Genomic DNA, 110,472 nt, shown 5'->3' on the forward strand with positions numbered 1-110,472 from the left:
TCCTCCTCCCTGGCGTCGCCGCATCCTCCGCTTTTCCTTCCCGCCCCGCTTCGCTAGACGGTCCCGGACCAATGACGCGCGCCCTGCGGCGCGCCAGCGACGGGACGACAGACATGGCCATGGACAAGACCTTCGACGCGGCCGAGGCCGAGGCACGGCTCTACGACGCATGGGACAAGGCGGGCAGCTTTGCCGCCGGCGCGAACGCGCAGCCGGGAGCCGAGACCTTCTCAATCATGATCCCGCCGCCGAACGTGACGGGCTCGCTGCATATGGGTCACGCGTTCAACAACACGCTGCAGGACATTCTCGTGCGCTGGCACCGGATGCAGGGGCACGACACCCTCTGGCAGCCGGGTCAGGACCATGCCGGCATCGCCACGCAGATGGTCGTCGAGCGCAAGCTCGCGCAGGAGGGTAACCAGGGCCGCCGCGAGATGGGCCGCGAGGCGTTCCTCGAAAAGGTCTGGGACTGGAAGCAGGAATCCGGCGGAACGATCATCAATCAGCTGAAACGGCTCGGCGCCTCGTGCGACTGGTCGCGCAACGCCTTCACCATGTCCGGCGCCCCGCAGGCGCCCGAGGGCGAGGACGGCAACTTCCACGACGCGGTGATCCGTGTCTTTGTCGATCTCTACGACAAGGGATACATCTACCGCGGCAAGCGACTGGTGAACTGGGACCCTCATTTCGAGACGGCGATCTCGGATCTGGAGGTCGAGAACGTCGAGACGCCCGGTCACATGTGGCACTTCAAATACCCGCTCGCGGGCGGTGCGACATACACCTATGTCGAAAAGGACGAGGACGGAAACGTGCTCTTCGAGGAGGAGCGCGACTACATCTCGATCGCGACAACCCGGCCCGAGACGATGCTGGGCGACGGCGCGGTGGCGGTGCATCCCTCGGACGAGCGCTACGCACCCATCGTCGGCCAGCTCTGCGAGATCCCGGTCGGGCCGAAGGAGCATCGCCGGCTCATCCCGATCATCACTGACGAATACCCCGACCCCGATTTCGGCTCCGGCGCGGTGAAGATCACCGGCGCGCACGATTTCAACGACTATGCGGTCGCCAAGCGCGGCGACATTCCCTGCTACCGCCTGATGGATACGGCGGCGCGGATGCGGGACGACGGCGCCTCCTATGCCGAGGCCGCGGAGACCGCGATGGCCGTCGCGAAGGGTGAGCGCACCCTGACCGAGGCCGAAGCCGACGCAGTCAATCTCGTGCCCGACGATCTGCGCGGCCTCGACCGGTTCGAGGCGCGCAAAGCGGTTGTCGAGCAGATCACCGGTGAAGGCCTCGCCGTCATGGTTCCGCCAACCGACCCGCGGCTCGGCACCAAGCCCCCCGCCGCGCCCGAGGAAGGCGGCGAGCCGCGCGACGAACAACTCGTGCCGCTCGTCGAGACCAAGCCGATCATGCAGCCCTTCGGCGACCGCTCCAAGGTGGTGATCGAGCCGATGCTGACCGACCAGTGGTTCGTGGACACCACCCAGATCGTCGGCCCGGCACTCGACGCGGTGCGCGACGGTACCGTCGAGATCCTGCCAGAGCGCGACAAGAAGGTGTATTTCCACTGGCTCGAGAACATCGAGCCCTGGTGCATCTCGCGCCAGCTCTGGTGGGGCCACCAGATCCCGGTCTGGTACGCGCCGAACCCCGCGGGCGGCAGCGAGTGGCATCACGTCTGCGCCGCGTCCGAAGCAGAAGCCCTTAAGAAGCTGCGCGCCATGTGGGGCGACGATGCCGAGTTCCGCGTGACTGCCGACGAGACCGAGGCGCTGGAGCTGTTCCGAGCCTACCTAGACAACTGGACTGACGAGGGCGCCATACGGCAGGCGCAGGGCGTCAAGGCGATCCCGGTCTTCCGCGATCCCGACGTACTCGACACGTGGTTCTCGTCGGGACTCTGGCCGATCGGCACGCTCGGCTGGCCCGAGGAGACCGACGCGCTGAAGCGCTACTTCCCGACCTCCGTGCTGATCACCGGCTTCGACATCATCTTCTTCTGGGTCGCCCGGATGATGATGATGCAATACGCCGTGGTCGGCGAGCGGCCCTTCGACACGGTCTACGTCCATGCCCTCGTTCGCGACGAGAAGGGCAAGAAGATGTCGAAGTCGCTCGGCAACGTGCTCGACCCGCTGGATCTGATCGACGAATACGGCGCGGATGCGGTGCGTTTCACCCTTGCCGCGATGGCGGCGATGGGGCGCGACCTCAAGCTCTCCAAGGACCGCATTGCGGGCTATCGGAACTTCGGCACCAAGCTCTGGAACGCCTGCCGCTTCGCCGAGATGAACGGCGTCTTCGAGGGCCACCAGGGCCCGAGCGAAGCGCCGAAGGCGACTGCGACGGCGAATGCCTGGATCATCGGAGAGACGGCGCGCGTGCGCGAAGAGGTGGATGCCGCCATCGGCGCCTTCCGCTTCAACGACGCGGCCAACACGCTCTACGCCTTCGTCTGGGGGATCGTCTGCGACTGGTATGTCGAATTCTCGAAACCGCTGCTGGCAGGCGACCATGAAGCGGTCGTGGCCGAGACCAAGGCGACCACCGCTTGGGTGCTCGACCGGTGCCTGCTGATGCTGCACCCGTTCATGCCCTTCATCACCGAGGAGCTCTGGGGCACGCTCGGAAGCCGCGACAAGATGCTGGTTCATGGCGACTGGCCGCAGGAGAGCGCGGCCGATCTCGTCGACGCGGATGCGCAGCGCGAGATGACCTGGGTCATCGCGCTGATCGAAGGCGTGCGCTCGGCCCGGGCGCAGATGCGTGTGCCGGCCTCCCTGAAGGTGAAGCTGCTGGTCTCCGGGCTCGACGAGAACGGTCGCCGGGCCTGGCAGGCGAACGAGGCCCTCATCACGCGCCTCGCGCGGATCGATACGCTCGAAGAGACCGACGGCTTCCCCAAGGGAACGGTCACGATCCCGGTGGGCGCGGCGACCTTCGGGATGCCTCTCGACGGCGTCGTCGATGTCGCGGCCGAGATGGGACGTCTCGAGAAGCAGCTCGCCAAGCTTCAGAAGGAGATCGGTGGCCTCGACAAGCGCCTGTCAAACCCGAAATTCGTCGACAGCGCGCCCGAAGACGTGATCGAGGAGACCCGGGGCAACCTCTCCGCCCGGCGCGAGGAGGAGCATACGCTGGAGACGGCGCTCGCCCGACTGCGTGAGATCGGATGAGACCAATTCCTGCAATCCCGACCTCCGGCCTGGATTGTCAGCCAAATAGGACACAGTCGAATGTCACGGCTTTAATACCTCGGGCAGGCAATATACGTTCGGCTTCGTTGACAGCCACGAGATCAGGTTTGCTGGACACGTTCACTCACTCCGGGCCGGGTACCGCGACGGTACCGGGCCCGAACGCACTCGGACCGGAGGGCGCGCGATCTTTGCGCGCCAGTCTTCGGTGCGCCACGTCTGACGCGCATTTGGCGACCGAAGAAGCCTTTTCGGGCGTTCTGGAGGATCCTGCACGGCACTTGCAGTGGTTTCTTGCCGCTCAACTCATCGCCTGCCGGGCGATGGACGCGGCCAGAGCCGGTGATCCGACCCCGGAAGAGGGCGAGGCGCTGGCCGAGATGATCGCAGCGCTGGACGCCGATTGCAGATCACGCGGGCAAGCCCCTCTGCCCGATCTGCCGGCCTCTCGCCCGCTCGACACTCTTGCAGTGGGATATCTCACCCTTGGCTCACGGGCCGGCACGACCCTTCTCGCGCGCAGAGCGACCGAGGCGGGCTGTCCGTTGCCCCGGGCCTTCGAACTTCCCCCGGCCGGACGGGCTTGGCGCGACTTCCGCGCCCGGCTTGACCGGGTGGACCCGACTTCTCACCGGGCGCAGCGCATCGTGCAGGATGCGCGCGCCGGTTTCGACCTTCACCGGGCGGCGGCGGCGCTCGCGTGGACAATGACGAGAGACGACGCACATGACGACTTCCTCCGCCAATCCGAAGGATAATCACCTCGTCACCGAGGTCGATCTCGAGAATTGCGCCCGCGAGCCCATTCATCTTCTGGGCCGCGTCCAGAGCTATGGCGCTCTGGTCGCGGTGTCCTTTGACTGGATGGTGCAGCACGCCTCAGGCAATCTTGCCGAGGTGCTCGGACTGGAGGAGGCGCGCGACCCGCTCGGCCGTCCGCTCACCGACATCCTTCCGGGCGACGCGATCCGGCACGTTCGGCACAGGTTGCGCACTCTGGAGACCGGAGTTCGCTCGACGCGCATCTTCGGCTTTGCTCTGGGTGAGCGGAGCTTCGATCTGTCCGTGCATCAGAGCGGCCGTCACCTGATCCTCGAATTCGAGCCGCAGCAGGGCGGCAGCGATCGGGACGCGCTCGCCGAGACCTACCCGCTGCTGCAGAAGGTTCGGGACGCGGGCGATCTCGCAAGCGTCGCGCACGAGGGTGCCCGGGCGGTCCAGGCCCTTTCGGGCTTCGACTCCGTGATGGTCTACCAGTTCCAGCCCGACCAGTCTGGCAAGGTCATCGCGGAATCCAAGATCGGGGCGGCCGCGAGCTACAACGGACTGCGCTTTCCGGCGTCTGACATCCCCGCCCAGGCGCGCGCACTCTACAAGCGAAACCTCCTGCGCCTGATCGCGGATGTCGACGATCCGGGCGTCGAGATCGTGCCGCAGCGCTCGCCCGAAGGCGAGCCTCTCGATCTCTCGCTCGCGGTCACGCGGGCCGTGTCGCCGATCCATATCGAATATCTCAAGAACATGGGCGTCGAAGCCTCGATGTCGGTGTCGATCGTCAAGGATGGCGAGCTCTGGGGGCTTTTCGCCTGCCACCACCGCTCCCCCCGCTACGTGCCTTTCGAAAAGCGCACCGCCATCGAGCTTTTCGCGCATCTCTTCAGCTACGAGCTGACCCGCCTGCAGGAGACCACGCGCACGGCAACCGAGTCGCGCATCCGCGACATGCAGGCGCGGCTGATGCGCAAGCTGGCCGACGGCAGCGATCTGCCTTCGAGCCTTCTGTCGGTCTCCGAGACGCTGAACCAGACCATCCCGCATGACGGGCTCGTCCTGGTGTCGAACGGCGAGGTCACCCGCACCGGCGCGGCACCGTCCGACGCGGAGCTGAAATCCCTGACCCGGTTCCTCAACACGGCGGCATCTTCCACCGTCTATGCGACCGACAATCTCTCGCAGGAGCACGCACCTGCCGAGGATTACGCCGGACGGTGTGCCGGGATTCTCGCGATTCCGATTTCGCGCACGCCCCGGGACTACCTGCTGCTGTGCCGCCGGGAAGAGGCGCGCACCGTCGAATGGGCGGGCGCACCCCAGAAATCCGTGAGCCAGGGCCCACACGGGCCGCGGCTCAATCCACGTAAGAGTTTCGAGGCCTGGCAGGAGATCGTGCGCGGGCAGTCCGCGCCCTGGATCGAGGAGGAACTCCGTGCGGGCGAGCTTCTGCGCGCGCTGCTGCTCGAGGTGTTTCTCCGCATCGCCGATGACACCGCGACCGAGCGCAAGCGGGCGCACGACCGGCAGGAACTGCTCATCGCCGAGCTCAACCACCGGGTCCGCAACATCCTCAACCTGATGCGCGGGCTGATCTCTCAGTCGCGGCGGGAGGACACGACGCTCGACCGCTTCGCGGGCAGTCTCGACGGCCGGATCCAGGCACTGGCCCGTGCCCATGACCAGCTCACGCGCAAGAACTGGTCGCCGACATCCCTCACCGATCTCGTGAAGCTCGAGATCAGCGCCTATGCCGAAGAGGTCTCGCGTGTCACGATCACCGGCGAGGACGTGCTTCTCGCTCCCGAAGCCTACAGCGCCATGGCGCTGGTGCTGCATGAAATGGTCACCAATTCGGTGAAGTACGGCGCGCTCAGCGACCGCAACGGGCGGGTCGCCATAGACCTCGCGCGCGACGACGCCGGAGGGATCGATATCCACTGGCGCGAAACCGGGGGGCCGGTTGTCCGCCCGCCGGAACGAAGAGGCTTCGGAAGCGCGATCATCGACCGCTCGATCCCGTTCGAGCTGAACGGCGAAGCCGAAATCGACTACAGGATGACCGGCGTAACCGCGAGGTTCCGCCTGCCCCCGCGCTATCTCTCGGAACCCGAGAACGTCGTCCGGCTGCAGCGGGTCGACAAGAGCACGCCGGAATCCAAACCGCAGCTCTCCGGTCCGGCGCTCGTCGTCGAGGACGCAATGATCATCGCGATGGACGCCGCCGACATCCTCCGCGACTTCGGCGCAAGCGACGTTCGCATTGCCGGCAACGTCAGGGACGGCCTGCGCGAGGTCGAACGCGAGCGTTACGAGGTGGCGATCCTCGACGTGAACCTCGGCGGAGAGCAATCGGTGGCGGTGGCCGAAGCGCTGGCCAAGGCGGGCGTGCCTCTCCTGCTCGCCACCGGGTACGGCGAACAGGATGACCTGCGGGCGATCTATCCGCCCTGTCGGATCGTCCAGAAACCGTTCTCGAACGACACGATCGGAGCCGCCCTCGTCGAGCTCGGGTTCTTCGGCTGACCAGGTCCTGCGGGTGGCAATGGCCTGCCCGTCGGCTATCCTGAGGGTCGAGGGTCCGGATGCGGCCCCAGCACTTGCGGCATAGGCAGGAGAGATCATGGCTGACGTCGAGAATTGGAGCCCCGAGCGGGTCAAAGCCGCTCTGGATGCAGGCGAGATCGTCCTCATCGACGTGCGCACGCCGCCCGAATACATGATGGAGCACATCCACGGCGCGCTCCTCATGCCGATGGCCTTCTTTCGCCCCGACGCCCTGCCGGCACAGGATACCAAGCGCATCGTGCTGCATTGCGGATCGGGACTGCGGTCGGGCAAGGTCGCCGAGATGGCGAGTGCAGCCGGTATCTCGCCTCTCGCGCATCTCGAGGGTGGCTTTGGTGCCTGGAAGCAGGCAGGCCTTCCCTATACCGGCATTGACATGGCGAGCGGCGCTCCGAAGGCCATGAACGCGGGCTGACGGGCGCTCACTCCTCCTGGATGCTCTCAATAAACGCGGCAAGATCGGCGATCGAACGGCTTGTCACAATGGGCTGGCCGCTGTCGGCCTTGGTGATCGCAACCTCCAGATCGAAGAGCGGCCCGAAGACCGGCATGATGACGCCGTGCCCCTCGACACGTGCACGCCCATCGATCTGCCGCATGACCTCGACCTGGGGAAATTCTCCACCGTTGCGTGCGGCGAGCTGTGTCAGATCCGCTGGCTGGACTGACAGAAGATCGGCGAAATCGCCGTCTCCGCGCCCCGCCGCGCCGTGGCAGCTTTGGCAGAAGACCGAATACACATCTTCTCCGGCTTCCGGCGAGCCTGGATCCGTGACCTCCTGAGCCAGGGCGGACGTGCCTGCAAAGGCAAGGGCGAGGCAGAGCGAGCGCATCGGTGACGATCCTCGAGAGATGGGCTGGTGAAGATCAGCCACGGCGGGGTGATGGCAGTGACAGGACGATCAGTCGGGATCTGGGGCGGTGCTGCGCGAGATAGGCGGCGCGGGCCTGATGCAGTACCTCGATCGCGCGGGTACGCGCCTCCCATGCGTGCCGAACGCGGGAATTGGACTGGCCGAGCTGCCACGCGATGCGCCGCTCGGCATCCGGCACGAGCCGCTTCGCCTCGGTGATGGTCAGCTGCCAGGTCCGGTCCGCCTCGAGCCAGGCGCGATAGGTTCGGAGGTAGAAACGTCGCGCGGTATGGGACATTCGCCGGGCCTCCCTAGTGATCCGTGACCAGCATCGGAGGTCTCGAGGCGCGGATCCTTGATCGGGGTCAATATCCGAGCAGATTATCCGCGCAGCCGTGCCCAGCCACAAAAAAACGCGCCGGGAGATCTCCCGGCGCGCCTCGACATTTCAGAAGATTACTCCTGCCAGGACTGCACGAGCTCGTCGTAGGAGACGGTCTGCGGCTCTTCGTCCTCGTTTTCGATCGCGGGCTTCGGTGCACCCGGCTGGTCGAGCCAGTACTGCGGGTCCTGCTCCTCGTTCAGGACCGGGCCGAGATCGCCCTGCACGCCGGCACGCTCGAGACGCGACATCACGTCCTCCATGTCCTCGCAGAGCTGGTCGAGCGCGGCTTTGGTGTCCTTGGCGCCCGACATGGCGTCACCGATGTTCTGCCACCAGAGCTGCGCGAGCTTGGGGTAGTCCGGCACGTTGGTACCCGTGGGCGACCATTGCGTGCGGGCCGGCGAGCGGTAGAACTCGACAAGGCCACCGAGGCGCGGTGCGCGTTCGGTGAAATGGTCGGAGTTGATGGTGCTGTCGCGGATGAAGGTGAGACCCACGTCGGCCTTCTTCACGTCCACGGTCTTGGAGGTGACGAACTGCGCATAGAGCCAGGCGGCCTTGGCGCGGTCGGTCGGCGTCGAGTCGAGGATCGTCCAGCTTCCCACGTCCTGGTAGCCGACCTTCATGCCCTCTTCCCAGTAGACGCCGTGCGGGCTCGGAGCAAGACGCCACTTGGGCGTGCCGTCCTCGTTCATCACCTCGGGGCTGTCGACGAGCGGCGCCACGAATGTGGTGTACATGAACATCTGCTGGGCGATGTTGCCCTGCCCCGGAACCGGACCGGCCTCGGAGAAGGTCATGCCCATCGCGGACGGCGGCGAGTAGTTCTGGAGCCACTGGATCGCCTTGTCGACCGCGTAGACGGCCGCGGGAGAGTTGGTCGCGCCGCCCCGATCGACGCAGGCGCCGACGGGCTGCGAGTTCTCGTTGACCCGGATGCCCCACTCGTCGACCGGCAGACCGTTCGGCTCGCCCTTGTCGCCCATGCCGGCCATCGACATCCACGCGTCGGTGTAGCGCCAGCCGAGGCTCGGGTCCTTCTTGCCGTAATCCATGTTGCCGTAGATCTCCTGATCCACGCCCATGTGGCTCAGGTCGCGGCCGGTGAAGAACTCGGCGATGTCCTCGTAGGCCGACCAGTTGACCGGAACGCCCAGCTCGTAGCCGTACTCGTTCTGGAAGTCGGTGCGGTTCTTTTCGTCGTTGAACCAGTCGTAGCGGAACCAGTAGAGGTTCGCGAATTGCTGGTCGGGCAGCTGGTAGAGGTTGCCGTCCGGCCCGGTGGTGAACTGGGTGCCGATGAAGTCGTCGAGGTCGAGCGTCGGCGACGTCACGTCCGCGCCCTCGCCTTCCATCCACTCGGTCAGGTTGCGGGCCTGGCCGTAGCGCCAGTGGGTGCCGATCAGGTCGCTGTCGTTGACGTAGGCGTCATAGACGTTGTTGCCCGACTGCATCTGCACCTGGAGCCGCTCGACCACGTCACCCTCGCCGATGAGGTCGTGGTTCACGGTGATCCCGGTGATCGCCGTGAAGGCCGGTGCGAGCACCTGACTTTCGTATTCGTGCGTGGTGATCGTCTCGGAGACGACGTTGATCTCCATCCCCTGCATCGGCTCGGCAGCGTCGATGAACCACTGCATCTCGGCTTCCTGCTCCTCGCGGGTGAGCGTGGAGACATCGCCGATCTCTTCGTCGAGGAAGCTTCGCGCCGCCTCCATGTCCGCGAAGGCTGGCCCGCCGACCAGCCCCAGCGCCACCGCCATCGCGGTGGTCGATTTCAACGTCAGGTTCATGAGGTTCCTCCCTTGATCGAACCGTTGATGATGCGCGTCACACGAAGCGGAAGACCGCCGCCGCGTAGACGAGACATGCGAGAAGCGCGTAGGGCTGAGGAGCGACCTCGAAGCCGAGCCACGCGAGATTGAGAAACGCCGAGCCGAGCAGCGTGATGAAGAGCCTGTCGCCGCGCGTCGTCTCGATCCCGAGCACCCCGCGCCGCGGGGTCTCGGGGAACTTCACCGCAAGCACGGTGAAGACGATCAGCAGGCTCGCGATGACCGCGAAGAAGGCCGCGGTGGGCCAGGTCCATGCCATCCATGCCATCAGTCATCCTCCCTGATCGTGACGGGGCCAATTCGGTTACTTGCAGGCGCCGTGTAATCCATCAGGGAATCATCTCGCACCAGCCGGTATGGAACCAGCCGGTTTGGTTCAGACGCTGCCCGTCCTTGTTGATGCTCTCGGCGTAACACCAGTCGCCCTGGCACTTGCGCGTGTCGATCGGCATCGAGTCACCGTTGCGGACGCGGAGGATCTCGCGATGCTGCGAGCCCGGACCGGCGCGGACGGACAGGAAACCGTCCCCGTTCGGATCGAGATGCCGCATGATGCACGCGGCCTCCCAGGGCTCCGCAGCCTGCGCCTGGGCCGCATCGGCTCCGAGCGTGGCGAGCCCAAGCGCTGCGATACCTGCGAGCGTGACAGATGTGTTCGGCATCAAACCCTCCCGAGGGCAAAGCCCTTCGCGATGTAGTTGCGGACGAAGTAGATCACGAGCGCGCCCGGAATGATCGTCAGCACCCCGGCGGCGGCGAGGACGCCCCAGTCGATGCCCGCCGCGCCGACCGTGCGGGTCATGGTGGCGGCGATGGGCTTTGCGTCGACCGATGTGAGCGTGCGCGAGAGCAGCAGCTCGACCCAGGAGAACATGAAGCAGAAGAAGGCGGCGACCCCGATGCCGCTCGCGATCAGCGGCATGAAGATCTTCACGAAGAACCGCCCGAAGGAATAGCCGTCGATATAGGCGGTCTCGTCGATCTCCTTCGGCACGCCGCGCATGAAGCCCTCGAGGATCCAGACCGCCAGCGGCACGTTGAAGAGGCAATGCGCCAACGCCACAGCGATATGCGTGTCGAAGAGCCCGACCGACGAGTAGAGCTGGAAGAACGGCAGGGCGAAGACCGCCGGAGGCGCCATCCGGTTCGTCAGAAGCCAGAAGAACAGGTGCTTGTCCCCGACGAAGCTGTAGCGCGAGAACGCGTAGGCCGCCGGCAGGGCCACGGCGAGAGAAATCACCGTGTTCATCAGCACGTAGATGAGCGAATTGACGTAGCCCATGTACCACGAGGCGTCGGTCAGGATCGTCACGTAGTTCTCGAAGGTCAGGTTCCGCGGCCAGAGCGAGAAGGTGCCAAGGATCTCGGTGTTGGTCTTGAGGCTCATGTTGATGAGCCAGTAGATCGGCAGCATCAGGAAGAGCAGATAGAGGCCCATGACGATGGCCGACCCGTTCGGGCGGAAGCGGCGCGCAGTGGTGGCGCGGTTGCGCGCCGCGCTGACGTCTCCGGGGATCGACGCGGCGCCGGGGGCTGCGGTCGTGTCGGCCATCACCGGCCCTCCCTTTTGTCGAGGTTGACCATCACGGTGTAAAAGACCCAGGAGACCGCGAGGATCACGAGGAAGTACATCAGCGAGAACGCTGCCGCGGGCCCGAGGTCGAACTGCCCCAGCGCCATCTTCACGAGGTCGATGGAGAGGAACGTGGTGGCGTTGCCCGGACCGCCGCCGGTCACGACGAACGGCTCGGTGTAGATCATGAAGCTGTCCATGAAGCGCAGGAGAATCGCGATCATCAGGACGCCCATCATCTTCGGAAGCTCGATGTGGCGGAAGACGGCCCAGCGCGACGCCTGGTCGATCTTGGCGGCCTGGTAATAGGCGTCCGGTATCGACTGGAGCCCGGCATAGGCGAGAAGCGCGACGAGCGACGTCCAGTGCCAGACATCCATCACGATGACCGTGGTCCAGGCGGCGAAGAAGCCCTGAGTGTAGTTGTAATCGATGCCGATGGCGTCGAGCGTGTGGCCCAGCAGCCCGATATCGACCCGCCCGAATATCTGCCAGATCGTGCCCACGACGTTCCACGGGATCAGCAGCGGCAGCGACATCAGGACGAGGCAGAACGACGCCCAGAAGCCCTTCTTGGGCATGTTGAGCGCGACGAAGACGCCGAGAGGCACCTCGATGGCAAGGATGATCGACGAGAACACGACCTGCCGGCCAAGCGCGTTCCACATCCTCTCGGAGGCGAGCATGTCCTCGAACCAGCGGATACCGTTCCAGAAGAAGACGTTGTTCCCAAAGGTATCCTGCACCGAGTAGTTCACCACCGTCATCAGCGGGATCACCGCCGAGAACGCGACGAGCACCAGCACGGGCAGGACCAGGAACCAGGCCTTCTGATTGACCGTCTTGTTCATGCCGCGTCCCTCCGCCCGGACGGAGCGACCCGCCAGTCATTCTCGTAAACGTTGATACCGGCAGGATCGAAGGTGATGCGGTCCGCTCCGGCAGGTACCGCGGCCCCCTCGTTCAGGAGCGCGTTGAACTCTCCGCCTGCCGCCTCCAGCCGTACGATCTTGTGCCGCCCCACGTCCTCGATCCGGTGGATGGAGGCCGGAATACCCTCGCCGCCGGCATGGAGCCTGACGAATTCGGGGCGTACGCCGATCTGGACGCGACCCCTTCCGGTGGTGTGATGCGCGGGCAGCGCGATCGCCGCCTCCCCGATCCGCGCTTGCATGCCGTCGACCTTTGCGTCGAAGACGTTCATGCCGGGAGAGCCGATGAAGTAGCCGACAAAGGTGTGCGCCGGCCGCTCGAATAGCTCCTGCGGCGTGCCGATCTGCACCACGCGCCCGTCATACATCACCACGACCTTGTCGGCGAAGGTCAGCGCCTCGGTCTGGTCGTGGGTCACGTAGATCATCGTATGGCCGAAATCCTGATGGAGCTTCTTCAGTTGGGTCCGAAGCTCCCACTTCATGTGCGGGTCGATCACGGTCAGCGGCTCGTCGAAGAGGAGCGCGTTGACGTCCTCGCGGACCATGCCGCGCCCGAGGCTGATCTTCTGCTTGGCGTCCGCGGTCAGCCCTCGCGCCTTACGATCGAGCTCGGCCTCCATGCCGATCATCGCGCCGACCTTCTGGACGAGGCGCGCGATCTCCTCGGTCGGCATGCGGCGATTGCGCAGCGGAAAGGCGAGGTTCTGGCGCACGGTCATCGTGTCGTAGACCACCGGAAACTGGAACACCTGCCCGATATTGCGCTCGGCGGTGGCCTGGTCGGTCACGTCCTTCCCGTCGAAAAGCACCCGGCCGTGCGAGGGACGCAGGAGGCCCGAAATGATGTTAAGCAGCGTGGACTTGCCGCAGCCCGAGGATCCCAAAAGCGCGTAGGCCTCCCCGTCCTGCCAATCGTGGTTCAACTCCTTCAGCGCGAAGTCGTCCTCGGTCTGAGGGTTCGGCAGGTAGGAATGCGCAAGGTTGTCGAGCGTGATCTTGGCCATGTCAGGCAGCCTCCGCATAGGGCGCAGCCTGGGCCAGCGCGCCACTCTCGTCGAAGAGATAGACGTGGGACGGATCGAGATGCACCGTCAGCACCTCCCCGGCCTTCAGATCGCGGATGCCGTGGATCAGACCGACCCACCTCTCGCCGTGGTGGTCGAGATGGATGAAAGTTTCGGAGCCGGTGATCTCGGTCACGCTCAGGGTGGCCTTGAAGGTCATGCCCGTCCCGTACGGCGCTTCGAGAGCGAGATGATTGGGCCGGAATCCGGCCGTGTAGACCCCGTCCGGAACGCCTCCGGCGATGGTCGCGGCGGGTACGGACTGACCGTCGGGGAAAGAGAAGCTGTCGCCCCGTTTCTCGACGCGCAGGAAGTTCATCGGCGGGTCCGAGAAGACGCGCGCCGTCGTGACGTCGGAGGGCTTGCGGTAGACAATCGGCGTCGGGCCGAACTGAGTCACCCGTCCCTCCCAGAGGGTCGCGCAGCGTCCGCCAAGCAGCAGCGCCTCCTCCGGCTCGGTCGTGGCGTAGACGAAGATCGAGCCCGATTCCTCGAAGATGCGCGGGATCTCGGCCCGCAGCTCCTCGCGGAGCTTGTAGTCGAGGTTCGCGAGGGGCTCGTCGAGCAGCACGAGGCCCGCGTTCTTCACCAGAGCCCGCGCGAGCGCGCAACGCTGCTGCTGGCCGCCGGACAATTCCAAAGGCTTGCGGTCCAGCATCGGCGTGAGCTGCATCAGAGCCGCCGCCTCCCGCACCTTGGCGTCGATCTCGTCGCGCTTGAGCCCAAGGAGGCGCATGGGAGAGGCGATGTTCTCGTAGACGGTCATCGACGGGTAGTTGATGAACTGCTGGTAGACCATGGCGACCTTGCGGTCCTGGACCCGCATCCCGGTCACGTCCTGACCCTGCCAGAGAATGCGGCCCGTGGCGGGCTGGTCGAGGCCCGCCATGAGGCGCATGAGCGACGTCTTTCCCGACAATGTGGGCCCCAGCAGGACGTTCATCGTGCCGGGCTCCAGCACCATGTCCGTCGGATGGATATGCGTGTCGCTTCCGACGACCTTCGAGACGTTCTCGAGCGTCAGCGTCATGTTGTCCTCCCCTTGGGCACGGCTACTGGGCCGCGACCCGCAGCGCGTTTGTGCGCGCCGTCATGTATTCGTCGAGCGCCGCGATCGCGGCCGCATCAAGCCTCAATCCGATCTTTGTCCGGCGCCAGACCACATCCTCCGCCCGACGGGCCCATTCGCGGTCCATCAGCCAGATCACCTCCGACTCGGTTAGCGTAGCACCGAAGTCCCGCCCGAGGGCAGACCCGTCCTGCGCCCCGGACATGATGTCCCAGGCCTCGGTCCCGTAGGCGCGGACGAGACGCCCCGCCCATGCCTTTGTCAGGAACGGATGGTCCGCGCGGAGCCTCTCGATCAGGGTCTCGACCCCGTCCACCGGGAAATCGCCACCCGGAAGCGGGACACCCGCAGTCCATGCGCCCGGCAGACCCGGGAAATGCGCGCCGATCCTGGCCAATGCGCTCTCGGCGAGCCGGCGGTAGGTCGTGATCTTCCCGCCGAAGACATGCAGCACCGGCGCGCCGCCGGCCTCGTCCACCTTCAGCGTGTAGTCCCGCGTCGCGGCCGTCGCCGAGGATGCGCCGTCGTCGTAGAGCGGGCGCACGCCCGAATAGGTCCAGACCACATCCTCGGGACCGATCGGGTCCTTCAGGTACGCATTGACGAAGGAGATCATGTAGTCGCGCTCGGCATCGGTGCAGACGGGACGGCTGTCCGCCTCGTGGTGTTCCTGATCGGTCGTACCGATGAGCGTGAAATCCCGCTCATAGGGGATGGCGAACATGATCCGTCCGTCCGTGCCCTGAAAGAAGTAGCACTTGTCGTGGTCGAAGAGCCGCCGCGTCACGATGTGGCTGCCCCGGACGAGCCGAACACCCTCGCGGCTGTTCGACCGGATCGTGCCTCGGATGACGTCGCCCACCCAGGGGCCCGCGGCATTCACCAGCATGCGCGCGTGTATCTCCTGACGTCCGCTATCTCCGTCGAGCGTGACGCGCCAGAGATCGCCGTCGCGCTCGGCCGACAGCACGCGGGTACGGGTCATGATCCGGGCACCTTTCGCCTCGGCATCGCGGGCGTTCAGGACGACGAGCCGGGAATCCTCCACCCAACAGTCGGAATACTCGAAGGCGGTCTCGAAGCGGGTGTCGAGTGGAGCACCCTCGGGAGAGTGGCGCAGATCGAGCGTCGCCGTCGGCGGCAGGATCTTCCGCCCGCCAAGATGGTCGTACATGAAAAGGCCCGTCCGGATCAGCCAGCGCGGCCGCCGCCCCTTCATCCAGGGCATCACGGCCGACAGTAGCTTTGAGACCGGAGTCGCGCCCTCGAACCGCATGTCGCGATGTATCGGCAGGACGAAACGGAGCGGCCAAGAGATGTGCGGCATCGCCCGCAGGAGCGTTTCGCGCTCTTCGAGCGCCTCCCGCACCAGCCGGACCTCGAAATATTCGAGATACCGCAGGCCGCCGTGAAAGAGCTTTGTCGAAGCCGAGGAGGTCGCCGAGGCGAGATCGTTCATCTCGGCAAGTGCGACCGACAGACCGCGCCCTGCAGCGTCGCGGGCGATGCCGCATCCGTTGATGCCGCCCCCGATCACGAACAGGTCGAATGTGTCGTCGCTCCCCACGGACATCGAGCCTCCCAACTCGTGACGTCGCCAGCCATAGTGTTAGCGACGCAGGCCGCGCTTGGGAAGCGTTTACTTTCGTTTTTCTTCGCTTTTCTCGATCGCTGCACATTCTCTTTTCATAACATGTTGACCTCGAATGTATTTTCCCTCTTCGGTTGAGTGAACTCAGGCCCGCACCTGAGGCATTGACAAAAACGAACATAATGGAACACTGGCGCGAAAAGGAACGCGCGTTGTCTCAATCCATCCGCTATCCCGAGATCCTCGAGATCGCCCGGCGCGAGGGAAAGGTGACTGTCGAAGGGCTGGCGGAGCACTTCGGGGTGACCCTGCAGACGATCCGCCGCGATCTGAGCGATCTCGCCGATGCGGGGCGGCTGGAGCGCGTACATGGCGGTGCAGTCCTGCCCTCCGGCACGACCAACATCGGCTACGAGGACCGCCGGGGTCTCAACGCGGATGGCAAGGCGGCCATGGCGAGCGCCTGCGCCGCCGAGATCCCCCACGATTGTTCGGTGTTCCTCAACATCGGGACGAGCACGGAGGCGGTTGCGGATCGCCTTCTCGCGCACCGGAACATCCTTGCGGTCACCAACAACCTGAACGTCGCCGCGACGCTCGCGCGCAATCCCGATTGCGAGGTCGTCGTGACCGCGGGCGCCCTGCGCCGGTCGGATGGCGGCCTCACCGGCGACCTGACCGAACGGACCATAAGGCAGTTCAAGTTCGACATCGCGGTTATCGGCTGTTCGGCGATCGACGAGGAGGGCGACATCCTCGACTTCGACATGCAGGAGGTCGGCGTGACCCGCACGATCATCGAACAGTCGCGGAAGGTCTTCCTCGTCGCCGACCACACCAAATTCCGCCGCAAGGCGCCGGTCCGGGTGGCGGCGCTCTCCGAGCTCGCTGCGCTTTTCACAGACGCCCCGCCGCCCAGGGCGATCGTGACCCGCTGCAGGGAGCTCGGTGTCCGGCTCGACGTCGCCAAGGGGTAGGCCTGCCCCCCTGCCCTCATCCCGGAGTGATCACCTCGGCTTCGGTCACGATGAGGTCAAGTGGCTCGTCGGTCGCGTCGGTCGGAAGCGCATCGTCTTCCTGCGCGGCAAAGGCGAAACCGATTGCAAGCGTCGCGCGCCGGGCCCGGAGTCGCGCAAGTGTCCGGTCGTAGAAGCCGCCGCCATAACCAAGCCGGGCGCCGCTGCGGCTGAAGGCGACGAGGGGAACGATCAGGATCTCGGGCTCGATCAGCTCGATCTCGGCAGGGATCGAGGCGCCGAACGGCCCATCGACCATCTCCGTCCCGGGCACCCATCGCGCGAAATCGAGAGGCTCGCCACGCGCACGGATGACCGGGACCGCAACGGGTCCGTACGCGCTCGCCTCCTCCATCGCCGGGAGCGGATCGATCTCGGTACGGATCGGCATGTACCCCGACAGCGGAACGCCGCGATGCCCCGCGAGCACCTCGGAAAGCTTGCCCGCGGCGCCGGGTGCCTGCGCCTCATAGGCGGCGCGGCGGCGGGCGAAGGCGGTGCGGCGCGCGGCGGCCTTTGCGTCGCCCGTCACAGCAGCACGATCACGGCAAGGCCGAGGAAGGCGAAGAACCCGACCACGTCGGTCACGGTCGTCACGAAGGCGCCCGAGGCGAGCGCCGGATCGACGCCGATCTTCTCGAGCACGATCGGAATGCCGATGCCCGCCAGACCCGCGACGACGAGGTTGATGACCATGGCTGCCGCGATCACCAGACCAAGCTCGGGAGAGCCGAACCAGACGAGCCCGACGATGCCCATGATCACCGCGAAGGCCGCGCCGTTGACGAGCCCGACCGTAATCTCGCGCCGGATGACCCGCACCGCGTTCGATCCGGTGAGGTCGCGTGTCGCAAGGGCCCGGACCGCAACGGTCAGCGCCTGCGTTCCGGCATTGCCGCCCATCGAGGCAACGATCGGCATGAGGACCGCCAGCGCCGTGACCTGCGCGATGGCGCTTTCGAACTGGGCGATGACGAGCGAGGCAAGCACGGCGGTGACGAGATTCACCGCAAGCCACGGGAAGCGCTGTTTCGTCGTCTCGAAGACGGTGTCCGAGAGCGAGCTCTCCTCGCCCACGCCGGCGAGGCGCAGGATGTCCTCCTCGTTCTCCTCGTCGAGGGCCGCCATGGCATCGTCGATGGTGATGACGCCGACGAGCCGGTCGGTCTCGTCCACGACGGGCGCCGAGATCAGGTGATACTGGTTGAAGGCGTAGGCCACGTCACCTTGGTAGCGGGTTACCGGGATGACGTGGAAGCTCTCGTCGGTGATCGACTTGAGCATCACCTCCCGCCGCGAGCCCATGAGCTTGCCGAGTGCGACCTTCCCCACGGGGTGCAGGCGCGGATCGACAAGGATGATGTGGTAGAACTGGTCCGGCAGGTCGTCCGAGTTGCGCAGATAGTCGATCGCCTCACCCACGTTCCAGTGCTCGGGCGCCATCACCACCTCGCGCTGCATGAGGCGGCCGGCGGAATATTCCGGGTAGGTCAGCGACTGCTCGACCGCGATCCTGTCGGGATCGTCGAGGACCTCGAGGATCGCGTCCTTCTGCGGCTGCTCGAGATCCTCGAGCAGGTCCACGACGTCGTCCGAATCGAGGTCCCGCACCGCGTCGGCGAGGACGCGCGGGTTGAGGATGCCGATGACCTCTTCGCGGATGCTCTCGTCGAGCTCGGTCAGGATGTCGCCATCGAACTCCGAACCGTAGAGCTTGATGAGCCGCATCCGGTCGAACGCGTTCATCTGCTCGAGCATGTCGGCGATGTCGGCGGGGTGGAGAGGCTCCAGAAGCTCGACCAGCTTTGCCTGATCGCTGACATCGACCGCATAGACGATCGCCGCGATGGTCTTGGGGTCGAGCGAGTAGGCGTCCTCCTCCTCGCTCTCGGGCTCGGGGGCGATATCCACCTGATCTTCTGCCATGGGCCTGCTCCCTTACCTGTGGGCGAGTCTTTTTTTGCCGTTCGGCAGGACCTTACGGCACGGCTCGCGCGAGTGACAGACCTCTGCCCCGCCGCGGAACCGATGGGTGGCTGCCCACTCGCCAGCGGCTTCGAAACCGGCGCCGCGACCGCGAATTAGCGCGGCCCGGGACACTTGCGAGCGCTTTTCGGCGTTCCATCGGCGTCGTCTCAGATCGACCCCGCTGCGCCACGCAGGTGCTCGATTTACCTCTGCGTGGCGCGCGGATAGGCTGCGCCGCGGCGCGGCAGAAGAACGGAGTGCACCACCCCATGACCCAAGCGGACCTCCTGATCGGCCGGGTGCTGCGCATCGATGGCAACCCGTTCGTCGACGGCACCGATGCCGTGGGGATAGAGACCGGCGCTGCGGTGCTGCTCAGGGGCGGATTGGTCGCCGAGGTCGGTCCCGCCGACCACCTGCGCGCGGCACATCCCGATGCAAGGCGGCACGAATACGGCGACGCCCTCATCTGTCCGGGTTTCGTCGATGCTCACGTGCATTATCCGCAGACCGCGATCATCGCGAGCTGGGGCAAGCGGCTGATTGACTGGCTCGACACCTACACGTTCCCCGAGGAGATGCGGTTCGGCGATCCCGACTATGCGCGCGCGCAGGCCGATCGGTATCTCGATCTGACCGCCGCGAACGGCACGACAACCGTCGCGAGCTACTGCACGATCCATCCCGAAAGCGTCGAGGCATTCTTCGCCGCTGCCGAGGCCCGCGGCCAACGCGTGCTTGCGGGCAAGACCTGCATGGACCGCAACGCGCCGGACGGGCTGCGCGACGATCCCGTTGCGGCCTACGACGACTCGAAGGCGCTTCTCGAGCGCTGGCACGGGCGGGGCCGCCTGTCTTACGTGATCACGCCGCGCTTCTCGCCGACCTCGACGCGGGAGCAGCTCGAAGCTCTCGGGGCGCTCTGGGCCGAGAATCCCGATTGCCTGATGCAGACGCATCTGAGCGAGCAGACCGACGAGATCGCCTGGGTGAGAGAGCTCTTCCCCGAAGCACGCGACTATCTCGACACCTACGAGGCCACCGGACTTCTGGGGGCAAACGGCGTCTACGGCCATGCGATCCATCTCGAGGACCGCGAACGAGACCGGCTGCGGGACACGGGCGCGGCATTGGTTCACTGCCCGACGTCGAACACATTCATCGGGTCGGGGCTCTTCGACATGGACGGGCTCACGCAGTCTGGCATCAGGGTCGGTCTCGCGACGGATACCGGCGGGGGATCGTCCTTCTCGATGCTGCGGACGATGGCTGCGGCCTACGAGATCGGCCAGCTGCGGGACCGGCCGCTGCATCCCGCCGAACTCATGTGGCTTGCCACGGCAGGTTCGGCCGATGCGCTTCGGATCGGGGACAGGGTCGGGCGTGTGGCGCTCGGCATGGAGGCCGATCTCTGCGTGCTCGACCTGTCCTCGACCGATGCGATTTCGCAGCGGGCCGAACGGGCGCGCGACCCGTGGGAGGAAGTATTCCCCACCATCATGATGGGCGACGACCGCGCCGTCCGTCAGACCTGGATCGCAGGTCGGCCGATCAAGGTCTGACCATAGCCCGGTCGGACCGATCGACCTCAGCAGTTACGCCCGACCACGAGAACCCAATACCTATTGTCCAGAGCTGCGAGGCCATACTCGCGGACTTGCCGCTTCAGCATGTTCTCCCGATGCCGTGGCGATTCCGACCACGAGGTGATCACCTGCGATCGGGTCATCTCTCCCATGGCCAGGTTTTCGGCGACGGTACAATATCCGTAGCCTTGTTGCTTCGCGCGATCCCCGATGTTTCCACCCCTCGGTCCTCTATGCGAAAGCTCACCGGTGTTCTTAATGTGCTGGGCTTGGGCCTCTGCAACCGCCTGCAGGCGCGGCGACTGGGACAGGGTGTTCAAGCCGTTCTGGGATCGGAACGCGTTGAGCGACGGAACCGTCGAAGTGAGCGACGCGACGGAGCGGCGTACCGGTGGCTCACTTGAACTGCTCACGGTCGAGATTGTGCAGGAGGCCAGAAGAAGTCCTGCGAGAACGGCAACAGCAGTAGACCTTGACATGAATGCACCTCTAGAGACTTGGACTTGGCACAATCAACTATCACCCATCAGTTGTATGGCCAGCTTTTGTTGTCTCAAAATGATTGAATTCAGATCCACGGACGTGAGTTTGCCGTCCCTGACGATCTGCCGTCCCTCGACGATCAGATGCCGAACGCGCGAGGGGCCCCCGCCAGCAGGAACGCGGCCGGATCCCAGCTTCCGGCGCTCTCGATGCCGGAGATGTCCCAGAGCGCAATGTCGGCGCGGTAGCCGGGCTCGACGCGTCCCGTATCGTCCCGGCCGAGGACCTCCGCCCCGCCGCGGGTCGCGATGAAGAGCGCCTCGCGCGCACTCATGGCATCCGCGCCCTGCGCCACCCGCTGGAGCAGCATCGCGGTGCGCGCCTCGCCGGCGACATTGCCGCTGTCGTTCGAGGCCGAGCCGTCGACCCCCAGCCCCACCGGCACGCCCGCATCGCGCATCGCGCGCACCGGTGCGATGCCGGACCCAAGTCGACAGTTCGAGCAGGGGCAATGCGCAACACCGGTCCGCGTGCGCGCGAAAAGGTCGATTTCGTCGCGCTGCAGCTTCACGCAATGGGCGTGCCAGACATCCGGACCGGTCCAGCCGAGCTCCTCGGCATATTGTCCGGGCCGGCATCCGAAGGTCTCGAGCGAATAGCTGACGTCCTCGTCATTCTCCGCAAGATGCGTGTGCAACATCACGCCCTTGTCACGCGCGAGGAGCGCTGCGTCCCGCATCAGCTCCCGGCTGACGGAGAAGGGCGAGCACGGCGCGACCCCGATCCGGACCATCGCGCCCGGCAGAGGATCGTGGAACGCGTCGATCACCCGGATGCAATCGCTCAAGATGACGTCCTCGCTCTCGACGAGCGTGTCCGGAGGGAGCCCGCCGTCGCTCTCTCCGATCGACATCGCGCCCCGCGTCGCATGGAACCGCAGGCCGATCTCCCGCGCCGCCGCGATACTGTCGTCGAGACGCGATCCGTTCGGGAAGAGATAGCAATGGTCCGACGTGAGGCTGCACCCCGAAAGCGCGAGCTCGGCGAGCCCGGTCAACGCGGAGACATACATCTCTTCCGGACCGAAACGGGCCCAGATCGGATAGAGCGTCTTCAGCCAGCCGAACAGGAGCGCGTCCTGCGCGGCCGGCACGGCTCGGGTCAGGCTCTGGTAGAGATGGTGATGGGTGTTCACGAAGCCCGGCGTCACCACGCAGGTCGACGCGTCGATCACCTCTGCCCCTGGCGCCTCGAGCCCCTGCCCGATCCCGGCGATGACGCCATCGCGGATCAGGATGTCGGCACCCTCGGGCTCGCTGCCCGCATCGTCCATGGTGAGGATTGTTCGGGCGTTGCGAATGATGAGGTCGGTCATGTCCCCTCCGCTATCGCCCTTTCGGAATGAGGATACCGCGGGCGACAGAAAGGGGAAGGACTCGTCCGGGGCCGCTCACGGGATAGCGGAGCGCCCCGCGCCTGTCAGCCCTTCAGGCGCTCAAGAGCGGCGGCATGCAGCTCGGGCGTCGCCGCCGCGACCGCGCGACCGCCGTGAAGGACCGGACCGCCCTCCCAATCGGTCACGACCCCGCCCGCGGCCTCGATCACGCCGATCGGCGCCTGGATGTCGTAGGCATGCAAGCCCGCTTCGATCACGAGATCGATCTGACCGGCCGCAAGCAGCGCATAGGCATAGCAGTCGAGGCCATACCGCACCAGCCGGACGCCATGTGCCACGCGGGTGAACGCGGCCCGGTCCTCGGTTGTGCCGACTTCTGGAAAGGTGGTCATGAGCGTTGCCAGCCCAAGCGAGGTTGTCTTCCTTGTCCGGAGCGCTCCGCCGCCATGCGGACCGGTCCACTCCGCGCATCCGAGACCACCGAGAAACCTCTCGCCGATATAGGGCTGGTCGATCACGCCCAGATGCACGTTGCGCGCATCCGAAAGCGCGATCAGAACACCCCATGTGGGCGCGCCAGCCATGAAGCCGCGCGTGCCGTCGATCGGATCGAGCACCCAGGTCAGCCCGGACGTGCCGGGAGTCGCGTCCTGTTCCTCGCCGAGAATTGCGTCCTGCGGCCTGCGCGCGGCCAGAACCTCGCGCATCGCCGCCTCGGCTGCGCGATCGGCATCGGTGACCGGATCGAACCCGGAGGGTTCCTTGTTGTCGATGGCGAGGGCTGCGGTGCGAAAATGCGGAAGCACGGCCGCACGCGCTGCGTCGGCGAGCGCGTGGGCCGTGGTCACGATGTCGTCGCGTTGGGTCGTAGAGAATGTAGCCGCCATGCCGCCTCCGTCCGTATCCGCCACTCGGCTAGACCTGACGGGGCCCCGGGGCAAGTCAGCCCCGGGTCAATCCTTCTTTCAAGCGACGTCCGACAGGACCCGCGCCAGCTCGAACAGGCGGCGGCGCTGATGTTCGGGAATCGAGTAATATGACCGAACCAGGTCGAGCGCTTCCTTGTCACCGAGGATGTCGGAGGGTACCGCCTCCTTGGGACGCGCCTCGGTTTCGAGGCCCTCGAAGAAGAAGCTCACCGCGACGTCAAGTGCGTCGGCAATGTCCCAAAGTCGGGATGCGCTGACACGGTTTGCGCCGGTTTCGTATTTCTGGATCTGTTGAAATTTGATTCCAACTTTCTCGGCCAGTTGCTGCTGCGTCATTCCGACGAGCCACCGCCGATGCCGGATACGTTTTCCGACATGCACGTCAACAGGATGCGTCATTCAGATCTTTCCTTGCGCCACTTAAAACTGGTTCTCACAGCCTTGCCAGCGCTGAACATGCGCAAGCAAAACCAACTCTTCTACATGGCGTCGTGCACCCCTACGACGTGCCGTAAAGATACGAGAGAAATGACCACCGGGCAAGTACAACCCTCACGGCGGCAACACTCTAGAGTTGTCGGAGGCGTCGGGGGCGACAACAGGCGAGCGCTTACGCGCCAAAGGGGAACGTTGCCGCTCGCAAAGCCTTTGTCCGTATGAACAAAGTGCAGTTTGACGATAGCTACAACGGGGACAGCTTTCATGGAAAATTCGATCGCTCGCGCGCTGCGTGTCACCTCCCACAGCGCTGCTCCCGTCCTGAGTGACGTTGCGTTACCAGACCCCGCCGAGGGCGAGATCCGGGTCAGAATCGAAGCCTGCGGTCTCAATTTCGCGGACTTGTTGATGGTGAAAGGCAGTTACCAGGATACCCCAGAACTGCCGTTCACCCTCGGAATGGAGGTTGCGGGTGTCGTCGAATCCTGTGGTCCCGGCGCGGACCGGTTCGCGCCGGGGACGCGGGTTGCGGTCTACGGCGGTCGCGGCGGCCTGGCCGAAGCGGGCAATTTCGACGCGTCGCGGGCCGTGGCCCTGCCTGACGACATGGATGCGGTCGATGCCGCGGCATTCCAGATCGCCTATGGGACCAGTCACGTCGCGCTCGACCACCGTGCTCGCTTGAAGGAGGGCGAGACCCTTCTCGTGCTCGGCGCCTCGGGCGGCGTCGGCCTCACTGCGGTCGAGATCGGCGCGCAGATGGGCGCGACCGTGATCGCCTGCGCGCGCGGCCCCGAAAAGCTCGAGATCGCGAAGGTCGCCGGGGCCCATCACCTCATCGATGCCGGCACCGCCGACATCCGGGCCGAGGTCAAGGCGCTCGGCGGCGCGGATGTCGTCTACGACCCGGTCGGAGGAGAGCAGTTCGAAGCCGCGTTCCGGGCCTGCAATCCCGAGGCACGGATCCTCACGATCGGTTTCGCCAGCGGTGACGTGCCCCGGATCAAGGCGAACCACCTCCTCGTGAAGAACATCTCGGTAATCGGTCTCTACTGGGGCGGCTATCTGTCGTTCAGACCCGAGGTCGTGACCGAGAGCCTCACCACCCTGCTCGATTGGTACGAGGCCGGCCGAATTAAGCCACATGTAAGCCACGTGCTTCCGCTAGACCGCGCCGCTGAGGGGCTTGAGCTGCTGCGCACGCGGCAGGCCACCGGCAAGGTCGTCATCCGGATCGCGGACTAGGCGTCATGCGGCGCGGGCAGGCCGCAAAGCGCTGAACCCCTGGCGCACCATCTCGGCGAGACCGTCCGCCGGAGCGCCGCGGGCCTGACCACGGTGAAGATTGATCTTGAACGTCCCGAGGTCGGGAAGCGCATCGCCCACATCGATCGGCGCAAGTTGCGGCGCGCCATGTCCCTCGAGGAAGGCCACGACACCCAGGTCCGCTGCGACCGTGGCATGGCTCGAATGATCGCTGTCGGTATCGATGACCTGCGTCCACGGGATGCCCGCGGCGTCAAGCCGGCGCAGCACCGCGGGCCGGAACGCACATCTGAGCGACAGGGCGAACGGCAGCGGCCGCTGCTTCCACGCGGTCCCCCCGGGCGCGCCGTGCCAGAGAAGCGGCGCTTCGAGCAATGTCTCGCCACTCGACCCCTCCTCGGTCGTCAGCGCAAGATCGAGCTCGCCGGCTGTCAGTTTCTCGAGAAGGTCGAAGGTGCGCGCGGTGACGAGCTGCACCCGCATGCGCGGATAGGCGGCATGGAACCGCTGCAGCACCTTGGGCACGACCGGATAGAGGATGTCCTCGGGCACCCCGAGAACCAGTTCCCCCTCGAAACCCTCGGCGGTGAGGCGGGCGTAGATCTCGTCGTTCAGCGCGACCATGCGGCGCGCGTAATGGAGAAGCTGTTCGCCCGCGGGCGTGAGTGCGACAGTCCGTCCGGACCGCTCGAGCAGGTGCAGCCCGAGCATCTCCTCGAGGCGCTTCAGCTGCATCGAGACCGCCGATTGCGTGAGGTTCAGCATGCGGGCGGCCCGCGTGACGCCGCCGGTCTCGGCGACGGCTGCGAAAGAGCGCAGAGTTGTCAGGTCCAGGTTCCGCATGTCGATCACACCTAGTGATGGAAAGGTCCACGAACATTCGTTTCACAATATGGGAATGATGGCAATAATCATCATCACGACGAATGGAACGAATGCCTTTCATCACAGACAGTGACGGAGACCATCATGAAACGCGATCTGGCCCTCGGAGCGGGCCGCCCTGCCCGCCGCTCTCTTCTGTCCCGGTTTCGGGCCTACACCGCGATGCGACGGCAGCGCACGGCGCTTGGCGACCTCGACGATCACGCACTTCGGGACATCGGGCTGAGCCGAGCGGAAGCCCGGCGGGAGGCACGGCGTCCATTCTGGGACGTGCCGGACCACTGGACCCGCTGAACACTTCGTTATTGATGCCGAACGCCGGGGTAACAATCTTGAAAACCCGGGCGTACATCCCGATATTACGATGCAGAAGATCCCGGGCGGTGTCGTTCCGGGGCCAGGGGTTCAATTCGGAGGCATCAATGGCAGACTACAACACGATCCGGACCGGTGCAGCGTCCGGCACGCGCACGGCCCAGATCGATTCGGGGCTGCGCGCCCACATGAACAAGGTCTACGGGACCATGTCGGTCGGGACGTTCATCACGTTCCTTGCCGCGTGGGCCATCTCGGGCCTCGCGACCACTGCCGATCCGTCGGCTGGTGTCGCGCAGATCAATAGTGACACCTACCTGACCGGCCTTGGCCAGGCACTCTACGCCTCGCCGCTGAAATGGCTCATCATGTTCGCGCCGCTGATCTTCGTGTTCGCGTTCTCCGCTGGCATCAACCGGATGTCGGCAGCGACTGCGCAGACCGTGTTCTACGTCTTTGCCGCGGTGATGGGCCTCTCGATCAGCTCGATCTTCCTCGTCTTCACGGGCTACTCGATCATCCAGGTCTTCCTCGTGACCTCGATCGCCTTCGCGGGCCTCTCGCTCTGGGGGTACACCACCAAGAAGGACATCTCTGCTTGGGGATCGTTCCTCATCATGGGTGTGATCGGCCTCATCGTGGCGTCGATCATCAACATCTTCCTCGGCTCGCCTGCGATCGCCTTCGCCGTGTCGGTGCTCGGGGTGCTGATCTTCGCAGGCCTCACCGCCTACGACACGCAGCAGATCAAGAACGAGTACATCGAGCATTCGCGCCACGGCGACAGCGAGTGGCTCGGAAAGTCGGCGATCATGGGCGCACTGCGTCTCTATCTCGACTTCATCAACATGTTCATGTTCCTGCTGCAGCTGCTCGGCAATCGCGAGTAACGCGCGAGGCGACGATGGAAATGAACAGGGCCGGTCCTTCGGGGCCGGCCTTTCTCATGTGGGGTTCAGAGAATTCGCCGCATGAGCATCGCCGGAAAACCGATCCCGCGGGGAAGCTCGACCGTGATCGGACCGACCTCGGAGAATCCCAGGGCACGATAGAACGGCACCGCGGTGAGCGTCGACTGGCAGCGCATCTCGGCCATGCCCGCCCCCGCGGCGGCCATCATCACATGACCGAGCAGGGTCCGCCCGATCCCCTGCCGCGTGAGGCGGTGATCGGTCACGACGTGTCGGACATGGGCGACGCCCCTGCGGCCTTGGCGGCCCCCGCCGGGCCCGGCTTCGCTCCATCCCCCCGCGCCGACGACCTCGCCGTTTCGTTCGGCGAGATAGAACGTACCTGACGCAAGCAGCGCCGGCTGGGCACGTGAGATGATCGGGATCGAGGTCACCAGGACCGAGGGCGGGTAATCCCCGCGCAAGAGCCGCGGATACGAGCGCTGGAAGAGCGCATCGACCTCTGCAAGGTCGTCCGGCGTTGCCGCCCGGATGCTGAGGGCGTCGATCAGGTCCATTCTCGGCCTCCTGATCGCAAGGTAGCGCGTGCATAAGAGCGCCGCCACATTCCATACGCCCCCGAAACGAGAAACCGCCGCGTCCTGCGGTCCGGACGCGGCGGTTCTCTGTCCCTCGAAGTACGAGGTGCGAAAGGCTTACTTGATCTTGCCTTCCTTGTATTCGACGTGCTTCCGCGCGACCGGATCGAATTTCCGGATGGTCATCTTCTCGGTCATCGTGCGCGCGTTCTTCTTGGTCACGTAGAAGTGGCCGGTGCCTGCGGTCGAGTTCAGGCGGATTTTGATCGTGGTCGGCTTCGCCATCGTGTCGTCTCCTTCGGGCGGGCGCAGGTCGGGCGGCACCCGTGAAATCTCTCGAAGCCCGCCTTTTATCCATGAAAGCGCGCGAGTCAACCTCCCCGCCCCGGGAATTTCCGACCGGCCGCCTGTGGTCCCGGCGCCCCGGCGGCGCAGGCCGAGGGGACGGGAAAGCTAGCGCGGAGGGCCTGTAAGCCGGATTCTGTCTGCGTCCTCCGAAAAGGACGGAGATGACCATTCCTCTTGGCCGCCGGTTGCCCGGCGGCTCGAGCTGCCAACCCGGATCTCTCGGGCTGAAGCGGCCCTGCGGGTTGCCCCGCGCGAGATCCCTATGCGGCATTGCTCCCGGTGGGGCTTGCCATGCGGGCGCCGTTGCCGGCCCCCCGGTGGGCTCTTACCCCACCGTTTCACCCTGACCCCGGGACGGGCCCGGGGCGGTCTCATCTCTGTGGCGCTTTCCGTCAGGTTGCCCTGCCCGGGCGTTACCCGGCACCGTTGCTTCAGGGAGTCCGGACTTTCCTCGAGCGGCTTGACGCCGCCCGCGGCCATCCGGCCCTCCGCGCATCGCGGCACATAAGCGGATGCCGCGATCAGCGCAAGGAGAGCGGGGCGTTGAGCCAGTCTGTCAGCGCATCCGTCACCGCATCGGGCGCCTCGAGGCTCGGCAGATGTCCGGCCTCCTCAATCACCGACAGATCCGCCTGCGCGATGAGGTCGGAGAGGAAGGCGTGCCGCTTCACCGGCAGGATCGTGTCGTGCTCCCCGCAGAGCACCAGCACCGGCACCTTGCACTTGCGCAGAACGCCTTGCTGGTCCCGGCGCCTCTGCAGCGCCCGCGCCTGACGAACATAGGCCTCCGGCCCGAGATCCCGCGCCATCTGTTTCAGGAGCTTGAGATGCACCGCCCGCTCCGGAACCTGGGCAAGAGCGCTGGCCGGCACCTCCTCGGCGATCGCCTCGTCGAGCCGGCCCGCCTTCGCCGCAACGATCCGCGGCTCCCGCGCCGTCGCCTCGCCCGCCGTATCCGCCAGAGGCGTGGTCGAGATCAGCGCCACCCGCAGCACCCGGTCCGGCGCGCGGCGCAGGATCTCCATGGCGATCATTCCGCCGAGCCCGTGCCCCGCGAGCGCGAATTTTGCTGGAAGATGCGGCAGCGCGGTCGAAGCCATCTCCTCGATCCTCTCGCCGACGCTCGAGGGCATCACCGTCACCGGCGTCCAGCGCGACAGCGCCTCCACCTGCGCCGAAAAGAGCCGCGCATCGCATCCCAGCCCGGGGATCATCACCAGCGGTTCGCTCATCTTCCGCCCGCCTCGGCCCGTTTCGTCATCAAATCTTTGTCCCGCTCGCCCCGCCCGCTCCGTTCCGGGCCATCACCGCAAAGCCTATCAGAGCGGCGTGCGAGGGAAAGGGCGCGCGGATCCTGCCCCCTTGCCGCCGCCCCGAACCCATGGTCAAGGACGGCTCATGAAGGTCCAGACCCTGATCCTCGGCGCCGGCGCGGCCGGCATGATGTGCGCGGCCCATGCCGGACCCGGGGTGCTCGTGGTCGATCATGCCAAGGCCCCGGGCGAGAAGATCCGGATCTCGGGTGGCGGCCGCTGCAACTTCACCAATCTCGACATCCGGTTCGAGCGCTTCCTGGGGCAGAACCCGCATTTCCACAAATCCGCCCTCTCTCGCTACACCCAGTGGGACTTCATCGAGATGGTCTCGCGCCACGGGATCGCCTGGCACGAGAAGACCCTCGGCCAGCTTTTCTGCGACGAGAGCGCGCGCGACATTATCGGGATGCTTCGGGCCGAGATGGGCCGCGCCGAGCTCTGGCTGCGAACGGAGCTGCGGGATCTGCGCCACGACGGCGCCTTCATCGCGACGCTCGAGCGTGAGGGCGAGCGCACGGAGGTCCATGCCGACCGGCTCGTCGTCGCCACGGGCGGCAAGTCGATCCCCAAGATGGGCGCGACGGGGCTCGCCTACGACATCGCCCGCCAGTTCGGTCATGCGGTGACCGAGACCCGACCGGCGCTTGTGCCGTTCACTTTTCCCGACAAGCGCTTCGCCGCGCTCGCGGGTGTGTCGGCCCGCGCCACCGTCCGGGCAGGAGATGCCGCCTTCGACGAAGGGATGCTTTTCACCCATCGCGGCCTCTCCGGCCCCGCGATTCTCCAGGCGTCCAGCTACTGGCGCGAGGGCGAGGCGATCGAGATCGACCTCGTCCCCGACACGCCTCTAGCGGACATCCTGAAGGATCTGCGCCGGCGGGAGGGCAAACGCGCCCTCGCGAGCGAGCTCGCCCGACACCTGCCGCAGCGCCTCGTCGATCATCTCGGCGCCGAGCTCGACCTCTCGGGCCGCCTCGGCGATCTGTCCGACGCGCGGGCCGACACGCTCGAGGCAGCTCTGCGCTCCTGGCGGCAGGTGCCGAACGGCTCCGAAGGGTATCGCACCGCCGAAGTCACGCTCGGCGGCATCGACACTGCCGGCATCTCGTCGAAGACCATGATGTCGAAGACGGTGCCGGGCCTCCACTTCGTCGGGGAGGCGGTGGACGTGACCGGATGGCTCGGCGGTTACAATTTCCAGTGGGCCTGGTCGTCCGGCTGGGCAGCCGGCACGGCCATCGCAGGGTCATGACACCGAGCCGTGGCGGGCCGATCACCGACCTGACACGTCGTCGCGACACCGTCTGGCGCGCTGACACATCACTGTTACAATTCGTCCATGAACGACGAATCCATCTCTGCGCGCCCCCGCCTTCTGCGCATGATCGAAGCTGGCGTCCCGGTGAAGGCGCTGCGCGATCTCGGCAACCGTATCCGCTTCGGCCCCAACGCTCCACGCTCGGACGAACTGATCTGGATCGACCCGATGCAGGTCACGCATGTCTATTCGCGCAAAGGCCCCGTCGCCTATCGGCGGCGCCACAGCGGCATCGTCGCAGGAGGCGACTGGGACCGTCGGGGCACCCCGATAGATGACGCGACGAAGGTGAGCGCGTGCAACCGGCATTTCGTAGACGGCGAGAGCTGGGAAGAGACGGGCATCGTCGAGGAGATGATGTCCCGGATCGACCGCTGCGGCATCTTCGACGGATGTCGCACCCGTGAGGATGTCCTGGCGCGCTACGAGCGCATCGACCGGATGTACGACGAGGTCGCGCGGACCCGCAGGCTCGAGCCAATGATGGACCGGCCGGAACGGTTCCGCCGCGAGCATGGCGGGATCCTGATCCATATCGATCATGACGGGCGGCCGCTACTGGCCGGCAACGGCAACCATCGGCTCGCCATCGGGCGCATTCTCAAGCTGGACCGAGTTCCGGCCCAGCTTGGCGCGATTCACATCGATGCCTGGAGTGCCGGCATCATGCCGCTCCTGAGGCAGGAAACGTCGAGGGCGACCTGACCAAGCGGCGGTTATCCGAGCGCAGCGTGCACGTTCTCGACGAAATCCTCGCCGCGTTTTTCGAAATTGTCGTATTGGTCGAAGGACGCCGCGGCAGGCGCCAGTAGCACGGTCTCTCCCGGCTCGGCTTCGGCGACGGCACGCGCCACAGCCGTCGCCATGTCGGTGCAGATCTCCGCCTCGACGCCCGATAGGCCGAGGGCGAAGCCAGCCGCTTCGCGCCCGATCACATAGGCCTTGCTGACATGAGCGAGCCCCGGAGCGAGGCCGGCGAGCCCGCCCTCTTTCTGCAGGCCGCCGCAGATCCAGCGAATGCGGTCGAAGGCCAACAGCGCCTTGAGCGCCGAATCGACGTTGGTCGCCTTGCTGTCGTTGACGAAGGTCACGCCGCCGCACTCGGCCACGATCTGGGAGCGATGCGGCAGGCCGGCATAGCTCTCGAATCCCGACTGGATCTGCCTCGGTCCGAGACCGAGAGCGCGGCACGCCGCGTAGGCCGCGCAGGCATTCTGGTGATTGTGCGCACCAGGTAGTCCGCGAATCGTGCGAAGGTCGATCGCCCCGACCTGTCGCCCCTTTCGCCATTCCGAAAGGAACCCCTTGCGGGCGAAGACCTGCCAGCCCGGCCCCGAGAGCTTGGCTCCCGACGAGACCCGGATGACTCGGTCGTCCGAGGGCGCGGTCGAGAGCTGGTTGGCGAGGAACCGCCCCTCGTTCTCGTCCACACCGATCACGGCGCGGTCCGGTCCGCCTTCGGCAAAGAGACGACGCTTGGCTGCGAAATAGCCGCCGTGCCCGCCATGCCGGTCGAGGTGATCGGGCGTCAGATTGGTGAAGACGGCGATGTCCGGCGTCAGCGCGCGCGCCAGCTCGGTCTGGTAGGACGACAGCTCCAGCACGATCACGCCGGCTTCTCCCGGTGCCTCGATGTCGAGAACGCCGCGTCCGATATTGCCCGCGAGCTGCGCCGGCCGCCCCGCCCTTTCCAGCACGTGATGGATCAGGGCCGACGTGGTGGACTTGCCGTTCGATCCGGTGACCGCCACCACCCTCGGAGGCGTGTCCAGCGCATCCCAAGCCCCCTGCCCCAACGCGCGGAAGAACAGACCGATGTCGTTGTCGACCGGCACGCCCGCCGCCCAGGCGGCGGCAATGACCGGGTTCGGCGCCGGATAGAGATGCGGGATGCCCGGAGATGTCACCAGAAGCGTGACATCCTCGAAGGCGCCCGCTCGCGTCAGGTCGCGGATCTGAAACCCATCCTCTTCAGCCTGCTCGCGCGCCGCGGGCTGGTCGTCCCAGAGAACCGGGATGGCACCACCCGCCCGCAGCGATCTGGCCGCGGAGAGACCCGACCTCCCGAGCCCCAGAACCGCGACCCGCTCGCCCTCGTGACCATGTATCGCGATCATACGGTTCTCGCCTCCACGCTGCCTTTCCCTATCCGCTAGCGCACGAGCGCGGCGGGGGAAAGACAGCGCCGCGCGCCTGCTTCGTCTTGAGGAGAATATCCCGGCAGCACGCGGGCAGAGCCCGGGCCGCAGGGCGCACGGTCATTAGGGTCCGGCGCTCGCCACCACCTCGGCCGCCGCCGCGACTCCGCCGCGGCCATGGGGGATGCCGAGCGCGGAGAGCCCCGCCTCGACCGTCCCGAGCAGCCCAAGCACCATATGCGCGTTGACATGTCCCATATGACCGAAGCGGAAGAAGCCGCGCCCTTCGGGATCGCCCTCCTCGCTCATGCCGAGGCCGATCCCGAGCGTCACGCCCGCCTGCCGCGCCGTCCACTCGCGCAGCCGCGCCCCGTGCGGCGCGCCGAGCCTGAGGGCGGTGACGGCGTGGCTGCGGTGGCCGGGCTCGGCCACGTTGAGGGTGAGCGGGCCGCCCTCGCCCCAGGTCTCCGCCGCCGCCCAGATGGCCCGGGCGAGCGTGGCGTGCCGCGCCCAGATCGCCTCCATCCCCTCGGCGTGGATGATGTCGAGCGCCGTGCGCAGACCGAAAAGGTGATGGGTCGGCGCGGTGCCGCCGAAATACTGGTAGAACATCTCCGGATCGGCGCGCGGGGCCCAGTCCCAGTAGCGCGGCACCCGCGGCATCGCCCGCCGCACTTCGGCCGCCCGCTCAGAAAAGAAGACGAAGCCGAGCCCCGGCGGCACCATCAGGCCCTTCTGAGAGCCCGTGACGGTCACGTCGGCGCCCCAGAGATCCATCTCGAACGGATCGCAGCCGAGCGAGGCGATGCAATCGACCATCAGAAGCGCCGGATGCCCCACTTCTCCGAGCGCGCGGCGGATCTCGGCGATGTCGGACCGGAGCGAGGTCGATGTATCCACATGCACCGCCAGCACCGCCTTGATGCGCCCGCCCGCGTCGTCCTCGAGTGCCTTCCTCACGCGGCCCGCGTCGATCGGGGTCTTCAGGCCGAATTCGAGGATCTCGACCTCGATCCCGAGGCCCTCGGCCATCTCGGCCCAGCCGTGCCCGAACCGCCCCGTCGCGCAGACCAGCACCTTCTCGCCAGGGGCCACGGTGTTGGCGAGCGCCGCCTCCCACGCGCCGTGGCCGTTGGCGATGTAGATCGCCACATGGCCCTCGGTGCGGGCCACACGCCGCAGGTCGGGGATCATGCCCGCGACCATGTCGACAAGATCGCCCTCGTAGATGTTCGGAGACGCCCGGTGCATCGCCTGCAGCACCGCGTCGGGAATGACCGAGGGGCCGGGAATGGCAAGGTAAGGGCGGCCGTGGGCGAGCGACATGGCGGATCTCCGGGAAAGGCGCGCCCTTGAAGCGGGTCGCGCGGGCGCCACCCTATCGGCCGAAACCTTGCGGTCAATGGTGCCGCACCGTCCGGGAAAACCGGTTTTCCCCGGCCCGCGCGCATTGTAGACCCCTGCGGAACCTAAACGGACGCACCCCTGCCATGCTCGCCAAATTCTGGGACCGGATCGAGACCGCCGAACGCCGCTTCCGGCGCTCCTTCGGCAAGGACATCGCGAGCCCCCGCGGGCGGCTTGGCGCGTGGCTGCACTACCACCTTTTCGATCACGCCTTCCTGCGCTCGTTCTGGACCAATTTCCACGAGGTCGCGCCGGGCGTCTACCGCTCGAACCAGCCGACTCACCGGCGCTTCCGGACCTACGCGCGGATGGGCATCAAGACCGTCATCAACCTGCGCGGCGAGGACAAGTACTCCTACTACCTCTTCGAGAAGGAGGCCTGCGACCGGCTCGGCCTGACCCTCGTCGACGCCAAACTCATGGCGCGCCAGGCCGTCCGGGCAGACCGCATCATCGCCGTGATCGACGCGATCCGTGCCGCCGAGCGCCCCCTCGTCTTCCACTGCAAGTCGGGGGCGGACCGGACCGGCTTCGTCGGCGCGCTCTATCTTCTGATATTCGAAGGGGCGAGCATCCAGTACGCCAAGAAGCAGCTCGGCATCCGATACATCCATCTCGACTGGACCAAGACTGGCGTGCAGGACTACATCATCGACGTCTTCGCGGCACGTCAGGGCTATGGCGAGATCGGGTTCGAAGACTGGATCCGCACCGAGTACGACCACAAGCGGCTCCAGAAGAGTTTCGACGCCCGCCTGCCTCCGAACGACGCGGCCAAGCCGACATGAAGACCTTCGCCGACCGCCCCGATTCCACCGCCGCCGAACGCCGGCATCTCATGATCTGGCTCTGGCGGAACTATCTCGCACGCCACTGGCCGCTCCTCCTCGTTGCGGTCCTGTTCATGTCTCTCGAGGGCGCGATGTTCGGCGCGCTCAGCTACACGATGAAGCCGATGTTCGACACGGTGTTCGTCGGCGGCCAGTCGGAATACCTGCCGCTGGTGGGGCTCGCCTTCTTCGGCATCTTCACGGTGCGTGCCGTCGCGGGCATCATCCAGAAGGTGGTCCTCTCGAAGGTCAGCCAGGAAAGCGTTTCGGAGGTTCGCTCGGACCTCGTCGGGCATCTCATGACGCTCGACGGCGGGTTTCACCAGACCTACTCGCCCGGATACCTCATGCAGCGCATCGAGGGGGATGTGGAGAGCGTCAACAAGGTCTGGCGGTCCCTGATCACCGGTGCCGGCCGCGACGTGGTGGCGCTCTTCTCGCTCTTCGGGGTGGCGTTCTTTATCGACTGGCGCTGGACGCTGATCGCGCTCGTCGGCGCGCCGCTGCTGATCGCCCCAGCGCTCTTCGCTCAGCGCTTCGTACGCGGCAACGCCCGCCACGCACGAGACGTGGCAGCAAGCCTGTCGACGCGCGTGAACGAGATCCTGCACGGCATCGTGCCGGTGAAGCTGAACACCCTCGAGCGCTATCAGGCCAAGCGCTATCGGCGGCTCACCCGCGAGCGCATCCGCACGGAGATCCGCTCCTCCGCAGGCCAGGCGGCGATCCCCGGGCTCATCGACATCATGTCGGGCCTCGGCTTTGCGGGGGTCCTGTTCTACGGCGGCGGCGAGATCATCTCGGGCGAGAAGACGGTGGGCGACTTCATGGCCTTCTTCACCGCCATAGGTCTCGCCTTCGAACCTCTGCGCCGCCTCGGGGCCGTCTCGGGGATCCTGCAGGTCGCTGCGGCAGGGCTCGAACGGATCAAAGAACTGCTCGACATGCGCCCCGAGATCGCCGACCCGGCGACGCCGCGCGCGATACCGGATGGCGTGCCAGAGGTGCGGCTCGAGAACGTGCACGCCGCCTATGGCGACACGGCGGTCCTCTCGGGCGCGAGCTTCACCGCCCGGGCCGGAGAGGTCACGGCGCTGGTCGGCCCCTCGGGCGCAGGCAAATCGACCGTCTTCAACCTGCTCACCCGGCTGGTCGACCCCGTCTCCGGCGCCGTGACCATCGGCGGCGTTCCCGTATCGGAGATGAAGCTCGGCGAGCTGCGCCGGCTCTTTTCCGTCGTCAGCCAGGACGCCCTCCTCTTCGACGAGACGCTGCGCGAGAACATCGTGCTCGGGCAGGACGACATTCCCGATGACCGCCTTCAGGCGGCCCTCGAGGCGGCGCATGTCACCGATTTCCTGCCGAGGCTGCCGGACGGGCTCGACAGCCCGTGCGGCCCGCGCGGATCGAACCTTTCCGGGGGGCAGCGCCAGCGGGTCGCCATCGCGCGGGCGATTCTCCGCGACACGCCGCTGCTCCTGCTCGACGAGGCGACCTCGGCCCTCGATGCGCAGTCCGAGGCCGTGGTGCAGGAGGCGCTCGACCGTCTTTCCAAGGGACGCACCACGCTCGTTATCGCGCACCGCCTCTCGACCGTGCGCAATGCCGACAGCATCGTGGTGATGGAGTCCGGCCGGGTCGTCGATCAGGGCACCCACGACGAGCTCATCGGCAGGGCCGGGGTCTATGCGGATCTCTACCGCCTCCAGTTCGACACTGCCGACAGCTGACCACCGCGAACCCGACCTTTCCGCGCCTGTTTTCGCTGCCCCCTGTCGTCGCGGCTCAGTCGTGGTATAGACGGGGCCCCGAGCGACAGAGGACAGGCCCGAAATGACCGATCCCGACCGCACCGTCCTTCGCGTCTCCGGCGCGGACGCCGCGGACTTTCTCCAGAACCTCGTGACGAACGACGTCGAGCGCCTCGATGCCGGGCTGGTCTACGCGGCCCTTCTGACCCCGCAGGGCAAGTACCGGGCGGATTTCTTTCTCGTGCCCGACGGCCACGACATCCTGATCGATGTCGCAGAGCCCCTGGCCGCGGACCTCAAGAAGGCGCTCACGCTCTACAAGCTGCGCGCCAAGGTCTCGATCGAGGAGACCGGCATCGTGCCCGCCCGAGGTCTTGGCACTGCGCCGCCGGGTGCCTTCGCGGATCCGCGCGATGCCCGCCTCGGCTGGCGGGCCTATGACGGTCGCCCGTCCGAAGAGGGCGTCGATTGGCCCGCAATGCGAGTCGCGGCGCTCGTTCCCGAGAGCGGGATCGAGCTGACATCCGATACGTTCATTCTCGAGGCCGGATTCGAGCGGCTCGGCGGCGTCGATTTCAGGAAGGGTTGCTATGTCGGCCAGGAAGTGACTGCCCGTATGAAGCACAAGACCGAGCTCAAGAAAGGTCTCGCCCGCGTCGATGTGGAAGGCGCTGCTCCCGTCGGCACTGCGGTCGAGGCGGACGGAAAGAGCGTCGGCACGCTCTACACGCAAGCGGAGGGCACCGGCATCGCCCATCTGCGCTACGCTCAGGCCCGGCCCGAGATGCGGGCGGGCGAGGCCATAGTGAGGTACGAGGCATGACCACGCGCGACGATATGGACACCCTGCCCCAGCCCCTGCTGGACGCGTTCGATGCAAATGTCGCCGAGACGCGGCGGCTCGCGGGCGGCGATCTCTCCGACGTCACCTACGTGAAGCTCGACACCGGTCGTGAGATGGTCGTGAAGTCCGGCCCGCTCGTGCATGTCGAAGCCCGGATGCTCGCGGCGATGGCGATGGTGCATGCCCCCGTTCCGGAGGTCATCCATACCGAGCACCGTCTGATCTGCCTCGAATACCTGCCCGAAGCACCGGCGAGCCGCGAGACCTGGCGCAGTTTCGGCGAGGCACTGGCGCAGATGCATTCCTGGGATGGCGGGCAATACGGCTGGCAGGAGGACTACGCCTTCGGGTCGGTCCCGATCCCGAACGCCACCACAGCGAGCTGGCCCGAGTTCTGGGCCGAGCGCCGGCTGCGCGCAGATCTTTCGGCGCTGCCGCCCGAGCTCGCGGCGCGTGTCGACCGGCTCGCCGCGCGCCTGCCCGAGATGCTGCCCGAGAGCCCGCGCGCGTCGCTTCTGCATGGCGATCTCTGGGCGGGAACCTGCATTTCACAGAAGACCGTGCGGTGATGATCGATCCGGCGTCCTATCACGGCCACGCGGAAGTCGATCTCGCCATGCTGACGCTCTTCGGCAAGCCCGACGACGTCTTCTGGCGCGGCTACGGCAAGCCCGAGCACGGGTGGGAAGAGCGCCGCCCCATCTACCAGCTCTGGCCCGCGCTGGTGCATCTGCGTCTCTTCGGCGGCGGCTACCACGCCATGGTGACGGGCCTTCTGGACGAGATCGGGGTCTGACCGACTACCGGGAATGGTCGCCCCTGCGCCGGTTCGGCCCCTCGCGATGTCCACCGTCTGACCCGCGTCGCAGATAGGGCGGCCCGTAGGGAATTTCGACGTCGATGCCCAGGTCGTACGTGGCCCCTGAGCGCCTTTGCGGCACGCTACATAGCGTGCCCTCGTCCACGTCACATGCGACAGGCGGCAGAGCGTCGTCGACCGGCAAGAGATATTCCGCGGCGACCCAGCCGCGCCGGCCCGCCCCACGCTCCCACCGGACGCCGCACCAGAGCCGCTCGAGCCGCAGCACGCAGCCATCGGTGTCGAGCCGCGTCGCTGCCCTCGCATGTCCGATGACGGCTGACCGAATACTCGGCTCGGCCCGGATGTTGACCCGCCCAGAGATGCCGATCACCGCCACCTGCGCCGCGTCCTGCAGACCCACGCGTGCCGAACTCGCCACCATGGTGTTGCGCTCCGGCTCCTGCGCCGGCGCGGGACTCGCGCAAAATGCTCCGATCCCGGCGCAAAAAGCCGCCCGACGGAGCCATGAAGATATCTGGTGAAACATTGTGCAGCCCGTACGCCGGATCGAGATCCGAGGCTGCGTTCCACACCGCCGGTCCGTCAAAGCAAACCGGCGGGCGTGGTTAATGGCCCGAGACCGCCTCAGGCGCGCTCGGAATATTCCATCGTCTCGGTGTTCACGATGATGTCCTCGTCCTGCCCGACGAAGGGCGGAACCTGGACCTTGATGCCGTTGTCGAGAATCGCGGGCTTGAACGAGTTCGCCGCCGTCTGCCCCTTCACCACCGGCTCGGTCTCGGCGATGCGGCAGGTCACCTTCTGCGGCAGGGTCGCGTTCAGCGCCTCGTTCTCGTAGAATTCGACGACAATGGTCATGCCGTCCTGCAGGAAGGCGCGGCGCTCACCGAGAAGCTCGGCATCCACGGTGACCTGATCAAAGGTCTCGGCGTCCATGAATGTGAGCTGGCCATCAGCCTCGAACAGGAACTGCATGTCCCGCTGCTCGAGCCGCACCTTCTCGACCTTGTCGGCCGAGCGGAAGCGCTCGTTCAGCTTGGAGCCGTTGCGGAGGTTCCTCAGTTCGCATTGCGCGAAGGCCCCACCCTTGCCGGGTTTGACATGGTCCACCTTGACCGCGGCCCAGAGGCCGCCGTTGTGCTCGAGGACGTTGCCGGGGCGGATTTCGTTACCGTTGATCTTGGGCATGTGTCGAAAAGGTGGCCATGTGTTGATCCGAATACGAGACCGCCTATATATCCTGCTCAGTGGCCCTGCAAGCTTACCAGATATCGTGTCGGTTCGGCGTTAAGCCATGCGTTCGACGCAGGGGAGCCATGCACCTCCGGGCTATGCGAATCGAACTGAATACACCATAACGCCCCTCACGCCCGGAATTACAAGACCAATAAAGCAAGGACGCACTTCATGCGAGATTTCGTGGATGGGACGGCGTTCAACGCCGAACAAGGCAATCGTGCCCGCAAGCTGTTCGCTGCCGTTGTTCTCGCCGCTCTCGACGACGCCATTGCCGACGACAAGAAGTACGGCAACGGCCCTGACCAGATCGCTCGCTGGGCGCGCTCGCGCGACGGTCGCGAAGTCCTGACCTGTGCCGGCATCGACCCCACCGAGCGGGTCGTGGAAGGCCTGATGGAATTCGTCTCCAAAGGCGTCCGCACCTCCGTCGCGCTGTCGCGCGAGGAGAGCGAGCGTCGCAGCGCAGCACTCCTGGCAGAGGCGGCCGAGGCCGCCTGAGCCGATCAATCCGGTATGTCCCGGTAGGAAATGGCGCGCTCTCTGGGGCGCGCTTTTTTCTTGTCTCTTCAGTGTGTCAGCAGGCGGCCTTGAACCAAGGCCTCAATCGACGTCCCGTGTCGCCAGAGCGCGCTCGATCTCGCGCCGGACAAGCTTGCGGAGATTGCGCGTGACGCGCTCTCCAAGAGCGCCCTGCAGTTCCTCACGTACGACCTCGGCTATCAGTTGGCGCAGCGCCTCCTCGTCGAGCGTCGCCCCGGCATGGGTGCCTCCGGTGGTGCCCCCCGTACTGACTTGGTTCGGGGCAGGCTCAGGGACGGCATCCCGGCCATCGTCTGCCTGCAAGACAATCGCCTCCAGTTCGGCGAGCTTGTCCTCGAGCGCGTGCGAAACACGCGCCTCTTCGACATCTTCACGGGTTTCGTGACCGTGCAATGCATGCAGAGCGACCGCGGTCATCTCGGCCTCGCTCTCCTGCGGACTGGTGCCCACCCCCTCTTCGGGCGTATTGCCGAAGCCGCCGGGCGCGGGGGACCGGCCGTCGTCACTTGCCCCACCGGTGGCGGGCGTGACGACGGGCCGCTCGCTTGGGTCGCTTCGAGGAGTTGTCGCCGCAGCTTCGTCAGGTTGCCCCTCCCCCCGGTCTGTACCCGTGTCCAGGGGCTCACGAGCGGAGCCGGCGGTCTCGTCCCCGGGCAGGATCAGAGGGTTATCGAGCATCATGGGTTTGGGTTCCGACCGCGCCGCATCGTCCCCGATGCGCTGCTGAGGGGTCAGCACAAGCGCAGGTACCTCTGACGCGCTGGCATCCCCACCTTCACCTGCAGGATCGCGTGTGCCTTCGGAGATCAATCGGCGGATCGAGGACAGGACGTCCTCGATCTCCGAGGCTGGTGTATGCTTCTTCATGTCGGCACCCCGATCAATTCGCGGCGAGCCTAGCTCCGGCAATACATCGGCACAACTGGCGCCCGGATAAGTTACTGTTTTCCGAGCGCCCTCAGCACGCGGTCGAGCTGCTCGCCCTGCTGGCTACGGACCGGCGCGTCTTTGACCATGTTGTAGTAGACCGAGGGATCGTAACGCTGCACGGGAAGGTCGAGCTGTTCGACGGTCAGAAGACCCATGGACGAGATCACGTTGTAGGCGGCGATGTACTGGTCCACCTGCGCCGAGATCAGCAGCGTGCGCGCGTCGAGCAGGTCCTGCTCGGCATCGAGGACGTCGAGCGTGGTCCGCGCGCCGAGCGTCGCCTCCTCGCGGATTCCCTCGAACGCGATCTGCGCGGCGCGGACCTGATTGTCGCCCGCGGTGATCGAGGATCGCGCCGTTTCGAGCGAGATATAGGCGTTCGCCACGCCCTGCCGGATCTGACGGGTGACCTGCAGAAGCTGGGCGCGCTGCTGGTCGCGCTGCGCCATCGCCTGACGCACGAGGGAGGACAATTCGCCGCCCTGGTAGATCGGCCCCGACGCGCCGAGCGAAATCGAGCCTTGCCGGCTGTAGTCGGTGCTGTCGAGGTCGGACTGGTAGCCGACCTGCCCCGACAGATTGACCGTCGGCTTCATCGCGGCTTCGGCCACGAGGATCTGGAGCTCGGCCACGGTGACGCGGTGCTGCTGCGCGACGATCTCGGGGTGGAGGCGAAGCGCCGTCTGCGTCGCGGATTGCACATTGGCCGGCACCGTCGGGAGAGATCCCGGAGGCGTCAGATCGCCGGGCCGGCGTCCGACAACCGCGAAGTATTCCTCCTGCGCGCTCGTCAGGTTCCCCTCTGCGACGGCGAGCTGGCTGCGTGCTTCGGCGAGCCGGGCCTCGGCCAGCGCAACGTCGGTCCGGGTCACTTCGCCAACCTCGAAGCGGTCCTCGGCGGCCTGAAGCTCCTCCTCGATGAGACGAAGGTTATTGCGCCGAAGGCTCACGGTCTGCCCCGCACGCCGCACTTCCCAGAAGGCGGTGACGGCGCGGAGAAGGACCTGCTGCTCGACCGACACGAGACCCTGTCGCGCGGCAAGCACGGACTCCTTCGCAAGGTCGATGCCGGTCCTCGTGCGACCGAAATCATAGACCAGGAGCTGGGCCGAAAGTCCTATGGATGCCGTGTTCGAAACCGTCGGATTGGTTGATTGCGTCGTGCCGCCCCCGGGGAGCGGGCTCGTGGTGGTGGAGCGGGACACCCCGAAATTTCGCGTGACGTCGGCGGTCCAGCTCAGCACCGGCCGCAATTGCGAGATCGCCTGAGCCACGTCCTCGTCCGCAGCGCGCAGCACCGCACGGTTCTGCTCGAGCAATCCGCTGGTCTCGTACGCTCCAACCATTGCGTCGGCGAGCGTGTCCGCGCTGACGGAACCCGCCAAGAGCACGGATGCGGCGCATGTCGTGGCGACGAGCCGCTTCAGTCCGGTGAAGGCCATGATGATGTTCCCTGCCCTGTTGGTCGTTCCGCCCGGCTCGGGTCAGAGTGCGAACGACTTCTTTTTCTCGAATCCCGGCAGTACCGGGGCGCCGGCATTGAAGCCGAACCGCCATGTGACGTGGCCATCGAGCTTGTAGCCGATTCGCGCGACGCCCAGACGATCCTCCTCGAAGACGCAGGCGATGCGGCCGCCGTCCTTGAGCTGATCGATCAATGTCTGCGGCACCTGCTCGACCGCGCCTTCGACGACGATCGCGTCATAGGGCCCGTGCTCGGGCGCCCCTTCGGCAAGCGGACCGCGATGCAGCACGACGTTGTCGACGCCCTGCTCGGACAGCAGCGTCTCGGCCTCGGAAGCGAGCGCGTCGTCCTCCTCTACGGCAACGACGGCCTCTGCGATCTCGGCGATGACCGCGGCCGAGTAGCCGTAGCCGCAGCCGATATCGAGAACGAGCATATCGCTCGACATTCCCATCCAGTCCAGCATCTTGGAGAAGGTCCGCGGCTCCAGCATGACCCGGCCCGGACCGATCGCCACGTTCTCGCTGATATAGGCGGCCTCGCTGCGGTCGGACGGAAGATACACTTCCCGTGGGATCTTCAGCATCGCCGCGATGATCGGATACTTCGTGACATCCGCCGGGCGGACCTGCGTGTCGATCATGTTCTTGCGGCGTTGGGCGTAGTCAGCCATCTGCGGAGCCTGTCCAATCGTTCCATTCCCGACACCGCTTCTGCCACATGGAGACAGTCCCGGCAATGTAGGAGCCGACCGGTGCCGCACCATAGATGTGCGCGGCTGACGCATTTGTGCGCGGCGGGAAACGGCTATTCGGGCGTGGACAGCTTCCGATCCTGCACCCCGTGGGACCGGCTGGCCGGATCGTCGACCAGCGTCATCACGACCACGATCACGGGAATGGCGACGATCCCGCCGATCGGCCCCCAGAACCAGATCCCGAAGCAAAGCACAGTGAAGACGAGCAAGGGGTTCAGCGATACGTGCTTGCCGACAAGTGTCGGCGTCACGAATTGCGCCTCGATCATGTTTAGGCAGATGAAGCCGAGCGCCGGTGCAAAGCTCATCACACCGTCGAAATTGATGAGACCGGACAGGAGCAGGCCGCAGATCACCGCGGTCGGGCCGACATAGAGCACGAAGTTCAGGATAGCCGCGCCGGCGCCCCAGACTATCGGGAGCGGCAAGCCGATTGCGACGAGATATGCCGCGAGCGCAGCCCCGAGCGTGACGTTGATGATCGAAATCGTCACGAAATAACGCGACACCAGATACTCCGCCCGGTGGAAGCGCGCTTTCAGCACACCCGACTCACCGACAGCACTCAGGCGACGCGCCAGAGCGGCGTAGACCCGGATCCGGGTGACCAGAAAGAAGTAGAGTGTGCCCGCGAAGATCAGGAATTGCCCCAGGATGATCGGAGCGAGAAAGAGCGCGTCGCTCAGCGTCGGTATCTGGGCAACGCCGTCGCCGCCCTCCTCCGATCCACCACCACCGCCGCCTCCGGCCGCAGCTTCCTGAGCCGCCCCGAGCGCCTCCTTCATCTCTTCCTGAGCGTTGTCGATCCCCTGAAAGACCCCCTGAAACTGGTAGACAAGAGACCGCAATTCGAGCCGGATCGACGGCAACTCATCGACGATCCGCCACAGCAGGGGCTCGAGCGCGAAGCCGAGGGCGGCCAGTCCTCCGACAGTGGCGATGAGGATGAGCGTCGCCGCGAAACCGCCCGGCACGCCCACGCGCTCGAGCGCGTCCATGAGCGGTGCCACGATGATTCCGATGACGATGGCGAGGGTCATGGGCGCAACGAGATCGTGCGCAAGATAGAGGACGAAACCGGATGCGATCGTCGCCAAAATGATGAGCGGCACCCGGAGACTGTCCGGGGCCGCCTGAGAATCGGGTCCGCGTCCTCGAAGGGCCAAGCCTATTTGCGCCTTGTCGTGCGGCCAGCACTCACACCAACGAGAAAGCCCTCGATGAGCTGGACCAGAGCCGGCGCTGTCGCCGCTCTAGGCGCTGCGACCGGCGCGACGTGCAACCGAGACACAAGCTTTCCGATGCCCATCGCGATGAGCCCTACCGCCACGAAACCGCAGCCCAGCACGGTCGCGGCGAACCGCGGGTCGCGAAGCTCGGACAGCACCATCCAGAGTGCGGCGGCGAGAAAGCACATGCCGATCAGCACAAATATGAGCCCGGCCATCGAATAAACGGCTCCCCGCACCTTCCGGCGCATGAGAGCCTCGTAATACGCAAAAATGGCCATCTTACTTGCGGCTGGTCAGCAGTCCCGCGAGGAACCCCGCTGCGACGGCAATGCCAAGCGCCGTGCCCGGCTGGCGGCGGATCGCCTCCAGAAGCTCGTCCTGGGTCTCGTGCGCCTTCGTCTGCACGTCGTGCCAGCGCGCCTCACCTTCCTGCCGGACCTTGCCCATGCGCTCGCGCGCGGCGGCCAAGGTTTCGTCCTTACGACGGACTCCGATCTCGCCGAGCAGTTCGGTGATGTTCGCAAGGTCCTGACGCAGGACGGAAACCTGATCCGCCAGCGCGTCGCTGTCGCGTCCTGCGGCCTTGTTCGCCTGCGCTTCGATGTCTTTTAGCTGTGTCTCGGCCATGATGATCCCCGGAAGCTTGATGTTCAGGAAGAAACTGCACCGCGGCGACAAAGTTCCCCTTCGCAGCGAGACGAAATCGGCTTGACCAGCCCGGCCCGAAGTCCTAACCCCTTCCGCACTTCGGCGAGTTGGCGGAGTGGTTACGCAGCGGATTGCAAATCCGTGTACACCGGTTCGATTCCGGTACTCGCCTCCAAACTCATCTGTGGCCCTATTTTACTGATTTTGTTAGCCATTTCAGCCAGAGCGGCCCTGCGACGTACATTACGGCTGACACTATGGACCATGTCCCCGCCACCAAGTGAACTAAACTGGCACCCAGCGAACATCAGCCTCCGAGTTGGCAGGTACTAAGTTGTGATAACGGTACCGAAACCGGCGAATAGCCCCGTGTCCTGTGGCCGCCTTCTCCGCTAATTTTGAAGCGAGGAGGCCATGATGAGCAGCAGCAGGTTCAGCGACGCGTTCAAGGGAGACGCCGTCGCGCAGATCACCGAGCGGGGCTACCCGGTCAGGGAAGTGTCGGGCCGACTCCAGGTCAGCCCGCATTCGCTCTACGCTTGGAAGAAGAAGTTCGCGACGGCTTCGCCGGGAGAGGCTGAGAAGGGCTCCGAGATCCGGCGCCTGAAGAGGGAGCGGGCGCGGGTCTCGGAGGTGCGTGACATCCTAAACCGGGGAGGATCGGGAAACGGTCCGGGGGAACCGTTTCCTCGACGAAGGGCTCCACCGTTGTCCGCCATCGGTCCGAGGACAATGGCGAGCGCGTATTTCGTCAGGGATGCAAAGTGAGATAGGCGTTCGTGGCCGAGCATCGCGGGCAGTTCTCCGTCCGGGAGATGTGCCGGTGTCTGCGCATCCACCCCGCGCGACCTGAACCACCAAGACGTGGGGACCGGAGACTGAACGCCTAATAAACGAATATCCCATTGGAAGGGATGTATCTTTTCGGGATCATGGCTGGGGTGGTAGGATTCGAACCTACGGTACACGGTACCAAAAACCGCTGCCTTACCGCTTGGCTACACCCCAACTGGCGGGCTATCTACGCTGGTCGTCGGAAGGGATCAAGAGGGCGGATGGGAAAAATGAGGCACCTTACGAGGCGTCGCGCTTCGTCCCGATGAAGGCATTACCCGGCGCGAGAGCGACGCGCGCGCGGCCGTCTCCCTTCGCCGCGTAGAGCGCAGCGTCTGCGGCGTCGACGACCGAGCGGCTTTCCGCACCCGGCACGCCGCCCCCATAAGCGATGCCCAAACTTGCGGAAACGGAGAGAGATGTGCCGCGGAACTGAATGGGGGTCTCGATCTGCCGGATGAGCCGCTTGCCGGCCGCGATAAGCTCGTCGGGCCCAGGCGGATCGGGAAGGATCAGCAGAAACTCGTCGCCGCCGAGACGCGCGGCCGTGTCCCCGAGCCGCGTGCACCGACCGAGGTGACCGGCAACGATGCGAAGCACACGGTCTCCGGCGGCATGCCCCTCGCCGTCGTTCACGAGCTTGAACCGGTCGAGGTCGATCTGGATCACGGCAAAGGGCACCCCGGTCGCGGAGAGACGGTCGAGCTCCTCCTCCGCGCCGCGGCGGTTCAGCAGGTTGGTGAGCGGATCGGTCTTGGCACGCGCCTCGGCAGCCAGCCGCGCCGATTGGAACCGGTTGTTGAGGCGGATCGCCGATTCCATCGCAGCCGACTTCGATTCAATCAGAAAGAGAAGCTCCACCGTCTGGTCGGTCGGGGGAAAATCGGCCCCGGTGAGCGTGTGATGCCGCAATGCCTCGGCCACGGAGATGCCGAACGACAGATCAAGTACCCCGCCTCCCGCGCCATCGGGAACGGCGTGGCCCACAAAGATTGTTCCCGGGCGATGGCGAAGGCGAAGACGCAATCCCCGCGAGGAGTGCCTGATGAGGTCCGCGACGCTGCCGATCCCCCGCGGACGCAGCGGCTCGAAGAGCTCAAGGAGCTGATGCTCCTGCGGATCACGCGGCGCGAGCAGTTTTCTGAGCGTCGGACCTGACCTTCGGATCGCGCCGTCCCTGTCGAACCACAGATGCATCGGACGCAGCGCATCGAGCATCTCGGGGGTGAGCGTCATTGCGTACATCTCCCCCCCCTGCCGAGAGAGCCAAGGACAAAGTCCCTCTCCTCGGCATAGTCCGACTGGATGATCGAGACGTGCAGACTGCCACCGCCCGCGACGCGCGCATGTTCCAGAACCGCGAGCACACCGTAATCGTCCGCCATGGCACGCACGAGGCCAGCCAGCAGATGCGAGAACCAGGGCAGGTCGCCGCGACAGCGGATCACGAACCGGTCCTCGCGCTCTTCGGTTACGTCGATCTCGGGCAGATGCACGTCGAGGAGGACAAGCCTCGCACGATCGGGCAGGTCCTCGAGCGAATAGAGAAAATCGACGAAATCCGTTCCGCAGAAGCGGAGAAGGCGCCGGATGGCCTGAGCATTGGGATGCGAGACGAGATAGGTGCCGACATCCTCGAGAACAGCATCGATGGGTCGGCCGAGCTCGGTCGCGATGGCCTCCATCAGGCGATCCGTCAGTTCCGCATCGTAGCGCAGCAAAGCCTCGAATTCCGGCGGGGCGACTTCGGCCCGCCGGACCACCACGGCCCAGCATGCCGCGCCATAGGTATCGACGATGAAGACCTGCAACGTCCTGTTGATCAGTCCGTGCATCAGTTGTGCCCCCGCTCCAGACGCGGGCATCTTGACCGGTGCACTTGAACGGTCCGTTAAGGCTTCGATTGTATCGAAGCGGCAGAAAGGCGAGAATGCGCCTCAGGTCCAGTGGATGGTCTCTCCGCCGGGAAGGGCCGCACGGGCCTGCATCGGAACGGAATAATCGGTTCCCGTCTCGTCGCAGAACCGGCCGACCCAGGCATCGTCCATCAGCAGGAAATCAAGGACGGCGGCCTGGAACGCGGGATCCGCAAGACCGTCACGCAAGGTCGCTTCGTCGGCGCCGGTCGAGCTCATGAAGACCGGCAGAAGATCCTCGTTGCCGGCCAGCCAGGCGATAGCCTGAAGGCCCACAATCTCGGCTTCGTTGCGCGACATCGCCATTTGTCCGGACCCCCGAAACGGTTTCTTAACCAATCCCAATAGAAACTGAGGCAAGCCGGACGGCAAGTGCGCGCGGACGATCGGTCCGGAGCCACGATGAAAGGGAAGGAATGTCTGGACGCATCCTCATCTGCGACGGGACTGCGACCCACCGCATCGTGTTGCGCGTGAAGCTCGGCACGGCCTGCTACGAGGTGGTCCAGGCCGATAGCGGCGCATCGGCGCTCGACGCGGCTCTGCGCGAGAGACCCGACCTCGTCATCGTCGCCGATACTCTGCCCGACATGACTGCACGGGAGCTCTGTCGAAGACTGCGGCCGCTCGGAGCCGGCGGCGAACTCCCGGTGCTCGTGATCGAGGATATGCCGAGCCCCGAGATGCGGCTCGAAGCGCTCCGCGCGGGGGCCGAGGACACGCTGTGTCGACCGATTTCGGACATGATGCTCTTTGCGCGGTTGCGAAACCTTCTGCGGGCGCGCGAGGCGGAGCGCGAGCTGCGGATGCGGGACGAGAGCGGCGTGGCGTTGGGTCTTGCAGAGGATGCCGCCGGGTTCACGGCCCGCAGGCGTGTCGCGCTCGTGCATTCGGGAGAGCCGTTTGCGGCCCCTCTGGCGGATGCGATTGCGGCGCAGGGCGGGGTCGAGATCGTGCCGGCCACGCGGCAGGAGATCCTGCGCGGCGATGCCGGCCGTCCGGACGCTGTGTTCCTGCTCGATCCTTGCGGCGGCCAGGCCCTCGACCTGGTGAGCGAGCTGCGTGCACGTCCCGAAACGCGCCGTGCCGGCATTCTTTTTGTTACCGCGGCCGATGATGCGCATGCCGCCTCGCGTGCGCTCGATCTCGGCGCGGATGACGTGGTGATCGGCGATGCCCTGCCCGAGGAGATCGCGTTGCGGCTCGACCGGATCATCCGGCGCCGCGCGGTGGAGGCGCGGCTCCGCTCAACAATGGAAGAGGGGCTGCGGGCGGCGATGACCGACCCGCTCACCGGCCTGCGGAACCGGCGCTACGCCCTACCCCATCTCGAGCGCGTGGACATGCGCGCACGGGAGTCCGGGCGGCCCTATGGCGTGCTCCTTGCCGATATAGACCAGTTCAAGGCGATCAACGACACCTGGGGCCACGCGGCGGGTGATCTGGTTCTGGTCGCAATCGCGCGACGGCTTCGGGAGAACCTCCGCGGCGCAGACCTCGTCTCGAGGCTCGGCGGAGAGGAATTCCTCGTCACCCTTCCGGACACCGACGCGCCGCAGACCCTTGCCATAGCCGAGCGGCTCTGCGCGCGGATGCGCGAGGCACCGATCGAGATCGCGCCATGTCACCCCCCGATCGCGGTCACCGTCAGCATCGGGGCGGCGACCGGGCCCGAAACCGGAAGTCCCGATGCGGAAAGCCTGATCAGGATGGCCGACAGTGCACTTTACACCGCGAAGACAGCCGGCCGCGATCGCGTGACCGCGATCGGAGCGCTGCCGACACCGGTCGCGGCCGAAGCGCCTCAGCGTTTCGAGATGTCCTCGATCTCGCGCAGGAGCCGGTCGGCATAATCGGCTCGAGCTTCCGGCGACATGTCGGCCAGGTAGTCGAGCAGAACCTGCTGTCCCCGCGCCCTGCCCTCACGGGACCTCATCGCCTGCGTGTTGAGCACCTGAGCAAGAGCGTCCCTTTCGAACGGGTCTTGCCGCAAGGTGGTCGCCGCCTGTTCGTAGCCGTCGAGAAACCGTTCCCGGAAAGCCTGTCGGCGCTCGCCACGATCTTTCTCGTCATGGCCCATTTCCTCGCGAAACGCGCGGCGCAGGTCCTGACGCTGGTCGTCGGTGAAGGCCCGCAAGTACAGAAAGCCTTCGTGCCCCGGCCCTCGGCCGCCGCGATGAGGGGGGCCGTCCCGCAGCACCATACCCGCGAAAAGGCCGGCGATGGCCAGGTTCACCGCCAGCGAAAGATAGAGCCCGACCTTGAGCCAGCGCACCTGCTTCGGCGTGTCATTCATCGCTCAGTCTCCGAGGAACGCCAGGTCATAGGCGCTGACGGGATCCACCAGGGCGGCGGACGTCTCCGCCTCGTCCCCCCATAATGCGGCGAGAGGAGCCTCGACGCCGCTCGGCGGCGCTATCCCGATCCACAATCCGGCAAGGGTCGCCGCCGCAAGCCCCCCCGCTTCGACTCCGTGCCGCCGGAAAGCTCCGAGAAGCCGACCGAGCACGGTGCCGCCCCCGGACGACATGGCCTCGCGCCGATCGATTTCGGCCCCGGCATCGGCGGCGATGCGCGTCAGGAAGTCGGCGGGCGGTTCGGGCGCGTTGGCGCGCGCGGCCGCGAAGAACTCCTCGAGGTCGGGGCCGTTGTGGTCAGGTGTCTTCGTCGACATATCCAAGCTCCTCGCGTCGGCCCGAGAGAATTGCTTCGAGGGCCCGCTTGCCCCGCGCGGTCAGACTTTCGACCGCACGCGGACTGATGTCCATGATCCGGGCGATCTCGGGATTGCCGAGGCCCTCGAGATGACGCAGCACGACCGCCTGACGCTGCCTGTCCGGAAGCGCGGCGAGCGCTTCATCCAGAGCCGCCGAGCGGTCGCGCTCGACCATTCGTGCGGTCACCGAGGGCGCCCCGTCCTCGGGCTCCGGGGCCTCCTCCAGCCGTCCGGCCTTCCGCCGCCGCATTCGGTCGATGCAGAGGTTCGCCGTCACCCGGAAGAGCCACGTCGTCACCTTCGCCTCTCCTTCGCGCCACTCCGGCGCAATACGCCACAGCTTCAGGAGAACCTCCTGCGCGACGTCCTCGGCCTCCGTCCGGTCGCCGAGAAGGCGCGCGGCATGGGCATAGACGCCGGGCGTCAGGCGGAGGGTCAGCGCGCGCGCCGCCGCACGGTCGCCGGCAGCGTACCGCGCCAGCAGCTCGTCGTCGCCGAGTTCGCTCATCACATCCAGTGGCACCTGTCCCTGCCTCTAGCGCTTAGACCCGCACCGTTCCGGGCGCAATTCCGGGCGGGAGCTTCCCGCCCGGCGAAAAGTGCTTACTCGTCGCCCGCCCCCGTCTCTTCGGGCTCGCCACCGCCGTGACGCATCCGGCGCATGGCCTCTCGTCCTGCCTGCATCTCGCCTTCCGAGAGCGCGCCGTCGCCGTCGGCATCGAGACGTCCGAAGATGGCGCCGCGGTCCATCGTGTTTCTCATCTCCTCGAGGTTGACGGAGCCGTTGCCGTCACGGTCGAGCCGCTCGATCATGCGCTCCGCGCGGGCCTGGCGCCGCATCGCCCGGCGCTGCTCGGCATAGGCTGCGGCTTCCTCGACCGTCACCTCTCCGTTTCCATCCGTGTCGATCGCGGCAAAGCGGGCGGCGGAAGGATCGGTGAATTCCTCCTCGCTCACAACGCCGTCACCGTCCACGTCGAGACCGGCGAACCCATGCTCCCCGTGCGGGCCGTGACCCATGCGACGCGCATCGTGGCGCTCGCCGTGGTGCATGCCATGGCCGCCTTCCTTCGGCTGCGCCGACGCGCCGCCCGCGGCGACGGAGACCGTGACGAGCGCCAAGGCCAGTGCCGAAGAGATCCATTTTGCGGTTGTCATTCCAGGGGTCCTTCCCGATAATCCGTAGTGCGAACCGCTGTGTCCGGTGCGGTTCTGAGGGGTGATACGGCAGCCCGGCAATGTTCCGTCGCCGCAGGCATCACGGGATCGGGAGCCGGGCGGCATTTGCGACATGCCGCCGCAACGACCGGCGGCCTCCTTTTCAAGCCGGGCCTCCGCAGTCATGGTGCGCCACGTATCAAGAAGGGATCGACGATGTCACGCGACGCAACCGCGCCCGAAGAGCGCGAGACCTGGCCCGCTTTGCGCCGGGGCTGGCGACGCCGCTGCCCGAGCTGCGGCAGCGGTCCGCTGCTGCGCGGCTACCTCAAGGTCCGCGACACGTGTCCGGCCTGCCGGGAGGAGCTACACCATCATCGCGCCGATGACGGGCCGGCCTACCTCACGATCCTGATCGTGGGACATCTGATGGCGCCGCTCCTGCTCTTCGTCTTCGAGACGTGGCGGCCCGAACCTCTCACGCTCTTCACGATCTTCGCGGTTGGCTGCGTCGGGCTTACCCTCTACCTTCTGCCCCGGCTGAAGGGCGCGATCGTCGCGTTCCAGTGGGCGCGCGGCATGCACGGGTTCGGGTCCCACCCGGAGCCCGATCCCCGCCCCTGACGGGAGAGACCATGAGCGACAAGACCGGAACGCCGATCCGCGACGCCGCCACGGTGATCGTCCTGCGCGACCGCGAGTCCCGACCGCGCGTGCTGATGGGTCAACGCGGAGCCGGGGCCGCGTTCATGCCCAACAAGGTGGTGTTTCCCGGCGGAGCAGCCGATGCGGGTGACGCCGCCGTACCGCTGGCAGCGCCCCTGACACCGCTTTGCGCGGCGCGCATCACAGAGGATGCCGTGTCCTCCCACCCGAACGTTCTGGCCACGACCGCGATCCGAGAGCTCTTCGAGGAAACCGGGCAAATACTCGGTCGCCCCGGTGACTGGCCCGGCACACCGCCGTCGGACTGGACCGACTTTGCGGCAACCGGGCACGTGCCGGATGCGAGCGCGCTCCAATTCGTCTTCCGTGCGATCACCCCGCCGGGAAGGCCGCGGCGCTTCGATGCACGGTTCTTCCTCGTGGATGCGGGTGCTCTTGCCGGCGATCCGGACGATTTCTCTGCCGCCTCGGACGAGCTCTCCCATCTGCAATGGGTGGCGCTCGACGAGGTGCGGGCGCACGATATGCCGTTCATCACCGAGGTGGTTCTGGCCGAGGTCGCGGCCCGCGCCGCCGATCCCGAGCCGCCGGCGTCGGTGCCCTTCTTTCGCAACGACGACGAGGAGAGCCTCTTCCTGCGTCTCGGAAAGCGCGCGCCCCTGTCGGGACGCGCCTGAGGCGAGGGCGATCGCTCGCCGCCGACCTGATCAGATTTCCGACTTGAGCGCTTCGGCGAGATCCGTCCGCTCCCACGAAAAGCCGCCGTCGGCTTCGGGTTCGCGCCCGAAATGGCCGTAGGCCGCCGTGCGCTCGTAGATGGGCTTGTTGAGATCGAGATGCGTGCGAATGCCGCGCGGGGTCAGGTCGATGACCTTCGGGATCGCCGCCTCGATCGCGGCCGGATCGACCCCGCCGGTCCCGTGCGTGTCGCAATAGATCGACAGGGGTTTCGCCACGCCGATCGCGTAGGAAAGCTGGATCGTGCAGCGCTCGGCAAGGCCGGCGGCCACGACATTCTTCGCAAGGTACCGTGCGACATAGGCCGCGGAACGGTCCACCTTCGAGGGATCCTTGCCCGAAAATGCCCCACCGCCGTGGGGAGCGGCGCCGCCATAGGTGTCTACGATGATCTTGCGGCCGGTGAGGCCCGCATCCCCGTCCGGGCCGCCGATCACGAAGGTCCCGGTCGGGTTCACCCACCATTCGGTCTCGGGCAGGATCCAGTCGGCGGGCAGCACCTCCCGGATATAGGGCTCGACGATGCGCCGGATGTCCTCCGAGGTCTGTCCCTCGTCGGTATGCTGCGTCGAGAGCACGATCTGGGTGACACCGACCGGCTTGCCGTTCTCGTAGCGCACGGTGAGCTGCGACTTGGCGTCGGGGCCGAGCATTGGCTCCGAACCGGATTTGCGCGCCTCGGCCAGCCGCTTGAGGATCTGGTGCGAAAACTGGATCGGCGCGGGCATGAGCGCTTCGGTCTCGTTCGTTGCGTACCCGAACATGATACCCTGGTCGCCGGCGCCCTCGTCTCCGCGCTCGCCCGTCACGCCTTGAGCGATATGCGCGGACTGCTCATGCAGCAGGTTGGTGATCTCGCAGGTGGCGTGGTGGAACTTGTCCTGCTCGTAGCCGATGTCCTTGATGCAGGCGCGCGCGATGTCGGGGATGCGCTGCATGTAGTCCTTCAGCTTTGCCTGGTCGGCAAGACCGACCTCGCCGCCGATGACCACGCGGTCGGTGGTCGCGAAGGTCTCGCAGGCCACACGCGCAAGCGGCTCCTCGGCCAAGAGCGCGTCAAGAATCGCGTCGGAGATCCGGTCACAGACCTTGTCGGGGTGCCCCTCCGACACGGACTCGGACGTGAAATAGTAGGACTGTCGAGACATGAATGATCGCTCCATTGAATGTTCGCTGCCACGCCAGGAAGCCGTTGTGGCAGGGATGGGCGAGGACGCGACATGCGCCTCGTCAGGGTCTATCGCGACCCCGAAGGCGGTCATGGCACAGAGCGAGAACAAGCGCCAGTGCCAAGGTGATGCCGAGGGCGAGGAGGTCACCGGTTCGGCTGTACAGGGTCGGAGGACCGGCTACCGGAATGGCGTGATCGACGTGGCCGTGCACGCCCATCGGCATCTGCGCCAGCACCCGTCCGCCTCGGTCGATCACCGCGGAAACACCGGTATTGGCCGATCGCAGCAGCGGAAGCCCCTGTTCGATCGCCCGCATCCGCGCCTGGGCAAGATGTTGGTAAGGCCCCGACCACGTGCCGAACCACGCATCGTTGGTGAGCTGCAGCAGCATTGCGGGCCGCGCGGGGGCACCGCCCACATCCTGCGGAAACACCGCTTCGTAGCAGATCAGCGGCAGCGCCGCCCCAAGCGGCCCCAGATCGAGGAGACGCGGTCCCGGGCCGGCACTGAATCCGCCTTCCGCGCGCGCGGCGAGTCCCGATACTTCGATATGCTCGAAGAACCAGCGCGCCGGCATGTACTCTCCGAAGGGGACAAGGTGATGCTTGTCGTAGACGTCGACGACGCCGCCCTCGGGGCCGAGAGTGATGGCGGAATTGTAGTAGCGCCCTGCCTCTTCGCGCTGAATGCCGACCACCACTGAAGCGCCGCGCGCTGCTTCCTCGAGGATTGCGAGGGCTTCTCCGGCGTGATTCAGCAGACCGGGGAGCGCCGTTTCCGGCCAGACGACGAGGTCCGGGCGCGGTTCGGCGGCTGTAGCCTCGATCTGCCTGTTGAAGAAGACCGGTACGAGGTCGCGGCGCCACTTCTCGTCCTGCGGCGCATTCGGCTGCACGAGACGGACCAAGGGTCGCTCCGAGAGATCGTCGAGAGCTGGGGTCAGCGCCATACCGCCGCCGAGAAGCAGAGCGCCGAGCGCCAGCGCGAAGCCGCCGGAATAGAGATTGCGCACGGCCGCGGCATGTGCCGCGAGTGCGGCGAGGCCGAGTGTCGCGACGGTGAGCCCGTGGGGCCCGATCAACGACGCCCATTGAGCGGCGGGGCTCGGCGTCCAGACATAGCCGACGAGCCCCCAGGGGAACCCCGTCAGGACATAGGCACGGGAAAGCTCCGCAAGCGCCCAGAAAGGCACGATGAGGGACGGTATCCTCAGCCGCCACGCGGCCCAGGCCGGCGCTGCCCAGAACAGCGCCAGCCCCCCGGCAAGACCGACAAGGGCGAAGGGGGCCATCCAGCCCGTCACCGCGGCATCGACGAAAAACGGTTCGACGATCCACATCATCGAAAGGCCGAAATATCCGGCGCCGAATGCCCATGCCGTTCCGGCAGCCTGCTTGGGCGAGACCGCCTGACGCAGGACCAGAAACAGTCCGGCGAGACCGCAGAGCGCCACCGGCCAGAGGTCGAACGGCGCCTGTCCGAGCGCAAACATGCCCCCCAGGCCCGCCGATGTCGCGACGCGTGCCCAGGGTGTCAAATCGGCAAACGCGGCTCGCGCGCTCGTGTCAGCCATTGCTGGCGGCAGCGCCTCCGGCCCCGCGCGACGCCAGCGAGGCGGCGGTTCCGGGCGCGCCCGGCAGGCGAACACGCAGGCGCTTGATGCGACGCGGATCGGCGTCCACCACCTCGAATTCGACACCACCCGGATGCAGCACCACCTCGCCGCGCGTCGGTACATGTCCGGCGAGGATGAAGACGAGCCCGCCAAGCGTGTCGATCTCCTCGGGGTCGATGTCCTGCCCGTCGGTGAGAGCCATCTCGATCTCGGCCTCGAACTCTTCGAGAGGGGTCTTGGCCGTCGCGATGTAGCAGCCCGGCTTCTCCTCGGAGAAGTTCTTGGCCTCGTCGGTGTCGTGCTCGTCCTCGATCTGGCCGATGACCTGCTCGATGAGGTCCTCGATTGTCACGAGGCCGTCGACGCCGCCATATTCGTCGATCACCAGCGCCATGTGCCGGCGTTCGGTCTGCATCTTGGTAAGCAGGACGCCGATCGGCATCGACGGCGGCACGAACAGCAGAGGACGCAGGAGACGCTTCAGATTGAAACGCGTGTCCGTGCCGTTAAAGCCGTGCTTCAACGCAAAATCCTTGAGATGCGCCATGCCGATGGGCGTGTCGAGCGTTCCCGAATAGACCGGAAGACGCGTCATCCCGCTTTCGCGGAAGACCTGCACCAGGTCGTCTCGAGTGATCGTGTCCGGCACCGCCACGATGTCGGCCTTCGGGATCGAGACATCCTCGACCCGCATGCGGCGAAGGTTGGCGAGCCCGTGCGACCGTTCGCTGCTGTCGCTTCGCTCTTCGCCGTCGTCGCCATCCTCGTCGTCGCCATTTTGGCCAAAGCCGAAGAAGCGTTTGAAAAAGCCGCCGTCGGCCGCGTCGCCGTTCAGGTCGGCATCCGTCTCACGCGCGCTCTGCGCCGCGTTAGACGAGTCTTCGTTGTCACCCATCTCTCTCAGTCTGTCCTCAATCCTACGGCCGCGCCGCGCCCGCCTTTTCGGCACATGGGTCGGCGATGCCCAATTTGCAAAGTATGTCAGTCTCGAGCCGTTCCATCAACGCCGCGTCGCCATCTCGGACATGATCATAGCCCAGAAGGTGCAACGTTCCATGAACGATGAGGTGCGTGACGTGGTCCGGCAGGCCGATCTGCCCCGCTTCGGCCTCGCGCAGGCAGGTCTCGTAGGCGATCGCGATGTCGCCGAGCTCGGCCGAGCCGAAAACGTCCGCCTCAGGCGGGGGGAGAGGAGCGTCACCGTCCTCCGCCGCCGCGAGATTTTCTGCCGGCCAGCTCAGCACGTTGGTCGGCACCGGCTTGTCGCGGAACTCTGCATTGAGGTCGGCGATGCGGGCGTCGTCGCAACCGAGCACGGCGATCTCGTAATCTTCCGGGCGAAGTCCGAGATGGACGAGTGCAGCTTGCGCCCCGGTCTCGGCCACCGAGGGCAGATCGAGCGCGTGCCAGCGCTCATCATCGATGATCGTGTCGGTGATCACATGCTTCGCCGGCGGTCAGCCCCCGGCCCCCTGGAGTATTTTATGCCAAGAAGCAGGACGCGCATGTCAGCCGCCCTGCTCGGCATCCTTGTCGTAGGCGTCGATGATCTTGGCGACGAGCGGGTGCCGCACCACATCCCTCGCGGTGAAGTAGTTGAACGAGATCCTGTCGATCGATGACAAAAGCCGTTCGGCATCCTTCAGCCCCGATTGCACGCCGCGCGGCAGGTCGACCTGGCTGCGGTCCCCGGTGACCACCATGCGGCTGCCCTCGCCGAGGCGGGTCAGGAACATCTTCATCTGCATCGAGGTCGCGTTCTGCGCCTCGTCGAGCACCACGAAGGCGTGGGAGAGCGTGCGTCCCCGCATGAAGGCGAGCGGCGCGATCTCGACCGTCTTCTCCTCCATCATGCGGGCGAGCTGCTTGCCGGGGAGGAAGTCGTTCAGCGCGTCGTAGAGCGGCTGCATGTAGGGATCGACCTTCTCCTTCATGTCGCCGGGCAGGAAGCCGAGCCGCTCTCCCGCCTCGACCGCGGGGCGCGAGAGGATGATCTTGTCCACATGGCCCTGCAGGAACATGTTCACGCCGACCGCCACGGCGAGATAGGTCTTGCCGGTGCCCGCGGGGCCGATGCCGAAGGCCAGCTCGTTCTCGTAGAGCGCGCGAACGTAATCCTTCTGTGCCTCGGTGCGGGGCTCCACGAGCTTCTTGCGGGTCTTGATCTCGACGCGGCCCTCGGCGCCGAACATGTCGAGCTGATCCGCGGGGGCCTCGGCGGGCGCGCTCATGCGGAATTCCCGGTCGATATCGCCGCCCGAGACTGTCTTGCCCTGCTCCAACCTCTGATAGAGCGCGTGCAGCACGTCCGACGCCTCTTCCTGCGCAGCCGGCTCGCCATGCACGGCGAGCACGTTCCCACGGCGCAGGATCTGAACCCCCAATCGGGCTTCTATGTCGGTGAGGTTCTTGTCGAACTCGCCACAGAGCTCGATCAGAAGGCGGTTGTCGGGAAATTCAAGGACGGCGTCGCTAAGGGTCGCGGTGCTCACGCAGGTCTCCGGTCTGGGCGGTTGCTCTCAACGTGGCAACGCAGCTCGGACAAAGCAAGCGGCACGCACGCTCGGGGATGCGAAATCGCGATGACGGCGCGGAAATGCGCCAGCCATTCACGCAAGCTCGCCCTTGAGAGAATTGGGGCCGCTCTCGGTCACGCGGACGCGGCGCATGTCCCCCGGCGCGATGCCCTCGCCGGTCACGTGGACAGCGTGCAGGTACTCCGACTTGCCCGTCATCTGCCCCTGCATCCTTCCGGGCTTCTCGAAGAGCACGTCGACTTCGCGCCCGACCATCGCGTCCTGCAGCTCGCGCTGCTGACGTGTGAGGAGCGCCTGGAGGCGCTGCAGGCGGTCGGATTTCTCGTCCTCGGGCACCTGCGCGCGCTCGGCGGCGGGGGTACCTGGCCGGGTCGAGTACTTGAACGAGAACGCAGAGCCGTAGCGGACCTCTTCGATGAGTCGCATCGTGGCCTGGAAATCCTCCTCCGTCTCTTCGGGGAAGCCGACGATGAAATCGCCGGAAAGATGCAGGTCGGGACGGGCCTCGCGTAGGCGCTCGATCAAGGCGAGGTAGCTTTCCGCGGTGTGCTTGCGGTTCATCCGCTTGAGAACCCGGTCGGAGCCCGACTGCACGGGCAGGTGCAGGTAGGGCATGAGCTTCTCGCACTCGCCGTGGGCGGCGATGAGGTCGTCGTCCATGTCGTTCGGATGCGAGGTGGTGAAGCGGATGCGGGCGAGACCGTCGATCGTTTCGAGCTCGCGGATGAGCCGCGCAAGCGACCAGTCGCCACCCTGCCCCGCTCCGTGATAGGCATTCACGTTCTGACCGAGGAGCGTGATCTCGCGTACGCCACGCTCGACGAGGTCACGCGCTTCGCTCATGACCTGCTCCACCGGGCGCGACACCTCGGCACCGCGGGTATAGGGCACGACGCAAAAGGCGCAGAACTTGTCGCAGCCTTCCTGCACGGTGAGGAAGGCTGTGGGTCCGCGCTTCGCCTTCGGACCTCGGCCCTTGAGCGCGGCGAACTTGTCGTCCTCGGGAAAATCGGTGTCGAGCGCCTTTGCGCCGGTGCGGGACTTCGCCTCGAGCTCGGGCAGGCGGTGGTAGCTCTGCGGGCCGACGACGAGATCGACCATCGGCTGCCGGCGCATGATCTCCGCGCCCTCGGCCTGCGCGACGCAGCCCGCAACGCCGATCCGCAGGTCCGGCTTTTCGGCCTTGAGATCCTTGTAACGGCCGAGCTCGGAGTAAACCTTCTCGGCCGCCCTCTCGCGGATGTGGCAGGTGTTGAGCAGGATCATGTCCGCATCGTCGGGCGTGTCGGTCGCGACATACCCCTGACCCGCCATCGCCTCCGACATGCGCTCGCTGTCGTAGACGTTCATCTGGCAGCCATAGGTCTTGATGTAGAGCTTCTTGGGGTGCGTCATCCGGGCCTCCCGCGGGCGGAGTGTCGGGGAAATCAGGCGCGGCCTATAGCGCGGATTGCCCCGCTCTTGCAATGCGCCCGGGTACCCGCAGAAAGGCCGACCCCTCCCATCTCGCCCCGGAGGAGCCGGCGGTCGCCTCCCCCATCTGATGCGGACGCCGGGCCTTGCGGGTCAGTCGAACTCTTCGGTGATGATATCGCTCTTATCGACGCCGATGTCCCTGAGCGCGGCCGAGACGTCGTCGAGCATTGCGTCCGGTCCGCAGACATAAGCCTTGCCCTCGCCCGGCGTGACATGCTCGCAGAGCATCGCCTTGCCGATCTCGGTTGCATAGAGTGGGCTCTCCTCGTCATCTGTGACGACGAATACGCAAGACAGACCATCCATGCCCTCGAACGTGTCGCGCAGGATGATGTCCTTCTCGGTCTTGTTCGAGAAGATGAGCGTCGAGCCCTTAAGCGTTCCGTTTTCGTGCAGGCGCTTGCGCAGGATGGCGATGAAAGGCGTCACGCCCGCACCACCGGCGATGAACCAGCCCGGCCCCTGATCCGAGATCGCGCCCCATGGCTCGTCCACCAGAACCTTGTCGCCCGGTTTCATCTGGCCGATCCGCTCGGTCACGCCGTCATGGTCGGGGTACGACTTGATGACAAATTCCAGCGTTTCCTCGCCGGGCAGGCTTGTGAAGGTGAACGGCCGCTTCTCCTCGCGCCACCCGTCGAGATCGAGCGCCATGTCCGTCGCCTGGCCGGGCACGTATTCGAAGCCCTCGGGCTTGTCGAAGACGAGGTGGTTGGTGTCGTGGGTCACGGGCTCGATCGAGCGAAGCGTGAGCGTCTGGGTCATATTCATCTCCCCTGAACTGTCGTCGGACATCAACAGCCCGGCCGCGGGGAGGTTCCTTGGGCCCGTCGCCTGCCGCGTCAGGGAGCGAGGAAACTCACCAGAGCAATGGCGATGAGCATCGCGGCCATGAGGGGAAACAGCCGTGCCAGAAGAGGAGAGCGCGAGGGCGCGGCATCCGGCACACGCATGGCGCTCGCCCCGGTGAAATCCAGGGGGTGATGCTTGCGCCTGCGAGTCGGGTAGGAGTGAGTAGACCGTGCCATGCGGATATCTGGGCCGTTAACCAAGACATCCGTATGGCAAAAGTAAGTCAATCAAAGGTTGTCGAATTGCGGCATCCCGAGGACGTGGAAGCCGCCATCGACGTGGATGACCTCGCCCGTCGTGTATGCGCCGGCATCCGAGGCGAGCCACACCGCGGTGCCCCCCACCGCCTCGAGCGTCGCGTTCGAGCGGAGCGGTGAGTTGACCTCGGTATGCTTGTAGCTGCGCCGGGCACCGCCGATGGCCGCGCCTGCGAGGGTCTTCATCGGCCCCGGTGAGATCGCGTTCACGCGAATGCCTTCCGGCCCGAGATCGTTCGCGAGATAGCGCGTCGTCGATTCGAGTGCGGCCTTGGCGACACCCATGACGTTGTAGTTCGGCACGACCTTGTTGGAGCCCTGGTATGTCAGGGTCAGCATCGTCCCGCCGTTCTCGGTCATCATGGGATGGGCGCGCCGCGCCACCTCGATGAACGAGTAGCACGAGATCTCGAGCGAGTGCTTGAAGTTCTTGCGCGAGGTGTTGATGAACCGGCCCTGCAGCTCCGACTTGTCCGAGAATGCAACGGCATGGACGAGGAAGTCGAGGCTGTCCCAACGCTCCTTCAGCGCCGCGAAGGCCGCATCGAGGCTCTCGTCGTCGCAGACATCAACGTCGAAGAGCATGTCCGATCCCACGCTCTCGGCCAGAGGCTTCAGCCGCGCGCCGAAGGCGGCACCCTGATGGGTGAAGGCAAGCTCGGCCCCCGCCTCGTGCATCGCCCTGGCGATCCCCCAGGCGATCGAGCGATCGTTGGCGACGCCCATGACCAGCCCGCGCTTGCCCGTCAGATTTCCCATATTCCTGTCCGTTCTGATTGTCCGGTTTCGTCCCGCGCGATCAGTCCCGATAGCGGGACAGCAGCATCGACCCGTTCGTTCCGCCAAAGCCGAAGGAATTGGTCATCACCGTGTCGAGGCCCGCGCCATCGACCCGCGCTGTCGCGATCTCTTCCGGACGGATGCCCGGATCGAGGGTGTCGACGTTGATCGACGGGCAGATGAAGTCGTTTTCGAGCATCAGGAGACAGTAGATCGCCTCCTGCGCCCCGGTCGCGCCCTGGCTGTGGCCGGTCATCGATTTCGTCGAGGAGACGGGCGGCGTTTCGCCTTCGCCGAAGACGCGGCGGAGAGCCTCGATCTCGCCGACGTCACCGACGGGCGTCGAGGTGCCGTGCGCGTTGACGTACCCGACCTTGCGATCCTCAGGCAGCATGTCGAGCGCAAGGCGCATCGCCCGCTCCCCGCCCTCGCCGGACGGCGCGACCATGTCGTGCCCGTCGGAGGTCGCTCCGTAGCCGGTGATCTCGGCGTATATCTTCGCGCCCCGCGCCTTGGCGTGCTCGAGGTCCTCGAGGACGAGCATGCCTCCGCCCCCGCCGATGACAAAACCGTCCCGATCGGCGTCGAAGGCGCGGCTGGCCTTCTCGGGAGTATCGTTGAACTTCGAGGACATCGCCCCCATCGCGTCGAAGAGGCACGAAAGCGTCCAGTCGAGCTCTTCGCCGCCGCCCGCGAACATCACGTCCTGCTTGCCGAGCATGATCTGCTCGGCCGCGTTGCCGATGCAGTGCAGCGAGGTCGAACAGGCCGAGGTGATCGAGTAATTGACGCCCTTGATCCGGAACGCGGTCGAGAGGTTGGCCGAGATCGTCGAGGACATGCATTTCGGCACGGCGGTCGGCCCGATGCGCTTGGGCGAACCGGACTTGAGCACCGTCTGATGCGCGCTGAACATGGCGCTGGTCGACGGCCCGCCCGAGCCCGCGACTAGGCCGGTGCGCGGGTTGACGACGTCGCTCTCCTCGAGCCCCGCATCCGCGATCGCCTGGGTCATGGCGATATGGGCATAGGCGGCGCCCGGCCCCATGAAGCGAAGCGTGCGCTTCTCGACATGATCCTTGACGTCGAGTTTCACGTCTCCCGCGATCTGGCTGCGGAACCCGTGTTCCTTCATCTGCTCGTTGGCGGTGATGCCCGAGCGACCTTCCTTGAGGGAGGCCAGCACTTCCTCGGCAGTGTTGCCGATGGACGAAACGATCCCGAGCCCGGTGACGACGACGCGGCGCATGCATGCTCCCCTCATTGGTGCATGTCGCTTCCTAAGGGACAGGTCGGAGCGGGGCAAGTGCACTGCGCGGCTGCCCTAGGGGCCGGTCAAATGCTGGACCGGCGTGATTGGCATGGTCGCGTGCATCAACGTCCTGCCCTGCAGGAGCCCGAGCAGGCACAGGTCGCAAACCGTACCGGCGTAATGCGCGTCGAAGCAGTACACCCAGTTCGCCGGCGATCAGCTTTCGGAAAGCGCGACCTTCATGTCCTTGACCTGGTAGATCGTCTCGCCGTCCGCCTCGACGCGGCCGTCTGCGACCCCCATGGTCAGGCGGCGGCTCTGCACGGCCTTGGTGAAGTCCACGTAATAGGTCAGCATCTTGCGGTCGGGCCGGACCATGCCGGTGAGCTTCACCTCGCCGACGCCGAGCGCATAGCCCTTGCCCTGCCAGCCGCGCCAGCCGAGGTTGAAGCCGGTGAGCTGCCACAGACCGTCGAGCCCCAGGCAGCCCGGCATGATCGGATTGCCGGGGAAGTGGCATTCGAAGAACCAGAGGTCGGGCTTGATGTCGAACTCGGCGACCACGTGCCCCTTGCCGTGCGGTCCGCCGTCACCCGAAATGTCGGTGATGCGGTCCATCATCAACATCGGCGGCAGCGGCAATTGCGCGTTTCCGGGGCCGAAGAGCTCGCCCCGCGCGCATTTCAGAAGGTCGTCCTTGTCGAAGCTGGTCGGATAATCGGCCATGTGCGGCGGGCGCCCTCTTCCCTGTAGGTCCATTGATCGGCGTCCGTCTATCACCGCCGCGCGAACGGGCGCAAGTCTGCCGCACCTTTGGCGACGCGCACGCCCTCCGCTGTGATTCCATTTGAAATATCAGGGTCCGAGACATTATATGTCAGGTGCAAGCGAGAAAACGGAACCTGATTTGACGATGACGTCCGAAGCACGAAAGCGCGGGACCGAGTGGCTCGGTCAGGCCGGTCTCCGGCCCACCCGTCAGCGCGCGGCGCTGGCCACGCTGCTCGTCGGTGACGGCCACGACCGTCACGTCACGGCGGAAAGCCTCTTCGCGGCGGTGAAGGAGACCGGCGAGAAGGTGTCGCTCGCAACCGTCTACAACACGCTGCGCGCCTTCTGCGATGCGGGGCTCATGCAGGAAGTCACGGTCGACGGTTCGAAGAGCTATTTCGACACCAAGGTCCACGACCATCCGCACTTCTTCTGGGAGGAAGACGGACGGCTCACCGACGCTCCCGCCGATCAGCTCGAGATCGCCCGCCTGCCCGACGCGCCAGAGGGCGCCGAGATCGCGAGCGTCGATGTGGTGATCCGCCTGCGCCGGCGCGGATAGGCAGTCAGATCGGTTGCCCGGCACGCCAGACCTGCCTCAGGTCGAGATCGTCGGAGAGATGCACCATGTCGCCGCGGCTCCCCGGCTGAAGGTAGCCTAAATCGCCGCGCCCGATTGCGTCTGCAGGACGCGACGTCGCGAGCGCCAGCGCGTTTTCCACCCGGCTCCCGGCACTCAGAAGCATCCGCATCGCCCGCGGCAGATCGAGATCCGCCCCGGCAAGCGTTCCGTCCTCTAGCGTAAGCCTGCCGTCCGAACGGGTGATCTCCCGTCCGTTCAGCGTGAAGCGCGTCGCGTCCGTGCCAGCGACCGCCATCGCGTCGGACACGAGGAACAGGCGCTGCGGCTTCGCGACGACCGCGATGCGCAATGCGGCAGGGTGGACGTGCACGCCATCCGCGATGATCCCCGCCCAGAGGTCGCGGTCGAGCGCCGCGCCGACAAGGCCCGGCGAGCGATGCCCAAGCTGGCTCATCGCGTTGTAGAGATGCGTGACCATGGAGGCCCCCGCCGCGACGGCTGAAGCAGCCTCCTCGTAGCTTGCAGCGCTGTGTCCCAGGGACACGATGGCACCCGCGTCTCGCAGCTGGCCGATCTGATCCGGTGTCGCCGCCCCCGGCGCAAGAGTGACGATCAGCGTCGGCAGACGGCGGGCCGCGGCGACCAGCATGGCGAGATCAGCGTCATCCATGGGCCGGATCAGCGCCGGATCATGAGCGCCGGCCTTCGCAGGGTCGAGATGAGGACCTTCGAGATGCAGCCCGCCCACTCCCGGAACGCCCTCGGCGATGGCAGCATCGATCGCGTCGATGGCCGCGAGAGTCACCTCGCGCGTGTCGGTGATGAGCGTCGGCACGATGGTGGTGCTGCCGAGCCGCCCATGCGCCTCGGCCATCACTCGCAGGGTCCGGACATCCGGATGGTCGTTGAGCATGACGCCGCCGCCCCCATTCACCTGCAGATCCACCAGACCCGGGGCCAGAATTCCGCCGCCAAGATCAACCCGTTCCAGGTCCCGGATCTCGGTGTCGGGCCGCAATGCGGTCACCCGGCCGTCCGAGAGGACAAGCGCCAAACCGTCATGAAGGCGCGTCCCGTCGAAGATGCGTGCTCCGGTATAGGCGGTTTCGGTCATGCGCCCTCGCTTGCATAAACGCGCGCGAGCGCAAGAGCCCCGTCGAGCGCGGTCCCTCTGGGCGCAATCAGTGCCGAAGCAAGCGGCGCCGAAAGCCAGGCGGCGTAGGTCTCCGCGAGCCCGCCGATGAGGCAAAGCGGCTCGCTCGACTGCCAGCCGATCGCATGCAGCGCTCCCGCGATATAGTCTGCGCCTTGCGAAAGAATGGCGGCCGCATGCGGATCACCTTGCCCGGCCGCGGCCACGCGCGGCGCGAGTCGAGCGTAGTCCGAGGGTGCCGCACTCGCACCGAACCGTACGATACCCGCGACGCCGCCCAGTTCCCCGAGCAGCTCATCCGTCAGCGGCGAGGCTTCGGTCAGGCCTTCCGCCGCGTGCAGGGTGCGCCTCAATGCCTCGCGTCCGAGCCAAGCGCCCGACGCCTCGTCCCCGAGAGCGAGCCCGTGTCCGCCGATGGCCTGCGCAGTCTTCCCTTCGAGCCGTGCCGCAAAGGATCCGGTGCCGAGGCCCACCACGGCCCCGTCCGCCCCTCCCAGCGCCCCTTCGAGCGCCGCCCGCCAATCCTCTTCGATCCGCGCTTGGGGCAGAGACAGCGCGCGGGACACCTGCGCGGCGACGTCGAGATCGATGACGCCGGCCAGGGCGAGACAGCAGGGACATTCGGAAGCATCGACTCCAGTTTCGCTTTCGAGCGCTGCAAGGCCGTCGCGAAGCACGGCGATCGCACCATCGAAATCGGAAAAGACGTTCGCCGGACCGCGCTCGATCCGGCGCTCGCCGCCCGGACCCGACAGCAGGAACCGGCACCGGCTGCCGCCCCCGTCGACCGCGATCACATGACTACCGGACCCCATGACCCGCCTTTCGCAGCTCTTGCTGGTGCCCGCGGCCGGACTCGAACCGGCACGGCATGCGCCTAGGGATTTTAAGTCCCCTGTGTCTACCATTCCACCACGCGGGCCAGCGAGGCCGGACCTTAACCGCCCGGGCGGGCGAGCGAAAGCGCCTCAACGGGGTTCCGCGAGGCCATCTTCCTTGACCGCCTGCATCGCGACATAGGTGGAGGTTGAAGAGATGTAGGGGAGGGTCGAGATCTGCTCGGCAAGGACCCGGCGATAAGAGCGCATGTCGCGCGTGCGTACCTTGAGCAGGTAGTCGAAATTGCCTGCAATGAGGTGCGCCTGCTCGATCTCGGGCACCCGGGCGACGGCCGCGTTGAACTGGGCCAACGCCTCCTCCCGCGTATCGGAAAGCCGCACCTCGAGAAAAGCCACGTGTTCGAGCCCGAGGCGGATCGGATCGAGGATCGCCCTGTAGCCCCGGATCGCCCCTACCTCCTCGAGCCGCCTGAGCCGCGCCTGCGTCGGAGACTTCGACAAACCGATCCGTCGCGCCAGTTCGGTAATGGACACGCGGCCATCCTCGGCCAGCACGTCGAGGATGGCCCGGTCGAAACGGTCGAGGTCCAGGATGTCGGTTTGCATCGCCTGAGGCCACAAATGAAGACGGATCGGGCAACAACCACGCCCAGTTCAGGACAATTACCTCGAAATTTCGGCGTAGACTAGCGCAAATCAGCGGAGGAATTCATGCCCAGAGACAACGCGACCGACCTGCGCCACGTCATCGACAAGATGACCTATGCCGACGAGGCACCGCTGGTGACGGAGCTGCGCGGCACCGCGAGCCTTACCGACGAGGAGCGCCAGGCGATCTCAAAGCGCGGCGCGCAGCTTGTCCGCGACATCCGCGCCGATTCCGATCCGGGGATGATGGAGGTCTTCCTCGCCGAGTACGGTCTCTCCACCGAGGAAGGCATCGCTCTGATGTGCCTCGCCGAAGCGCTGCTGCGGGTGCCCGACGCGGAGACCATCGATGCGCTCATCGAGGACAAGATCGCCCCGTCGGACTGGGGCAAGCATATGGGGCATTCCTCCTCGCCGCTCGTGAACGCCTCGACCTGGGCGCTGATGCTCACGGGCAACGTGCTGAAGGACGGCGATCCGGGGATCGCATCGCATCTGCGCGGCGCGATCCGGCGGATGGGCGAGCCGGTCATCCGCCGCGCCACGGGTCAGGCGATGCGCGTGATGGGCCAGCAATTCGTTCTGGGCGAGACCATCGAGGCCGCGATGAAGCGCGCCGCCAAGCAGGAAAAGCGCGGTTACACCTATTCCTACGACATGCTGGGCGAGGCCGCGCGCACGCACGAGGATGCCCGCCGCTACCAGCTGAGCTATTCCCGCGCGATCAATGCCATCGCCGGCGCCGCGAAGTCGAAGCAGACGCGCGACAACCCGGGCATCTCGGTAAAGCTCTCCGCGCTGCACCCGCGCTACGACGAGTTGCAGTCTGACCTGGTGTTCGAGACGGTCGTGCCGCGCCTGCGGATGCTCTGCCAGCTTGCTGCCTCGGCGCGGATCGGGCTCAACATCGACGCCGAGGAGATGGACCGCCTCGGCATCTCGCTGGACGTGATCGAGGAGGTGCTCTCCGAGCCCTCGCTGAAGGGCTGGGAAGGCTTCGGGGTCGTGGTGCAGGCCTACGGCAAGCGCGCCGGACCGGTGCTCGACTGGCTGCACGATCTCGCGTCTCGCCTCGACCGGCGGATCATGGTGCGGCTCGTCAAGGGCGCCTACTGGGACACCGAGATCAAGCGCGCGCAGGTCGCGGGGCTCGACGACTTCCCGGTCTTCACCTCGAAGCCCGCCTCGGATGTCAGCTTCATCGCCAATGCCCGCAAGCTCTTCAAGATGACGGACCGGATCTATCCGCAATTCGCGACGCACAATGCGCACACCGCCGCGGCTGTGCTGCACATGGCCGAGGCGATGGAGATCCCGAACGAGAAGTGGGAATTCCAGCGTCTGCACGGCATGGGTGAGACCCTGCACGACCTCATGATGGAGAACGAGGGGGTGCGCTGCCGCATCTACGCGCCGGTCGGCGCGCATCGCGACCTTCTGGCCTATCTCGTGCGCCGTCTGCTCGAGAACGGAGCGAACTCGTCCTTCGTCAACCAGATCGTCGACGAGGATGTCGCGCCCGAGACCGTGGCCGCCGATCCCTTCGACAAGGTACATGACAGCGGATTGACGACCGGGACCGAGATCTTCCTGCCCGAACGCCGGAACTCCAAGGGCTGGGATCTGCGGCACCGCCCGACGCTCGCCGCCATCGACGAGGCGCGCGGTGCCTTCGAGCGCCATCGCTGGGACGCCGGCCCCCTTCTCGCGGTCGATGCGCCCCCCGGTGAGACGGAAACCGTGAAGAACCCTGCCCGTCCCCGCGACGAGGTCGGGACCGTGACCTGGGCCTCGCCCGACACGGTCGCCGCGGCGGCGGACGCGGCGAAGCCCTGGGACGCTTCGGCCGAAGAGCGCTCGAAGGTGCTCAACGGGATCGCCGATCTCTACGAGGCGAATTACGGCGAGCTATTCGCGATCCTTCACCGCGAGGCCGGCAAGTCGCTGCAGGACGCGGTTGCCGAGATCCGCGAGGCCGTGGACTTCCTGCGCTACTATGGCGCCCGGACCGAGGGTGAGCCGGCGGTGGGCGTCTTTGCCTGCATCAGCCCGTGGAACTTCCCGCTCGCCATCTTCACCGGCCAGATCGCCGCGGCGCTTGCGGCCGGCAATGGCGTGCTGTCGAAACCGGCTGAACAGACGCCGATCCTCGCCTGGCGCGCGGCGCAGCTCATGCACGAGGCGGGCGTTCCGAAGACCGTGCTCCAGCTTCTGCCCGGCGCGGGTGAGGTCGGCGCGGCGCTGACGTCGAATCCGGCCGTGGGTGGCGTCGCCTTCACCGGCTCGACCGAGACCGCGCAGATCATCCACAAGTCGATGGCCGAGAACCTCGCGCCCGGCGCGCCACTGATCGCGGAGACGGGCGGACTCAACGCCATGATCGTGGACAGCACCGCCCTGCCCGAACAGGCGGTCGCCGCGATCATCGAGAGCGCCTTCCAGTCCGCCGGCCAGCGCTGCTCGGCCCTGCGCTGTCTCTACGTGCAGGAGGACATCGCCGAGAGCTTCACCGAGATGCTCACCGGCGCGATGGAGGCGATGCGGATCGGACGGCCTTGGGATCCGTCGACGGACGTGGGCCCGGTGATCGACAAGGACGCCAAGGCCGAGATCGATGCCTACATCGCCGAGGCCGAGGAGACGGGGCGCGTGCTCAAGACCTGCGACACACCCGATGCGGGCCACTTCGTTGCGCCGACGCTCATCAAGGTCAGCGGGATCGAGGATCTCGAGCGCGAGATCTTCGGCCCGGTCCTGCATATCGCGACCTTCGCGGCGGACGAGATCGACAAAGTGATCGATGCGATCAACGGCAAGGGCTACGGGCTGACCTTCGGCCTGCAGACTCGGATCGACGATCGTGTCCAGCACGTGTCCGACCGGATCGAGGTGGGCAACATCTACGTCAACCGCAACCAGATCGGCGCGATCGTCGGCTCGCAGCCCTTCGGCGGCGAGGGTCTTTCCGGCACCGGTCCCAAGGCGGGCGGACCGGACTACGTCGAGCGGTTCCGCAAGCACCCTGCCGAGGCATCGTCCGGCAAATGGACTGGCAAGGACGATCCGAAGCGGATCGAGAAGGCAGCCAAGCAGGTGGCGAGCGATGCCGTGATCGACAGCACCGAACTTCCGGGGCCGACGGGCGAGTCGAACGTGCTTTCCACCCTGCCCCGCCCCGCAGTGCTCTGCCTCGGGCCGGGCGCGGACGCGGCCAAGGCTCAGGCCGAGGCAATCCGCAATCTCGGCGGCGTCGCGGTGGAAGCCGAAGGGTCGCTGGACGCCGATGCGCTCGCCATGGTGAAGGGCATCTCCGGAGTGATCTGGTGGGGTGACGAGGCAACGGCGCGCGACATCCGCGCAGGCCTCGCGCGTTTCGAAGGTCCGATCCGGTTCCTCGTCACCGGCATGCCCGACCGCGGCCACGCCCGGCTCGAACGGCATGTCTGCGTCGACACCACCGCGGCGGGCGGCAACGCCAAGCTGCTCGCCGGCGTCGACTGATACTTATGGGGAGGGCGGACACAGTCGCTTGACGACGCTGTCCGCCCGCCCCGTCCGGACTTGACGCCGCCTCGCGGCGCGCCAAGCTTCCGACCCATGTTTCCTATCCGCGACCACAACCCCTCGGGGCGTACGCCGTTCGTCACCTACGCCCTGATCGCGGCGAACGTGGTGATCTTTCTCAATTACTGGTCGCTCTTCCAGAACGAGCTGGCTCTGAACCGGTTCTTCTGGGACTGGGCACTGATCCCCGCACGCGTGAGCCAGGGCGACGGCTACGGCGGGATCCTCACATCGATGTTCCTGCACGGCGGCATCATGCACCTCCTCGGCAACATGCTGTTCCTGTTCATCTTCGGCGACAACGTCGAGGACGAGATGGGACATCTTGGCTATCTCGGCTTCTACCTCGCCAGCGGAATCGGGGCAGCGTTCGCGCAATATGTCACCGCGCCCTACAGCCAGGTCCCCATGGTCGGCGCGTCGGGGGCGATCGCGGGCGTGATGGGCGCGTACCTGCTGCTCTTCCCACGAGCGCGGGTCGATATCCTCATCATCCTGATCTTTCTCTTCCGCGTGGTGCCGATCCCGGCCTGGGTCGTGCTCGGCCTCTGGATCGGCATGCAGACATTCGGCGGCATTGGCGCACCCGCCGATGCGGGCGGCACCGCGTACTGGGCGCACGTCGGCGGTTTCGTGATCGGCGTGCTGCTCTGCATCCCGCTCTGGCTGCGGCGCGGTGGCCCGGCCTTCTGGCGCAAGAGCCACGGCCTGCCGCCCCACCCCGCGGCCCATTATCGCTTCGTCTCGACCGACGTGCCGCGCGCGGGACAGCGCAAACGCCCAGGGCGCCGCCCGGGGCCTTGGGGGGGATCGTCATGAGCGAGGCGCGACGCGCAACCTGCCATTGCGGAGCGGTGGAACTGAGGGTTCGGCTGGAGACGCCTCTCTCCGAGGCAGCCCGCTGCGACTGTTCGTATTGCCGCAGGCGCGCCGCCCCGAACGTCTCGGCGCGCAAGGAGGATGTCGAGGTTTTGCGCGGCGCCGATCAACTCACGCTCTACAGCTTCGGCACGCGTACCGCGCAGCATTTCTTCTGCAAGATCTGTGGGATCTACGTCTACCACGAGCGCCGGTCGGCACCCGGCCATTGCGGGATAAACCTCGGGACGCTCAAGGGCGTGAACCCCGCCGATTACGAGCCCATGCCGTGGAACGACGGGGTGAACCACCCCTCGGACAGCTGAGGCCTCACGCCTCGCGGATCACGCGGGCGAAATGATCGAAGATGTTGCCGTTGGCGCAGAGGATCGTGCCGTCCTCGAGCGGTGTCTGTCCCTCGCGGACGCCTCCGACCAGGGCGCCCGCCTCGAGCGCGATGAGCGAGCCGGCTGCGAGGTCCCAGATCTGCAGCTCGCGCTCCCAGTAGCCGTCATAGCGGCCGGCGGCGACGTAGGCGAGGTCCAGCGCTGCCGAGCCCCAGCGCCGCACACCGGCGCAGGCGGGCATCAGCCGCGCGAGATCCTTGAGCGTCGCGGGCAGCGTCTTCTTCGCGCCGAACGGCACGCCGGTCGCGAAGAGCGCCTCGGCCATGCGGTGGCGGCCCGAGACGCGCAGGCGCTTGCTGTCGTTCAGCCAGGCGCCGGCGCCCTTCTCGGAGTAGAACATCTCGTCCTTGGCGGGATCGTAGATCACCCCCGAGACGATCGATCCCTTGTGTTCGAGCGCGATGGAGATCGCAAAATGCGGCATGCCGTGGAGGAAATTGGTCGTCCCGTCGAGCGGATCGACGATCCAGCGGCGGGTCGGATCCTCGCCGGGCGTCTCGCCGCTTTCCTCGGCCAGCCAGCCGTAGGTCGGGCGCGCGCCCATGAGTTCCTCGCGCAGGATCTTTTCCGAGGCGAGGTCGGCGCGGCTGACGAAGTCGCCCGCGCCCTTCATCGAGACCTGCAGGTTCTCGACCTCGCGGAAGTCCTTCACGAGGGAGCGACCCGCCTTGCGCGCGGCCTTCATCATGATGTTGAGGTTGGCGCTGCCCTGCATGTGCCCGGCCCTTCCATTGAGTCAGGGCGCGCGTATACGCGGGCGTCCGGGGGATGTGAAGGGGCTCCGGTCGTGCGCGACACTCCGCGCGAGATGCGGTGTCACGGTCCGGGCGCTCCACAAGATAAGGGCCCGCGCGGATGGCGCGGGCCCTCTTGCTCGGTCGGGACGAGGGTCCCGATCAGAAGCGGTAGTTGATGTTCAGGCTCGCCGTGGTGGCGTCGGCGTCGATGCCTTCGGCGTCGAAATCGTCGAACTCGTGGTAGTTGATCTCGCCACCGGCGGTGATGTTCTCGGTCAGGAACGTCTCGGTGCCGAGGCCGACGTAGTAGCCGTTGGAATCGCCGAGATCGTCATCGTCGGTGAACGCCTTGGCGTAACCGCCGCCTGCGTAAACCATTGAACGGCCGAAGTTATAACCGACGCGGGGACCGGCGCGGAGGATGCCGTCGACGGCCGGGCCGTCGTCGAGCTCGATCTCGCCGGCGTCGTAGTTCACGCCGCCGCCGACGACGACGTTACCGAAGTCGCGGTCGTAGTTCATGCGCAGGCCGTAGAGGGTGCCGTCGCCGTCGAGGTCGGTGCCGTCGTCATCGTCCGCCTGGATGTCGCCGTAGCCGAGCTGGGCACCGGCGGAGAAGCCGGAGAAGTCATAAGTCGGTGTCGGTTCAACGACTTGCGGGGCGGGCTGGGTCACGACCGGCTCGGGCGCGGGCTGCGAGATGCTGCCGGCGAAGGCGGTGGTGGAGGTCGCGGCGATGGCTGCGGTGGTGATGAGGAAGCGTTTCATTGTCTGCTCTCCGTAGGAGTTTCTTGAGCGGCGGACCTTGTCCCGGCCCGTCGAGTTATGAGGAAATGGCCACGAACGCCCCAATGTTCCAGCCCCCGCCAGTCACGGGTTTGTGGCGACTCTGAGGCCACATCCGCGAGATATTTCAAAAACTTGACGGAACCGGCGGAGTCTGGCGCATGACGCCACGGGAGGTGATCACGAAACGGTAACGCCGGGTTTCGAAATCTCCCGCCGGGGGCGGATTTTCGGCGGAGACGCGCCGCTTCGAGGCGGCGTCGGCCTCTGAGGCTGACGTCACGAAAACTGCCCCGGCCGCTCCGGGTTTCGTAACAAATGTAAGAAATCGGGTGCGAATTGTACGGAATTCGGGCGCGTTTCGACGCTGGACGCAGAGTTTGCGCCACTCGCGCGTGCCGCGGGGCGGGATCGGGGCGATCCGGAGGGGCGCGGAGCCGGGAGACGGCGGGGCGGGTCCGGCCGGACGACCGGACCGGAGGGCCGCCTGCCCTGCCGGTCCCGGCGCCGGGCGGGACATCCCGGGGTCCGGGCGGCGGCTCGAGTCGTCCCGGCGAGAGGGCGCCATGCCTCTGCCTCCAAACCCGCGCGTGGGGATGGGGGCATTCCGCGCCTGCGCCGCTCCCGGACGGTGACGCGCCGCGGGCCGCACATGCGTGCGGCCCGTTCATCCAGGTGTGCGAAAGGTGCCCGGCCCGGCACGTTGCCCGGTCCCGACACGGGCCGAACGGGCCGCGGCCCGTTCGGGATCAGTTCTGCAATAAATGGGCCATCAACCTAAATTCTGCTCAAACCACTCTTTCGCTCGCTCTCGGCTTGCTTCAAAAACCTCGATTTGCTCAATGATTTGAGTGTCAGTTAACAGATCGAAGTCACCCCGACACCAGATTGATGGCTTTCGCTGCCAGCCCAATGAACCAGTTGGCACCTTTGGAAAAAAGATAATTTTCCCAGGAGATTTCTCGAAGTCCGTGTGCCGAAAAATCGACCTCTCAAGAATCGAGAAAAGTAGCCGTGCCTGGTAGTCAGAGAACGGAATTTTGCTCCATGGAATGAAGAAGACAGGCGAAAAGTGACCTTGATCACGAACTACGGTGAGGGGTTTAATCGGAACGCGAATACCCGGTCCGAGTGGAAACCATTCAACAAAGTCATCGAACGCCCGTACGCCACTTATCGGGTTTTCGGCCACAAAGTCGAACCATGCTTCCACGACCTCCGCATTGTGCTTGCGCCCCAATGCAGAGCCCTTCTCGCGAACTATATGGAGCGCAGTACGCCGATCTATCCCATCTTCGATCTGCCACTTGGCGCAGGACTTTGCGATACTGTAGTTCCAAGGAACAATACCTGTTAGAAAGCTAACCAGCTGCTTGGTCGTCTTATCGACGTCCAGATGCTGCATTCGTGCCCAGTTCTCGACCGCAGGCGGACGATCTAGTTTTTGGAGAGGAGTCATTGCCTATGTATCCTAGCGCCAGATGTTAACTCAAACTGACGAATCTTATCGTCAGTAATTTCCATACCCAGATTGATTGGACCGCTGTTGTTCCAAACAGCATCCCACGCGCCTCCCTTCGCGTGCGACATATCCACCAAAACGGATGCTGGAATTCTTATGTAGAATCTGGCAAGTTCACGGATGTAATCTTGATAGTCGGCTGGGATATCATCCCAAGCTACTACAAGCTCGCCAGTTTCATAGTCTGGCCGACGCGCCAAATCGCGAATCGCCCCTCCCCTATACCGCTTGAACTGGTTATAAACCTCCCTAAAAACAGGTCCGTATTCCCACGCTTCGATTTTGGCACTTACGAGTGGCTGCCCACATTCGCGTAGCCGATCAACGTGCATAAAATACAATGCCTTATTGAGATGCAGGTTTGTTACGGCGACACGCTCTATCTGCGCTTGACGCAGCACGATGTTCGCAACAACCCGCACATCAAGACCGCTCATTTACCACCTTTGTTCACTTCTTGTTCATTTTCCGTGCTAAATGACGCTGAGTCAAGGCCGCGCACTACAATATGCTGCGGAACTCCCGCCACTCCCCCTTGGACATGCCGGAGGTTTCCTGCGTCACCTCTTCACCCTTGAGCATGCGCTTCACGCAATCAAGGCCGGCGGCGGAGAGGACGGCTCCGCCCATGCGGTAATCCTCGAAGGCCCTGTAGGCGAAGGGGACCCAGTCGCGGACCATCTCTCCGATGGCCTCGGCGTAGACGCGGATCTCGTATTGGGCGTGGGAATCTGCGCGAAGGCGCAGGAAATGGAGGAGGTTGTGGAGGTCCGTCTTCCAGTACCATTGGGTGTAGATGTTGGCGGGCAGGTTCATCCGGGCGAGCTCGCGCGCGAGGCCCTGCTGGCCGTCGTCCGAGATCATCTCCTCGTAATGGTCGTAGGCGCGCATCGCGTCGTCGCGGAGATAGCGCAGGACGCGTTCGGCCTCTTCCCCGGCAAGGGCCTCGCCCCGTCCCTGGTTGTTGGAGGTCGATTGCGAGGCGAGTGCGTCGGGCTCGGGGATGTAGAATTCGCGGTCGAGGATCGAGTAGCGGGCGGAGTATTCGTTCACGTTGGCGGTGCGGTGGCGGATCCACTGGCGCGCGACGAAGACCGGCAGCTTCACGTGGAGCTTGATCTCGCACATCTCGAAGGGGGTCGAGTGCCAGTGGCGCATGAGGTAGCGGATCAGCCCCTCGTCGTTGGAGACCGACTTGGTGCCGCGGCCGTAGCTGACGCGGGCGGCCTGGCAGATGGCGCTGTCGTCGCCCATGTAGTCGACAACCCGCACGAAGCCGTGGTCGAGCACGGGGGCGGCGCGGTAGAGATGCTCCTCCATCGCCGGGACGGTGGCGCGCAGGGTGGGCGCGGGCTCGGCGCGGAGGGCGTCGATCTCGGCCTGCTGTTCGGGGCTCAGGGGCATGGGCGGCATCCTCTCGGCGGCAAATGAGTCGGGGTCCAGCTATATCTTGCAGAGACTGCGCGCAAAAACCACCACATCGGGTGGCGGCAAATCGGTCGCACATTGCGGGAAAACGGGCACGGCTTCGGCACGGTCAGATTGACTTGGGGTCAAGCCTGGCGACATCGTGGCCGAAACCGCAGGCAGCGTGCAAATCGAGGCAGTGAGCGCATGACCCGCATCGTGGCGACGATCCTGACGCTGGCGCTTCTCGGCGCCTGCGGCAGCACGGGGAACGACGGGGAGAACCCGCTCGATCCCGAGACCGGGGAGGATGCCGGGCCCGGGACGGGGGGCGACGGCGACCCCGGGACGCCGATCGACAGCGACCGGGGCCTGCCGCCCGGCACCGAGGCACCCACGCCCGACAGCTCGATCGTGCGCTACGAGCCGCGCGGGGAGAGCGGCGGCGGATTTGCCGAGGCGATCGCCTACGATGCGGCGACGGACACGTTCGAGGTCGACAACCTCGCCTTCGACGGGGACAACGTCTACCGGCGCGGGGGGCGGCCGGGCAGCCAGAACGCGGTCGGATCGCTGGGGCCCTTCGCGGTCTACGAGAGCGACGTGACCAGCGTCGATCCGGTGACCGGCACGGTGGTCGACAACCTCGCCTACCGGGCGATCTATGGCGTCTCGACGAGCGGGCAGACCGAGTTCGCGATCGTGCGCAGCGGGGATTTCGTGGATTACGGCTTCGGCGGCTTCGTCTACCAGCGCAACGGGGTCGATGCGGCGGGCAATGCGACCTCGCTGGAGCTGCCGACGGCGGGGGATGCGGTCTATGCGGGCGATTACGCGGGCGTGCGGATCTTCGACGGGGTGTCCGGGCTCGAATACCTGACGGGCGATGCGTCGATGCGGATCGACTTCAAGGATTTCAACGACGCGCAGGCGGGGGTGTCGCTGACGGTGGCGAACCGGCGGCTCTACGACATCGACGGCACCGACATCACGGACCGGTACATCGCGGCGCTGCAGGAGGACAACGACGGCCTCGTGGTGCCGCGGGACGCATCGGGCAACGCGGTGATGCCGCAGGTGGGCTCGGTGGTGAGCCCGGATGTCGCGGATGCCAACGGGGAGATCGTGCAATCGGTGTTCACGACGCTCGAATTCGACGACGGGACCCAGGCGACCGCCGCGGAGGGCGAGTATTACGCGATCATGTCGGGCGAGGACGCGGGCGAGATCGTCGGCGTGCTGGTGATGACGGGCGACGATCCGCGGCGGGACGCGGCTTTCCAGGAAACCGGCGGATTCATCGTCTACCGGCAATGAGGCGCGGCGCGGGGCTTTTCTTCCGGCTCTGCGCTAAGGGCGGCTGTCTTCTCCGCGGCGCGGCTCTGGCGGTTGCGCTGCCCTGGACCGGTCCGGCGGAGGCCGAGACGCTGACGCCGGACCAGATGCGGGTGATGGCGGCGCGGGCCTGGGCGGCGGGAGAGCTCGAGATGTCGCTGGGACTGGCGGACGCGCTGCTGGCGCGGGATGCGGGCGACGTGCAGGCGCTGCTGATCCGCAGCCGGGCGGCACGGGACCTCGGGCGCTACGGGGACGCGCGGGAGGCGGGGCTCGCGGCGTGGCGCGGGGCGACGGACGACGGGGACCGCTATGCCGCGGCGCTCGCCGTGGCTCAGGCGCTGGCCTCGGACGGGGCGCGGACGCGGGCGCAGTTCTGGCTGCGGCGCGCGGTCGAGGTCGCGCCCTCCCCTTCGCACGAGGCGCGGGCGGTGCGTGATTTCCGCTACGTGCGTGCGCGCAACCCGTGGTCGACGCGGCTGTCGTTCTCGGTCTCGCCGTCGTCGAACATCAATGACGGGTCGAGCGAGGACGAGGTGCCGATCTCGCTCGGCGGGAGTGTGCCGGGCGGCTTCCAGCCGGTCTTCGTGCTTGGCCCCTCGGCCAAGGCGCTGTCCGGGATCGAGTATTCCGCGGGGCTGTCCACCTCGCGGCGGCTGGCCGAGACGGCGCGGCGCAAGACGACGCTCGATTTCGGGCTGACCCACCGGACCTACACCCTGTCGGAGGAAAGCCGGGACGATGCGCCGGATGTCGAGGGATCGGACTTTGCGCTGAGCGCGGTGCGGATCGGGGTCGGCCATGACTGGCGGACGGAGGACGGGCGCACGGAGCTGTCCTTCGGCACCTCGGCCGAGCGCAACTGGTACGGGGGCGATCCGCTGTCGCAGACATGGCGGGCGAGCGCGGGCGTACGGCAGGCGATCACGCCGACGCTCATGGGGCGCGCCGGGATCACCCGCGATCTCGAGGAGGGGCTGGGATCGCGCGCGGATGCGCAGGGCTGGCGCGGCTCTGCCGGGCTCGTGCACATTCTGGGGTCCGGACATCAGGTCAGCGGGGCGCTCGCCTACCGCGACCAGAGCTCGGAGGACGGCAATCTCGACTTCGACGAGACCGAGCTGACCCTGGGCTTCGGCTTTGCGAGGCCGATCTGGGGCGCGGGACTGTCGCTGGCGCTCTCGGCGGCGGGGCGGCATCACGACGAAATCTCGCTTTTGGAGAACGGGCGCGACGACAGGCGCTACACGGCGCGCGCGACGGTCACGCTCGACGAGATCGACTATCTCGGCTTCGTGCCGGACGTGACGCTGCGCGCGACGCGGAACGACAGCACGCTCGGGCTCTACGATCGCGAGGAATTCGGCGTCGCCTTCGGCATCCGCTCGAAGTTTTGATCGCGTCCCGCGCCGCGTGAAGACCCTCGACTTGAGGGGCGCTTCGCCTAGTGTTGGCGGTGAACCAATCCGGACAATCAAGGGCAAAAGATGTCGATCGAATACCTGCACACCATGGTCCGCGTGAAGGATCTCGAGAAATCCATGGCCTTCTACGAGATGCTGGGCCTCAAGGAGCGCCGCCGCTCGGAGAGCGAGAAGGGCCGCTTCACGCTCGTCTTCATGTGCCCGCCGGGTCAGGAGGACGGCCACAACGACGTCGAGCTGACCTATAACTGGGACGGCGACGACGCGCTGCCGGACGACAGCCGCCATTTCGGCCACCTCGCCTACCGCGTCGACGACCTCTACGGGCTCTGCCAGAAGCTCATGGACAACGGCGTGACCATCAACCGCCCGCCGCGCGACGGCCACATGGCCTTCGTCCGGTCGCCCGATAACGTGTCGGTCGAGCTTCTGCAGAAGGGCGACGCGCTGCCCGAGCAGGAGCCCTGGGCGAGCATGGAAAACAAGGGGCATTGGTAGGAGTTCGTCTCCTCTGCGCGGCGCTCGTCGCCGCCCTGATCTGGGCCGCCCCCGCGGCCCGGGCGCAGGACTGCCGCCTCGCCCTGCTTCTTGCGCTCGACGTCTCCTCCTCGGTCGACGAGGAGGAGTACCTTCTCCAGAAGGACGGGCTCTCGGCGGCCCTCGCCAGCGACGACATCCGCAGCGCGCTGCTGCTCGGCCCGGGGAGCGTCGCGCTCGGCGCCTATGAATGGAGCGGGCGGCGGCAATCTGAAGTCGTGGTCGACTGGATGCTGATCCGCAGCTCCGCCGATATCGACCGGGTCATCGGCATCCTGCAAGCGACCCCCCGCAGCCAGACCCGGTTTCCGACCGCCATGGGCTATGCGCTCGGCTTCGGGTCGAACACGATGACGCGGGCGCCGGATTGCGCGCGGCAGGTGATCGACGTCTCGGGGGACGGGGTCACCAATGACGGCTTCGCGCCGGACCTCGCCTACAAGCATTACCCTTTCGAGAACATCACGGTGAACGGGCTCGCCGTGCTCGGAGCGGACCCGGAGGTCGACGCCTATTACGACCGCATGGTGCGGCACGGGCCGGACGCCTTCGTCGAATATTCCGACGGCTATGCGGGATTCCGACAGGCGATGACCCGCAAGCTCTTCCGCGAGATCAACGGGCTGGTTATCGGGCTGAACTGAGGCTCAGCGCAGGCGCGGCGGCCTTTCGGGATCGCTGCCGGGCGCGGCGGGGGCAGCCTTCGGCGCCTCGGGCTCGGGCAGATCGAAGCGCAGGGCGACGCGGGCGAGGCGCGCGGCGAGAGGGTCGGTCTCCTCGAGGAAGGTCACGTCGAGCGCGCCGGCCTCGAGACCGGAGAAGACCAGCGCCTCGTTGATCGCGCGGGCGAGCGTCGGCTCTGCGCCGTCGGCGGCGCCGGTGATGCCGAGCAAATGCCCCTTGGCGCCGCCCTCGTAGGTGACTTCGGCAAGGTAGGCGCGGCGGGCGAGACCCGCGGCGCGGGCGAGCTTTTCGTCGAGCGCTGTGAGCAGCCCCTCGGGCAGATGGCCCGGGGCGGAGACCTCCTCGGGGCGGGCCTCGGCCTCGGAGGGGGCATGGCCGAGCGTGTCCTTCAGCCAGCCGAGCGCATCGGCGGGGATGAGCGCGGAGGTCTCCTCGCGGTCGAGATTGACGCCGAGGCCGACCCCCTGCCCCGCCAGCATCTCGGCCAGCGCGCGGCCGGGGATCGCGGCGTAGGGCGCAGGCCGGCCGGCGAAGGCGGAGAGGCGCTCCTCGCGGTCGAAGGCGAGCACGAAGCGGCCGCCATCGACGTCGAAGAGCTCGGGCGAGATGTTGTCGCCCTTGGCTTCCTCGGTCAGCATCAGGCAGAGCTCGGATTCGGCGAGGCGGGCGTAGAAGGCGAGACGCGCGTTGTCGTCCTCGGGTGCGGCCTCCATCGCGGCGCGGGCGGTGTCGAGCGGGGTGTCTTCGGTCATCTGGGGCGCCTTCTCAAGCCGGGTCGGGCGCAAGCTGAGGGTGTGGGCGCCGGATGGCAAGGGGGTGCGGGCTTGTCCCCTGCCCGCGCGAGGTCCACGTAAGAGCGCGATGACGGGCGATATCGAAGAGCTGAAGGACGAAATCCGCGGCTGCCGGATCTGCGCGGAGCGGTTCGCGGCCACGAAGACGCGGCATGCGCCGCGCCCCTGCGTGTGGTTCTCGGCGGGCGCGCGGGTGCTGGTCTGCGGACAGGCGCCGGGCTTGCGGGTGCACGAGAGCGGCAGACCCTTCGACGACCGCTCGGGCGACCGGCTGCGCGACTGGATGGGCGTGGATCGGGAGACGTTCTACGACACGACGCGCGTTGCCGTCCTGCCGACGGCGTTCTGCTTTCCGGGCTACGATGCCAAGGGATCGGACCTGCCGCCGCCGAAGGTCTGCTGGGAGACCTGGCATGGCGATGCGCTGCAGGCGATCGGACCGGTCCAGGTGCGCATTCTGATCGGCGGTTACGCGATCAGGCGGCATCTCGGCGACACGCGCCGCGTGTCGGACGTGGTTGCGGACTGGCGGGCGCAGGCGCCGGGCACCTTCGTGATCCCGCATCCCTCGTGGCGCAACAACGCCTTCCTGCGGCGCCATCCGTGGTTCGAGGGCGAGGTCGTGCCGGAGCTGCAGCGTGCGGTCGGAGCGGCGCTCACTCGTCGGTGAGAAATTCCGGCTCGAGGACCATCACCGTGCGGCGCGAGGGTAGCGTGCGGAGCGAGACGTCGAGCGTCGACGAGCCGGTGCGCTCGATCGCCCAGTGGTCGGAGACGCCGTCGAGGAAATCCTCGAGCGCATAGGGGCCGAACCAGTGCATGGGGATCACGATGGAGGATTTCAGCCGGTCGACGACGCGGATCATCGCCTCGCGGCTCATCGTGTAGCCGCCGTCCACGGGGACCATGAGCACGTCGGCGCGGCCGAGCGCGGCGTATTGCTGGTCGTTGGGCTCGTGGTGGAGATGGCCGAGATGGGCGATGCAGAGGCCCGCCGTCTCGAAGACGAAGATCGAATTGCCGTTCTCCTCGCGGTCGCCGAAGGCCGAGCGGATGTCGGTCGAGACGTTGCGGACCAGCATCTCGCCGAGGTCGAGATGGTGGTCGACGGGCTCGCCGGTCTCCCCGCTCCAGCCCGGCAGCACGTTCGGGATCGCCGGGTCGGGGCTCGGGGTCCAGTGCGAGGAATGGGCGTGGTTCATGGTGACGACGTCGGGGATCATCGTGGTGTTGCCGATGAAGCCGGTGAAATCGGTCACGGCGTTGATCCCGCCCTCGGTGCGGATGAGGAAGGAGGCGTGGGCGATGTAGCGGATCCGCACGCCGTATTCCTCGATCGGAGCCTGCCAGCTGGCCTTGTGCAGATACTCGATCCCGGGATCGGCCTCGGCGATGGCGATGCAGTGGCTGGGGGTTCGCGCCTCCTGCGCGGCGGCGCTCCCGGCAGCGAGAACGAGGGTCAGGGCGAGAGCGGATCGGATCATGGCGGCACCTCCTGTCGGAGGCGAGGCTAGCAACCGTAGGGTTGAGCACGGCATCACGATGGCGTGGGACAAACCCTGCGCGGTGCAGAAAAAAAGGCCGGGCTGAGAGCCCGGCCAGGTCCAACAGGGAGGTTGGCACGTGATACCCCGCACGTGCCCACGGGCTGTGACAGTAACCAAGTGAACCATACTTGGTTCCCGCCGTCAGGTCCGAAATTCCGGACTTCAGGAGACCAGCCGGTAGCCGCCCGATTCGGTCACCAGAAGGCGGGCATTGGACGGGTCCGGTTCGATCTTCTGACGCAACCTGTAGATGTGCGTCTCGAGCGTGTGGGTGGTCACGCCCGCGTTGTAGCCCCAGACCTCGTGCAGGAGCACGTCCCGCGGCACCACGCCATCGGGCGCGCGGTAGAGGAACTTGAGGATGTTGGTCTCCTTCTCGGTCAGGCGGATCTTCTTCTCGGCCTCGTCGACGAGAAGCTTCATCGACGGGCGGAACGTGTAGGGCCCGAGCTGGAAGACCGCGTCCTCGGACTGCTCGTGCTGGCGCAGCTGGGCGCGGATGCGGGCGAGCAGGACGGGGAACTTGAAGGGTTTGGTGACGTAGTCGTTGGCGCCCGCGTCGAGGCCGAGGATGGTGTCGGCGTCGCTGTCATGCCCGGTGAGCATCAGGATCGGCGCCTTGACGCCCTGCTTGCGCATCAGGCGGCAGACCTCGCGGCCGTCATTGTCGGGCAGGCCGACGTCGAGAATGATCAGGTCGTAGAGCTGCTCCTTGGTGCGGCTCATCGCGGCGGCTCCGGTCTCGGCCTCGAACACCTCGAAGTCCTCGGTGAGGACGAGCTGCTCGGCCAGGGCCTCGCGCAGGTCGTCGTCGTCGACCAGAAGAATGTTCTTCAGTTGCGCCATATTGGGTGCCTCCTTTGGTGTGTCGCAAATGTGAGGTGGACGCCCTTGCGACAAGATTTGTGGCAGGAGACTCACGGGCTCGTGTCTGCCGACGGCGACATGTTACAGACATGTTGCAGCTGCGCCGGAATTGCCTCGAAAGGGATGCCCCATGTCCTTCGCCCCCGACCTCACCGAAACGCTGGCGCGCGCCCGCGGTGACCTGCGCATGGGCGTTCCGGTGGTGCTGGCGGGCGAAGAGGGCGCGGCGCTGGTCCTGGCCGCCGAGACGTTGAGCGAGGAGCGGCTGCGGGACGCGCGGGCGCTAGGTGAGGCCGATCTCGCGCTCACTGGGCGGCGCGCGGAGACGCTGAAGGCGCGGGCCTATGACGGCGACATCGCGCGGGTGGCCCTGCCCGCGGATGCCGGGCTCACCTGGGTGCAGGCGGTGGCCGATCCCAAGGACGATCTTGCCCAGCCCATGAAGGGGCCGCTGAGGACGCGCCGCGGGGGCGATCCTTCGCTGCACCGGCTGGCGCTGACGCTGGTGAAGTCCGCGCGGCTTTTGCCCGCCGCGCTGGTGGTGCCTCTGGCGGACGGCTCGGGTTTTGCGGCCACGCACGGGATCTCGCTGCTCGATGCTGCGCAGGCGGCGCCGCACCTCACGCGCCTCGCCGCGCTCGATCACGTGGTGACGGCGCGGGTGCCGCTGCGCGCGGCCGAGGATGCGCGGCTGCACATCTTCCGCCCCGCCGACGGATCGGAGGAGCATTACGCGATCGAGATCGGCCGCCCGGACCGGTCCGGAGCGGTGCTGGCGCGGCTCCATTCGGCCTGTTTTACCGGCGATCTGCTGGGGTCCCTCAAATGCGATTGCGGCCCGCAGCTCAACGCCGCGCTCACCCAGATGGGCGAGGAAGGTGCGGGCATCCTGCTCTACCTCAACCAGGAGGGCCGCGGCATCGGGCTCGCCAACAAGATGCGGGCCTATGCGTTGCAGGATCAGGGCTTCGACACGGTTGAGGCCAACCACCGGCTCGGCTTCGAGGACGACGAGCGCGATTTCCGCCTCGGCGCACAGATGCTGGAACGGCTGGGGGTCGGGCGCGTGCGGCTGCTGACCAACAATCCCGCCAAGATCGCGCGGATGGAGGAGAGCGGCATCGCCGTCGCCGAGCGCGTGCCTCTCAAGGTCGGCGAGACGCGGTTCAACCACCATTACCTCGCCACCAAGGCGGCGAAGTCGGGCCACCTGCTCTAGGCCGCTTCGGCGGACGCGATCCGGACCGGTCCGACAGGGGTGCGGAGGCCCCCTGCGGCAGCCCGATGCCGGGCTTTCGTCAGGATTCTTCCGGGACGTGCGCCGGAGGTCCTTCCGGTACCGGGCTGCGCCGCGCGACAGCGATGTTCCGGGCGATGAGGAGGACGATGGCCAGCGCGCCGACCGCCTCGATCGGAACGGACGGCCAGAACACGGCGAGAGTTGCCAGCGCGGCGAGCCCTCTCTGCCAGTGGGGCATGGGCGCGAAGAGGTGCCCTTCGATCGCGGCGGCGAAGGCCGTGAGCGCCAGGATCGCGAGCAGACCGTTCCAGAGGACCAGAGGCACGGGACCGCCGACGATGATCGGTTCGTTGAAGACCATGAAGAGCGGCACGAGGTAGAGGCCCTTGGCGAATTTCCAGGCCTGGACCGAGGTCTCCATAGGCGAGGCGTTCGCGATGGCCGCACCCGCGAAGCCTGCCAGGGCCACCGGTGGCGTGACGTTCGAATCCTGGCTCCACCAGAAGACCACGAGATGGGCGACGAGGAGCGGGATGCCGAATTCCTCGGTCAGGGCCGGGCCGATCAGGATGATGAGCACGATATAGGCCGCCGTCACCGGGAGCCCCATGCCGAGGATCAGGCTGGCGATGACCACGAGGAGAAGCGCGAGAACGAGGTTGCCCCCCGAGAAGGCGATCATCATTGAGGAGAACTTGAGGCCGAGGCCGGTGAGCCCGACCACGCCGACGATGATCCCGGCGAGCGCGCAGGCCACCGAGACCGCGACGGCGTTCCGCGCGCCGAGCTCCAGCGCCTCCATCGTCTTCGCGACGCCGGCGCGGAGCAGAGCCGCCGCGCGGGGCCGCGTCGGTCCCTCGCGGAAGAAGGCCAGCAGGGCGCGCAGGACTGCAGAGGCCACCACCGCGACGATGGCGAAGAAGCCGACGCGCATGGGCGAGTAACCCGCGACGAGGAGCCAGACGAGGACGCCGAGGGGGAGCAGGAAGTGCCAGCCTTCGCGGAGAACATCGCGGGCGCGCGGCAGATCCTCGGCCGGCAGGCCTTCGAGCCCGCGCTTCACCGCGGCGATGTGGACGAGCAGGTAGACCGTCCCGAAATAGAGGAAGGCCGGGAAGATCGAGATCATGACGATGTCGATATAGGGGGTGCGGGTGAACTCGCTGATGAGGAACGCGCCCGCGCCCATGAGCGGCGGCATGATCTGGCCGCCGGTGGAGGCCGCGGCCTCGATGCCGCCCGCCTGTGCCGGCCGGTAGCCGAGGCGCTTCATGAGCGGGATGGTGAAGGCGCCGGTGGTGACCACGTTGGCGATGGCGCTGCCCGAGATCGAGCCCATGCCCGCGGAGGCGATGACCGCCGCCTTGGCCGGTCCGCCGCGCTGCCGCCCCGTCGTCGCATAGGCGAGGTCGATGAAGAACTTGCCGGCGCCTGTGACTTCGAGAAAGGCGCCGAAGAGCACGAAGATGAAGATGAAGGTCGCCGCGACGCCGAGCGGGATGCCGTAGATGCCTTCGGCGCCGAGGGTGAGCTGGCTGGCCAGGCGGTCGAGCGAGTAGCCGCGATGGTTGAGGATGCCGGGCAGCCAGTCGGCGAGGAAGGGCAGCTCCCCGCGGTTGCCGGCGAAGGCGTAGACGATGAAGACCGCGCCGATCACGGTGATCGTCGGCCCGATGGCACGGCGGGAGGCCTCGAGGACCAGCAAGGTGGTGACGACCCCGACCGCGACGTCCTGCGTGCGCGGGAAGATCGCGTTGGCGATGGCGTCGATGTTCGCCGGCACCCAGTAGCCGACCAGAATGCCGCCGAGGATCAGGACGCCGTCGATGGCCCAGCCGAATGCCCCGCGCGGTCTGTCCTTGGTCACCGGGTAGATGAGGAAGCAGAGGGTGAGGATGAACCCGAGATGGATGGGCCGCTGGTAGAAGAGGCCGAGCGGCTGGATGCCGGCGGCGTAGAGCTGGAAGAGCGAGAGCGCGATCCCGATGATCGCGATCGCGCGGAGCACCAGCCGGGGCTGCGTGGGGCGGCCCATGTCCTCTGCCATGTCCTCTGCGCCGGCAATCGGTTCCATAAAGGTTACTCCAGGGAGATGCGGACAGGGCGCCGGGCGGCGGCGGCCGACAGCGAGACTTGGCGGGCGGGTGTGCGCAGCCGGTGATCGACGGCCGGGCTGCCGGCTCTGAGGATGTAGGCGTCGCCGGGCACCGGCTCGTCGATGTCGAGGATCCAGTAGCCGCCTTCGCCGTCGGACACCTGCCGCCCGCGGCCCGGAATGTGGCCGAGGCCGGCGGCGAAGTCGGGCTGGTGCGAGCGGACCAGCACCATCCGGCCGCCGCGGTTCTCGTAGCAATCCGCCACTTCGAACCCCTGGACCGAGTGGTTCCAGATCACGCACCAGCCCTCGCCGTCGGCAATCTCGAACCGCGCGATCTCGGCGCCGCCGTCGACCCGCGCGACCAGATCGGCCGCGAGCGCTTGAGAGGCGAGCAGGAGGGACAGGGCCCCTCCTGCGATGAGCGCGCGCATTATTCGCGCAGGTCGTCCGGGATCTCGGCGCCGGCTTCCTCGAAGTAGCGGATCGCGCCCTCGTGGAGCGGCACCGGGGTCGCCGACATGGTGAAGTCGACGGTGGTCTCCTCGGCCGCCGGGTGCACGGCGCGCATCTCGTCGATGTTCTCGAACATGGCGCGGGTGATCTCGTAGACGAGGTCCGCGTCGGTCTCGGACGAGACGACGAGCACGTTCGGCACGCCGATGGTGGTGACGTCCTCGTCGACGCCGTCATAGGTGCCGCCGGCCAGAGACAGCGTGGTGAAGGTCGGGTCGGCCTCCTGCGCCGCGGCGACCTCCTCCTCGGTGAGCGACAGGATCCGGACATCCTGCGTGGTGGCGAGGTTCATGATCGACGAGGTCGGTGCGCCGACGCTCCAGAAGCCGGCATCGATGTCGCCGTTGGCGAGCGCGTCCGCCGTCTCGTTGAAGTTCAGCCGCTGCGCGGTGAAATCGTCGAACGACATCCCGTTGGCCTCGAGCAGGGTCTGGGCGTTCACCTCGGTGCCCGAACCCGGCGCGCCGACCGACACCGTCTTGCCGGCGAGATCGGAGACGGATTCGATGTCGGAGCCCGCGGGCGTGACGATCTGCACCATGTTGGCATAGAGCGACGCCACGGCGCGGGTCATGGGCAGTTGCTGGCCCTCGAAACGTCCCGTGCCCGCATAGGCCTGCTGCACCGTGTCGGCGAGCGCGATGGCGAGGTCGGCGTCTCCGGTCGCGATCAGACCCATGTTCTCGACCGAGGCGCCCGTGACCTCGGCGGTGGCGCTCACGCCCTCCACATGGCTGTTGATCACCTCGGCGAGGCCCCCGCCCATGGGGTAATAGACGCCGCCGGTCCCGCCGGTGGCGATCGAAAGCTGCGACTGCGCCACGGCCGGCCCGGCGGCCAAGGCCGCGACGAGCGCGATGGAACGAGTGATGATCATGGTTAACCTCCCTGTTGTGTTCCGGAGGATCCTAGCGAGCACGCGCGAAGGTTAAAACCGTTCTCGGGTCACTATCCTGCACGGCGGGCCAGATCCTCTGCGGCGGGTTCGACGAGAGACCCCGGAAAATCGGAGCCGGCAGGGCCGTTCGACAGCGGACCCGTCGATGTGCCCCTGCCCGGTTCCGCCACGACGTTTCGTCTACATCACGTCCGGATGGCCGCGCGGGCGTCGCGTTCGGCGGCGTCGGCGCGGCGTTTGGTGGCGAGCGAGGCGGCGATCACGCCCACGGTCACCAGCGCGATCAGGATCGTCGAGAGCGCGTTGATCTGCGGCGAGACGCCGAGGCGGATCGACGAGAAGATCTTGATCGGCAGCGTCGTGGCCGAGGGCCCGGTGGTGAAGGAGGCGATGACCAGATCGTCGAGCGAGAGGGTGAAGGCGAGAAGCCAGCCCGAGATCACCGCCGGGGCGATGATCGGCAGGGTCACGAGTCGGAAGGCCTGCGCCTGCGTGCAGCCGAGGTCGAGCGCCGCCTCCTCGAGCGCGGTGTCGAAGGTGGCAAGCCGCGAGGATACCACGACCGAGACGTAGCACATCGAGAAGGTCGTGTGCGCGAGCACCACCGTGAAGATGCCGCGGTCGAGGCCGATGCCGATGAACAGGAGCAGGAGCGAGAGGCCGGTGATCACCTCGGGCATGACGAGCGGCGCGTAGATCATGCCGGAAAAGAGCGTCCGGCCCCTGAAGCGGCCCATCCGGACCATGACGATGGCGGCGAGCGTGCCGAGCACCGTCGCGATCGTCGAGGAGAAGACGGCGACGCGCAGGGTGACCCAGGCGGCGTCGAGGAAGGCCTCGTCCTGCAGGAGCTCGCCGTACCAGCGGGTCGAGAAGCCGCCCCAGACCGTCACCAGCCGCGAGGCGTTGAAGCTGTAGATCACGAGGATGATCATCGGCAGGTAGAGGAACGCGAAGCCGAGCGTCAGCGAGGTGGCGTTGAACCAGGAAAAGCGTCTCATGTCGGGCTCCGGGTCGCGGCGGCGTGCGGTGCGGTCTGGCTCATCCCTCGGCCTCCCGCGCCTTCTGCTCGTTGCGCTGGAAGAGCACGATGGGCACGATCAGGATGAGCAGCAGCACGATCGCCACGGCGCTTGCCACCGGCCAGTCACGGTTCGAGAAGAACTCCTCCCACAGCACCTTGCCGATCATCAGCGTGTCCGACCCGCCGAGGAGCGAGGGGATCACGAATTCGCCGATCGCCGGGATGAAGACGAGGAAGCACCCCGCGATCACGCCCCCGCGCGAAAGCGGCCATGTCACCAGCCAGAACGCCTCGAGCCGCGAGCAGCCGAGATCCTCGGCGGCCTCGAGCAGGGCGTCGTCCATCTTTTCGAGCGCCGCGTAGATCGGCAGGATCATGAACGGAAGATACGTGTAGACGATGCCGATATAGACCGCGGTGGTCGTGTTGAGGATCTGCAAGGGCTCGTCGATGATCCAGAGGTTCATCAGCAGCTGGTTCAGCAGGCCTTCGGTCGAGAGGATCCCCATCCACGAATAGACGCGGATCAGGAACGAGGTCCAGAACGGCAGGATCACCAGCATCAGGAGCGTCGGCTGCCAGGACCGGTCCGCCCGGGCCATGCCGTAGGCGATGGGATAGCCGACCGCGAGCGTGATCAGCGTCGACACGAACGCGATCCAGACCGAGCTGAGATAGGCCTTCCAGTAGAGATCGTCCTGCGTGAGGAAGACGAAGTTCTCGAAATCGAGCGCCCGGACGAAGTCGACGAGGCCGCTCCAGCCCGCCGAGAGATCGAGGTTCGGCGAATAGGGCGGGATGGACAGGGTGATGTCCGAGAGCGAGATCTTGAAGACGATCAGGAACGGGATCAGGAACAGCGCCAGCAGCCACAGATAGGGTACGGCGATCAGCAGACGTCTCATGGCGCGGCCCTCCTCATTCGGTCAGCACCACGCCGGCGGTCTCGGTGAACGAGAGATAGACCTCGTCCTCCCATGTGATGCCGCGGTTGGCGAGGCGGCGGTGGTTGGTGCTCTGCGCCTTGAGGAGCGTGCCGTCCGAGAGGCGGACGTGATAGGTCGAGATGTTGCCGAGATAGGCGATGTCCTCGACCTTGCCTTGCAGCAGGTTCGGGCGGGTCTCGTCCCGCTCCTTGGAGATGTGCACCTTTTCGGGGCGGATCGCGAAATGGACGGACTGGTCGGTCGAGAGCGACGTCTCGGAGGTGGCGACGATGGGCGGCTGGCCCTCGGCCCAGGCGATCTCGACCCGCTCGCCGGCGGGTTTTGCGCGTCCAGCGATGAGGGAGACGTCGCCGATGAAGTCCGCGACATAGGTGGTGGCGGGCTGTTCGTAGATCTCGGGCGGGGTCGCGACCTGCACGAGGCGACCCTCGTCCATCACCGCGACGCGGGAGGCGACGGTCATCGCCTCTTCCTGGTCGTGGGTGACAATCACGAAGGTGGTGCCGGTCTTCTCCTGGATGTCCATGAGCTCGAACTGCGTCTCCTCGCGGAGCTTGCGGTCGAGCGCGCCGAGCGGCTCGTCGAGGAGCAAGAGCTTCGGCGCCTTGGCGAGGCTGCGGGCGAGCGCGACGCGCTGGCGCTGGCCGCCTGAGATCTGGTGGGGCTTGCGCGACTTGAACTTCTCGAGGCGCGTGAGGCGCAGCATCTCGGTGACCCGGGCGTCGATGGCATCCTTGTCCTGCTTCTCGCGCTTGAGGCCGAAGGCGATGTTCTCCCAGACCGAGAGATGCGGGAAGAGCGCATAGCTCTGGAACATCATGTTGACCGCGCGGCGGTTCGGCGGCACGCGGCCGAGATCCTGCCCCGAGAGCAGGATGCTGCCCTCGGTCGGCGTCTCGAACCCCGCGAGCATGCGCATCATCGTCGTCTTGCCGCAGCCCGAGGGGCCGAGAAGCGCGAAGAATTCCTTCTCGTAGATCCCCAGCGACAGACCGTCGATCGCGGTGAAATCGCCGAAACGCTTCGTGACGTTCCTGAATTCGATCAGGGGTTTGGCACCCGGGTCACTCCAGGGGGCAAAGACCGTCTGGCTCATCGCGGCTCCGATGCGGGAAAGGCAGGGGGCCGCGCCGGCGGGCGGCGCGGCGGGGAAGGCGGCGTCCTCAGACGCCCGACTTGATCGAGGTCCAGAGGCGCGTGACCGTGCGCTGCAGGCGCGGGTCGTACGGCGTCACCGAGTAGAGGTTGTTCAGCGTCTCCTCGTCGGGATAGATCGCCGGATCGCCGATCACGTCCTCGTTGAGATATTGCTGCGAGGCCTCGTTGCCGTTGGCGTAATAGACGTAGTTCGACGCCTGCGCCATGTTCTCGGCATCCATGATGAAGTTGAGGAAGGTGTGCGCCGCCTCGGGGTTCGGCGCGTCGACCGGGATCGCCATCTGGTCGAACCACATCAGCGCACCGCGCTTCGGGATGTGGTATTCCACGGTCACGCCGTTATCGGCATCCGCGGCGCGGTCGCGGGCCTGCAGCACGTCACCCGACCAGCCGAAGGCGACGCAGATCTGGCCGTTGGCGAGCGCGTTGATGTATTCGGAGGAGTGGAACTTCTGGATGTAGGGGCGGATCTCCTGCATCAGCGGGCCGACCTGCTCGATCACCTCCGGATCCTTGGAGTTCGGATCCTCGCCGAGATAGTTGAGCGCGGCCGGGATCACCTCGGTCGGCGCGTCGAGGAAATGCACGCCGCATTCGGCGAGCTTTTCCATGTTCTCGGGGTCGAAGATCAGATCGAGGCTGTCGACGGGGGCGTCCTCGCCGAGGACCTCGCGCACCTTGTCGATGTTCACGCCGAGCCCGGTCGTGCCCCACATGTAGTTGATCGAGTAGGTGTTGTCGGGATCGTACTGGGCGGTGCGCTCCTGGATCACGTCCCACATGTTGTCGAGGTTGGGCAGCTGGCTCTTGTCGAGCTCCTGGAAGGCGCCGGCCTGGATCTGGCGCTGCAGGAACGAGCCGGTGGGCACCACCACGTCGTAGCCGGAGCTGCCGGCGAGCATCTTGGTCTCGAGCACCTCGTTGCTGTCGAAGACGTCGTAGATCAGATCGATCCCGGTCTCCTCCTCGAACTTGGTCAGCAGGTCCTCGTCGATGTAGTCGGACCAGTTGTAGACGCGCACTTCCTGCGCGGAGACCGCGCCGGCGCAGAGCGCTGCGGCGGCGGTGAGAGTGACGAGGGTCTTGGTCATTCGGGGCTCCCCATTGTCGGTGGGCGCATCTGGCGCGCGCCCTCCCGACCGGATGTGATCAAATGATGCGCAAGGCGGCAACCATTAGATCATTATCCGCGCCGCCGGGGGCTGCAAGCGCTTGTCTCGTGGGCAGATAAACGCTGCCGCCGGGAAAAGGTCGCGCAGGAGGCGCGCCGCCTCGGTGCAGGGCCGGGATCGCGCCCCCTTCCGCCGGGGGCAATCCGAACCTACGTTCGGAGCCAACAGGACGCGAAAGGACGACCCATGCGCTACTCGCTGCTCGATCTCGCGCCGGTGCCCGAGGGGGCGGACACGTCCCGGGCGCTGCGCAACATGGAAGACCTCGCCGTGCATGCCGAAGGCTGGGGCTATCACCGCTACTGGCTGGCCGAGCATCACAACATGCCCGGCATCGCCTCCGCCGCGACGGCGGTGCTGATCGGCCACGTCGCCGCGAAGACGAAGCAGATGCGCGTCGGCGCGGGCGGGATCATGCTGCCGAATCACGCGCCGCTCGCGGTGGCGGAGGCCTTCGGCACGCTCGCGACGCTGCACGAGGGGCGCATAGATCTCGGCCTCGGACGCGCGCCCGGCGGCGATCAGGCGGTGATGCAGGCGCTCGGCGTGCATCCGAGCCGCGCCGAGCGGTTCGAGGCCGAGATCGAGCAGTTGCGCGCGCTTCTCGGCCCGGCCCGCGAGGGCATGCGGGTGCGCGCGCATCCGGGCGAAGGCACCGAGGTGCCGCTCTGGGTCTTGGGCTCGTCGCTGCACGGCGCCGCGACGGCGGCGCAGCTCGGGCTGCCCTATGCCTTCGCCTCGCATTTCGCGCCCGCGGCGCTGGAGCGGGCCTTCGCGCTCTATCGGCAGAACTTCCAGCCTTCCGAGCAGCTGTCGAAGCCGCATGCGATGCTGGCGGTGAACGTCTTCGGCGCGGACACCGACGCCGAGGGCGTGCGGCTCAGGACCTCGATGCAGCAGGCCTTCTACCGGCTGCGGACGGGCCAGCCGGGCAAGATGCCGGCGCCGGTAGACGACATCACCTCGGTCATTCCGCGCGAGGTGCTGCCTGCGATCGACGGCGCGCTCTCGGTCTCGGCGACGGGATCGCCCGAGACGGTGCGGCAGCAGCTCGAGGCTCTGGTCGCGGAGCACCAGCCCGACGAGGTCATCCTGACCGGGCAGATCCACGACCACGCGGCGCGGCTGAAGAGCTTCGAGATCGCGGCCGAGGCGATGTCGCGGATCGGCGCACCGGTGGCGGCATGAGCCACGCGGCGCGCCCTGCCCCGCCGGAGAGCCCCGCCCGCGCCCATGACATGGTTCTGACGCGGCGGGGCCTGCGCTTCATGGGGCGGATATGGCCCTGCACGATCGGTCGGGGCGGCGTCACCGCGGACAAGCGCGAGGGCGACGGCGCGACGCCGGTCGGCACGCACGCGATCGTCGGGATGCTCTACCGCCCGGACCGGCTGGCGAGGCCCGCGGATTGGGCGGTGCCGATCCGGCCCGGCGATCTCTGGTGCGACGATCCCGGGGACGAGGATTACAACCTCATGGTCCGCGCGCCGCACGGGGCCAGCGCGGAATCCCTGCGCCTGCCCGATCCGCGCTACGACATCGTCCTGATGACGGACTGGAACTGGCCTCATGCGGAAGCCGGGCGCGGCTCGGCGATCTTCCTGCATGCCTGGCGGCGGCCGGGCTATCCGACGGCGGGCTGCGTCGCCTTCCGGCCCGATCACCTGCGGCGGATCGCGGGGCTCGTGACCTACGAGACGCGCCTGATCGTCCCGCCGGAGATGGCGGGCTGAGGGCGGGAGCGAGGGGCCGGCCCCTCGCGCTTCCCGGGATATTTGGGTCAAGAAGAAAGACGTACCGGGCGCATCGTGTTGCGCCCGGTGCGATTTGTGGTCAGGCGGCGATGCTGTCGGCCTCGGCGGCCTCTTCTTCGGTGAGGTCGAGGCGTTGGCGCAGGTCGGCGAGGTAGCGTCGGTCGCCTTCGCTGTCGCCATCGACCGCGGCGCGGGAGACGAGGTAGAATTCCTCGGCGGTTTCCTTGTCCTTCACGCCGGGCAGGAGCACGTCGAGCGGCCGCGGATTGGCGATCTCGCGCTCCATCGTGGCGCGCTCCTCGGGGGTCGCGTCGGCCTCGCCGATGGCGTCGAGGATCCGGCTACGCTCCGCGTCCGAGAGCGAGCCGTCGGCATAGGCCGCCGTAATCATTGCCCGGATCATCAGCAGCGCCTCGTCCTCGCTGAAGCGTTCGGCGGCCTCTTCACCCTCGCGCAGATCCTCTGGCGCGGCCTCACCATTCTGGGCGGAGGAGTGCGAGCTCTGCGATCCGCCGCTCAGGAATTCGTTGGCGGTGTCGCGGATCTTGTCGACGATGCTGCCGACGGAACCGGACGCGGTGCCGCTGCCGGCAGCGCTGCCACCCGTGGTGGTGCCGCTGCGATGCCCCGCCTGGCTTTGCGCCGTCGAGGACTGGCTGCTCTGGTAGGCTTGGTAGGCCATGTAGCCCAGCGCGGCGAGACCGAGCTTGCCGCCGAGGCCGCTGCTGCGGCGACGGCGGGAGCCGAGCATGCCGAGGGCCGAAGCGGAGCCGAGTGCGCCGCGGCGGCGACCGCGGCCGGCCATCCGGCTCGCCAGCATGGTTCCGAGAATGCGCTTCATGCTCATGAGAGAGACCTCCTGTCTCGGGACCGTCCCGCCGGTGATCGGCAGGTCATGGGTCCGTTCGCCGGAGAAACCCGCAAGGCGCCGCGCCCGTTCCCCGCCCCCGACGCGCATCGGAGGAAGGCCGCCCAGACGTTGTCCCTCCATCACCGGCGCGAGCGGGGGGCATTGCGCTTGGACAGGACCCCGCGCGAGGTCTAGGTCTGACACGCAGCCCAGACCGGAGATGCCCCGATGCCCCTCGCCCCCGCCGACGACGCCTTTCTCGAGACGCTCCGCGCCCGCCTGCCCGGGGATGTTCTTCGCCCGGCCGAGGCCCGGTATCTCGAGGAGCCGCGCGGGCGCTGGAGCGGGGCGCCGACGCATGTGGCCCTGCCCCGGTCGGTCGACGAGGTCGCGGACATCGTGCGGGCCTGCGCCGAGGCGCGCGTCGGGATCGTTCCTTACGGCGGCGGCACGGGTCTCGTCGGCGGTCAGGTCATGCCCGGGGGCGCCGAGGCCCCGCTGCTGCTGTCGCTCGAGCGGATGAACGCGGTGCGGGGCGTCTGGGCCGAGGAGAACGTCCTCGTCGCCGAGGCCGGAGCGATCCTTGCCGAGGTGCAGGGCGCGGCGCGGGAGGCGGGCCGGCTCTTTCCGCTGTCGCTGGCCTCGGAAGGGTCGGCGCGGATGGGCGGTCTGCTCGCGACCAATGCGGGCGGGGTCAACGTGCTGCGCTACGGCAACGCGCGCGACCTCTGCCTCGGGCTCGAGGCGGTGCTGCCCTCGGGCGAGATCTGGCACGGGCTCAGGCGGCTGCGGAAGGACAATACCGGCTACGATCTGCGCAACCTGCTGATCGGCGCGGAGGGCACGCTCGGGGTGATCACGGCGGCGAGCCTGCGGCTCTTCCCGATGCCCGCGGCGACCGGGACCGCGCTGCTGGTGGTGGAGAGCCCGGCCGCGGCGCTGGGCCTTCTGGCGATGGCGCGGACGCAGATGGGCGAGGCGGTGAGCGCCTTCGAGATCATGGGGCGCACGGGATGGGAGTTCCTCGCGGAGACGCTGCCGGAGGTGCGCCTGCCCTTCGATGACGCTCCCGAATGGTCGGTGCTGGTGGAGGTCGGGCTGCCGCGGGGCCTCTCGCCCGCCGAGGCGCTGGAGGAGCTCTTTGCCGATGCCTTCGAGGCGGGGCTGGTGAGCGACGGGCTGGTCGCGCAGTCGGAGGCGCAGGCGGCGGAGTTCTGGCAGGTGCGCGAGCGCATTCCGGAAGCCAACCGCAAGATCGGCGCGGTCTCGTCGCACGACATCTCGGTGCCGCTCTCGGCGATCCCGGACTTCATCCCCGAGGGCATGCGGCGGCTCGCGGCGGTCGGCGACTTCCGGGTGAACTGCTTCGGGCATGTGGGCGACGGCAATCTTCATTACAACGTCTTTCCGGCGCCGGGGCGGAGCCGCGCGGATCACGAGCACCAGCGGGACGAGATCAAGCGGGTGCTGCACGACCTCGTGCACGAGATGGGCGGATCGGTCAGCGCCGAGCACGGGATCGGGCGGCTCAAGGTGGACGACCTCGAGAGGTATCAGGACCCGGCCAAGCTGAACGCGATGCGGGCGATCAAGGACGCGCTCGATCCTTCGGGGATCATGAACCCGGGCGCGGTGCTGCGCGCGCGGTGAGCGTCACATGCTGTTGAAGACGCAGCCGTCCGAGAGGAACATCGGCGGCGTCTTGCAGAGGCCGCGGGCGGTCTCGAAGGCGGCGAGCACTTTCGGGACGTAGTCGCGGGTCTCGGCATAGGGCGGCACTCCGCCATGCGGGGCGATGGAGTTCTCGCCCGCATTGTAGCCGGCCAGCACGAGCATCGGATCGCCGCCGAACTTCTTCATCAGGAAGTCGAGGAAGGCGATGCCGCCGCTGATGTTCTGGCGCGGATCGAAACTGTCGGAGACGCCGAAGCGCGAGGCGGTCGCGGGCATGAGCTGCATCAGGCCCTGAGCGCCCGCATGGCTTTGCGCGGTGGGGCGGCCGCCGGATTCGACGGCCATGACCGCGAGGGCGAGGGCGGGCGAGACGTCGGTCCCGACGCTGGCGGCGAGAATGGAGGAACCGTGCGCGCGCGCCATGTCCTGCAGGGTCTGGAGGCGCGGCGGCGCGACCCCCCTGCCCTCGGGCGCGGCCCGCAGCTGCCGCAGCGCCGGCTCGAGCCGCCCGGGCCCCGCCCCCTCGATGCCGGTGAAGCCCGCATTCCAGAACCATCCGTAGCGGCCCGCATCGCCCGGCCGGGCGGGCGCGATGGCGGCGACGGGCTCCGCCCTCGGGACGGTCGGGAGCGGCGGCGGCAGGACGGCGGGATTGGCGCGCGGGGCGATCTGGACGGTGATGCGGTTAGTCGCCCCGGGCTCGGGCAGGCCGATGCGCTTGAAGGTGAAGTCGGCCGCGGCGGGCCCCGCCACCGGTGACAGCGTCAGTCCGGCCGCGAGGACTGCAAGGATCAGGTGTCTGCGCATGGGCCGTGCTCTGCCTCGGATCGCGCGGGTGCATCGCCCGCGCCTTGGCGTCACCATGCCAGACTGACCCTGCGTCACCAACAGGCCGGAAAATCCGGCGCAGCGGAGGGCGACATGATCGCAACAGGCCGAGCGCCGCACCGGCGGAAGATAAATCGACATTGGTTTCAAATTGTTAATGGATGTTTACCATGAGCCGTCGCAGCGTCAAATCGGCGCGAAGCGGCCAAAATCGCGCCTCAATCCGGCAGCTATGTGATGCCGTGCCGCGACGGAGACGGGCGGGTGAGAGATCCCTGGGGACAGACACCGAAGCGGTTGCACGAAGAGCAAACCTGATTTTGGAGAAGACCCATGATCGACTTCCTGAAGACCTTCCGCAAGGATGAAGACGGCGCAGTCACCGTGGACTGGGTCGTGCTGACCGCAGCCGTCGTCGGCCTGGCTGTGGCGGCGTTCTCGACGATCAACACGAACGCCAAGACCCTCACCGGCGAGATCGGCACCTCGATCTCGAATTCGAACACGACGCTCCAGGGCATCAACGGCGGCGGCGACGGCGGCGACGGTTGAGCCTCGGCGACGCAGGGAGGGTCGCGAAAGGCGGCCCTCCCGCTGCGTGCCGGCCCCGGAAGCGCCGGCGTTCCGGAGCCCGGCTGGATCGCGGCTCCATTTCCGCTGTCTCGAGTGATCGATCATGCTGACATCTCTGCCCCTCCCGAAATCCCTCGTCCGTCCCTTCGGACGCTTTGCGCGTGACGAGGCCGGGGCGGTCACGGCCGACTGGGTCCTCCTCACGGCGGCGGTCATCGGCATCGCGGTGGCGGTGACGGCGATCTTCGCGCCCGCATTCGCCCCGCTTCCGCAAACCATCGCGGATTCAATCCAGACGCATAACGACACCATCTTCGGCGCCGACGAGGACGGCTAGGCGCTGGGGCGCGGGGCAGAGATCGCCCTTTTCGGCGCGCCGGGTTCCCCACTCATCGAAGCTGCAGCGAAGGGTTCTGCCATGAGACTGATCTTCGTCCTCGTCCTGATCGCCGGCCTCGGCCTGGCCGGCTCTGCCGTCTACATGGCCCGCACCTATATCGGCGCCTACGAAGCCGCGCTGGTCGCGGAGCGTCAGAAGAACGCGCAGGAGCCGGCTGTGGCGATGGAGGAGATCTGGGTCGCCAACCGGACGATCGCCTATGGCGAGGTGATCGCGGTGGAGGACGTGCGGCTCGTGGCTTGGCCGGCGGACGCCCTGCCCGAGGCCTTCTTCGGCGCCGACCAGCCCGTCGCGGGCGAGGATATCGCCCCCCGCGTCGCGACGCGGCAGATCGAGAAGAACGAGGCGCTGATGGACGCCAAGGTGAGCGCGCCCGGCGGCGATGCGGGCATCACCTCCCGGCTCGCGCCGGGTCAGCGGGCCTTTGCGGTCAAGGTGGACGTGGCGACGGGCGTGTCGGGCTTCCTGCGCCCGGGCGACCGGGTCGACGTCTACTGGACGGGCCGGGTCGGCAACGGGGAGGTCACCAAGCTGATCGAGACCGGCCTCGACCTCATCGCCGTGGACCAGACCGCGGATATGGGCCGCACCGATGCGACCATCGCGCGGACGGTCACCGTGGCGGCGAGCCCGCAGGTGGTGGCAGCGCTCGCGCAGGCGCAATCGAGCGGACGGCTGTCGCTGTCGCTGATCGGGACGAACGACAAGACCATCGCCGAGGCGATCGAGGTCGACCAGCGCAGCCTCCTCGGGATCGAGGAGGAGGTCGCGCAACAGGTGGAGGCGCCGGCGCCGAAGCAGGTCTGCAGCATCCGCACGCGGCGCGGCGCCGAGGTGGCCGAGATCCCGATCCCCTGCTCGAACTGACCCGGCATTCGGGGAGCCGGGCGGCATGTGGCGGTCGCTCCGCCCCATCGCGCTTTGGTTGAAGCGGATTCCGTATTCGCTGTTGCCGGTTGTCCACATAGGGGGCGGTCGGAACGGGGCGGATTCTTGCAATGATGCGGAATGCGGCGCAATCTTGACCGGAATGCGGGCAGATAGACCTGCACGGGGAGGCGTGATCGGAAAGGCAGGTCACATGCGCATCGACAGGTTCCTCAAGGCGGCCGGGCTCGGCCTCGTCTGCGCCCTCGCGCCGATTGCGGCCGTGGGGCCCGAGGCGCAGAATCTCCGCGTGGTGCAGGGATCGGTGGGCCGGGCGCTGAGCGTTCCGATGAACCGGGCGGTCGTCGTCGAGAGCGACATCCCCTTCGCGGAACTGTCGATCGCCAATCCCGCCATCGCGGACATCTCGTCGCTGTCGGACCGCACGATCTACGTGCTCGGCAAGGCGCCGGGAACGACCACGCTGACCATTCTCGACGATGCCGGACGGCTGATCTCGAATGTCGACGTGCGGGTCGCGGCGGATGTCGCCGAGTTCAAGGAAAGGCTCGGGCAGATCCTGCCCGGCGAGGCCATAGAGGTCAGGACCGCAAACGACGGCATCGTGCTCTCGGGCACCGTGTCGTCGGTGCAGAGCCTCGACCGGGCGCTCGACCTTGCCGAACGCTACGCGCCCGAGCGGGTGTCGAACCTGATGTCGGTCGGCGGCGTGCAACAGGTCATGCTCAAGGTCCGCTTCGCCGAGATGCAGCGCTCGGTCTCGAAGGCCCTGCGCTCGTCGCTGTCGCTGATCGGGGACGGGTTCGGCGGCGATCTCGGCGTTCGCGCGACCACCGGCGGCTCGATCGGCAACACGGCGGTGGGCCAGGCGGCGCCGCAGCCCTCCTCGACCGGCGCGGCCCTGCTCGGCTTCGATGTCGGCGGGCTCGAGGTCGGGATCCTGCTCGAGGCGCTGGAAAGCAAGGGCGTGGTGCGCACGCTTGCGGAGCCGAACCTCACCGCCCTCTCGGGGCAGGAGGCGGGGTTCCTCGCGGGCGGGGAATATCCCGTGCCGGTCGCGCAGGAGGGCGGCACCGTCAGCGTCGACTTCAAGCCCTTCGGCATCGAGCTCAACTTCGTGCCGCGGGTGGTGGACGGAGAGCTCATCAACCTCGAGCTCAAGACCGCGGTCTCGGCGATCGACCCGGCGAACGGGGTGCAGGCCGACGGCTTCTCGATCAACGCCTTCTCGCGGCGCGAGGCCTCGACCACGGTGGAGCTGCGCGACGGCGAAAGCTTTGCCATCGCGGGCCTCCTGCAGGACGATTTCTCGGACCTCAACGGGCAGGTGCCGTGGATCGGCGACATCCCGGTGCTCGGCGCGCTCTTCCGCAGCGCGGAATACCAGCGGAGCCAGACCGAGCTCGTGATCATCATCACGCCGCATCTGGTCACGCCGACGCGGGGGGAGGCGCTGGCGCTGCCGACCGACCGCGTGCGCCCGCCGTCGGAGAAGGATCTCTTCCTCTACGGCCGGGTGACCGACGGCAGCCGCCGCCCGAACAGCGGGGGCGCAGGCGAGGTGGCCCGGCAGGATTTCAACGGATCCTACGGCTACGTGATGGATTGAGGATGACGAAGGGGCGGAGCATGCGTGGACTTTCCCTTGGCCTCGCCGGGCTCGCCCTGCTCGGTGCCTGCGGCGAGGCGGGGCGCGATCCGGTCTACACGCAGTTCCACCGCGAGAGCGGGGCGGTCATCGACACCGGCACGTTCGGCGACGCGACGCGCCGGAACACCGCGGCGATGACGGGCGCGGCCACCTACGCCGCCGCGCTCGGGCAACGCTTCGCCGCCGAGGTGCCGACCACCGTGACCTTCGCCTTCAATTCGGCGGCGCTCGACGGCACGGCGCAGGCGGTGCTCGACCAGCAGGCGGGCTGGATCCGGCAGTTTCCCGAGGTGCGCTTTCGCGTCTACGGGCATACCGACCTCGTCGGGTCCGATGCCTACAACCGGGCGCTCGGACTGCGCCGGGCGCAGGCCGTGGTGCGGTATCTCGGCAGCCGCGGCGTGGACCTCTCGCGGCTCGACGCCGTGGTGTCCGAGGGGGAGACGCAGCCTCTGGTGGTCACGCAAGGACGCGAGCGGCAGAGCCGCCGGACCGTCACCGACGTGCTCGGCTTCGTCGCCTCGCATCCGGGCGTGCTCGACGGCAAATACGCGCAGATCGTCTACCGCGATTACGTGCGCAGCGCCGAGCCGGGAACGACGCTGTCGAGCGGCACCGCCGCGAGCGTCGACGCCGCCGGCGGCGGCTGATCCGCTCTCGCGCCGACCGGCCAGGGTGATCGTCCGCGGCGATCCTACAATCACGACAATTCCGTCCAAATGATGCCGCCATTCGACGGCAGATTTCGGTCTCGGCTCCCGGTCCGCTCGGCGATTCCCGCATGAGCGGCATGGCCGGGGCCTCCGGCGGAGCCGGATGCGCGGAGCGCTCGCTCCCCGCCCGCGGCAGAACGCCATCATCGCAAAGGGAAGAGACGCCATGAGTGGTTCGACGTCCAGTTCTGCCGAGATCGGGCCCGTCCGTGCCTGCACGGTGAGCCGCGACGTGCAGCTGTTCGACCTGCTGATCGAGGACATGGAGGCGCTGCTCGGCGAGCACTGGGGCGATCTCGGTCTGGCCGAGGCGGCGGTGTTTCTCAGTCAGCCGGAGGCGTCCGCGCTCGATTTCATCGCGCTCGCCATCGACGACAGCGACGAGGCGCGGATGGACGAGCTTCTGGCGCTCATCGGCCTCGCGCGGGCGCGCCGCGTGAAGGTGGTGCTGATCGCCGACGACATCTCGCCCGCCGCGCTGCACCGCCTGCTGCGCAACGGCGCGCACGAATTCGTGCCCTATCCCCTGCCCGAGGGCGAGCTTGCCGCGGCGGTCGACCGGCTGAAGCGGGGCACCGGCCCGGCCGCACCGCAGGGGGCGGACGGTGCCGTGACGCTGCGGCCGAACGGCGACGGCGTGATCTTAGCGGTCCACGGACTTGCGGGCGGGGTCGGTGCGACCACCTTCGCGGTGAACCTCGCCTGGGAGCTTGCCACCCTGGAGCGGGAGAAGGCGCGTGCGCCGCGGGTGTGCCTCGTGGACCTCGGGCTGCAATTCGGATCGGTCGCCACCTATCTCGACCTGCCGCGGCGGGAGCCTGTGCTCGAGATCCTGTCGGACGCGAGCACGCTCGATCAGGAGAGCTTCGGCCAGGCGCTGGTGAGGTTCGAGGAGCGGCTGCACGTCTTCACCGCGCCGCCGGACCTTCTGCCGCTCGATCTCGTCGGCCCCGAGGAGGTCCAGAGGATCCTCGACATTGCCTGCGATCATTTCGACTTTGTCGTGATCGACCTGCCGCAGGCGGTGACGCACTGGTCCGAGACGGTCCTGCAGGCGGCGCAGGTCTTCTTCGCGCTCGTCGAGCTCGACATGCGGTCGGCGCAGAACACGCTGCGGCTGAAGCGGGCGCTGCAATCGGAGGACCTTCCCTTCGAGAAGCTGCGCTTCGTGCTGAATCGGGCGCCGAAATTCGCGGACATGCAGGGCAAGAGCCGGGCCCGGCGGCTGGCCGAGAGCCTGGGGATCACGCTCGATCTGCACATGCCCGACGGCGGCCGGGCGGTGGCGCAGGCCTGCGATCACGGAATGCCGCTGTCGAGCCATTCGGCCAAGAACCCGCTGCGGCGCGAGATCGCCAAGCTCGCGCGCTCGCTCTACGCCGTCGGCCAGTCCGACGCCGACGCGGCCTGAAGGAGCGGGCCCGATGTTCTCGCGCTACAAGAAGCCGGGCGGACCGGCGGCCCCCCTCCCCCCTGCCCCTTCGGCAGGCAGCGTATCGCCGGTCTCGCGCCGCCCGACGCCCAAGCCAGAGGCGCAGGCCGCGCCGCAGGACCGCGAGCGCAAGCGGCGCGAGCGGCTGCAGGACATCAAGCTCGAGCTGCACCGGGCGCTGCTCGACAACCTCAATCTCGCGGCGCTCGACCAGGCGTCCGAGGCGGATCTGCGCGCCGAGATCCAGTCGATCGCAACCGAGACGCTGCAGGAGAAGGCCATCGTCCTCACCCGCGAGGAACGGCAGACCCTGAACCAGGAGCTCTACGACGAGGTGAAGGGGCTCGGGCCGCTCGAGCCGCTGCTGAAGGACGATTCCGTCTCGGACATCCTGGTGAACGGGCCGCACCAGATCTTCATCGAGCAGAACGGCAAGCTGCGAATGTCGGACGTGACGTTCAAGGACGAGCGGCACCTTCTGCGGATCATCGACAAGATCGTGTCGGCGGTGGGCCGGCGGGTCGACGAATCGAACCCCTATGTCGATGCGCGCCTCGCCGACGGCTCGCGCTTCAACGCCATGGTGCCCCCGATTGCGGTCGACGGCAGCCTCGTGTCGATCCGGAAGTTCAAGAAGGACAAGCTCGGCATCGACGACCTCGTGCGCTACGGTGCCTTCACCGAGGAGATGGCGGTCTACCTGCAGGCGGCGGTGGCCTGCCGGCTGAACGTGATCGTGTCGGGCGGCACCGGCTCGGGCAAGACGACGACGCTGAACGCGCTGTCGTCCTTCATCGACGACAACGAGCGCATCCTGACCATCGAGGATACCGCGGAGCTGCAGCTGCAGCAGAGTCATGTGGGCCGGATGGAGAGCCGTCCGCCCAACGTCGAGGGCAAGGGCGCGGTCACGCCGCGCGATTGCCTCAAGAACGCGCTCCGGATGCGCCCGGACCGGATCATCGTGGGCGAGACCCGCGGCGAGGAGGTCATCGACATGCTGCAGGCGATGAACACCGGCCATGACGGGTCGATGACGACGATCCACGCCAACTCGGCCCGCGACGGCATCAGCCGGCTCGAGAACATGATCGCCATGGCGGGCATCGACATGCCGCTCAAGGCGATGCGCAGCCAGATCGCGAGCGCGGTGAACCTCATCGTGCAGGCGAGCCGCCTGCAGGACGGCTCGCGCCGCATGACCTCGATCACCGAGGTGACCGGCATGGAGGGCGAGGTGATCTCGATGCAGGAGATCTTCCGCTTCCAGCGCGTGGGCCTGACGCCCGACAACAGGATCATCGGCCATTTCACCGCGACCGGCGTGCGCAGCCATTATTCGGAACGCTTCCGGATGTGGGGCTACGATCTGCCGGCGTCGATCTACGAACCTTTCCGGGGGGAGCGCACGCAGTGAGCACCGAATTCGTCATCTACGGGCTGATCTTCGTGGCGGTGCTGGGCCTCGTCGAGGGCGTCTACCTCGTGGCCTTCGGCAAGGCGATCAGCCTCGACAGCAAGCTCAACCGTCGGCTCGCCATGCTCGAGAAAGGCGCGCGCCGGGACGAGGTGCTGGCGAGCCTGCGCAAGGAGATGGACCAGCATTTCGAAAGCCGGTCGATCCCGCTCTACTCGATGCTGGCGGACCGGGCGCAGAAGGCGGCGATCGCCTTCACGCCGCGCCAGCTCATCCTGCTGATGGCCGGGCTCAGCGTCGCGGCCTTTCTCGGGCTGACGCTCGGCACGCAGGCGAGCCTGCCGGTGCGGGTCCTACTCGGCACCGTCTTCGGCATCGGCGGCGTCTTCGTCTGGGTCAACCACAAGGCCAAGAAGCGGCTCGCGCTGATCGAGGAGCAGCTGCCGGACGCGGTCGAGCTGATGGTGCGCTCGCTCCGCGTGGGGCATCCGTTCTCGTCGGCGATCTCGATCGTGGCGAAGGAGATCAAGGATCCGCTCGCCACCGAGTTTGGCATCATCGCCGACGAGAGCGCCTACGGGCGCGACATCGGCGAGGCGCTGCGGCATATGGCCGAACGGCTCGACATGCAGGATCTGCGCTTTCTCGCCGTGGCGGTGTCGATCCAGCAGCAATCGGGCGGCAACCTCGCCGAGATCCTCGACGGGCTCGCCAAGGTCATCCGCGCGCGCTTCCGCCTCTTCCGGAAGGTCAAGGCGATCACCGCCGAGGCGCAATGGTCGGGCAAGTTCCTCTCGGGCTTCCCGGTGGCGGCGCTGATCTTCATCCAGGTGACCAAGCCCGATTACTACGACGGGGTGCTGGACCATCCGTGGTTCATCCCCTGCTGCTTCATCGTGGCGGTCTTCCTCGTGGCGAACCTCTTCGTCATGCGCATCCTCACCAACATAAAGGTCTGAGACGCGGCCATGCTCGATACGCTGAACGCCGTCGTGACGGAGCGTCTGGGGCCCGCGGGGCCGCTGATCCTCGTTGCGGGCCTCGCCCTCGTCCTTCTTCTGGCCTGCATCCCGCTTTTGATGGCCCAGAGGCCGGACCCGATGCGCAAGCTGGCGCAGACCAATGCCGGCCGCATGCAGGCGGAGACCCGGCAGGTGCTGCGCGAGACGGGCAAGCGCGACAAGCTCAACCGGTACGCGCAGTTTCTGGAGCCGCAGAACGCCGAGGAGCTCTCGGACATCCGGCTGAAGCTCATGCAGGCGGGATATGCCGGCAAGGAGGCGGTGAGGCTCTACTATTTCGCGCAATTCGCGCTCGGGCTCGGGCTGCTGGCCTGCGGGGTCGGCTATTACATGGCGACGATCGGCCCCGAGGGCACCGCCAAGCAGATGATGATGTACATCCTCGGGCCCGGCTTTCTCGGCTATTACGCGCCGAAATACTGGGTCACCAAGCGTCAGCAGGAGCGGCAGCAGACGATCCAGGACGGGTTTCCCGACGCGCTCGACATGATGCTCGTCTGCGTCGAGGCGGGGCAGTCGATGGACCAGGCGATCGTGCGGCTCGGCCGCGAGCTGCGCGCCTCCTACCCGCCGCTCGCCGACGAGTTCCAGCTGGTGAGCTACGAGATGAAGGCCGGCAAGGACAAGGCGGCGGTGCTGGGCGACATGTCGGAGCGCTGCGGGGTGCAGGACGTGTCGTCCTTCGTCACCGTCCTGAACCAGTCGGCGCAGTTCGGCACGTCGGTCGCCGACGCGCTGCGGATCTATGCCGCCGAGATGCGGGACAAGCGGGTCATGCGGGCCGAGGAGAAGGCAAACAAGTTGCCAACAAAGATGACATTGACCACGATGATGCTGACGGTCCCGCCGCTTCTCATCATCCTCGTCGGCCCCTCGGCGGTGGGCATCATGGAACTGGGATCAATGGGCAGGTAAGGCCGATGCGTGCCGCGCCATTCGTGATGATCGCCGGTCTGGCCGCCTGCAGCGCGGGCGGTTTCGCCGAAACCGGCGACCGGGTCTTCGCCCCCTCGGTCGACCCGCGGGGAAAGGCCGTGGACGGCCTCGTCGTCGGGCACCGGCTGATGGATGCGAACGAGCCCGAGCTCGCGCTCGAGGCCTATCTGCGCGCCGCGGCGGACCGGGGGCTCGACGGCGAGGTGCTGTCGGCGATCGGATCGGCCAATCTCGCGCTCGGGCGGCTCGGCCAGGCCGAGCGGCAGCTGCGGCAGGCGGTGGAGAGCGACGAGGTGAGCCCCGAGGCCTGGAACAACCTCGGCGTGGTGCTGATGGAGCGCGGCAAGACCGCCGAGGCCTCTGAGGTCTTCCGCAGGGCCTATGCGCTCGACAATGGCGAAAGTGACGCAATCCGGGACAATCTGCGCTTGGCGCTCGCAAAAATGCGTGATCCGGTCTACGCTGACGTAGAGGCAACAGAGTACCGGCTCGTGCGCCGTGGACAGGGCGAATACCTGATCCAGAACGCGCAACAAGAGGCCGGCGAGCAGTAAAAGGACGCAACAATGCGCCAGCCCATCCTTGCCGTCCTCTGCCTTGCAGGGGCCGCCGGCCTTGCCGGCTGTCAGAATTCCGCGGACGAAAGCGTCGAGCGCGCCTTCCAGGGCGTGAACGCGCTCGACGGGGTGGGTCTGAGCGACGTGATGCTGCAATCGGCCGATCCCGACGAGGCGGTGCGCTACTTCCAGCGGTCCCTCGGTCAGGAGCCGGCACGGATCGACTTCCAGCGCGGCCTCGCGCAATCGCTGATCCGGGCCAAGCGCAACACCGAAGGCGTCGCCGCCTGGGAGAAGGTCGCAGCGCATCCGCAGGCCTCGCACGAGGACCGGGTCGAGCTTGCCGACGCGCTGATCCGGACCGGCGACTGGGCGCGGGCGCAGGCGACCCTCGCCGCCGTGCCGCCGACCTACGAGACCTTCAAGCGCTACCGGCTCGAGGCGATGATCGCCGATTCCAACGAGGACTGGGCGAAGGCGGATTCCTTCTACGAGATCGCGGTCGGGATGACGACGACGCCGGCGAACGTGCTCAACAACTGGGGCTTCTCGAAGCTGACGCGCGGCGCCAATGCCGAGGCCGAGCGGCTCTTCACCGACGCGATCCGGCACGACGGCACGCTCTTCACCGCCAAGAACAACCTGATGCTGGCGCGGGCCGGACAGGGCAACTACACGCTGCCGCCGATCCCGATGTCGCAGCAGGAGCGGGCGGAGCTTCTGCACACGGTGGGGCTCGCTGCGGTCAAACGCGGCGACATCGCGCTCGGTCGCGGCCTGATGGAGGATGCGCTGCAGACCCATCCGCAGCATTTCGAGGCCGCCGCGCGCTCGCTCGACGCGCTGGGTCAGGCGCGGTAGCGCCCGCAGCGGCCGCCGGAGACACGACATGGACATCACCGTGCGATCGGCGCACTGGTTCCTGCCGCTGGTGGGGCCGATCTGCCTCTGGGTCTGCTACACCGACATGAAGTGGATGAGGATCACCAACGTCACCGTGTTGGTGCTGGTGACGGTCTTCGCGGTGCTCGGCCTCGCCGCCCTGCCCCTCGAGACGTATCTCTGGCGCTGGCTGCATCTGGCCGTGGCGCTGGCGGGGATGCTCGCGCTCTATGCCGGGGGTGCGATGGGGGCGGGGGACGCCAAGTTCATCGCCGCCGCGGCGCCCTTCATCCATCTCGGCGATCTGCGGCTGGTGCTGGTGCTCTTCGCCGCCACGCTGCTGGCCGCTTTCGCCGCCCACCGGGCGGTGCGCGCCTCCCCGCTGCGGCGTCTCGCGCCCGGCTGGAAGAGCTGGCACGAGGCCAAGCGCTTTCCGATGGGCCTCGCCCTCGGGGGGACGCTGGCGCTCTATCTCGGGCTCGGGAGCCTCTACGGCAGCTGACCCGCGCGCCGGTCTCTCAGAGCCCGAGCTGCGCGATCAGCCGCTCGACCACCGCGCGGTCGGGCCCGTTCTTGCAGGCCTTGCGGGCGCGGAAGAGCGTCGCCTGGCTGCGCAGCACCGGCTCCTCGTCGAGAACCTTGAGGTGGTTGGCGCGCAGCGTCTCGCCGGTCGAGGTGATGTCGGCGATGGCCTCGGCGGTCATGTTCTTGACGGTGCCCTCGGTCGCGCCCTGGCTGTCGACCAGCCGGTAATCGGCGACGCCGCCATGGCGGAGATAGTCGCGGACGAGCCGGTGATACTTGGTCGCGATGCGCAGGCGCTGGCCGTGCGCCGCGCGGAACGCCGCCGCCGCGGCGTCGAGATCGTCGAGCGTGTCGACATCGACCCAGGCCGAGGGCACCGCGACGATGAGGTCGGCATGGCCGAAGCCGAGCTCGGCCAGCGGCTCGACCTTCTGGTCCCATTGCACCAGCGTCTCGCGGATGAGGTCGGTGCCGGTGACGCCGAGATGGATGCGCCCGTTCGCGAGCTCGCGCGGGATCTCGGAGGCGGAGAGCAGCACGAGCGACACTCCGTCGATCCCCTCGACAGCGCCGGCATATTCGCGCTCCGACCCGGTGCGGGTGAGCGTGATGCCGTGCTCGGCGAACCAGTCGAAGGTCTTCTCCATCAGCCGCCCCTTGGAGGGCACGCCCAGCTTCACGGTCATGATCTGCCTCCGAGTGCGACGAGGAGGTCGGGGCGGATCACGCCGCCCACCGCGGGGATGCTCGCGCCGCCGCCGAGCCGCTCGGTCAGCGCGTCGTAGCGCCCGCCGGTCGCGACCAGCGGCAGGTCGGGGCGCGTTGGGGCGGAGAAGCCGAAGACGAAGCCGTCGTAATATTCCATCGAGGTGCGCCCGTAGGACGCCTCGAAGGGCAGCGTGCCGACGTCGATGCCGCGCGCGGCCAGCGCCTCGCAGCGGCGCGCGAAGGTCTCGACCGCGGGTCCGAGCGCGGAGAGGTCGATCGAGAGATCGCGCAGGCGCTCGAGCGCGAAGGGGCAGGTTTCGGAGACGCGCAGCAGCGTGTCGATGAGCTGCACCTCTTCGGCGGCGAGCCGCGGCTCGGCGGCATCGGCGCGCAGCGCGTCGATCCGGGCGCGGATCTCGGCCTCGGAGCGCAGGCCGATGAGCGGCCCGGCGGCGTCCATCGGATCGGCGGCCTTGAGGAGCGCGGTCCGCGTCGGCGGCGGCGGGGTGCGGCCCGCGAAGCGGTCGAGCAGCGCCCGGAACCGCCGCGGGCGCCAGATGTGGCGCAGGAGCGCGGCCTTGCGCGCGTCCGAGATGCGCAGCGAGCGCACGGCGGCGGTGAGGATGCCGATATCGCCGGTCGCGGGCTTCAGCGGATAGTCCGACAGCACCTCCGAGAAGAGCGCGAAGACCTCGGCGTCGGCGCGCGCGGGGTCGCTGCCGTCGAACACCTCGTAGCCCGCCTGGATGTATTCCGGGGAGCGCTCGGGGTGATCCTCCTGCCGGCGGAAGACCTCGCCCGAATAGGTGTAGCGCGCGGGCTCCGCCCCCTCGCGCATGTGCCGCTCGACCACCGGGACGGTGAAGTCGGGGCGCAGCATGCGCTCGCCGCGGGCGGGATCCTGGGTGACATAGGCGCGCGCGCGGATATCCTCGCCGTAGAGGTCGAGCAGGGTCTCTGCGGGCT

The 110,472-nt window shown here is 66.9% G+C and carries 112 protein-coding genes, 3 tRNA genes, 1 other RNA gene, 3 pseudogenes and 1 riboswitch (1 of these 120 only partly in view); of the genes and pseudogenes, 46 read left to right on the top strand and 73 right to left on the bottom strand.

Annotated features, from left to right (window positions below):
* Positions 1-113: 113 nt before the first annotated feature.
* The 4 genes from OCH239_RS09185 (at position 114) to OCH239_RS09200 (ending at position 6,966) form a co-directional block, all read left to right on the top strand.
* Complete coding sequence (locus OCH239_RS09185) at positions 114-3,191, top strand: valine--tRNA ligase (RefSeq protein WP_037261863.1); 3,078 nt, start codon at positions 114-116, stop codon at positions 3,189-3,191.
* A gap of 302 nt (positions 3,192-3,493) precedes the next feature.
* Entirely contained in the window at positions 3,494-3,970 is a 477-nt protein-coding gene (locus OCH239_RS21680) for a heme oxygenase-like domain-containing protein (RefSeq protein WP_157577838.1), read from the top strand.
* Positions 3,939-6,509 (top strand): HWE histidine kinase domain-containing protein, encoded by a 2,571-nt coding sequence (locus OCH239_RS09195; RefSeq protein WP_037261501.1) that lies wholly within the window; start codon positions 3,939-3,941, stop codon positions 6,507-6,509. The genes OCH239_RS21680 and OCH239_RS09195 overlap by 32 nt, the downstream gene beginning before the upstream one ends.
* A 97-nt stretch (positions 6,510-6,606) precedes the next feature.
* On the top strand, positions 6,607-6,966 hold the full coding sequence (locus tag OCH239_RS09200) for a rhodanese-like domain-containing protein (protein WP_037261504.1): 360 nt from the start codon (positions 6,607-6,609) through the stop codon (positions 6,964-6,966).
* A 7-nt stretch (positions 6,967-6,973) separates the two neighbouring features.
* Here OCH239_RS09200 and OCH239_RS09205 read toward each other — a convergent pair whose 3' ends face one another.
* The 10 genes from OCH239_RS09205 to glpD all read right to left on the bottom strand — a co-directional run bounded on the left by OCH239_RS09205 (position 6,974) and on the right by glpD (position 15,839).
* Positions 6,974-7,384 carry a c-type cytochrome gene (locus tag OCH239_RS09205; protein WP_037261507.1) on the bottom strand — a complete coding sequence of 137 codons (411 nt, stop codon included), beginning with the start codon at positions 7,382-7,384 and terminating at the stop codon, positions 6,974-6,976.
* Positions 7,385-7,418: 34 nt separating this feature from the next.
* The gene (locus tag OCH239_RS09210) at positions 7,419-7,703 is read right to left on the bottom strand and encodes a hypothetical protein (protein WP_037261510.1); all 285 of its coding nucleotides are present in this window, start codon (positions 7,701-7,703) and stop codon (positions 7,419-7,421) included.
* Between the two features lie 158 nt (positions 7,704-7,861).
* Complete coding sequence (locus tag OCH239_RS09215) at positions 7,862-9,583, bottom strand: ABC transporter substrate-binding protein (protein ID WP_211241977.1); 1,722 nt, start codon at positions 9,581-9,583, stop codon at positions 7,862-7,864.
* Positions 9,584-9,620: 37 nt separating this feature from the next.
* The gene (locus OCH239_RS09220; protein WP_037261514.1) at positions 9,621-9,893 is read right to left on the bottom strand and encodes a DUF2160 domain-containing protein; all 273 of its coding nucleotides are present in this window, start codon (positions 9,891-9,893) and stop codon (positions 9,621-9,623) included.
* Positions 9,894-9,954: 61 nt separating this feature from the next.
* Positions 9,955-10,287, bottom strand: a complete 333-nt coding sequence (locus OCH239_RS09225; RefSeq protein WP_037261516.1) for an SH3 domain-containing protein — start codon at positions 10,285-10,287, stop codon at positions 9,955-9,957.
* Positions 10,287-11,177: a carbohydrate ABC transporter permease gene (locus OCH239_RS09230; RefSeq protein ID WP_051489398.1), complete on the bottom strand. Its 891-nt coding sequence runs from the start codon at positions 11,175-11,177 to the stop codon at positions 10,287-10,289. Before OCH239_RS09230 ends, OCH239_RS09225 begins: the two co-directional genes overlap by 1 nt.
* Positions 11,177-12,049 (bottom strand): carbohydrate ABC transporter permease, encoded by an 873-nt coding sequence (locus OCH239_RS09235; RefSeq protein WP_037261519.1) that lies wholly within the window; start codon positions 12,047-12,049, stop codon positions 11,177-11,179. Before OCH239_RS09235 ends, OCH239_RS09230 begins: the two co-directional genes overlap by 1 nt.
* Positions 12,046-13,137, bottom strand: coding sequence for an ABC transporter ATP-binding protein (locus tag OCH239_RS09240; protein WP_037261521.1), 1,092 nt, complete (start codon positions 13,135-13,137; stop codon positions 12,046-12,048). Before OCH239_RS09240 ends, OCH239_RS09235 begins: the two co-directional genes overlap by 4 nt.
* A gap of 1 nt (position 13,138) precedes the next feature.
* Positions 13,139-14,227, bottom strand: a complete 1,089-nt coding sequence (locus tag OCH239_RS09245; protein ID WP_037261524.1) for an ABC transporter ATP-binding protein — start codon at positions 14,225-14,227, stop codon at positions 13,139-13,141.
* Positions 14,228-14,249: 22 nt separating this feature from the next.
* Positions 14,250-15,839, bottom strand: coding sequence for a glycerol-3-phosphate dehydrogenase (gene glpD, locus OCH239_RS09250; RefSeq protein WP_037261526.1), 1,590 nt, complete (start codon positions 15,837-15,839; stop codon positions 14,250-14,252).
* A 230-nt stretch (positions 15,840-16,069) separates the two neighbouring features.
* Between glpD and OCH239_RS09255 the strand changes: the two genes are divergently transcribed.
* On the top strand, positions 16,070-16,834 hold the full coding sequence (locus OCH239_RS09255; protein ID WP_037261873.1) for a DeoR/GlpR family DNA-binding transcription regulator: 765 nt from the start codon (positions 16,070-16,072) through the stop codon (positions 16,832-16,834).
* Between the two features lie 16 nt (positions 16,835-16,850).
* Here the strand turns inward: OCH239_RS09255 and OCH239_RS09260 are convergent, their stop codons facing one another.
* Together OCH239_RS09260 and mgtE are read right to left on the bottom strand one after the other, a co-directional pair.
* Positions 16,851-17,405 (bottom strand): 5-formyltetrahydrofolate cyclo-ligase, encoded by a 555-nt coding sequence (locus tag OCH239_RS09260; protein WP_037261529.1) that lies wholly within the window; start codon positions 17,403-17,405, stop codon positions 16,851-16,853.
* A complete protein-coding gene (mgtE, locus tag OCH239_RS09265; RefSeq protein WP_037261532.1) occupies positions 17,402-18,799 on the bottom strand; it encodes a magnesium transporter in 1,398 nt (465 codons plus the stop codon). Before mgtE ends, OCH239_RS09260 begins: the two co-directional genes overlap by 4 nt.
* A 311-nt stretch (positions 18,800-19,110) precedes the next feature.
* Here mgtE and guaD point away from each other — a divergent pair, with 311 nt between their 5' ends.
* Complete coding sequence (gene guaD, locus OCH239_RS09270) at positions 19,111-20,403, top strand: guanine deaminase (protein ID WP_037261535.1); 1,293 nt, start codon at positions 19,111-19,113, stop codon at positions 20,401-20,403.
* Positions 20,404-20,429: 26 nt separating this feature from the next.
* On the opposite strand, the gene OCH239_RS23870 is transcribed toward guaD, so the two are convergent.
* The 4 genes and pseudogenes from OCH239_RS23870 to OCH239_RS09285 form a co-directional block, all read right to left on the bottom strand.
* Positions 20,430-20,906 (bottom strand): CAP domain-containing protein, encoded by a 477-nt coding sequence (locus tag OCH239_RS23870; RefSeq protein ID WP_084782320.1) that lies wholly within the window; start codon positions 20,904-20,906, stop codon positions 20,430-20,432.
* A gap of 33 nt (positions 20,907-20,939) precedes the next feature.
* Positions 20,940-22,285 (bottom strand): annotated as a pseudogene (locus tag OCH239_RS09275) (8-oxoguanine deaminase).
* Positions 22,286-22,389: 104 nt separating this feature from the next.
* The gene (hisN, locus tag OCH239_RS09280) at positions 22,390-23,193 is read right to left on the bottom strand and encodes a histidinol-phosphatase (RefSeq protein WP_037261538.1); all 804 of its coding nucleotides are present in this window, start codon (positions 23,191-23,193) and stop codon (positions 22,390-22,392) included.
* Positions 23,194-23,271: 78 nt separating this feature from the next.
* Positions 23,272-23,634: a helix-turn-helix domain-containing protein gene (locus OCH239_RS09285; protein ID WP_037261540.1), complete on the bottom strand. Its 363-nt coding sequence runs from the start codon at positions 23,632-23,634 to the stop codon at positions 23,272-23,274.
* A gap of 303 nt (positions 23,635-23,937) precedes the next feature.
* Between OCH239_RS09285 and OCH239_RS09290 the strand changes: the two genes are divergently transcribed.
* Entirely contained in the window at positions 23,938-24,918 is a 981-nt protein-coding gene (locus OCH239_RS09290; RefSeq protein ID WP_037261543.1) for an NADPH:quinone oxidoreductase family protein, read from the top strand.
* Between the two features lie 3 nt (positions 24,919-24,921).
* Here the strand turns inward: OCH239_RS09290 and OCH239_RS09295 are convergent, their stop codons facing one another.
* Positions 24,922-25,782 (bottom strand): LysR family transcriptional regulator, encoded by an 861-nt coding sequence (locus OCH239_RS09295; protein ID WP_037261875.1) that lies wholly within the window; start codon positions 25,780-25,782, stop codon positions 24,922-24,924.
* Between the two features lie 126 nt (positions 25,783-25,908).
* Here OCH239_RS09295 and OCH239_RS09300 point away from each other — a divergent pair, with 126 nt between their 5' ends.
* Positions 25,909-26,118, top strand: a complete 210-nt coding sequence (locus OCH239_RS09300; protein WP_037261547.1) for a DUF1127 domain-containing protein — start codon at positions 25,909-25,911, stop codon at positions 26,116-26,118.
* Positions 26,119-26,246: 128 nt separating this feature from the next.
* Positions 26,247-27,029: a Bax inhibitor-1/YccA family protein gene (locus tag OCH239_RS09305; RefSeq protein ID WP_037261551.1), complete on the top strand. Its 783-nt coding sequence runs from the start codon at positions 26,247-26,249 to the stop codon at positions 27,027-27,029.
* 65 nt (positions 27,030-27,094) lie between these two features.
* Here the strand turns inward: OCH239_RS09305 and OCH239_RS09310 are convergent, their stop codons facing one another.
* The 4 genes from OCH239_RS09310 to OCH239_RS09320 all read right to left on the bottom strand — a co-directional run bounded on the left by OCH239_RS09310 (position 27,095) and on the right by OCH239_RS09320 (position 29,208).
* Positions 27,095-27,607 carry a GNAT family N-acetyltransferase gene (locus OCH239_RS09310; RefSeq protein ID WP_037261555.1) on the bottom strand — a complete coding sequence of 171 codons (513 nt, stop codon included), beginning with the start codon at positions 27,605-27,607 and terminating at the stop codon, positions 27,095-27,097.
* Positions 27,608-27,745: 138 nt separating this feature from the next.
* On the bottom strand, positions 27,746-27,913 hold the full coding sequence (gene rpmG / locus OCH239_RS09315) for a 50S ribosomal protein L33 (protein WP_005856346.1): 168 nt from the start codon (positions 27,911-27,913) through the stop codon (positions 27,746-27,748).
* Positions 27,914-28,082: 169 nt separating this feature from the next.
* An RNA gene (gene rnpB / locus OCH239_RS21690) (RNase P RNA component class A) lies at positions 28,083-28,468 on the bottom strand.
* Between the two features lie 29 nt (positions 28,469-28,497).
* On the bottom strand, positions 28,498-29,208 hold the full coding sequence (locus tag OCH239_RS09320) for an alpha/beta fold hydrolase (protein ID WP_037261560.1): 711 nt from the start codon (positions 29,206-29,208) through the stop codon (positions 28,498-28,500).
* Positions 29,209-29,374: 166 nt separating this feature from the next.
* Between OCH239_RS09320 and OCH239_RS09325 the strand changes: the two genes are divergently transcribed.
* Entirely contained in the window at positions 29,375-30,544 is a 1,170-nt protein-coding gene (locus OCH239_RS09325; protein ID WP_037261562.1) for a BaiN/RdsA family NAD(P)/FAD-dependent oxidoreductase, read from the top strand.
* A gap of 87 nt (positions 30,545-30,631) precedes the next feature.
* A complete protein-coding gene (locus OCH239_RS09330) occupies positions 30,632-31,315 on the top strand; it encodes a hypothetical protein (RefSeq protein WP_051489399.1) in 684 nt (227 codons plus the stop codon).
* A gap of 11 nt (positions 31,316-31,326) precedes the next feature.
* Here OCH239_RS09330 and murD read toward each other — a convergent pair whose 3' ends face one another.
* Together murD and OCH239_RS09340 are read right to left on the bottom strand one after the other, a co-directional pair.
* Complete coding sequence (murD, locus tag OCH239_RS09335; protein ID WP_037261565.1) at positions 31,327-32,727, bottom strand: UDP-N-acetylmuramoyl-L-alanine--D-glutamate ligase; 1,401 nt, start codon at positions 32,725-32,727, stop codon at positions 31,327-31,329.
* Positions 32,728-32,871: 144 nt separating this feature from the next.
* Entirely contained in the window at positions 32,872-34,074 is a 1,203-nt protein-coding gene (locus OCH239_RS09340; RefSeq protein WP_037261568.1) for a pyridoxal-phosphate-dependent aminotransferase family protein, read from the bottom strand.
* 164 nt (positions 34,075-34,238) lie between these two features.
* Between OCH239_RS09340 and OCH239_RS09345 the strand changes: the two genes are divergently transcribed.
* The 4 genes and pseudogenes from OCH239_RS09345 (at position 34,239) to OCH239_RS09360 (ending at position 38,376) form a co-directional block, all read left to right on the top strand.
* Positions 34,239-34,943, top strand: coding sequence for a phosphatase domain-containing putative toxin (locus tag OCH239_RS09345; RefSeq protein ID WP_037261571.1), 705 nt, complete (start codon positions 34,239-34,241; stop codon positions 34,941-34,943).
* Entirely contained in the window at positions 34,940-36,715 is a 1,776-nt protein-coding gene (locus OCH239_RS09350; protein WP_037261574.1) for an ABC transporter ATP-binding protein, read from the top strand. The genes OCH239_RS09345 and OCH239_RS09350 overlap by 4 nt, the downstream gene beginning before the upstream one ends.
* Before the next feature lie 103 nt (positions 36,716-36,818).
* Complete coding sequence (gene ygfZ / locus OCH239_RS09355) at positions 36,819-37,559, top strand: CAF17-like 4Fe-4S cluster assembly/insertion protein YgfZ (protein ID WP_037261577.1); 741 nt, start codon at positions 36,819-36,821, stop codon at positions 37,557-37,559.
* 14 nt (positions 37,560-37,573) lie between these two features.
* Positions 37,574-38,376, top strand: a pseudogene (locus tag OCH239_RS09360) (fructosamine kinase family protein).
* 4 nt (positions 38,377-38,380) lie between these two features.
* Here OCH239_RS09360 and OCH239_RS09365 read toward each other — a convergent pair.
* Positions 38,381-38,824, bottom strand: coding sequence for an SH3 domain-containing protein (locus OCH239_RS09365; RefSeq protein WP_037261580.1), 444 nt, complete (start codon positions 38,822-38,824; stop codon positions 38,381-38,383).
* 203 nt (positions 38,825-39,027) lie between these two features.
* The gene (efp, locus tag OCH239_RS09370) at positions 39,028-39,591 is read right to left on the bottom strand and encodes an elongation factor P (RefSeq protein WP_037261583.1); all 564 of its coding nucleotides are present in this window, start codon (positions 39,589-39,591) and stop codon (positions 39,028-39,030) included.
* 219 nt (positions 39,592-39,810) lie between these two features.
* On the opposite strand from efp, the gene OCH239_RS09375 reads away from it, so the two are divergent.
* Positions 39,811-40,140 (top strand): DUF6280 family protein, encoded by a 330-nt coding sequence (locus tag OCH239_RS09375; RefSeq protein WP_037261586.1) that lies wholly within the window; start codon positions 39,811-39,813, stop codon positions 40,138-40,140.
* 102 nt (positions 40,141-40,242) lie between these two features.
* Here the strand turns inward: OCH239_RS09375 and OCH239_RS09380 are convergent, their stop codons facing one another.
* The 6 genes from OCH239_RS09380 to OCH239_RS09405 all read right to left on the bottom strand — a co-directional run bounded on the left by OCH239_RS09380 (position 40,243) and on the right by OCH239_RS09405 (position 45,193).
* The gene (locus OCH239_RS09380; protein WP_037261590.1) at positions 40,243-41,049 is read right to left on the bottom strand and encodes a hypothetical protein; all 807 of its coding nucleotides are present in this window, start codon (positions 41,047-41,049) and stop codon (positions 40,243-40,245) included.
* A gap of 71 nt (positions 41,050-41,120) precedes the next feature.
* Entirely contained in the window at positions 41,121-42,554 is a 1,434-nt protein-coding gene (locus OCH239_RS09385; protein ID WP_037261593.1) for a TolC family outer membrane protein, read from the bottom strand.
* Between the two features lie 42 nt (positions 42,555-42,596).
* Positions 42,597-43,250: a protein-L-isoaspartate O-methyltransferase family protein gene (locus OCH239_RS09390; protein ID WP_037261595.1), complete on the bottom strand. Its 654-nt coding sequence runs from the start codon at positions 43,248-43,250 to the stop codon at positions 42,597-42,599.
* 134 nt (positions 43,251-43,384) lie between these two features.
* Positions 43,385-44,446: an AI-2E family transporter gene (locus OCH239_RS09395; protein WP_051489400.1), complete on the bottom strand. Its 1,062-nt coding sequence runs from the start codon at positions 44,444-44,446 to the stop codon at positions 43,385-43,387.
* Positions 44,447-44,502: 56 nt separating this feature from the next.
* The gene (locus OCH239_RS09400) at positions 44,503-44,844 is read right to left on the bottom strand and encodes a hypothetical protein (RefSeq protein ID WP_037261597.1); all 342 of its coding nucleotides are present in this window, start codon (positions 44,842-44,844) and stop codon (positions 44,503-44,505) included.
* 1 nt (position 44,845) lies between these two features.
* Complete coding sequence (locus OCH239_RS09405; RefSeq protein WP_037261883.1) at positions 44,846-45,193, bottom strand: ElaB/YgaM/YqjD family protein; 348 nt, start codon at positions 45,191-45,193, stop codon at positions 44,846-44,848.
* 122 nt (positions 45,194-45,315) lie between these two features.
* Between OCH239_RS09405 and OCH239_RS09410 the strand changes: the two genes are divergently transcribed.
* Both OCH239_RS09410 and OCH239_RS09415 read left to right on the top strand, forming a co-directional pair.
* Positions 45,316-45,389: transfer RNA gene (locus OCH239_RS09410), tRNA-Cys, on the top strand.
* 239 nt (positions 45,390-45,628) lie between these two features.
* Positions 45,629-46,059: pseudogene (locus OCH239_RS09415) on the top strand (transposase); the annotation flags it as partial.
* A gap of 88 nt (positions 46,060-46,147) precedes the next feature.
* Here the strand turns inward: OCH239_RS09415 and OCH239_RS09420 are convergent.
* The 4 genes from OCH239_RS09420 to OCH239_RS09435 all read right to left on the bottom strand — a co-directional run bounded on the left by OCH239_RS09420 (position 46,148) and on the right by OCH239_RS09435 (position 48,270).
* A tRNA-Gln gene (locus tag OCH239_RS09420) sits at positions 46,148-46,222 on the bottom strand.
* Between the two features lie 66 nt (positions 46,223-46,288).
* Positions 46,289-47,284 (bottom strand): GGDEF domain-containing protein, encoded by a 996-nt coding sequence (locus OCH239_RS09425; protein WP_051489402.1) that lies wholly within the window; start codon positions 47,282-47,284, stop codon positions 46,289-46,291.
* A complete protein-coding gene (locus OCH239_RS09430) occupies positions 47,281-47,883 on the bottom strand; it encodes a heme NO-binding domain-containing protein (protein ID WP_037261602.1) in 603 nt (200 codons plus the stop codon). Before OCH239_RS09430 ends, OCH239_RS09425 begins: the two co-directional genes overlap by 4 nt.
* 102 nt (positions 47,884-47,985) lie before the next feature.
* On the bottom strand, positions 47,986-48,270 hold the full coding sequence (locus OCH239_RS09435; protein WP_037261604.1) for a DUF3572 domain-containing protein: 285 nt from the start codon (positions 48,268-48,270) through the stop codon (positions 47,986-47,988).
* A 110-nt stretch (positions 48,271-48,380) separates the two neighbouring features.
* On the opposite strand from OCH239_RS09435, the gene OCH239_RS09440 reads away from it, so the two are divergent.
* Entirely contained in the window at positions 48,381-49,817 is a 1,437-nt protein-coding gene (locus OCH239_RS09440) for a diguanylate cyclase (RefSeq protein WP_051489403.1), read from the top strand.
* Here OCH239_RS09440 and OCH239_RS09445 read toward each other — a convergent pair.
* The 4 genes from OCH239_RS09445 to OCH239_RS21685 all read right to left on the bottom strand — a co-directional run bounded on the left by OCH239_RS09445 (position 49,769) and on the right by OCH239_RS21685 (position 51,838).
* Positions 49,769-50,260, bottom strand: coding sequence for a periplasmic heavy metal sensor (locus tag OCH239_RS09445; RefSeq protein WP_037261606.1), 492 nt, complete (start codon positions 50,258-50,260; stop codon positions 49,769-49,771). The two genes, OCH239_RS09440 and OCH239_RS09445, sit on opposite strands and share 49 nt — an antisense overlap.
* A gap of 3 nt (positions 50,261-50,263) precedes the next feature.
* A complete protein-coding gene (locus tag OCH239_RS09450; RefSeq protein WP_037261608.1) occupies positions 50,264-50,638 on the bottom strand; it encodes a hypothetical protein in 375 nt (124 codons plus the stop codon).
* On the bottom strand, positions 50,619-51,188 hold the full coding sequence (locus tag OCH239_RS09455; RefSeq protein ID WP_037261610.1) for an RNA polymerase sigma factor: 570 nt from the start codon (positions 51,186-51,188) through the stop codon (positions 50,619-50,621). The genes OCH239_RS09450 and OCH239_RS09455 overlap by 20 nt, the downstream gene beginning before the upstream one ends.
* 95 nt (positions 51,189-51,283) lie before the next feature.
* Positions 51,284-51,838 carry an EF-hand domain-containing protein gene (locus OCH239_RS21685; RefSeq protein WP_051489404.1) on the bottom strand — a complete coding sequence of 185 codons (555 nt, stop codon included), beginning with the start codon at positions 51,836-51,838 and terminating at the stop codon, positions 51,284-51,286.
* A 216-nt stretch (positions 51,839-52,054) separates the two neighbouring features.
* On the opposite strand from OCH239_RS21685, the gene OCH239_RS09465 reads away from it, so the two are divergent.
* Both OCH239_RS09465 and OCH239_RS09470 read left to right on the top strand, forming a co-directional pair.
* Positions 52,055-52,462, top strand: a complete 408-nt coding sequence (locus OCH239_RS09465; RefSeq protein WP_037261612.1) for a DUF983 domain-containing protein — start codon at positions 52,055-52,057, stop codon at positions 52,460-52,462.
* A gap of 11 nt (positions 52,463-52,473) precedes the next feature.
* Positions 52,474-53,181 carry an NUDIX hydrolase gene (locus OCH239_RS09470; RefSeq protein ID WP_037261614.1) on the top strand — a complete coding sequence of 236 codons (708 nt, stop codon included), beginning with the start codon at positions 52,474-52,476 and terminating at the stop codon, positions 53,179-53,181.
* Between the two features lie 30 nt (positions 53,182-53,211).
* On the opposite strand, the gene metK is transcribed toward OCH239_RS09470, so the two are convergent.
* From metK to fabA, 11 genes are all read right to left on the bottom strand, one after another.
* Positions 53,212-54,390: a methionine adenosyltransferase gene (gene metK / locus OCH239_RS09475; RefSeq protein ID WP_037261616.1), complete on the bottom strand. Its 1,179-nt coding sequence runs from the start codon at positions 54,388-54,390 to the stop codon at positions 53,212-53,214.
* A 7-nt stretch (positions 54,391-54,397) separates the two neighbouring features.
* A riboswitch (SAM-SAH riboswitch) is annotated at positions 54,398-54,446 on the bottom strand.
* A gap of 26 nt (positions 54,447-54,472) precedes the next feature.
* On the bottom strand, positions 54,473-55,987 hold the full coding sequence (lnt, locus tag OCH239_RS09480) for an apolipoprotein N-acyltransferase (RefSeq protein WP_051489405.1): 1,515 nt from the start codon (positions 55,985-55,987) through the stop codon (positions 54,473-54,475).
* Positions 55,980-56,924, bottom strand: a complete 945-nt coding sequence (locus OCH239_RS09485) for a hemolysin family protein (protein ID WP_037261617.1) — start codon at positions 56,922-56,924, stop codon at positions 55,980-55,982. The genes lnt and OCH239_RS09485 overlap by 8 nt, the downstream gene beginning before the upstream one ends.
* A 22-nt stretch (positions 56,925-56,946) precedes the next feature.
* Positions 56,947-57,471, bottom strand: a complete 525-nt coding sequence (gene ybeY, locus OCH239_RS09490) for an rRNA maturation RNase YbeY (RefSeq protein ID WP_037261620.1) — start codon at positions 57,469-57,471, stop codon at positions 56,947-56,949.
* Positions 57,472-57,537: 66 nt separating this feature from the next.
* Positions 57,538-58,521 (bottom strand): PhoH family protein, encoded by a 984-nt coding sequence (locus tag OCH239_RS09495; RefSeq protein ID WP_037261622.1) that lies wholly within the window; start codon positions 58,519-58,521, stop codon positions 57,538-57,540.
* A 117-nt stretch (positions 58,522-58,638) separates the two neighbouring features.
* Entirely contained in the window at positions 58,639-59,961 is a 1,323-nt protein-coding gene (gene miaB / locus OCH239_RS09500) for a tRNA (N6-isopentenyl adenosine(37)-C2)-methylthiotransferase MiaB (protein WP_037261624.1), read from the bottom strand.
* A gap of 171 nt (positions 59,962-60,132) precedes the next feature.
* Entirely contained in the window at positions 60,133-60,807 is a 675-nt protein-coding gene (locus tag OCH239_RS09505; protein ID WP_037261626.1) for an FAD-binding oxidoreductase, read from the bottom strand.
* Between the two features lie 77 nt (positions 60,808-60,884).
* A complete protein-coding gene (locus tag OCH239_RS22625; RefSeq protein WP_157577840.1) occupies positions 60,885-61,070 on the bottom strand; it encodes a hypothetical protein in 186 nt (61 codons plus the stop codon).
* A 51-nt stretch (positions 61,071-61,121) separates the two neighbouring features.
* A complete protein-coding gene (locus OCH239_RS09510) occupies positions 61,122-61,910 on the bottom strand; it encodes an enoyl-ACP reductase FabI (RefSeq protein ID WP_037261628.1) in 789 nt (262 codons plus the stop codon).
* 40 nt (positions 61,911-61,950) lie between these two features.
* Entirely contained in the window at positions 61,951-63,180 is a 1,230-nt protein-coding gene (gene fabB / locus OCH239_RS09515; RefSeq protein ID WP_037261631.1) for a beta-ketoacyl-ACP synthase I, read from the bottom strand.
* 219 nt (positions 63,181-63,399) lie between these two features.
* Positions 63,400-63,909 (bottom strand): bifunctional 3-hydroxydecanoyl-ACP dehydratase/trans-2-decenoyl-ACP isomerase, encoded by a 510-nt coding sequence (fabA, locus tag OCH239_RS09520; protein WP_037261634.1) that lies wholly within the window; start codon positions 63,907-63,909, stop codon positions 63,400-63,402.
* Positions 63,910-64,096: 187 nt separating this feature from the next.
* Here fabA and irrA point away from each other — a divergent pair, with 187 nt between their 5' ends.
* A complete protein-coding gene (gene irrA / locus OCH239_RS09525) occupies positions 64,097-64,516 on the top strand; it encodes an iron response transcriptional regulator IrrA (RefSeq protein ID WP_037261893.1) in 420 nt (139 codons plus the stop codon).
* Positions 64,517-64,520: 4 nt separating this feature from the next.
* Here the strand turns inward: irrA and nagA are convergent, their stop codons facing one another.
* The 4 genes from nagA to OCH239_RS09545 all read right to left on the bottom strand — a co-directional run bounded on the left by nagA (position 64,521) and on the right by OCH239_RS09545 (position 67,135).
* The gene (nagA, locus tag OCH239_RS09530) at positions 64,521-65,651 is read right to left on the bottom strand and encodes an N-acetylglucosamine-6-phosphate deacetylase (RefSeq protein ID WP_037261637.1); all 1,131 of its coding nucleotides are present in this window, start codon (positions 65,649-65,651) and stop codon (positions 64,521-64,523) included.
* Complete coding sequence (locus tag OCH239_RS09535) at positions 65,648-66,505, bottom strand: glucosamine kinase nucleotide-binding domain-containing protein (RefSeq protein WP_037261639.1); 858 nt, start codon at positions 66,503-66,505, stop codon at positions 65,648-65,650. Before OCH239_RS09535 ends, nagA begins: the two co-directional genes overlap by 4 nt.
* 23 nt (positions 66,506-66,528) lie before the next feature.
* Positions 66,529-66,612 (bottom strand) — tRNA-Leu (locus OCH239_RS09540).
* Positions 66,613-66,658: 46 nt separating this feature from the next.
* A complete protein-coding gene (locus OCH239_RS09545; RefSeq protein ID WP_037261641.1) occupies positions 66,659-67,135 on the bottom strand; it encodes an Lrp/AsnC family transcriptional regulator in 477 nt (158 codons plus the stop codon).
* 105 nt (positions 67,136-67,240) lie between these two features.
* Here OCH239_RS09545 and putA point away from each other — a divergent pair, with 105 nt between their 5' ends.
* The 3 genes from putA to OCH239_RS09560 all read left to right on the top strand — a co-directional run bounded on the left by putA (position 67,241) and on the right by OCH239_RS09560 (position 71,925).
* Entirely contained in the window at positions 67,241-70,678 is a 3,438-nt protein-coding gene (putA, locus tag OCH239_RS09550; protein WP_037261643.1) for a bifunctional proline dehydrogenase/L-glutamate gamma-semialdehyde dehydrogenase PutA, read from the top strand.
* A 96-nt stretch (positions 70,679-70,774) separates the two neighbouring features.
* Positions 70,775-71,560 (top strand): rhomboid family intramembrane serine protease, encoded by a 786-nt coding sequence (locus OCH239_RS09555; protein WP_037261645.1) that lies wholly within the window; start codon positions 70,775-70,777, stop codon positions 71,558-71,560.
* Positions 71,557-71,925 carry a GFA family protein gene (locus OCH239_RS09560; RefSeq protein ID WP_037261647.1) on the top strand — a complete coding sequence of 123 codons (369 nt, stop codon included), beginning with the start codon at positions 71,557-71,559 and terminating at the stop codon, positions 71,923-71,925. Before OCH239_RS09555 ends, OCH239_RS09560 begins: the two co-directional genes overlap by 4 nt.
* 4 nt (positions 71,926-71,929) lie before the next feature.
* On the opposite strand, the gene OCH239_RS09565 is transcribed toward OCH239_RS09560, so the two are convergent.
* From OCH239_RS09565 to thyX, 5 genes are all read right to left on the bottom strand, one after another.
* Entirely contained in the window at positions 71,930-72,721 is a 792-nt protein-coding gene (locus OCH239_RS09565) for an inositol monophosphatase family protein (RefSeq protein WP_037261649.1), read from the bottom strand.
* 181 nt (positions 72,722-72,902) lie between these two features.
* A complete protein-coding gene (locus OCH239_RS09570; protein WP_037261651.1) occupies positions 72,903-73,511 on the bottom strand; it encodes an outer membrane protein in 609 nt (202 codons plus the stop codon).
* 790 nt (positions 73,512-74,301) lie between these two features.
* Entirely contained in the window at positions 74,302-74,988 is a 687-nt protein-coding gene (locus tag OCH239_RS09575) for a hypothetical protein (RefSeq protein ID WP_157577841.1), read from the bottom strand.
* Entirely contained in the window at positions 74,985-75,488 is a 504-nt protein-coding gene (locus OCH239_RS22070) for a Panacea domain-containing protein (protein WP_084782332.1), read from the bottom strand. Before OCH239_RS22070 ends, OCH239_RS09575 begins: the two co-directional genes overlap by 4 nt.
* Positions 75,489-75,552: 64 nt before the next feature.
* On the bottom strand, positions 75,553-76,455 hold the full coding sequence (thyX, locus tag OCH239_RS09580) for an FAD-dependent thymidylate synthase (RefSeq protein ID WP_037261655.1): 903 nt from the start codon (positions 76,453-76,455) through the stop codon (positions 75,553-75,555).
* A gap of 210 nt (positions 76,456-76,665) precedes the next feature.
* Here thyX and OCH239_RS09585 point away from each other — a divergent pair, with 210 nt between their 5' ends.
* The 4 genes from OCH239_RS09585 to OCH239_RS09600 all read left to right on the top strand — a co-directional run bounded on the left by OCH239_RS09585 (position 76,666) and on the right by OCH239_RS09600 (position 80,398).
* The gene (locus OCH239_RS09585) at positions 76,666-77,775 is read left to right on the top strand and encodes a hypothetical protein (RefSeq protein ID WP_037261656.1); all 1,110 of its coding nucleotides are present in this window, start codon (positions 76,666-76,668) and stop codon (positions 77,773-77,775) included.
* Positions 77,772-79,190, top strand: a complete 1,419-nt coding sequence (locus OCH239_RS09590) for a surface lipoprotein assembly modifier (protein ID WP_037261658.1) — start codon at positions 77,772-77,774, stop codon at positions 79,188-79,190. Before OCH239_RS09585 ends, OCH239_RS09590 begins: the two co-directional genes overlap by 4 nt.
* Before the next feature lie 90 nt (positions 79,191-79,280).
* Entirely contained in the window at positions 79,281-79,715 is a 435-nt protein-coding gene (locus OCH239_RS09595) for a VOC family protein (RefSeq protein WP_037261660.1), read from the top strand.
* Positions 79,709-80,398, top strand: coding sequence for a DUF1194 domain-containing protein (locus OCH239_RS09600; protein ID WP_037261662.1), 690 nt, complete (start codon positions 79,709-79,711; stop codon positions 80,396-80,398). Before OCH239_RS09595 ends, OCH239_RS09600 begins: the two co-directional genes overlap by 7 nt.
* A 3-nt stretch (positions 80,399-80,401) precedes the next feature.
* On the opposite strand, the gene OCH239_RS09605 is transcribed toward OCH239_RS09600, so the two are convergent.
* The gene (locus OCH239_RS09605; protein ID WP_037261664.1) at positions 80,402-81,190 is read right to left on the bottom strand and encodes an SseB family protein; all 789 of its coding nucleotides are present in this window, start codon (positions 81,188-81,190) and stop codon (positions 80,402-80,404) included.
* Positions 81,191-81,299: 109 nt separating this feature from the next.
* Between OCH239_RS09605 and OCH239_RS09610 the strand changes: the two genes are divergently transcribed.
* On the top strand, positions 81,300-81,902 hold the full coding sequence (locus OCH239_RS09610; RefSeq protein ID WP_037261666.1) for a uracil-DNA glycosylase family protein: 603 nt from the start codon (positions 81,300-81,302) through the stop codon (positions 81,900-81,902).
* On the opposite strand, the gene OCH239_RS09615 is transcribed toward OCH239_RS09610, so the two are convergent.
* A complete protein-coding gene (locus OCH239_RS09615) occupies positions 81,889-82,716 on the bottom strand; it encodes an MBL fold metallo-hydrolase (RefSeq protein ID WP_037261668.1) in 828 nt (275 codons plus the stop codon). The genes OCH239_RS09610 and OCH239_RS09615 overlap by 14 nt on opposite strands.
* Positions 82,717-82,941: 225 nt before the next feature.
* Positions 82,942-83,625 (bottom strand): response regulator transcription factor, encoded by a 684-nt coding sequence (locus tag OCH239_RS09620; protein WP_037261670.1) that lies wholly within the window; start codon positions 83,623-83,625, stop codon positions 82,942-82,944.
* A gap of 151 nt (positions 83,626-83,776) precedes the next feature.
* Here OCH239_RS09620 and ribA point away from each other — a divergent pair, with 151 nt between their 5' ends.
* On the top strand, positions 83,777-84,865 hold the full coding sequence (ribA, locus tag OCH239_RS09625; RefSeq protein WP_037261672.1) for a GTP cyclohydrolase II: 1,089 nt from the start codon (positions 83,777-83,779) through the stop codon (positions 84,863-84,865).
* A 79-nt stretch (positions 84,866-84,944) separates the two neighbouring features.
* On the opposite strand, the gene OCH239_RS09630 is transcribed toward ribA, so the two are convergent.
* From OCH239_RS09630 to OCH239_RS09660, 7 genes are all read right to left on the bottom strand, one after another.
* On the bottom strand, positions 84,945-86,960 hold the full coding sequence (locus OCH239_RS09630; protein ID WP_211241978.1) for a TRAP transporter permease: 2,016 nt from the start codon (positions 86,958-86,960) through the stop codon (positions 84,945-84,947).
* Positions 86,961-86,965: 5 nt separating this feature from the next.
* The gene (locus tag OCH239_RS09635; protein WP_157577842.1) at positions 86,966-87,415 is read right to left on the bottom strand and encodes a DUF1850 domain-containing protein; all 450 of its coding nucleotides are present in this window, start codon (positions 87,413-87,415) and stop codon (positions 86,966-86,968) included.
* Positions 87,415-88,374, bottom strand: coding sequence for a TAXI family TRAP transporter solute-binding subunit (locus tag OCH239_RS09640; protein WP_037261674.1), 960 nt, complete (start codon positions 88,372-88,374; stop codon positions 87,415-87,417). The genes OCH239_RS09635 and OCH239_RS09640 overlap by 1 nt, the downstream gene beginning before the upstream one ends.
* Before the next feature lie 206 nt (positions 88,375-88,580).
* The gene (locus OCH239_RS09645; RefSeq protein WP_037261675.1) at positions 88,581-89,396 is read right to left on the bottom strand and encodes an ABC transporter permease; all 816 of its coding nucleotides are present in this window, start codon (positions 89,394-89,396) and stop codon (positions 88,581-88,583) included.
* Between the two features lie 40 nt (positions 89,397-89,436).
* Positions 89,437-90,324: an ABC transporter permease subunit gene (locus OCH239_RS09650; protein ID WP_037261677.1), complete on the bottom strand. Its 888-nt coding sequence runs from the start codon at positions 90,322-90,324 to the stop codon at positions 89,437-89,439.
* A 13-nt stretch (positions 90,325-90,337) separates the two neighbouring features.
* Positions 90,338-91,462: an ABC transporter ATP-binding protein gene (locus OCH239_RS09655; RefSeq protein WP_037261679.1), complete on the bottom strand. Its 1,125-nt coding sequence runs from the start codon at positions 91,460-91,462 to the stop codon at positions 90,338-90,340.
* Between the two features lie 67 nt (positions 91,463-91,529).
* Positions 91,530-92,615 (bottom strand): polyamine ABC transporter substrate-binding protein, encoded by a 1,086-nt coding sequence (locus OCH239_RS09660; RefSeq protein ID WP_037261681.1) that lies wholly within the window; start codon positions 92,613-92,615, stop codon positions 91,530-91,532.
* A 267-nt stretch (positions 92,616-92,882) separates the two neighbouring features.
* On the opposite strand from OCH239_RS09660, the gene OCH239_RS09665 reads away from it, so the two are divergent.
* Both OCH239_RS09665 and OCH239_RS09670 read left to right on the top strand, forming a co-directional pair.
* On the top strand, positions 92,883-93,884 hold the full coding sequence (locus tag OCH239_RS09665; protein WP_037261684.1) for an LLM class flavin-dependent oxidoreductase: 1,002 nt from the start codon (positions 92,883-92,885) through the stop codon (positions 93,882-93,884).
* Complete coding sequence (locus tag OCH239_RS09670) at positions 93,881-94,429, top strand: L,D-transpeptidase family protein (protein ID WP_244430333.1); 549 nt, start codon at positions 93,881-93,883, stop codon at positions 94,427-94,429. Before OCH239_RS09665 ends, OCH239_RS09670 begins: the two co-directional genes overlap by 4 nt.
* A gap of 100 nt (positions 94,430-94,529) precedes the next feature.
* On the opposite strand, the gene OCH239_RS09675 is transcribed toward OCH239_RS09670, so the two are convergent.
* Positions 94,530-95,297: a DUF533 domain-containing protein gene (locus tag OCH239_RS09675; protein ID WP_037261898.1), complete on the bottom strand. Its 768-nt coding sequence runs from the start codon at positions 95,295-95,297 to the stop codon at positions 94,530-94,532.
* Positions 95,298-95,528: 231 nt separating this feature from the next.
* Here OCH239_RS09675 and OCH239_RS09680 point away from each other — a divergent pair, with 231 nt between their 5' ends.
* On the top strand, positions 95,529-96,950 hold the full coding sequence (locus OCH239_RS09680; protein WP_037261688.1) for an FAD-binding oxidoreductase: 1,422 nt from the start codon (positions 95,529-95,531) through the stop codon (positions 96,948-96,950).
* 3 nt (positions 96,951-96,953) lie between these two features.
* Here OCH239_RS09680 and OCH239_RS09685 read toward each other — a convergent pair whose 3' ends face one another.
* Positions 96,954-97,781: a lytic transglycosylase domain-containing protein gene (locus OCH239_RS09685; RefSeq protein WP_037261690.1), complete on the bottom strand. Its 828-nt coding sequence runs from the start codon at positions 97,779-97,781 to the stop codon at positions 96,954-96,956.
* 354 nt (positions 97,782-98,135) lie between these two features.
* On the opposite strand from OCH239_RS09685, the gene OCH239_RS09690 reads away from it, so the two are divergent.
* The 12 genes from OCH239_RS09690 (at position 98,136) to OCH239_RS09745 (ending at position 108,775) form a co-directional block, all read left to right on the top strand.
* Positions 98,136-98,354 carry a Flp family type IVb pilin gene (locus OCH239_RS09690; protein ID WP_037261692.1) on the top strand — a complete coding sequence of 73 codons (219 nt, stop codon included), beginning with the start codon at positions 98,136-98,138 and terminating at the stop codon, positions 98,352-98,354.
* A 124-nt stretch (positions 98,355-98,478) separates the two neighbouring features.
* Positions 98,479-98,712, top strand: coding sequence for a hypothetical protein (locus OCH239_RS09695; RefSeq protein WP_037261694.1), 234 nt, complete (start codon positions 98,479-98,481; stop codon positions 98,710-98,712).
* Between the two features lie 81 nt (positions 98,713-98,793).
* Positions 98,794-99,642: a Flp pilus assembly protein CpaB gene (gene cpaB, locus OCH239_RS09700; RefSeq protein WP_037261696.1), complete on the top strand. Its 849-nt coding sequence runs from the start codon at positions 98,794-98,796 to the stop codon at positions 99,640-99,642.
* Positions 99,643-99,856: 214 nt separating this feature from the next.
* The gene (locus OCH239_RS09705) at positions 99,857-101,272 is read left to right on the top strand and encodes a type II and III secretion system protein family protein (RefSeq protein ID WP_037261699.1); all 1,416 of its coding nucleotides are present in this window, start codon (positions 99,857-99,859) and stop codon (positions 101,270-101,272) included.
* 20 nt (positions 101,273-101,292) lie between these two features.
* Positions 101,293-101,964: an OmpA family protein gene (locus OCH239_RS09710; RefSeq protein WP_037261899.1), complete on the top strand. Its 672-nt coding sequence runs from the start codon at positions 101,293-101,295 to the stop codon at positions 101,962-101,964.
* Positions 101,965-102,193: 229 nt separating this feature from the next.
* Positions 102,194-103,438 (top strand): CpaE/TadZ family protein, encoded by a 1,245-nt coding sequence (locus tag OCH239_RS09715; protein WP_037261901.1) that lies wholly within the window; start codon positions 102,194-102,196, stop codon positions 103,436-103,438.
* 13 nt (positions 103,439-103,451) lie between these two features.
* A complete protein-coding gene (locus tag OCH239_RS09720; RefSeq protein WP_037261702.1) occupies positions 103,452-104,876 on the top strand; it encodes a TadA family conjugal transfer-associated ATPase in 1,425 nt (474 codons plus the stop codon).
* On the top strand, positions 104,873-105,835 hold the full coding sequence (locus OCH239_RS09725) for a type II secretion system F family protein (RefSeq protein WP_037261704.1): 963 nt from the start codon (positions 104,873-104,875) through the stop codon (positions 105,833-105,835). The genes OCH239_RS09720 and OCH239_RS09725 overlap by 4 nt, the downstream gene beginning before the upstream one ends.
* Positions 105,836-105,844: 9 nt before the next feature.
* A complete protein-coding gene (locus tag OCH239_RS09730; protein WP_037261706.1) occupies positions 105,845-106,813 on the top strand; it encodes a type II secretion system F family protein in 969 nt (322 codons plus the stop codon).
* Between the two features lie 5 nt (positions 106,814-106,818).
* On the top strand, positions 106,819-107,388 hold the full coding sequence (locus tag OCH239_RS09735; protein WP_211241979.1) for a tetratricopeptide repeat protein: 570 nt from the start codon (positions 106,819-106,821) through the stop codon (positions 107,386-107,388).
* Positions 107,389-107,400: 12 nt separating this feature from the next.
* A complete protein-coding gene (locus OCH239_RS09740) occupies positions 107,401-108,252 on the top strand; it encodes a tetratricopeptide repeat protein (RefSeq protein WP_037261709.1) in 852 nt (283 codons plus the stop codon).
* 28 nt (positions 108,253-108,280) lie between these two features.
* Positions 108,281-108,775: a prepilin peptidase gene (locus OCH239_RS09745; RefSeq protein ID WP_037261710.1), complete on the top strand. Its 495-nt coding sequence runs from the start codon at positions 108,281-108,283 to the stop codon at positions 108,773-108,775.
* Positions 108,776-108,791: 16 nt separating this feature from the next.
* Here the strand turns inward: OCH239_RS09745 and hisG are convergent, their stop codons facing one another.
* Positions 108,792-109,484: an ATP phosphoribosyltransferase gene (gene hisG, locus OCH239_RS09750; protein ID WP_037261712.1), complete on the bottom strand. Its 693-nt coding sequence runs from the start codon at positions 109,482-109,484 to the stop codon at positions 108,792-108,794.
* A protein-coding gene (locus OCH239_RS09755; protein ID WP_037261713.1) for an ATP phosphoribosyltransferase regulatory subunit crosses the window boundary here: on the bottom strand, positions 109,481-110,472 show its 3' portion. The gene runs 91 nt beyond the window's last position; the window shows 992 of its 1,083 coding nt (coding positions 92-1,083); the start codon falls outside the window, past its right edge; the stop codon is at positions 109,481-109,483. Before OCH239_RS09755 ends, hisG begins: the two co-directional genes overlap by 4 nt.

Origin of the sequence: Roseivivax halodurans JCM 10272 (assembly GCF_000521785.1) — a bacterium.
Taxonomy (GTDB): domain Bacteria; phylum Pseudomonadota; class Alphaproteobacteria; order Rhodobacterales; family Rhodobacteraceae; genus Roseivivax; species Roseivivax halodurans.

Coding starts and splice junctions, on each gene's coding strand:
- OCH239_RS09430 (WP_037261602.1), bottom strand. CDS start 47,883: ATGCACGGACTGATCAACAGGACGTTGCAGGTCTTCATCGTCGATACC.
- OCH239_RS09320 (WP_037261560.1), bottom strand. CDS start 29,208: ATGAGCGAACCGCTGGTGATGATCCCCGGGCTGGGATGCGATGCGCGG.
- OCH239_RS09630 (WP_211241978.1), bottom strand. CDS start 86,960: ATGGAACCGATTGCCGGCGCAGAGGACATGGCAGAGGACATGGGCCGC.
- OCH239_RS09455 (WP_037261610.1), bottom strand. CDS start 51,188: ATGAGCGAACTCGGCGACGACGAGCTGCTGGCGCGGTACGCTGCCGGC.
- OCH239_RS09215 (WP_211241977.1), bottom strand. CDS start 9,583: ATGAACCTGACGTTGAAATCGACCACCGCGATGGCGGTGGCGCTGGGG.
- OCH239_RS09300 (WP_037261547.1), top strand. CDS start 25,909: ATGAAACGCGATCTGGCCCTCGGAGCGGGCCGCCCTGCCCGCCGCTCT.
- OCH239_RS09295 (WP_037261875.1), bottom strand. CDS start 25,782: ATGCGGAACCTGGACCTGACAACTCTGCGCTCTTTCGCAGCCGTCGCC.
- OCH239_RS09560 (WP_037261647.1), top strand. CDS start 71,557: ATGAGCGAGGCGCGACGCGCAACCTGCCATTGCGGAGCGGTGGAACTG.
- OCH239_RS09225 (WP_037261516.1), bottom strand. CDS start 10,287: ATGCCGAACACATCTGTCACGCTCGCAGGTATCGCAGCGCTTGGGCTC.
- metK (WP_037261616.1), bottom strand. CDS start 54,390: ATGTCTCGACAGTCCTACTATTTCACGTCCGAGTCCGTGTCGGAGGGG.
- OCH239_RS21685 (WP_051489404.1), bottom strand. CDS start 51,838: ATGACAACCGCAAAATGGATCTCTTCGGCACTGGCCTTGGCGCTCGTC.
- lnt (WP_051489405.1), bottom strand. CDS start 55,987: ATGGCTGACACGAGCGCGCGAGCCGCGTTTGCCGATTTGACACCCTGG.
- OCH239_RS09575 (WP_157577841.1), bottom strand. CDS start 74,988: ATGACTCCTCTCCAAAAACTAGATCGTCCGCCTGCGGTCGAGAACTGG.
- fabA (WP_037261634.1), bottom strand. CDS start 63,909: ATGGCCGATTATCCGACCAGCTTCGACAAGGACGACCTTCTGAAATGC.
- OCH239_RS09230 (WP_051489398.1), bottom strand. CDS start 11,177: ATGGCCGACACGACCGCAGCCCCCGGCGCCGCGTCGATCCCCGGAGAC.
- guaD (WP_037261535.1), top strand. CDS start 19,111: ATGACCCAAGCGGACCTCCTGATCGGCCGGGTGCTGCGCATCGATGGC.
- OCH239_RS09585 (WP_037261656.1), top strand. CDS start 76,666: ATGACCCGCATCGTGGCGACGATCCTGACGCTGGCGCTTCTCGGCGCC.
- OCH239_RS09545 (WP_037261641.1), bottom strand. CDS start 67,135: ATGCAAACCGACATCCTGGACCTCGACCGTTTCGACCGGGCCATCCTC.
- nagA (WP_037261637.1), bottom strand. CDS start 65,651: ATGACCGAAACCGCCTATACCGGAGCACGCATCTTCGACGGGACGCGC.
- OCH239_RS09660 (WP_037261681.1), bottom strand. CDS start 92,615: ATGACCAAGACCCTCGTCACTCTCACCGCCGCCGCAGCGCTCTGCGCC.
- OCH239_RS22625 (WP_157577840.1), bottom strand. CDS start 61,070: ATGGCACGGTCTACTCACTCCTACCCGACTCGCAGGCGCAAGCATCAC.
- glpD (WP_037261526.1), bottom strand. CDS start 15,839: ATGTCCGTGGGGAGCGACGACACATTCGACCTGTTCGTGATCGGGGGC.
- rpmG (WP_005856346.1), bottom strand. CDS start 27,913: ATGGCGAAGCCGACCACGATCAAAATCCGCCTGAACTCGACCGCAGGC.
- OCH239_RS09245 (WP_037261524.1), bottom strand. CDS start 14,227: ATGACGCTGACGCTCGAGAACGTCTCGAAGGTCGTCGGAAGCGACACG.
- OCH239_RS09730 (WP_037261706.1), top strand. CDS start 105,845: ATGCTCGATACGCTGAACGCCGTCGTGACGGAGCGTCTGGGGCCCGCG.
- OCH239_RS09350 (WP_037261574.1), top strand. CDS start 34,940: ATGAAGACCTTCGCCGACCGCCCCGATTCCACCGCCGCCGAACGCCGG.
- OCH239_RS09620 (WP_037261670.1), bottom strand. CDS start 83,625: ATGGCGCAACTGAAGAACATTCTTCTGGTCGACGACGACGACCTGCGC.
- OCH239_RS09385 (WP_037261593.1), bottom strand. CDS start 42,554: ATGGCCTTCACCGGACTGAAGCGGCTCGTCGCCACGACATGCGCCGCA.
- OCH239_RS09195 (WP_037261501.1), top strand. CDS start 3,939: ATGACGACTTCCTCCGCCAATCCGAAGGATAATCACCTCGTCACCGAG.
- OCH239_RS09670 (WP_244430333.1), top strand. CDS start 93,881: ATGAGCCACGCGGCGCGCCCTGCCCCGCCGGAGAGCCCCGCCCGCGCC.
- OCH239_RS09340 (WP_037261568.1), bottom strand. CDS start 34,074: ATGTCGCTCGCCCACGGCCGCCCTTACCTTGCCATTCCCGGCCCCTCG.
- ribA (WP_037261672.1), top strand. CDS start 83,777: ATGTCCTTCGCCCCCGACCTCACCGAAACGCTGGCGCGCGCCCGCGGT.
- OCH239_RS09440 (WP_051489403.1), top strand. CDS start 48,381: ATGTCTGGACGCATCCTCATCTGCGACGGGACTGCGACCCACCGCATC.
- OCH239_RS09675 (WP_037261898.1), bottom strand. CDS start 95,297: ATGAGCATGAAGCGCATTCTCGGAACCATGCTGGCGAGCCGGATGGCC.
- OCH239_RS09200 (WP_037261504.1), top strand. CDS start 6,607: ATGGCTGACGTCGAGAATTGGAGCCCCGAGCGGGTCAAAGCCGCTCTG.
- mgtE (WP_037261532.1), bottom strand. CDS start 18,799: ATGGCAGAAGATCAGGTGGATATCGCCCCCGAGCCCGAGAGCGAGGAG.
- OCH239_RS09690 (WP_037261692.1), top strand. CDS start 98,136: ATGATCGACTTCCTGAAGACCTTCCGCAAGGATGAAGACGGCGCAGTC.
- OCH239_RS09505 (WP_037261626.1), bottom strand. CDS start 60,807: ATGACCCAGACGCTCACGCTTCGCTCGATCGAGCCCGTGACCCACGAC.
- OCH239_RS09205 (WP_037261507.1), bottom strand. CDS start 7,384: ATGCGCTCGCTCTGCCTCGCCCTTGCCTTTGCAGGCACGTCCGCCCTG.
- hisN (WP_037261538.1), bottom strand. CDS start 23,193: ATGGCGGCTACATTCTCTACGACCCAACGCGACGACATCGTGACCACG.
- cpaB (WP_037261696.1), top strand. CDS start 98,794: ATGAGACTGATCTTCGTCCTCGTCCTGATCGCCGGCCTCGGCCTGGCC.
- putA (WP_037261643.1), top strand. CDS start 67,241: ATGCCCAGAGACAACGCGACCGACCTGCGCCACGTCATCGACAAGATG.
- OCH239_RS09650 (WP_037261677.1), bottom strand. CDS start 90,324: ATGAGACGTCTGCTGATCGCCGTACCCTATCTGTGGCTGCTGGCGCTG.
- OCH239_RS09595 (WP_037261660.1), top strand. CDS start 79,281: ATGTCGATCGAATACCTGCACACCATGGTCCGCGTGAAGGATCTCGAG.
- OCH239_RS09365 (WP_037261580.1), bottom strand. CDS start 38,824: ATGGTGGCGAGTTCGGCACGCGTGGGTCTGCAGGACGCGGCGCAGGTG.
- OCH239_RS09330 (WP_051489399.1), top strand. CDS start 30,632: ATGAACGACGAATCCATCTCTGCGCGCCCCCGCCTTCTGCGCATGATC.
- OCH239_RS09555 (WP_037261645.1), top strand. CDS start 70,775: ATGTTTCCTATCCGCGACCACAACCCCTCGGGGCGTACGCCGTTCGTC.
- OCH239_RS09740 (WP_037261709.1), top strand. CDS start 107,401: ATGCGCCAGCCCATCCTTGCCGTCCTCTGCCTTGCAGGGGCCGCCGGC.
- OCH239_RS09605 (WP_037261664.1), bottom strand. CDS start 81,190: ATGACCGAAGACACCCCGCTCGACACCGCCCGCGCCGCGATGGAGGCC.
- OCH239_RS09510 (WP_037261628.1), bottom strand. CDS start 61,910: ATGGGAAATCTGACGGGCAAGCGCGGGCTGGTCATGGGCGTCGCCAAC.
- OCH239_RS09735 (WP_211241979.1), top strand. CDS start 106,819: ATGCGTGCCGCGCCATTCGTGATGATCGCCGGTCTGGCCGCCTGCAGC.
- OCH239_RS09285 (WP_037261540.1), bottom strand. CDS start 23,634: ATGACGCATCCTGTTGACGTGCATGTCGGAAAACGTATCCGGCATCGG.
- OCH239_RS09720 (WP_037261702.1), top strand. CDS start 103,452: ATGTTCTCGCGCTACAAGAAGCCGGGCGGACCGGCGGCCCCCCTCCCC.
- OCH239_RS09445 (WP_037261606.1), bottom strand. CDS start 50,260: ATGAATGACACGCCGAAGCAGGTGCGCTGGCTCAAGGTCGGGCTCTAT.
- OCH239_RS09615 (WP_037261668.1), bottom strand. CDS start 82,716: ATGATCCGATCCGCTCTCGCCCTGACCCTCGTTCTCGCTGCCGGGAGC.
- OCH239_RS09710 (WP_037261899.1), top strand. CDS start 101,293: ATGCGTGGACTTTCCCTTGGCCTCGCCGGGCTCGCCCTGCTCGGTGCC.
- OCH239_RS09705 (WP_037261699.1), top strand. CDS start 99,857: ATGCGCATCGACAGGTTCCTCAAGGCGGCCGGGCTCGGCCTCGTCTGC.
- thyX (WP_037261655.1), bottom strand. CDS start 76,455: ATGCCCCTGAGCCCCGAACAGCAGGCCGAGATCGACGCCCTCCGCGCC.
- OCH239_RS09185 (WP_037261863.1), top strand. CDS start 114: ATGGCCATGGACAAGACCTTCGACGCGGCCGAGGCCGAGGCACGGCTC.
- OCH239_RS09645 (WP_037261675.1), bottom strand. CDS start 89,396: ATGAGACGCTTTTCCTGGTTCAACGCCACCTCGCTGACGCTCGGCTTC.
- OCH239_RS09450 (WP_037261608.1), bottom strand. CDS start 50,638: ATGTCGACGAAGACACCTGACCACAACGGCCCCGACCTCGAGGAGTTC.
- OCH239_RS09635 (WP_157577842.1), bottom strand. CDS start 87,415: ATGCGCGCGCTCATCGCAGGAGGGGCCCTGTCCCTCCTGCTCGCCTCT.
- OCH239_RS09375 (WP_037261586.1), top strand. CDS start 39,811: ATGCGAGATTTCGTGGATGGGACGGCGTTCAACGCCGAACAAGGCAAT.
- OCH239_RS22070 (WP_084782332.1), bottom strand. CDS start 75,488: ATGAGCGGTCTTGATGTGCGGGTTGTTGCGAACATCGTGCTGCGTCAA.
- OCH239_RS09640 (WP_037261674.1), bottom strand. CDS start 88,374: ATGATCATCACTCGTTCCATCGCGCTCGTCGCGGCCTTGGCCGCCGGG.
- OCH239_RS09590 (WP_037261658.1), top strand. CDS start 77,772: ATGAGGCGCGGCGCGGGGCTTTTCTTCCGGCTCTGCGCTAAGGGCGGC.
- murD (WP_037261565.1), bottom strand. CDS start 32,727: ATGATCGCGATACATGGTCACGAGGGCGAGCGGGTCGCGGTTCTGGGG.
- efp (WP_037261583.1), bottom strand. CDS start 39,591: ATGCCCAAGATCAACGGTAACGAAATCCGCCCCGGCAACGTCCTCGAG.
- OCH239_RS23870 (WP_084782320.1), bottom strand. CDS start 20,906: ATGTCAAGGTCTACTGCTGTTGCCGTTCTCGCAGGACTTCTTCTGGCC.
- OCH239_RS09435 (WP_037261604.1), bottom strand. CDS start 48,270: ATGGCGATGTCGCGCAACGAAGCCGAGATTGTGGGCCTTCAGGCTATC.
- ygfZ (WP_037261577.1), top strand. CDS start 36,819: ATGACCGATCCCGACCGCACCGTCCTTCGCGTCTCCGGCGCGGACGCC.
- OCH239_RS09680 (WP_037261688.1), top strand. CDS start 95,529: ATGCCCCTCGCCCCCGCCGACGACGCCTTTCTCGAGACGCTCCGCGCC.
- OCH239_RS09310 (WP_037261555.1), bottom strand. CDS start 27,607: ATGGACCTGATCGACGCCCTCAGCATCCGGGCGGCAACGCCGGACGAC.
- OCH239_RS09220 (WP_037261514.1), bottom strand. CDS start 9,893: ATGGCATGGATGGCATGGACCTGGCCCACCGCGGCCTTCTTCGCGGTC.
- OCH239_RS09485 (WP_037261617.1), bottom strand. CDS start 56,924: ATGGGTGACAACGAAGACTCGTCTAACGCGGCGCAGAGCGCGCGTGAG.
- miaB (WP_037261624.1), bottom strand. CDS start 59,961: ATGACGCACCCCAAGAAGCTCTACATCAAGACCTATGGCTGCCAGATG.
- OCH239_RS09235 (WP_037261519.1), bottom strand. CDS start 12,049: ATGAACAAGACGGTCAATCAGAAGGCCTGGTTCCTGGTCCTGCCCGTG.
- OCH239_RS09570 (WP_037261651.1), bottom strand. CDS start 73,511: ATGAAACGCTTCCTCATCACCACCGCAGCCATCGCCGCGACCTCCACC.
- OCH239_RS09390 (WP_037261595.1), bottom strand. CDS start 43,250: ATGGCTGACTACGCCCAACGCCGCAAGAACATGATCGACACGCAGGTC.
- OCH239_RS09325 (WP_037261562.1), top strand. CDS start 29,375: ATGAAGGTCCAGACCCTGATCCTCGGCGCCGGCGCGGCCGGCATGATG.
- OCH239_RS09685 (WP_037261690.1), bottom strand. CDS start 97,781: ATGCGCAGACACCTGATCCTTGCAGTCCTCGCGGCCGGACTGACGCTG.
- OCH239_RS09695 (WP_037261694.1), top strand. CDS start 98,479: ATGCTGACATCTCTGCCCCTCCCGAAATCCCTCGTCCGTCCCTTCGGA.
- OCH239_RS09240 (WP_037261521.1), bottom strand. CDS start 13,137: ATGGCCAAGATCACGCTCGACAACCTTGCGCATTCCTACCTGCCGAAC.
- OCH239_RS09400 (WP_037261597.1), bottom strand. CDS start 44,844: ATGGCCATTTTTGCGTATTACGAGGCTCTCATGCGCCGGAAGGTGCGG.
- OCH239_RS09425 (WP_051489402.1), bottom strand. CDS start 47,284: ATGACGCTCACCCCCGAGATGCTCGATGCGCTGCGTCCGATGCATCTG.
- irrA (WP_037261893.1), top strand. CDS start 64,097: ATGACGTCCGAAGCACGAAAGCGCGGGACCGAGTGGCTCGGTCAGGCC.
- OCH239_RS09655 (WP_037261679.1), bottom strand. CDS start 91,462: ATGAGCCAGACGGTCTTTGCCCCCTGGAGTGACCCGGGTGCCAAACCC.
- OCH239_RS09565 (WP_037261649.1), bottom strand. CDS start 72,721: ATGCAGGGCAGCGCCAACCTCAACATCATGATGAAGGCCGCGCGCAAG.
- OCH239_RS09305 (WP_037261551.1), top strand. CDS start 26,247: ATGGCAGACTACAACACGATCCGGACCGGTGCAGCGTCCGGCACGCGC.
- OCH239_RS09470 (WP_037261614.1), top strand. CDS start 52,474: ATGAGCGACAAGACCGGAACGCCGATCCGCGACGCCGCCACGGTGATC.
- OCH239_RS09210 (WP_037261510.1), bottom strand. CDS start 7,703: ATGTCCCATACCGCGCGACGTTTCTACCTCCGAACCTATCGCGCCTGG.
- OCH239_RS09535 (WP_037261639.1), bottom strand. CDS start 66,505: ATGGGGTCCGGTAGTCATGTGATCGCGGTCGACGGGGGCGGCAGCCGG.
- OCH239_RS09380 (WP_037261590.1), bottom strand. CDS start 41,049: ATGAAGAAGCATACACCAGCCTCGGAGATCGAGGACGTCCTGTCCTCG.
- fabB (WP_037261631.1), bottom strand. CDS start 63,180: ATGCGCCGCGTCGTCGTCACCGGGCTCGGGATCGTTTCGTCCATCGGC.
- OCH239_RS09665 (WP_037261684.1), top strand. CDS start 92,883: ATGCGCTACTCGCTGCTCGATCTCGCGCCGGTGCCCGAGGGGGCGGAC.
- OCH239_RS09345 (WP_037261571.1), top strand. CDS start 34,239: ATGCTCGCCAAATTCTGGGACCGGATCGAGACCGCCGAACGCCGCTTC.
- OCH239_RS09745 (WP_037261710.1), top strand. CDS start 108,281: ATGGACATCACCGTGCGATCGGCGCACTGGTTCCTGCCGCTGGTGGGG.
- OCH239_RS09715 (WP_037261901.1), top strand. CDS start 102,194: ATGAGTGGTTCGACGTCCAGTTCTGCCGAGATCGGGCCCGTCCGTGCC.
- OCH239_RS09290 (WP_037261543.1), top strand. CDS start 23,938: ATGGAAAATTCGATCGCTCGCGCGCTGCGTGTCACCTCCCACAGCGCT.
- OCH239_RS09405 (WP_037261883.1), bottom strand. CDS start 45,193: ATGGCCGAGACACAGCTAAAAGACATCGAAGCGCAGGCGAACAAGGCC.
- OCH239_RS09465 (WP_037261612.1), top strand. CDS start 52,055: ATGTCACGCGACGCAACCGCGCCCGAAGAGCGCGAGACCTGGCCCGCT.
- OCH239_RS09610 (WP_037261666.1), top strand. CDS start 81,300: ATGACGGGCGATATCGAAGAGCTGAAGGACGAAATCCGCGGCTGCCGG.
- hisG (WP_037261712.1), bottom strand. CDS start 109,484: ATGACCGTGAAGCTGGGCGTGCCCTCCAAGGGGCGGCTGATGGAGAAG.